The sequence below is a fragment of the Winogradskyella sp. PE311 genome (genome assembly GCF_046545555.1).
Classification (GTDB): Bacteria; Bacteroidota; Bacteroidia; order Flavobacteriales; family Flavobacteriaceae; genus Winogradskyella.
Window position 1 is genome coordinate 1 of the sequence record NZ_JBHZTH010000005.1, and the last position, 115,343, is coordinate 115,343.

Genomic DNA, 115,343 nt, shown 5'->3' on the forward strand with positions numbered 1-115,343 from the left:
GTGCAAATATATAACTCATTTTTAATCCCACAACTACTTTCTTAATTTTATTTATGAGTTTATCCCTAAAACCCTTCTAACTAAATAAATAAAGAACATTATTATTTTGAATATGCTAACTGAGGTAAAATATTATAAAAAGAAATCCCAAACAATACCAAAACGAATAGTAAAATCTCTATAAGGATTGTTTGGTGCCGCAAAGTAATCATAACCAGTAAAAGACGAGTTAAAGTGTTCTGCTTTTAAAAATATTCTAGTTTGTCTAATCTTTGCATTAACAAAAAAGTCTAGTCTAGGAAACCCTCCTAGCTCAGTTTCATTTTGAGTGTAAAATTCGGCTAGTAAAGGATCGTATCCATTCATTCTATATTTTGTGAAATAATTTAGAGTTATTCCTGCTTGCAAAGTCATTGCTTTTTTAAAAATTTCATTAGAATAATAAAAGGTATTTCTAGAAATTATAGTTGGAACATTTAACACATCATCATCACTTATGACATTTTGGTACATAATAGTATTATCTAGCGCAAAATTTCCTATCCTAAATTCTTTATTTAATTTCAATCTTAAATACTGGATTGACTCAGAATACTGTTCAGGTTTAACTATGATCTTATCTGTATCACCATCAGAATTAAAAAAAGTATAATTCGCAATGTTTGAAATATCTAAATCCGCGTTAAAAAACTTTTTCGATTTGATACTAAAGCTTAATTGCTGAGTGTTTATATTTTCAAAATTATCTAAATTATACCAATTGTAATTGATGTAATCGCTTTGATAAAGTAAAAGATTGAAATTTGGCAATCTTGAGTTTAGATTAATTGAACTAGATAAAAGTAAATCATCCATCAATTTCATTTTAATAGTTCCACTCAAATAATTACCAGAAAACTCATCAGAAATATTCAGGCCACCTTTACCTTGAATACTAAAACCTTTATAATTTTTGTAATATGCCGCTTCAACCCCAATAAAACTTGTCTTTATTCTATTTGGGATAATTTCATCCGTAAACAATATAATACTGTTGTAACCATAATTAATATTCGTGTAGTTTAACGCAAACATTAATTCTCCTAAAATATTATTAACGTAGTTTAAACCTAAAGAGGTTTTAAAGTTCTCTAATTTAACTTTATCATTAATGTCATCATTAAAGGTTTCACCAAAGAAATCAGTTGTAGCGGAAGTTTGATAAAATTGAAAAAATTTATCCTCTAATGAGATTTTATTAACAACTGACAACTGATTATTGCTTAAAGAATCGCTTTGCTTAATTATATCAAAAGAATGATTAAGAAAAAAACGTTTACCTCTAAGTATATTTTCTGCATTTTCTAAATTAGGATCAAAAACTGACCTATCAATAAACTCCTCATCACCAGATTGAAAGTTAACTATATCTTCGTCTTTTAATCCACCATTTTCTTGGTTTAAAATATCCTGCATAACAATATGTCCTTTTGCTCTATACCTTTTGTTCTTACTACTATAACTTGAAGTAAAACGAAAATTACCTGAACTTGTAAGAGTATTTTGATAATTACCAAGCGACCTTAAACCTTTATAAGCGATAGAAAAATTAAATTGTCTAGACAGGTTGACCGTAAAAAAAGCATCGAGCATTTGTCCTTGCTCAAAAGCCGTTTTATATGTTAGTCTTGTCCACGGAGTCGGTACTTCATAATAATTTATATCTTCTTCTTCAAAATAATTAAAATGACGAGCTCTTGACCCAAATAAAGGTTTTGTTTTATTTGAAGATGGATTAAAACTTAAAGTATTATATGACTGCCCGATATTGGCAAATGGCATTAAACCAAAATTATCTTTTTGTAGATAATTAAATTTATAGTCTTTTCTAATAGTTAGCGTTGTATCTACTGCTGTCGTGTCTTTATCAAAATTAAACAACAAATACATATCTATTGTCGCCAATTCTTTAAAACCTTTAGAACGTTTAACTAAAGAGGTATCTTGTTCGTTAGAATTTAACCTATTATTGTTAATATTCTTATCAATTTCAATTTGAGCTGTGAGCTGTATAGAAATTAATAGGCACAATATAATTATGATACTTTTTTGTTTCATTTATTAAATCCTAATTTCTAAACAAATTAAACTATAAAATATTGTTTTAACGAAGTGAATTACAAATTACTTAATAAAAAAGACCAACAATAATTGTTGGCCTTTAAAATTTTAAGTAATTATCCAACAATTATTCAATTATAAGTTTTCTCGAAGTTTGTCTATTACCTTCTTTTATATTTATAATATAAACTCCAGACTTTAAATTATTTAAAGTGATTGCTTGTTTAAAAATAACAGAAGAATTAATAAAATCATTATTGTATACTAACCTGCCTCTAATATCATAAATATCTATGTCTACCTGATTATTAGCATCATTTAAATTAGATTGAAAACTAATTGTAAATTCACCTTTTGTTGGGTTAGGGTAGATATCAAGTGAATTGGAAAAATCATTATCATCCACACCCAAAACAAGACTGTTTCCTGAAACTATCAATGAGTAATCCTGTTCTAACGGATCAAAAGGACCAGCGCCGCTTAAAGTGCCTTTATGGTTAACTGTTAAGGTATACGTGCCAGATGCAGGTGCATCGATTTCTATTACTTCAATATTATCGACATTATTATCCGCTTTAGAGTTTGAAAAACCAAATGATGAATCATAATCCAATTTCCAAGGGAAATAAGTTGTACCGTCCTTTGTTAATCTCAGATCTAAATCATTAATCAGTCGAGGGCTAGGATTATTTAAATTATCCTCACCAGATAAGATACCACCTGGTACATCAGTCCAACAAATTGTTGCCTTTAATTTATCACCTGCTTGAGCTGTAAAATTAAAACTATAACTTTGATTATTATTTAAAGTCAACTCTTCAATTATAGAAGAACGCGTTTGACTTCCTGTAATAACTTCAGCAGCAGCTTTTGCATTTAACATACCCCATCCAAATACATGATCTGGCCCAATACGCAGTGGGTCGTCAGTTGCAGTATGGCAAACTAATCCTTTGAGAGTAGACGAGAGCATATAAACACCATTTAATTGATTATAGTATTGCTGCAAAAGTGCTAACGAACCAGTTACATTAGGCGCTGCCATAGATGTTCCTGACTTTAAACTGTAAGTATCAACAACCTCAGTAGAACGAAGAGCCGTACCATCACCCGCTAAATCTGGCTTAATACGTAGATCATCAGTAGGTCCTTGACTGCTACTAGAATTAATATCTAAAGTTACTTGGTTAGTGAACGCATCAATAGATGGATTAGCATTGGCTATTACTAATGTGTTTTTCGCCGTCTTGTCGCCTGTTAATTTATCGGAATTGGCAAAAAGGCCTCCCTCATATACATAATTACCTGAATTACCCGCTGAAGCAACTATTAAATATTGTGGGTTAGCTTTTGCAATATCATCTACTTCAAAAGCACCTGAACTGTATGCACCTTTCCACCAAGGCTCAACATTCTCAGCTGGGATACCGTAAGAATGGTTTGATAAGATTATAGGGTTAGCTAAATCAGCAACAGCTAAAACCATTTCTGGAGTATCGTTGTTAAAATTATAAGATTTAACTGACACATTAGTAGCCATACCTTTTGCAGCTGGTAAAACACCACGTGCTGAAATGGTACCAGCAACATGTGTTCCGTGAGAACTAAAGCCCATACTGCCATCTGTTCTTGTATTTTCAATTATTGCAACCCTAGAAGTAGAACCTGCAGGGTCCATAAACTCGGTATGAGTATCTTGCACAGGTCCTCCATCCCATACGCCAACTGTTAAACCAGAACCGTCTAAATCTAAACCCAAACTTCCACCTACTTGTAAGTGGTTTGTGCCAGTTGCAATAGCTGCATTGGTATTGTCAGTGGTTCTGTAAATTGGTTTACCTTCAACTATGTCGTACATAACAAAAGTCTTACCTGTTTCGTTTAAAAACGTTTTAGTTCTATTCTCATTCTGAGCTAAATAATTATTTACTCTTAAAGTTCTGAGTGAGTCTGTCACCTTTATCCTAAGATATACATCTTGTTGATTTTTATTTAGTTGAGAAAACTGCTCTTTAGACATTGTGGTCTGAGCAAAAGAAAACGTTACGGATAACGCTAATACACATAAATTTAATAGATTTTTCATAATATTTTTTTCAAAGCACACGAATATACAAAAAATCACAAATACTAACAACAGTTAGTTGTTAGTACAATATTTGATATATATACAAAAAAAAGCAGCCTCTAAAAGAGGCTGCTTTATATATAAAATAGTAGTTATCTACTAATTATAGCGTAAAGTTTACAATAAAAGGCGCTGTTCCTAATTGAGAACCAGTAGCACCGAAACCACCATCTACAACAGGTGTAAATATATCAGTGTTTCCAGCACAAGTAGCACTTATTAATCCATAAGAACCATTTGCATTACCAGTATTACCATCACCCCAAGAATCTAAAAATTGAACTTGATAGTCACCATCTGGTAAACATAATGTTTTTGAGAAACTTGTTAAACCATCGAATGTTCCAAAAGCAGGAGCACCAGATGCATTAAAACTAGCATCAACTAAAGCACCACTATTAGTATCGAAAATTAAATAAGCCATTTCCTCAGGAAACTGGTCGAAATTTAAATCTACAACAACTTCGTTAAGTGTACATGCAGAAGTATAACTATACGTTGTAGTTCCTCTCGTGTTTATTACTGCTCCATCAGAAGCAACTAAATCTAAAATTAGTTCTCTGTTTTCACCTATTGGTACTTGAGCAAAATCAACAGTTACAGGTATTGTACCTAAGTGTTGACCTGCAGGAATAGTAACAGAGTTACCTATTGTATATTCAGCTGGCACCGCTGTAGAAGCAGCATTTACTGTAATACTATAAGTTCTATCGCTACTAGACTGCGTTGTAGATTCTACTGTTAAATCAACAGTAGGCTCACAAACACCAACAGTTACCGCACTACTTGCAAAAGAAAGCGCAGTCTGACCATTATCAGCATCAAATATAACTAAGTCTTCCTCACAACTAGTGAAAGAAAAAACAAGAGTTAAGGTTAAAAATAGTTTAAATATATTTTTCATAATTAATTTTGTTTTTTATTAATAGCCAGGGTTTTGTTCTGCACCTATACCAGGGTTTGCATTAATTTCTACAATTGGTATTGGTAAAGTAAATCTAAAATCACTAGCAGCTAAAGTACAAGCACCACTCTGAAGACCACATGCAATTGGGTCTCTGTCGATACCTACACCAGCAGCTGTACCTAATCTTTTTAAATCTTTATATCTGTGACCTTCATAAACAAGCTCGATCTTACGCTCTTGTAATACTGCCGCAAAGGCTGCCTGTTGAGAAGCATAAGTATCTAGAGGTTGTGCAGATCCAAAACGTGCATCACGTAATTGCTTAATTAAAGCAGCTGTACCAGGAAAATCATTTGCTGCAGCTCTTGCTTCAGCAGCGATTAATAACATCTCAGAAGATCTAAATACTTTTAAATCATTCATTAATGGACGACCATCTGAACCAGGATACTTCTGAATAACTAAAATATCATTATTTATAGGATCTGGATCATTTGGATAATCTGGACTAATAACCGAAGTTGTAGAAACATTTACATCAAAACGAATATCAGCAGGATCTAATAAATCAAATACACTTCTATCCATTTCAAAATAAGGTGAACCAGCTAATGTTGCACTTACGAATGCAAATCTAGCTCCGGCCCAACCACCAGCTGAAACAGCACCAGTAGCTCCTTGTCCGTCATAAGAATCGTTCAACACTCTTTCTAATTTAAAAATTATTTCAGTATTGTCAGCATCTAAGAACATATTTTCATATTGCGCTCTATCTGCTATAGGATAATTTGCTAATAACTGATTAGCAAGTGTTCCTGCAGTAGGGTAATCACCTCTTGTTAATGCTATTCTAGCTCTAAAAGCTGTAATTGCATCTCTAGAAACAAATGTAGGATCTGACTGTACTGTACTTAATGAGCTAGCTAATGCTAAATCATCATTAATAAAAGTCATTAATTCACCAACAGTATTTCTTCTAGGCTGTATAGTTAATGGTGCAATAAAATCAATTACTGGCACGGCCATAGCAGAATCATCTCTAGGATCTGGACTAAAATATACTAACATTTCAAAATTAGCATAAGCACGTATAAAGTGTGCTTGAGCCAAAATGTTATTGTAATCATCTTGCTCGCTAGCATCTGGTGTTACATTACCTGCAGCTTCAATAAGGATTGTAGCTCTGTTATTAACTCTAAAGTTTCTTACCCAAAAGTCTGATGCAGCACCACTACCTGCGTTTAAAACGAAATCGTATAATGCGAAACCTTGTCCACCACTATCGAACCCAATTGCTAACTCATCTGTAAAATTTGATGATAAAGCAATCTCAGGAGTTAAATCCCATTGATTATACACAGCTAACAAACCGCCATTAAGATCTTCAACTGACTGAAACGAGTTAGCGGCATCTAAACGACCAACTTGTCTAATGTCTATTGCGTCGTTACAACTTGCAAATAAAACTACAAGCATAACACATAATATTCTATTCATGTTTTTCATATCTAATTTATATTTTTTTAAAATCCTAATTCAAATCCAACAGCGAATGTTCTTGGTGTAGGATATTGTCTAGAACCATTACTTCTTGTTTCTGGATCAAAACCTCTCCATTCTGTAAAAGTTAATATGTTTTCACCATTAACAAATACTCTTGCTGTAGAGAAACCTGTTCCTTCTAATGCCTTCTTAGAGAAGTTATAACCTAAACTAGCAAATCTTAATCTTAAGAAATCTGCACTTTTTAAGAATCTATCTGAATCTCCAAAAGAATTTAAGTTAGAAGCAGTTGGGCTAGGAATATCTGTAACATCTCCTGGCTGAGCCCAAGCTCTAAATAAATCTGCAGACAAATTAAACTGACCAACAGCTGTAGGATCGATTAAATCATTATAATCATTATCGAATCTATCAACTCCAATCATATAATTCCATTGTGTTGAAAAGAAGAACCCTTTATAATCAAGATCTAAATTAAAACTACCATTCCATTCTGGAACAATATTCTTGTCTAACCAAACTCTATCGTTATCAGCATCTGGGTTCTCTGTAACATTACCATTCGCATCAAGATAAAGTAAATTACCATTTGCTGGATTAACACCTGCATATCTTAAAGTAAAATATTCACCGAATATTCCACCATTTCTACCTAAACCAATAATTTCTCCTTCTGGATTCGGAACTTCTTGTAGTTCAGTTTTATTGTAGTTAGCTACAACACCTACTGTCATTCTGAAATCTCCTTGGAATACATCATAAGAAATCTGTGCATCAGCACCTCTGTTGAAAAGTAAACCAGTATTTGCATTCTGAGCAGTTACACCAGCTACAGCTGAAATAGGAGTTGCTTGGAAAAGATCTTCTGTCTTTCTTTCGTATACATCGAAAGCACCTCTTAATCTATTATTCCAAACACCAAAGTCAAGACCAATGTTTAATTGAGCTACTGTTTCCCATTTAAGATCACGGTTACCAAATTGCGCTAGAGCAATTGAGTTAGCATTACCATAACCACCTGTTGTTGTAAAGAAATCTTCTGTAAGGTCAGGACCTCCAAATAAACCACCACCAACAATATCTTGGTTACCAGCAGTACCATAAGAAGCTCTTAACTTAAGATTGTTAATTGCTGAATCTTCCATGAAAGCCTCGTTAGAAATATTCCAACGTGCAGAAACTGAGTAAAAAGATGCCCATCTATTAGAACCAGCAAAACGGTAAGAAGCATCTCTTCTGAAAGTACCACCAATACCATATTTTTGATCAAAATCGTAGTCTACACTAGCAAAGTAAGAAAATAAACCAGCATTTAAGATTTCAGCACTAGCTTCATCATTAAATAAGCCATTAGCTTGAGATATTAAAGCACTACCATCACCAGGTGAGAACGTTCTTGGATCTAAACCATTCGCGAAATAACCAAATTGTCTAAAGTGTGCTTTAAAATATTCTGTATATAAACCAACATCCACTGTATGCTTCCCATAAGTTTTAGAAGCGTTTAATGATGTTACTTGGTTGTAAGAGAATGCACGTGTACTAAATTGTTGTTGGAAACCTGAAGTAGGATTCTCAGCACCACCAAATAGTATTGCGTTAAATGAATCTGGAGCTTCTGCTCTAGTTAATGACTCACTTTGGTAATCAGCAGACATTACTAAGTTAGCTGAAAGCCAATCTGTAAGTTTGTAGTTAAAATTAGCACTACCTACAATCTTAACCTCTTCTTCAAATCTTGTATAAGTTCTTAACCTATCTAATAAGAATAATGGAGTGTTAGTAAAAGAAAGTGGATTTAATAAATCCGCACCATTAGTATAATCAGCATCAGTGATATAAGGTACAGAAATAAATGCTCCTAATACGTAATTTCTATTAATAGCTCCTGAACCAATACTGTTTGGCTCGTTAGACTTAGAATAGTTAACTGTTAAGTTTGTACCATAATTAAATTTATCATTTGCACTTTTACCAGTTACATTTGAACGTAAATTAAAACGTTTTAAATCACTATCTTCTAAGATACCTTGTGTATCACTAAATCCAAAAGATGTGAACTGCGTTGCTTTTTCACTACCACTAGATAATGAAAGCGTGTGATTTTGAGAAATACCAGTACGGAAAAAGAAATCTGTCCAACTAAAGTTTGGAGCAGCTGCAATTTGCGCATCTGTTAACGGTGTACCGTTTCCTGGGTTAAATGCACCACTACTGTTACCAGCACCAGCACCATTACCTCTTGATCTTTCGTAAGTCAACAATTGTTGAGAACTCATTGCATTGTAATCATTATCTTGTAATGTACTAAATGAAACAAATCCGTTGTAACCTACAGTTAAACCTTGTTCAAAATTACCTGTACGCGTTTTAATAACAATTACACCATTTGCACCACGATTTCCGTAGATAGCTGTTGCACCTGCATCTTTTAAAACATCAATAGAAGCAATATCTTGTGGGTTTAAAGATCTAAAGTTATCTTCATCTACTGGCGCGCCATCTATAATAAATAGAGGCTCTGTATTACCATTAATAGAAGAAACACCACGTAACTGAACTAATGAATTACCACCTGGCTGACCAGAACTCGTAGTAATATTTAATCCTGCTACTTGTCCAGATAATGTCTGAACAAAACTTGCGTTAGGACGATTTTCAATAGTTTCTGCTGTTACTCTAACAGAAGATACTTTAGAAGTAGCTTTACTCTGTGTTTGGTAACCTACAACAACTACTTCGTCTAAAGCATTGTCAAGTTCAAGAGATACATTATATGTATTACTTGATCCAACAGTTTTTTGGGCATTTTTCATACCTACATAAGAGAATACTAAAACATCTCCTGAATTGACCTTAATAGTATACTTACCATCAAAATCTGTTTGTTCACCTCTAGAGGTGCCTTTTACAATTACACTAGCTCCTGGAAGTGGTAAACCATCATCCGCTGTTGTAACTGTACCTGTGACAGTTTTCTCTTGTGCAAAAGAAAATTGCATCACGAACGCCATAAAAAGCGTTAATAACCATGTTAACTTTAATTTCATAAAACAATTATTTGAGTTAGTCTAGTTGCAAACATCTTAATTAAATATTAAATAAGCAAGTGTTTTTGCCAAAAAAATGTTAACGCATTTACTAATACCATAATATGCTAGGACATTTCATTTTCTTAGGTTTTACAACATTTCACTCAATAAGTAGATGCAAAAAAAACAAAAGGGTTGCGTTAAATTTTTAACTTTGATTAAAATTTAATCATTTGGGACTCAAACTATGTTACTCAAATTATGATTTAGAGTGCGGTACGGATGAAGCTGGCCGAGGTTGCTTAGCTGGTCCGGTAACTGCTGCTGCTTTAATATTACCTAAGACGTTTCATAACAACATACTTAATGATTCTAAACAGCTTTCAGAAAAAAAGAGATTGTTATTACAACCTATTATTGAGTCTGAAGCCATTGCCTTTGCCGTAGAACACATTTTTGAATCTGAAATTGACACTATTAATATTTTAAACGCATCCATTAAGGCAATGCATCACTCCATAATGAGTTTAAGCACAACACCTAACTATATAATAGTTGACGGTAATAAATTTAAACCTCTAAAATCTATCCCTTACAAAACAATTGTTAAAGGTGATAGTAAATACCTGAGTATTGCAGGAGCATCTGTACTGGCAAAAACTTATAGAGATATTTATATGGATAAAATCCATGATGAATTCCCTATGTATAATTGGAAACAAAATAAAGGCTACCCAACCAAAGAGCATAGGGAGGCAATTAAAAAACATGGAATAACAAAATACCACAGAAAGTCTTTTAGATTATTACCAGAGCAATACCGTTTAGATATTTAACTTTTTATATTTGCACATAAATTTTTTTTAATGAAACGACTCGTTTTTTTGTTAGCCACATTTATACTGCTATACACCTGTCAAAAAGACTATGATAAAATTAATCTTCCTTTTACACTAATCCCTTCAAATACAAATTCAGTTCTAATAGTAAATGAGCTAAATGATTTTATTAATAGTCTTGAAAATGATGGCCTTATTTCTAACATATATAATAAGGAGATAAATTCGGTTTCAACTCTTCTTAAAAACTTAAATACAACTTCTCCAATTTATATTTCCTTTTTGAATGAGAAGAATAAAGACTATCTAATTCTTGCAGCGAATGATTCAACACTTTTTATTGCAGACTCTATACCAAACCATAGTTCTGAATCTCTTGTAAACTTTAATATAAACAAGATTCAAATTGATTCTTTTACCTTTTACCAGAAAACTTTAGGTAAAGTTTCTGCTAGTTCAAACAATTTAGAAGTACTAAAAAATTTAGATTCCAAAGATGAAAATAATAAAATCACTAAACTCATTGAAACAACCAATGGCCAATCAATAACTTCTGTCATCTTTAAATCTAAAGAACCTGATTATTCAAAGCTGTTATTATCTAATACTGATTTTAACTTAAACGAATTTACAGTGTTAGATCTAAATTACAGCAACAACAAAATAAGCTATAATGGTATAATTACCTCTAATGACTCTGTTCAATTTAACATAGATTGTTTCAAAAATACGGTACCACAAAAAACAAACACATTAGCCATAGCACCATATAATACGCAGTCATTAACTAGTATTACATTCCATGATTTTTCGATATTTGATAGAAACAGAAGACAATTAACAAATGAAATTGTCGATAGTACAACAACGTTTTTAAATTTTACAACTGAAATTGCTTTAATTGATAATGCTATTTTACTACATACGCTCGATCCGGATTTAGTATTGGAATCGATTGAAGACAAAACAGTGTTTTCTACTTATAAAGACTTTGACATATATCAGTTTGAGCGTTCTGATTTTTTTAAAGTACGATTGGATCCATTAATAAAATATGATGATGCAAAGTTCTTTTTGGCCTATAATGATTTTATTGTATTCTCAAATAGTGTCGAAACACTAAAGTTTATAGTAACTAATGCTCTAAACAGAAATACCCTTTCAAATTCAAATGCTTTCGAAAACATAAGTGATAATCTTAGCAATGAAGCATCTCTATTTATCTTTAAAAATTCTGAAGGTCTATCTCAAATTCTTGGTAAAAATGTAACCAGTTACAACGCTAATGCAGTACAATTTATCTACGAAGATAATTATGCTCATGCAAACGGAATTATTCAAAAGTTTAAGAAGCGAGCAATTTCAAATACCGTTTCAGAAGCATTTACAGTTTCAATTGATAAAGAAATTCTTTCTGCGCCACAAACAATAAAAAATCACATTACTAAAGCACATGATATTGCGGTACAAGATGTAGACAATGTTCTTTATGTTATATCTAACTCAGGTAATATTCTTTGGAAAAAACAATTACATGGAAAAATACTTGGTAGTATTGAACAAATTGACACTTATAAAAACGGAAAACTGCAACTTGCTTTTACTACCTCAAATAGATTGTATGTTTTAGATAGAAGCGGTAATGACATTAATAATTTTCCTTTAAAATTTAATGATAAAATTACGCAGCCGCTTTCTGTTTTTGATTACGATAAGCGTAAAGATTATAGGTTATTGGTTACTCAAGGTAAAAACCTATTAATGTATAATGTTAAAGGAAAAATTGTAAGTGGTTTTAAATACAAAAATAATAACTCCAAAATAGACACACAACCTAGGCATTTTAGAATAGCAAGTAAAGATTATATCGCTTTTGCTGCAGGTGAGACCTTAAAAATTTTAAATAGAAAGGGCAACGACAGGATACTTATAAAAGAAAAAATCAACTTCTCAGGTAACGCTATCTATCTGTACAAAAATAAATTTACAACTACCAATACTCTTGGTCAACTAGTGCAATTTGACACTAAAGGTAAATTAACTTACGTAAATCTTAACTTACCGAAAACACATAGCATTGTAAGCACAAGCAAAACTCTAGTAGCTCTTACCGAAAATAAGCTGAATATTAAGTCGAGATCAGTAGATTTGGATTATGGTGATTATACCGAACCAAAGATTTTCTACCTCAATGATAAAATTTATGTATCAGTAACAGATTTACAATCGAAAAAAGTTTATTTATTTGATAGCCAAGCAAAATCAATCCAAAATTTCCCAGTTTTTGGAACGTCTTCTGCAGTTTTACAAAAACTCGATAATGAGAAAGGTCTAGAACTCATCACGCAAGCTGATAGTAAAACTGTATCAGTTTATAAACTATATTAAATACAAAACATATATTTCGTTTTTTAGTATCAATAGTTATTCTTAATTTTATAGAGCTATTAATCAATTACTTAAAATGAAAAAGTCTTCATATTTAAAAAGAATTATTATTTCTTTTTGCCTTATCTGCTTAATTATTCCAAACCTTCAAGCCCAAACAAAAAAATTAAAACGACCAAAAAGTAGAGTTGGCATATCTAGTGTAGATAACTTTGTTAGGGAGTCTTTCGATTTATATGACAAAGTTTATAGATATGACGGCTATGCAGAGGCTGGCACACCATTAGAAGATGAAGATATTGATGTTTTAGAAGACGCTTTAGAGGATATTTCTGGTTTAACTGATAGTGCGCCAGACATTTTAGATGACTTAGATGGTGCAGGAATGCTAAAACAAGGAAAAGCTACACTTCAAATTAATAGAGCAAAAAAAGCACTTAAATACAGCCTAAAAACTGCAAAAGAGTTATTGTTAGGAGAACGCGAACGAGACACGAAAGATGATAATGAAGATAACACTTCTCACAAAGACGATACAAATGAAGAATCTGACGCAAGTAATAATTCTAAAACCACTAATGAATCAAATGACTCTAGTGAAGAAGAAGTTTCTAATGTTTCTGATGGATTAGAAGTTTATAGCAAATATGATTTTGTTCCTGGTGACAAGCTAATATTTTTTGATGATTTCGCTACTGATTTTATCGGAGATTTTCCTTCAAAGTGGAATACTAACGGATCTGGAGAAGTAGTAACACTTAATAAAGTTCCTGGAAGATGGTTCGAGTTTAAGCAAGGTTACAATACATATTTCATTCCTAACCTACCAAGAGAGCTTCCAGAGAATTACACTATTGAGTTCGACCTTGTTGCATTGGGAGTTGATGGTAAAACCTCTAGCGCAGCACATTTAGAAGTAAAATTAGAAGATAATAACCAATTTAGAACCGGTAAAGACTTTGCTAAAGTTGAAATTCCTTTTGTACAATATATCGTATCCAATTTTCGGGTAAGAAACAGAATTAATAACGAAAACACAATTACCAATAACGTTAAAGCAGACATTAGAAAAGCAGTACTCAATAAACCGCACATTTCTATAGCCGTAAATAAAGAACGTTTTAGAGTTTGGGTAAATGAGAAAAAGTGTATCGATATTCCTAAAATGGTAGGCATAAATTCACCTTTAAAAGCAATAAAATTTCATATTACTGGTTTTAAGGAAGAAGGAAAAGAGCGTTTGTTTATGTCTAACTTAAAAGTAGCTGAAGGTGGTGAAGATTTGAGACGTAAACTAATGCGAGAGGGCAAGATCTCAACCAATGGTATTTTATTCGATTCTGGGTCTGCAAATATACAGCCACAATCTCTTGGAATTGTACGACAGATTTCTCAAGTATTAATGCAAGATGAAAGCATAAGACTTAATATCATTGGCCATACAGATTCTGATGGTACAGACGCCACCAACCTCCAGTTATCGAAGTCAAGAGCAGCAGCCGTAAAAGAGGTTTTAATTACAATTTATAAAATTTCTGCAGACCGTTTAAGCACAGATGGAAAAGGAGAAACCCAACCTATTGGAGATAACAAAACAACAGACGGAAAAGCACAAAATAGACGCGTAGAATTTGTGAAAATATAACGATAACCAAATCTAAGTCCTCAATTCTGAAAACGCCAAATTTATTTTGGCGTTTTCTTATTTTCACAACAGTTCATTTCGTAATATTGTAAGTGTAATAAATGATTATTTCTTCACCATGATAAAACGTCAAAAAGCATCAATAAAAAATTGTATTATTCATAAAGTTGGCAATAAATTTAATGATACAAAAAACGCATTTTCAGATGCTACTGTAGATTTTGATGAAGCAACCTATAACTTAATATTACCTTACCTTTTAAGACCTTTTGTAAGTGTTGCAGAGAGTTACCGCTTTCATCACCATAGTGATGTAGGACTTAATGAAATTAACACCTACAGCGAGCAACTTTTTAAAGATGAAGCGGAATTTGTAGAGGTTTCTAAACACATCTTAAATCATCTTTACGAGCAAAGTAATTCTGCACAAATAAAAACAGGAGATGTACTTATTTGTCATTTTGAGAACGTGCAATACGAGGACTATTTTACTGACGCTATTGGCATCTATAAAATTGAAAATAAAACAGAGTTTTTTCAGACCTATTTAGAGGCTGGTAATTATGATATTTTTGTGCAAAAAGGAATACAGGCAAAGAAGGTAGACAAAGGCTGTTTAATCTTAAACACCTCCGATATGGAAGGTAAAATTGTCTTCAGTGTAGATAACAATACTTACGATACGCAATACTGGATTAAAAGTTTCTTAAATATTGTTTACCCTGATGATTCTAACCAACATACTAAGAATTGTATTGAGCTTTGCAGAGAGTTTTCTAAAGAGGTTTTACAACCTAATTTTGGCGGACAAGCACAGAGTAATTTTTTAGCAAATACGGTAGATTTCTTCAAAGAAAATGAAATTATAAACATTGAAACTTTTAAAGAAGAGGTCTTTGATGAAGAAGATCATATTCAGCTATTTGAAGATTATAAAAAGAACTATGAATCTGAAAATAAGGTGTTAATTAGAAACCAATTTGACGTCTCAGAAGTTGTACTTAAAAAACAAAAACAAAAGATTAAAACTGAGATAAAACTAGATACTAACATACAAATAAAACTAGATGTTGATGCACCAGATGCCTCTGCAGAATATCTAGAACGTGGTTACGACGATGAGAAAAAAATGCACTTTTATAAGGTGTTTTTTAATGAAGAGGCTTAGATTTTTTATAACTTTAGATTCATAAAATTTTATTACTAACATATGTTTCTTATAAATCTGGGAAGTGCTCCAATAAAATATGACTCTAAAAGACCTCAAGATATTATTTGCCATAATTGTAAGCATAGAGGGCAAACTTTTGTAGATAAATACCTGAAATATTTTTACATCCTATACATTCCTATTTTTACTTATAAATATTGGACTAAATATGAATGTGTAAGATGTAATTCATCAGTTGATGAAAACGACTTATCTAAAGATAATAAGGAAACCTACAAACAATTTAAAACAAAAAAGAATTTACCAATCTGGACTTTCTCAGGTCTATTAGCAGCAATTTTTATTCCTTTGTTTTATAATATTTTTAATTAAAAATCAACAGATTAATTGTCTGACAGATTATTAACTATTTCAGTCCAATTTATATGTCAATTAAACAAACTCGGCGTCAAAAAGCAATGCAAAATGCTTCAAAAGCTTTTCTTTAACCTCTTCTTCATCGACCTTATCTAAACCTAATTCGTTATTTAAAGTCGTTACTGCTTTTCCTCGTATTCCACAAGGGATAATATTATCAAAATAACCTAAATCTGCATTCACATTTAAAGCAAAACCATGCATTGTAACCCAACGACTTGCTCTAACTCCCATGGCGCAAATTTTGCGTGCAAATGGCGTACCAACATCTAACCAAACACCTGTTTCGCCAGGACTTCGTTCCGTTTTTAAGCCATACTCGGCAAGTGTTAGAATAATAATCTCTTCTAAAAAACGAAGGTATTTATGGATATCAGTAAAAAAATTATCTAAATCTAAAATTGGGTAACCTACAATTTGTCCAGGACCATGATAGGTAATATCTCCACCTCTATTAATCTTATAAAATGTGGCCCCTTTTTCGGCTAATTGCGCTTCAGAAAGTAAAAGGTTAGAAAGATCACCACTTTTACCTAGCGTATACACATGAGGATGTTCTACAAACAAAAAATGGTTGTCAGTTTCTAAGCCAGCTGCTTCACGCCTATTCTTAATCTTAGTGTCTAAGATAGATTTAAAAAGCGTCTCTTGGTAGTCCCAAGTATCCTTAAAATCTCTAGATCCTAAATCTTGGAGCTTAATAGTTTTATTCATCTACAAACTTCACATTAACATCTAATAGCATAGGATTTTTAATATATTCTATCCAATTAGCCCTATAAGTTACTGTTTTTCTATCCTTTGAAAACTCAGCACCTTCTACAGAGATAGATTTAACAGCTTTAGGAAACGTTAATCTTACATTGTAATAGGCCTCTTCAAAATAATCCATCATTTCTTTGTCGCCTTCATTAGACGGATCAAATAGTTCTTCCATGGACTCAGCGCCTTCCTCTAACACCTGTGCTTCAGTTATTCTAGAGAAACCCTTATCTGTCATAACATAAGATACATTGTTATCATCATCACCCATAAATTTACCTATTGGCGATCCTCCTTTTAATGCGTCCACCTGTCCACTTTGACCATTTAAACTTTGTGCTTTTTTTATTTTTTCTTGTATATTTTTTAAATCCTCAATAGAATTAAATTTCATTCCAACACCTAGATCCATAACACCAGCATCCTCATCCATTTTCATAGTCATAAACATATCTTTTACAGCCTCCATAGCTAGACGCTTTTCTTCAGGAAGTGCTGAGATACTATCCTTATAAGTTTCCATAATTTCGGCAAAAACCATAGTCGTATCCATTACTTCACCCTTTTCTTTCTTTTCAGCATCCGACTTTTTACCTCCCATAGCTTCAGTCATTGCTGTAACTGCGTCACCCATCTCATAGGTCACTAAAAACTCACCAGAACCATTATCGTTAAAAACAATAGACTCCGTCACATTACAACTTGTTAAAAAACAAGTCAAAGCAAATAATAGGATAATTTTTTTCATTTGTACTTTATTAATTATTTAAAGTACAAAGGTAAGGATTTATCGGTCAGGATTATTAAGAATTACAAGCGCTGCAATAACGCCTGGAACCCAACCACAGAGCCACAATAAAAATGTAATAACAATAGATCCACAACCTTTATCCAAAACAGCTAAAGGAGGACAAATAATAGACAATATAACACGCCAGATACTCATAATTTCGTTTGATGATTTGATGTATTTATCTGTCGTTGTTATGTTAAAATTGTTACAGTTTTAATAGCATTTCTAGTTTAAAATAAGTGAAAATTATGTAGTTTCGTTTTATGCGATTAAGAGTTTTAATAATATTTCTAGGGTTTACAGTATACTGTGAAGCCCAATATTCGTTTTCGGGTTATGTAAACCCAGATGAAGACAAGAACTCAGTATACCTTTCTATAGTTGAAGATTATCGTAAAATGTCTGGTGTATATTCTGAACAAATTATTGCTAAAACTACAGCTGACAATACCGGATTCTTTGAGTTTAAAGGAGATATGCTAGATTCGGAAAACCGTATCTATCGCATACATGTAGATAGGTGTTCGGAAAACAAAAAAGATTTTAACCATTTTAATGGGCATTGCACTGATAGTGAAGAATTATTATTTATTGCTAAAAATACAGATACACTTAATCTTCCCTTTTCTTTCGGAAATCAAATATTTTGCAAAGTAGAGTCCAATAATCCTAAAGCCAATGCCTTCATAAAAATTGATTCTTTAAAAAATGAAATGCGATTTGCCTATGGAGAAGTAAGAAGTGAAGCCAATCGTAAACTCAATAACAAAAAATGGTTTAAAGCATTACAGGCCTATGGAGAAGCTATAAACGAACCCTTGGCAGAACTTTCTATCTACACCTATCTTTCTAATAGAAGTAGTGATTTGCACAGTTATTACGTAGAAGATTTAAAAGAAAATACGTATTACGATAATCTTAAAACACGTTTAGAGAATACCTACCCAAACGCACCGTACACAAAGCAATACATTAATGAATTAGAAGCAGATAAGTATATGCTTGCGTCATCTAGTGGAAATTCCGATACTTCAAACTGGACTGTATACCTTTACTCTATTTTGGTGTTTTCTTTTTTATTGAATGGCTTTTTATTATTCAGAAACTGGAAAAAGAAGACCTCTAAAACACGAGATTTAAAAGCAAAATTATCTAAACAAGAACAAGTCGTTTTAAATCATATTCTACAAGATAAAACTAATAAAGACATTGCAGAATCACTTTTTCTAAGTGTCAGTACGGTAAAAACTCACACTAATAACATCTACAAAAAATTAAATGTGCAATCTAGAGACGACGCTAAATCCCTGTTTGTTAAATAGTTGAAAAATTCAACCTAGGTACTAGTACCCATTTCCAACCTTACTTTTATAAATTTCACATCGTTAACCATGATGTTTGCTTCATTATTAATCATTTAAAATATTTATTATGAAACGAACATTTAACATGGTAATTCTTTTAGTATTTACACTAAGTTTTTTTAATGCAGCACCAACGGAATATGAAACAACAGATACTAAAATGGCGATTCTCAAATTCAAAACCGAAATTGTTGATTACGGAACCATTGTGCAAAACTCGGATGGGATGAGAATCTTTTCGTTTACCAATACGGGAGATGCGCCTTTATTAATCACAAAAGTTAAAACAACTTGTGGTTGCACAGTGCCAAGTTATTCTAAAGCACCAATTATGCCAGGAGAATCTGGAGTTTTAAATATCAAATACGACACCAAAAGACTTGGCTCATTTACTAAAACAATCACTGTAACTTCTAATGCAGAAGGTGGCAATAAAATCCTTAAGATAAAAGGGAATATTGTAACGTCTAAGTAAGTCTATCATTCCATTTTGTCATTCTGAAGATATTTTAAATCTAAAGGCTTTACCGTATTAAAGTTAAGATTCTGAAACGCTTTCAGAATGACAAATATTTAAGTTTTAGAGTCAAATTTCAATCTCAAAATCATCACAATGAAAACAAATATTACAACAGTTGTAGTCACACTTATACTCACAATTCAAATAAATGCGCAATCTATAAACCAAGAAATAACTCCAGAAGGGCAATCTCCTTACTTACTTGGCAAAATCGACAAAAACGGACTAGAAGGCGAAAATTACGCATCCTGGTTTACTAAAAATTACAAAGATTATCAGCCAAATTCAGGCATTTCAAATGCTATAGCGGCAGAGCTAAAAAATTATAGAATCACACTATTTATGGGTACTTGGTGTGGTGATAGTAAAGCAGAAGTTCCTAAATTATATAAAGTATTAGAGGCTAGTAATTTCCCAATGGATCAATTAACGGTGGTTGCTGTCAGTCGCCAAGCTGGTATGTACAAGCAAAGTCCACAGCACGAAGAAAAAGGCTTAAACATACATCGCGTACCAACAGTAATCTTTTATAAAAACGGAACAGAAGTTAATCGCATTGTAGAACACCCAATTAAAACGTTCGAAGAAGATATTCAGAATATAATTTCAGTTAATAATTACAAATCAAACTATCAAATTGTCACTGAAGTTGACAATATTCTTAACAAACGAGGTTTGAAAGGGTTAAAAAGAAAGCACAAAAAATTATTAAGAAACTTTAAAGAAAAGGTGTCTAGCATGTATGAACTAAATACGTATGGTCGCATTCTTTTTGGAACTGACAGAAAGGAAGAAGCTATTGCTGTCCTTTTTTTAAATACAGAATTATTTCCTGATCAACCTAGAAGTTTTATTAGTTTAGCTAATACTCTGGGTGTAATGGGTAATAAAGTAAAGGCCATAAAAGTGTTAAAGGACGCCATAAAAATACATCCAGAAGATAAAGATCTTAAAGAAAATTTAAAGCTTATTAAATCTAACTAAAAAGTAGTTCTCTAATTTTTCTAAATAGTTTAATTTTGCACTTCTAAAATAAGATAAATGCAACTTTCAGAACAAGAACGAGTAAGACGCGAAAAGTTAGAAAAATTACGTGCTTTAGGTATTAATCCATACCCAGCAGATTTATATCCCGTAAATCATACTTCTAAACAGATAACATCTAATTTTGAAGAGGGTAAAAGCGTAATTATCGCAGGTCGTCTTATGGCTATTAATGTTCAAGGAAAAGCATCTTTTGCGCAATTACAAGATAGCGAGGGACGCATTCAAGTTTATTTTAATAGAGATGAAATATGTACAAGTGAAGATAAAACTATGTACAATGATGTCTTTAAAAAATTACTGGATCTAGGGGATTTTGTAGGTATTGAAGGAGAGCTTTTTACAACTAAGGTTGGTGAAAAAACAGTAATGGTTAAGGCATTTAAATTACTAAGTAAAGCTTTAAAACCGTTGCCTATTCCTAAACAAAAAGACGGTGTAACTTATGATGCATTTACGGACCCTGAACAACGTTACAGACAGCGCTATGCTGATTTAGCGGTAAATCCACATGTAAAAGACGTTTTTATAAAGCGGACAAAGTTGTTTAATGCAATGCGGCAATTTTTTAATGATGCAGGTTATTTTGAAGTAGAAACACCAGTTTTACAACCAATTCCTGGTGGAGCTGCGGCACGACCATTTATAACACATCACAACAGTTTAGACATTCCTCTTTACATGAGAATTGCTAATGAGTTGTATTTAAAGCGATTAATCGTTGGCGGATTTGATGGTGTTTATGAGTTTTCTAAAAACTTCAGAAATGAAGGTATGGACAGAACGCATAATCCTGAATTTACAGCTATGGAAATCTATGTATCTTACAAGGATTACAATTGGATGATGGATTTCTGTGAGCAATTGTTAGAACATTGTGCTAAAGCTGTAAACGGAACTTCTGAAGCAACTTTTGGAGAGCACAACATCAACTTTAAAGCACCATATAAGCGTATAACTATGCGCGATTCTATATTAGAATTTACAGGTTTTGATATCTACAACAAGTCTGAAGATGAGATTAGAGCTGCTGCAAAGGGTATGCATATTGAGGTTGACGAAACCATGGGTAAAGGTAAGCTCATCGACGAAATTTTTGGAGAAAAATGTGAAGGTAATTACATTCAACCAACTTTCATAACAGACTATCCTAAAGAAATGAGTCCCCTTTGTAAAGAACATAGAGAAAACCCAGAATTGACTGAACGTTTTGAGCTAATGGTTTGTGGTAAAGAAATAGCTAATGCCTACTCTGAGTTAAATGATCCTATTGACCAACGAGAGCGATTTGAGCATCAATTAAAGTTGGCTAAAAAAGGTGACGACGAAGCAACTGAATTTATAGATCATGACTTTCTTCGTGCCTTAGAATACGGAATGCCACCAACATCTGGAATGGGTATTGGTATGGACCGTTTAATTATGTTCTTAACTAACAATCAGAGTATACAAGAAGTGTTGTTCTTTCCGCAGATGCGACCAGAAAAGAAACAAATTGCTCTAAGCGATAATGAGAAAGCTATTTTTGAAGTTCTAAAATCAGAAAAACGCATGACTTTAATTGCCTTAAAGTCACAATCTGGACTGAGTAATAAAGGTTGGGATAAAGGCATTAAAGGTTTGGGGAAACACGGTTTAACGAAGGTGGAAAAAACTGATGAAGGTTTATTTGTTGAAATGATTTAAACCTTAACTATAAAATCAAAATGGATGCTAAATAAAACAGCATCCATTTTTTATTTATAATTATGAAAAAAGTACTGTTTGTATTCTTATTTATATCCACTTATAGTACTGTATCTGGCCAAACTGCTAGACGTTTTTATAACGGATTAGACTTAATTTTTATGAGTCCGGATGAAGAAAAAACACTTCCTAATGAATTTAATTTCTTAGCAGACTGGAGTAAAAAAGCAGCTGATAATATTTTTTATAGCGATCACCAACGCAATATTAATCCCAGAAACTCAGCTAGTTTTAACAGTCTTGCATTAATACCGAAACGAAAGTTTGATTTCGATTTTCTAGATACTGGTTTTATACTTTCCCTTAACAAAGACACAGAAAAAAGAGATCGACGAATTAATGTTTTGAATAATAACTCTTGGAATATTAAAGCCTATAACGCCATTATAGATTTTGATAAGTTTAACCCAGAAAACATGACTAATAATTTCTACTACATGAAAATATTAGCAGGTATGTCTGATGAACAAATGTTGGCCAATTTTATAAATCAAACGCATACCTATGGTAATTATAACGATAGTTTATCCATCACCACACGCTTTATAAAAGCTCTCAATAAAGGTCAAAATTTAAAATTAGATGAAACTCTAGATAACGACAGAAGTTTTAGATTAAGCCAGCTTTGCGATGCCATTAACGCACAAGTCCCAAATAGTAATTGTACGTTTCCTCCATATCTTGAATACATTAAAGCTTCCGAGCGAAATAAAACAATTTTTAATATTAATAAATTTTACCGTCCTATTTTAAATAGAGGTTTAGAAGATGTAATGAATGATGAGTTATTACCCGAAGGTGATTTTCAGTTTACAGATAAGAATGTAACATTTTCATTACCATCTAAATATTTTAAAAATAAGCTATCTAAAGCTGATGTTAGCTTTTTAGTCAGACAAATAGATTATAATATTAATTACGATTTTAATAAAAAAAGCTATTACGTAGATCTTATTCTAACATCCTATCCTAATTCTTTATCTAGTGAATTTGAACTAAAAACAGAATACAATAACAGACTTAAAGGCAAATTAGATAAAAGGAAAGTATCTGTAAAAACGAAAGAGTTTAAGAAGCTCACTTTAAAAGTATACACATCTTATATTGAGGTTTATATTGAAGCAGACGATATACTTTATGAGAGTGGCTTAATAACTCACAAGCTTAGTAAAGCTATTTCTATTAACTAGTCTTAACAGCATGTAACGCCTCAAAAAGACAGATCTTTTAATTCAAAAAATTGTCATATTATTCATTTTTACTATTTTCACGCTGCTATTAAAAAATTATTTCATTCTAATGAAAAAGTATTTTGCCCTTATACTTGTGTTTGGTTTATTATCATGTAATAATGACGACTCAATGATCTCAGTAACGGAGCCAGCTGTAATCGCTGAGTTTAGAACAAATCTTTCAGAATTAAATTTATTTACCGGTAATCTAGGAGAATTAAATGTTACCCCATATGCTTTTGAATATGAATTAAGCTCACCTTCCTTTGCAGATTATTCTACCAAACAGCGTTTTATAGTATTACCACCAGATACTAAACTAGAGTATAATGGCGATGGGTTACCTATTTTCCCAGAAGGTAGCTTAATAGCTAAAACATTCTATTATAATATTGATGATCGCAACGTAGACCTAGGAAAGCAGGTAATTGAAACACGATTATTAATTAAGATAAATGGCGAATGGGAAAGCGGTGATTACAAATGGAACGATGAACAAACAGACGCCGTTTTAGATTTAAACGGAAGTACGGTTCCTGTAACTTGGATTAATAGTGCTGGAGAAACTAATACCACCAATTACATCATCCCTGAAAATTCTCAATGTTTTACTTGCCACAGTACCTTTGGTAACATGACACCAATAGGCCCAAAATTGAGAAACTTAAATTTTAACACTAATGGTAGTAATCAACTTCAACAATTAATCGATAATCAAAACATTATAGGACTTACTAGCAGTACAGCTGTTACGACTGTACCTAATTGGTTAGACCCATCTGCTTCATTAGAATCTAGAGCACGCGCCTATATAGATATTAACTGTGCTTATTGCCATAGTGATGGTGGTTTTTGCGAGACGCAATCTACACTAAGAGTAGATTATAATACTCCATTAGCTGACTCTCAAATAGCTGAGCGACGTTTTAGCATAGCATTTAGGATTTCCGACTATAATCCTGGTTTTAGTATGCCTTTTATTGGCACAACACTCATTCATGAAGAAGGGGTTGATTTAATTCAATCGTATCTCAATACACTCTAAGAATCACGTTAAAAAAATACTAAAGTCGGACCTTGTATTGAAAGATTCTTAGTAGAATCCGTATTTTCATCAAAATTTAATAAAAACCGACTATTTTGAAACAATCATCTATTAAACTACTCTTCGTAGTTTCTGCATTTTTAGCATTTTCTTGTTCTACTGCTAAAAAAGCAAGTGCAGCCAAAAAAGGAGGCACAGCTTCTGCGATGGCCAAACCACCAGCAAAAAGACCTGGTAAAAATGACATTCAGCCTTATAACAAAGTTATAACTAAAAAGGCTAAAACTGATAAAGGATTATTCGATGTCCATAAGGTAGAAGAGAAATACTTTTACGAAATACCGGATACACTTTTTGAAAGAGAGATGTTAATGGTAACTCGTATTGCTAAAACGGCTTCTGGTCTTGGTTTTGGTGGTGGAAAATTAAGTGAGCAAGTATTACGCTGGCAGAAAAAAGATAAAAAAGTATTACTACGCATGGTTTCTCACCAGGTTGTAGCTGCAGATTCTTTACCTGTGCACGAGGCAGTTGTTAACTCTAATTTTGAACCTGTAATTGCAACATTTCCAATTAAAGCATTTAGTAAGGATTCTATGAATACAGTTATAGATGTTACTTCTTTATTTGAGAAAGATGTTAAGCCTTTTGGTTACCCACAAGGAAGGAGACAGCAATATAGAATTACACGTTTAGACGGTCAACTTTCTTATATAGAAAGTATAAAATCATATCCAACTAATGTAGAGTCTCGCACTGTTAAGACATATTCAGCAGGGCGACCACCTTCTAACTCAAATACTGGTGCTATCTCTTTAGAGATTAATAACTCAATGATATTATTACCAAAAGTACCTATGCAACGTCGTATTTTCGATCAGCGTGTAGGATGGTTTACAAGTGGTACAACAGATTATGGATTAAGTGCGCAAGAAAGTAAACGCGTTACTTATTTAGACCGTTGGAGATTAGAAGTAAGAGATGAAGATATCGAGAAATTTAAACGAGGTGAACTTGTAGTACCGAAAAAACAAATTGTGTACTACGTAGATAGAGCAACTCCAGACCAATGGAAAAAATATATTAAGCAAGGTATTGAAGATTGGCAAGTTGCTTTTGAGGCAGCAGGTTTTAAAGAAGCCATTATTGCTAAAGAGCCACCTACAAAAGAGGAAGATCCAGAATGGAGCCCAGAAGATGCGCGCTACTCTGTTGTACGTTATTTAGCTTCGCCAATACCTAATGCAAATGGACCTCACGTTAGTGATCCACGATCTGGTGAAATTTTAGAAAGTGATATTAATTGGTACCATAATGTAATGACATTATTACGCAACTGGTTCTTTGTGCAGACTGCTGCTATTAATCCAGATGCAAGAGGTGTTGCTTTTAAGGATGAAGTTATGGGACGTTTAATTCGTTTTGTATCTGCGCACGAAGTTGGTCATACTTTAGGTTTACCACACAATATGGGAAGTAGTGTTGCTTACCCTGTTGAAAAATTAAGAGATGCTGAATTTACAGCAAAATATGGTACTGCACCGTCTATTATGGATTATGCACGTTTTAATTATGTAGCGCAACCTGGTGATGAAGGTGTAGCCTTAATGCCAAACATTGGTATCTATGATAAATATGCCATAGAATGGGGTTACAGACCAATATTAGATGCTAAAACTGCAGAAGATGAGAAGAAAACTTTAGATAGTTGGATATTAAAGCATGCTGGTGATCCAATGTATCGTTTCGGAAGACAACAATTTGGTGTTATAGATCCAAGTTCTCAGACAGAAGATTTAGGTGATGATGCTGTTTTAGCATCTGAATATGGAATTAAAAATCTTAAGCGTATTGTACCAAACTTAATTGAATGGACAGCTGAAGATGGTAAAAATTACAGTGATTTAGGTACTATGTACGGACAAGTACTTAGCCAGTTTAATAGATACATGGGGCATGTAGCTTCTAACGTAGGAGGTGTTTATGAAATATATAAAACATACGACCAAGAAGGAGCTGTTTATACACATGTTGCTAAGGATCACCAGAAAAAGGCTATGAAATTTATTCAAGACCAATTATTTACTACTCCATCTTGGATGCTAGATGAAAATATCTTTAATAAAATTGAAAGTGCAGGAAGTATTGAACGTGTTAGAGGTATCCAAACAAGAACATTAAACAACATGTTAGATTTTGGTAGAATGCAACGTATGCTAGAAAACGAAACACTAAACGGATCTGATGCATATGGCCTTTACGACATGATGAAAGATGTACGACGCGGTTTATTTAGTGAATTACGTACAGGTAAGAAAATAGATATCTACAGGCGTAATCTACAACGAGCATACATAGAGCGTTTAGAATTTATAATGAATAACGAGCAACCATCTATACCAGCACAATTTAGACGATTCTTTGGAGGAACTTCTGTAAATGTGAGTCAGTCTGATATTAGAGCAGTCGTTAGAGCTGAACTAAAATCTTTACGATCGCAATTAAGAAATGCACGTGGTGGAGATGCTATGAGTAGAATACATATAGCAGATGCAGTTGAACGCGTCAAACTTATTTTAGATCCAAAATAAAAATAGAATCAATATATTTAAAAAGGCTTCAAATTAATTTGAAGCCTTTTTTATTTTATATTGGTACATATGGATAATCACAACCAAAAAGCACTTTATTTCTGCCATACACATCCCAATCTTTTTTTACAAAAAAAATGTAAAAGCTGTAAACGTGGTATGTGCCACACCTGCATATATAATAATCCAGAATTTTGTACAGACTGCTTATCTAGACAGAGACGCTTTAGTGTTAATTATCAAAACAAAAAAGACATTATGACGACGCTAATATCTTCAATGGCTCTAGGCATAATTATCACCATATTGATTGTTTACAAGGATTATAATACTGGTACTTATTCTATATCGCAAGTATTTCTAATTAGCTTTTTTTGCGCATTATCTGTTATAAGCTGTTACTTTATGATGAGAGAAACCGAAATATTTAGTAGTGTTGGCAAAATTCCTTTTATAGGTTTTAAACTATCTATTGTACTCTTGGTTTTGATACTTGTTACTGGCGTGCCAATTTTGTACATGATATATAAAACTATTTTACTTTTAAAGTCTGGTTATTTTAAACAGTCATGAATAGTACTTTGGTAAGCTTCATAATTAATTAAATCATTATGGCCACCACCTTTTACAGTAACAAAGTTTAAGTTTTCGAGTTTTAAGTCTTCTAATTTCTTAGCCGAAGCGTAGGGTACAACTCCATCTTCAGTGCCATGAATAATAGTTATAGGACACCTAACTTTTGGTAAGTATTGAAACGTTGGAAAATGATATTTTAAAAGTTGTTTTACAGGAAAAATTGGAAAACGATGCTTAGCGACATCTAAAATACTAAAATACGGTGTTTCTAAAACAAGCTGCTTAGATTTATTTTTTGAAGCTAAATAAGAGGCTATACCTGTACCCAGTGATCTTCCATATAAAGTGATATCTTTTTCAGAATAGTGTTTTAGCAAATAATCATAACAAAACTGAGCATCCTTATAAAAAGTAGCCTCGCTTAGTTTGCCAATACTCTTTCCGTATGTTCTGTAATCCATTACTAAAACATCGTAATTCTTCTCTACAAAATAAGTTGTAATGTTTCCCCAACGACTCAAATCTCCAGCATTACCATGAAAATAAAGGATAACTCCCTTTGGGTTTTTAGCTTTAAAATGGACGGCATTTATGGTAACATCAACTTCAGGTTTAAGAAATAACTCTTCAAAAGGATAATCGAATTGATATTTAAAATCTTGTTCTAACGTTGTAGGGAAAAACATTAATTTTTCTTGAAAAAAGTAAAGAGCAGATCCTATCATAACATATAAACCAATAACAATTAGAAATAGCTTTTTAAGCCTTATTTTTAGACGTTTTTGAAGAGTGAATGACATTAATACTTGTTGTTTCTAAGTCAATAGTTTTTGGTTGGTTATTTAATATTTCATCTAACATGGTGTGATAAGATTCAAAATTATTCAAATTCTTATGACCACCTCCTATAACTGTATGCAATTTTGTGAGCTTTGGATTAATCTGAGATAACTTTACACTCGATTTATAAGGGATCAACTTATCGTGCGTCCCATGAATAATGTGAATTGGACATTGCACATATTTTAACCACTTATAGGTTGGCAACGGGTATTTTAACAATAATGACAAAGGCATAAAAGGTGCATAACGCGCTGTAACTTTAGTTAAGCTGTAATATGGAGCATCCAAAATAAGTTTTTTTGGATGATTCATCGAGGCTAACTTTGTCGCAAAACCAGAACCCAACGAACGTCCATAGAGAATAATGCGATCTTCTGTGGTCAATTTCTTAATCTCATTATAGACTAATTGTAAATCTCGTTTTATAGCCTTTTGAGACCGTTTTCCAGTGCTTTTTCCAAAGCCACGATAATCCACCATTAAAACATTATACCCATGTCTTGTAAAGTCTACAGCAAATTTTCCCCAACCTTTAATACTTTTAGAATTTCCTTTGAGATATAACACAACGCCCTTACTCTCTCCTTTAGGAAAAAATCGTAAACCATTAATTATTGCACCATCTCTAGTTTCTAAATTATATTCCTTTGTTTCCTGATTTTCATAATCAAACTGAAAATCTTTAGGCAACTTTTCTGGCTTAAATAACATGTAATCTTGCAGATAATACAAAGCAATACTAATGCCAACGTAAATTGCCAAAATTAAGAGTGCTGTCGAGATCCAGTATGCCATAAATAAATGTTAGTTATACAAGATAGTAAAAAATGAATACTAGATGTATTTTAAAAATATATCCAAAAATGGATCTTGATTAAGAACCGTATAATAAAATAAAGCTCCAAGCCAACCATGCAGCAAACCAAGAACATAAATATTCTTTGCTTTTAAATACACGTAGCCATAAAACAAAGCCAAGATAAATGTCCCAGACATTAACCATAAAGAGGGAAAGTGCACTAATGAGAAAAATACGGCTGTTAATAGTATAATTATACTGTTTTTAAGCTTTACTCTCTTAAGGTCTTTTAAGTTACCAGCCAACAAACCTATGGTTAAAAACTGCTGAACAATTCCCCAAATGGGATATGTAATTAACAATGGGATAATATGCCAAGTCATATTGATTGTTCCTTGAATATACCCTATCATAAAAAAAGAAACTATAGAAAGTACAGAAAATGGTAAAATCAATCTAAATACAATCTTAAAATTATCTCTACGAAAACCCCAATCTTTAAGTACATTCCTGTCTTTTTTGTAACGATAAAAAACATAGAATGACCAAATTATAATTGCAAAAACAACAAAAGGCAATCGCCAATTGAGATAATCCATAAAAACGAATTTTCCAATTCCTGTGAGTACTACACCAATAATTTCTAACAACCTAACTTTGTCAGAGATTGGTCGTGTTAGCTTAAAGCTCGAAAAATCCGTTAAGTATTTTGTTAATTTATTTGACATAGCAAATTTCAATTTTATCCTAAATTCAAAAAACTACAGATAATTGCAGATATAGAAAACATTAAAATGAGCATAGAAACCCATAAAATAAAAGATAACTTCTCATCCTTTTTAAACAATTTCAAAATCAAAATTATAAATAGAATTGGCTGAAGCAACATAAATGGAATTGACAATAACTCTTGAAATACGCCTATCAGAACAAAATCTAACTTTAGATAAGTGAAATTTAAAAAAAGGAATAAAAAGAATAATGAACTTATAATTGTTAAACCAAAAATTATGATTTCTAATTTTGAATGTTTCATATTATAAAAATTTTAAAACCTCGCAGCTCTAAACCATTCTGCGAGGCTTTAGGTTACTAACTAACCATCATCAAAACTAGTTTTAGTCGTCTTTAGCTTCTATTTTATTATCAATATATGCTACATCTCTAGTATTCTTTTGTACTGCAATTGCAGCAAAAAGGCTTAAAGTAAATGACATAGCGTAAAATCCTTTTTCACTTAATTCTAAGTCCGCATTCCATAGACCAATTACTAATAGTGTAATGGCTGCTATTGAAGTAAACCAACTAATCCCATAGTACATATCTGTTACCTGTATATCTTCTAACTTGTCCCTTACCGCCTTCTGAACGGATATTACAGAAAAAAGTCCAAACAGTAATATTGTAAAATAATACCCTTTTTCATTAAGCTCCATAGTGGCATTCCAAAGTCCAACGCAATAAGAAACCATACCGATCAATAATGCTGTCCAGGAGGCACCAATAAATGCAGGAGTTGGTTTGTGGTTATAAATTTGTTTGTCCTTGCTCTTCACTTTTACTTTTTCGTCATCCTTTAAGGATACAGTAGTTTGATAATTCATAATATTTTGTTTTAATGATTACAGAACAAATCTGCAACAAAACTAAAATCTATTAAAACAAACAAAACCCTAATACTGACGATATATTATACTCTTATTTTTATATATTACATGTATTATAACCTTTATAAATTAATTAATGACGACTAAATGATTGCATTAGATTCAATAATTGGCACCCTAAATCTAGATGATGAGCAAAAATTCATCACTTATCTTCAAAAAAAGAATAAGCGCAAAGACGCAAAAAACATTGATTTATTTAAACTATTATCTAAATCTACATTAGACTCTAAAGCAATCTGTAACCAATTATATCAAACTAAAAACAGTAATGCTTACCATGCTCTTAGAAAACGACTTTTTCAATCCTTAATAGATTTTACAGCTAATAAAAATCTAGAGGATGAAAACTCTATAGATATGCAAATCATTAAATACATATTAGCATCTCGGACATTCCTTATCCAAAAAAACTACCAAGTCGCTTATAAAATATTAGATAAAGCCGAGTATTTAGCAGATGAAAATCTTTTATACCCTATTCTCAACGAAATCTACCATACCAAAATTCAGTACGCACCTAACTATCCAAAAATAAATCTTGAAGATCTTATTCGTAAACAAAAAGAAAATCAGAACAAACACCAATTAGAAGATCAATTGAATATCGTCTATGCAAAATTAAAAACTGTTTTAAATTCAATAAGCCACGAAAGCAAAATCATAAATTTTGAAATAGAACTTAATGACATTCTCAAATCTACTGACATAGAACTAAACGAATCTCTATCATTTAAATCATTGTATCAAATTTTAGCAATAGCAAATATCTCAGCTCTTGTAACTAATAGATATTACGAAATCGAAAGCTTTGTACTAAAAAGTTATGAGATTCTAAAAAGAAAAAAAGAGACAAACAAACAATTATATTATCAAATTTATATCTCATATATAATTGCAAACACACTCTTTAGAAACAAAAAATTCACGTCTTCATTAAACTATTTAAAGGAGATGGAAGATTTAATGCTTCTAAAAAAAGGGGTATATTTTAAGGAATTTATACTTAAGAAAACATTAGTTGAAGCGCTCAATCACAACTATACAGACAATCAAGATAAGGCCATATCGTTAGCAGAAACTATTTTAAAAAAAAAGCATAATGATATTGAATCACTCTTAGATTTACATTTATCACTTTTAATGTTCTACTTTCAAAAAGGTCAATTACTAAAAGCAAAGTCCGTTCTGTCTAAATTTTACCATACAGATCAGTGGTATATAGAAAAAGCCAGTATAGATTGGGTAATTAAAAAAAATGTTGCCGAGATTTTACTATATATAGAATTAGAATCTGATGCATTATTAATCTCAAGATTAAGAAGCTTTAAGCGCAGTTACAGTAACTATTTAAAACAAATTGGACAAACAAGAATTCTAAAATTCTTAAATCTCGCAGAGAAAATCTATAAAAACCATAATTACCTAACCAGCAAGACCTTTAAAACAGATGTAGAGGAAGCCTTTGAGCGTAATACTGCAAATAAAGAAGACATTTTTGTTATTAGTTTTTACGCCTGGTTAAAACAAAAAATTAATAAAGGTGATTTGTATAAAACAACTTTGAAGCTTATACAAAAACAATAAATGTTAATTATTCTGTTAAAAATAGTTTTCGATTTAAACCAATTAGAATTGTTGAGGTCTTAATTAGCGAAACATAAAACAATATAAAATGAAAAAATTAGTAATTGTTGCTTTAGCTCTATTTACAATAAATGGGATGGCACAGCAAGAAAGAAGAGGTAAAAAAGAACGTAAAGAAATGGCTCAAAACCTAAGAGATATGTCACCTAAAGATATTGCAGATCTTAAATCTAAAAAATTAACGCTACACCTAGATTTAAGTGAAAGTCAACAAAAACAAGTACATAATATTATTTTGGCGGAAGCTAAGGATATGCAAAAAATGAGGGAAGAGCGCAAAGCAGATAAATCAGAAAAGGAAAGACCTTCAAGAGAAGAACGTCTTGAAATGCAAAACAATAAGCTAGACAAAGCAATAGCCATGAAGCGTCAAATGAAAACTATATTAACACCAGAGCAATACGCTAAGTTCGAGAAAATGAAGCCTTCTAAGCGACAGAATAGATCTAAAAGGGGTAAAAAACGAGATTAAACCTAGAAGATTAAACTAAAAAGTATCGATTCGTCGATACTTTTTTATTTAATTAAATAAAATTATTACTTTAGAGCCAATTAATTAAAAAATCCGAAATGAAAAAAATCATCACACTCTGTTTGTTTGTATTTGCAATGTTTTTAGGAACAGAATCTGCAATGGCTCAAAATAACAAATCAGAAGTTAACGCTATAGCAGCAGAAAAAACAGAAGCGCTTAGAAAGTTTATAAAATTTGATAACGACCAAAGAGATAAAGTTTACTTAGCAGTGCAAGAATATACACAAGCTACTTTAGATTTAAAAACGGCTAAAGTTGTAAAAGAAGCTGCTGTTGGCAAGATTAACACCTTATTAGAAACAAAAATGAAAGCTATTTTAAATGACGAGCAATTTGAGCGTTACCTTACGTTTTCAGAAGAATAACAATATTATAGTTTCAAATAATAAAGCTTCGCGTTTGCGAAGCTTTTTTTGTTATAAATCTTTAGCAATCTCCTCTACCGCCGAAATGGTTTCATTTAAATCTTGATAAGTAAGTGCATCTGTTATAAACCATGTTTCGAAAGCACTAGGCGCAATATAAATCCCTCGATCTAACATACCGTGAAAGAATTTCTTGAAAGTTTCATTATTTCCTTTAGCAGCTGATTCAAAATCAACTACTTGTTCTTGTGTAAAATGAACAGAAATCATAGATCCAATTCTATTAATAGTATGAGTGACGTTATTTTTATTTAAAGCATCCGTAATTCCATGATGCAAATATTTTGTTTTCTCTTCTAACCGACTCATTAATCCTTTATCCGATTTAATGGATTTTAGCATTGCTAAACCAGCGGCCATAGCCAAAGGATTGCCACTTAGCGTACCCGCTTGATATACTGGCCCTAAAGGAGCTAAATGATTCATAATTTCATTTCTTGCTGCAAAAGCTCCAACAGGCAGTCCACCTCCAACTACTTTTCCAAAACACACAATATCCGCATTAACTTTACTTAGCTCTTGTACACCACCTTTTGCTAATCTAAAACCAGTCATAACTTCATCAAAAATTAATAAAATACCGTGCGCATCACAAATAGTTCTCAAACCTTCAAGGAATCCATCCCTTGGCGGAATACATCCCATATTACCAGCTACAGGCTCTACAATTATAGCCGCAACTTCATTACTATTAGCTTTAACTAAAGATTCTACATTAGAAATATCATTATAACTCGCTAGCAAAGTATCCTTTGCCGTTCCCTTTGTTACACCAGGACTATTCGGCGTACCAAAAGTTATTGCACCACTACCTGCAGCTATAAGGAAAGAATCACTATGACCATGATAACAACCAGCAAATTTTATAATCTTATCTCTCTTAGTAAAACCACGAGCCAATCTAATAGCACTCATACATGCTTCTGTCCCAGAATTAACGAAACGAATTTTATCAATGTTTGGCACCATTGAAATAGCCAATTCTGCTATTTCGGTTTCTAACGCAGTAGGCATTCCAAATGATGTTCCTGCTTTTGCCTTGTCGACCACAGCATCTACAACAGGCGGATATGCATGCCCAAGTAGCATTGGTCCCCAAGAATTTATGTAATCAATAAAACGATTTCCATCTTCATCGAAAACATAAGCTCCTTTTGCCGATTTTGCAAAAATAGGAGTACCTCCAACTGCTTTAAATGCTCTAACAGGAGAGTTTACACCTCCTGGTATAACTTGTTGTGCTTCTTTAAACAAAGCACTACTTCTTTGATATAACATAATATTAATTCGGAATCATGATTTCTTCACCTATAACCAGGTCATTAGAAGTCATATTATTTAAATCTTTAATTCGCTCCACACTAGTACCATAGCGCTTAGCTAGAGCATACAACGTATCACCTTTTTCGATTGTATACCTAACTACACCACTATTAACCCTTACCAATTCGGTATTACTATTCCCTAATACTTCTTCGTCATATTCATAAAGCTTGTAGCGCTCTATTAGACTAATAAGTTTCTGCGGATATTTTCTATCCGTGGCGTAACCTGCAGCTTTTAAACCTCTGGCCCAACCTTTATAATCACTAGATTTTAACTTAAAAAGCTTTGCATAACGCTTTCTGCCTGTTAAAAAATCTGAATGATCCTCATAAGAGGATTGCGCTATTTTATATTTTCTAAAACATTCTTGAGCAGCATCGTCGTCATGGTAAATTTTAGCACCTTTCCAACCGTGGCATTTTATACCGAAGTGATTGTTCGCCTTTACAGCTAGTCGACCGCGTCCCGAACCAGACTCAAGTATACCTTGGGCTAATGTTATACTTGCGGGTATTTTAGATTTACGCATCTCATCTTTTGCAATAGAGGCGTATGTTAAAATATAATTATCAGTAGATGAAGGCGGTTTGGTTGTTTTTACTTTCTTATTGTCATCAACTTTAGAGGTGGTAGTATTTTCCCTTACTTTAACGGTTTCTGTTTTATTCTTTTCCTCTTTCTTTTTCGTAACAATCCCTTTTTTTGGACCGCAACTAAAAGCTAGGGTTACAAAAAGTAAAACTATATGATGAAATCTTATGTTCATTCTTCAATTAATGGTAAATTTTTTCTTTTCAATCTTAAATTCATACCAGATATACCTTGTAAGCCGCCTGTATGAATTATTAATACTTTTGAATTTTCTGGAAAATAATTCTTAGCTATCAGATCGCATATTCCAAACATCATTTTTCCAGTATATATTGGGTCCAAAGGAATATCATATTTATTTTTAAAACTATTTATAAACGTTATTAATTCTGTGTTTATTTTACCATATCCACCAAAATGATATTGCAATATAAGCCTCCAATTATCTTGTTTTGCAAATTTACGAATATCTTCTTGTAAAAAATCACCTTTTAAAGCAGGAAAGCCTAATATTTTTTGATGTTTTTCTGAAGTATTAATTAATCCTGAAATAGTACCACCTGTGCCAACACAGGTGCAAATAAAATTAAATATAGAATCGTCGTCATTAAGTATTTCTTCACATCCTTTTACCGCTAGTTCGTTTGTTCCTCCTTCAGGAATTAAATAAAAGTCGCCAAATTTTGATTTTAAAATTTCTATAAATTCCAGATTAGATTTATTTCGGTATTCTTCACGTGTAATAAAAAGAAACTGCATTCCACAAGATTGCGCAAAACTCAAAGTCGGGTTTTCATTAATTCGCTTTTCCAATTCCTCACCTCTTATTACTCCAATAGTTGCGAGACCAGATTCTTTACCTGCCCAAGCAGTTGCAGCAATATGATTAGAATATGCACCTCCAAAAGTTAAAATTTTTGCTTTATTTATACTTTTAGCCTTCTTAATGTTGTATTTAAGTTTTCGATATTTATTTCCTGATATAAAAGGATGAATCAAATCTTCACGCTTTATATAAAGCTGAACATTTTTTTCGTTTTTCAACAAAATCTGTTGAACTAAAGAGGTTAGAGAATTCTGCATTGACATTTCAAAAATACTGTATAAAACTCCAAAATGATTTTTTTTGAAGAAAGCCTAAATCGTTTTCATTCTCGTAAGCTTCTCTTTCAAATGAAATATTTTTGTAAGCTAAACTCCATTTTCTGCAATGTATAAACCTTATTAAAAACTCGATACTATAGATAATAAAAAATGGAATAATTAATAACTCTAGCTGTTGCCTCAAGTGAATTTTCTCATGATTAACTAAAATCATATTCTCCTTTAAAGCTTTATACTTTAAAAACATAAAAGGAAATATTGTTAAACCAATATAACCTCTCGGTACAATATATTTTGAAATTAAAATCACAATTTATTGTATTCAAAAATCAATCCAATTTACATTATCTTTGTTAAAGATGAAAAAATATGTGCCCATAGAGGATGACGATTACTACTTAACACCAGAAGGTTACCGTTGTTTTACAGAACAATACCATTTAAAACGTGGTTACTGCTGCGAAAGTGGATGCAGACATTGTCCTTACGGCTTTAATAAAAAAACGAATTCTCAAAAAAAATAAAATTGGACACTTTTTTAATGACTTATAAAGTAAAGGTTAAAAACACACACCATCGTGTGGATATTCGCTACCCATAGATTAAGCTTATTTAAAAGAATAAGTATTAATCTAAACTAACTGTAAAATGACATTTAAAGACCAAATATTAGAAGGTATTCCGAATATATTACCTCAGCAAAAAGCTTACGATTCTTCGATAAATCATGCGCCTAAGCGTAAAACAATTTTGTCTCAAGAAGAAGAAAAATTGGCACTTAGAAATGCATTACGTTATTTCGATAATAAACATCATTCCGTTTTATTACCAGAATTTAAAAACGAATTAGCCACTTATGGTCGCATCTACATGTATCGTCTTAGACCAGACTATAAAATGTATGCAAGACCAATTGATGACTATCCTGCTAAATCAAAACAAGCAGCAGCTATAATGCTGATGATTCAGAATAATTTAGACTATGCTGTTGCACAGCACCCTCACGAACTTATTACTTATGGTGGTAATGGAGGTGTATTCTCAAATTGGGCGCAATATAGAATAACAATGAAATATTTAGCGGAGATGAACGAAGAACAAACCTTAGTAATATACTCTGGTCATCCTATGGGTTTATTTCCATCTCATAAGGAAGCACCAAGAGTTGTGGTCACTAATGGTATGATGATTCCTAATTATTCTAAACCAGATGATTGGGAAAAATTTAATGCACTAGGTGTTACTCAATATGGACAGATGACTGCAGGTAGTTACATGTATATAGGCCCTCAAGGCATTGTGCATGGGACGACAATAACTGTTCTTAATGGGTTTAGGAAAATAGGAAAAGAACCTAAAGGTAATCTATTTGTAACCTCAGGACTTGGAGGTATGTCTGGCGCACAGCCAAAAGCAGGAAACATTGCTGGATGTATTACGGTTTGCGCAGAGGTTAATCCAAAAATTACACAAATAAGATTAGATCAAGGTTGGATAGATGAAAAAATCACAGACTTAAATGAACTTGTGTCACGAGTAAAAAAAGCAAAAGCTGAAGAGGAAGTCATTTCAATTGCTTACTTAGGAAACATAGTTGATGTATGGGAAAAATTTGACGAAGCCAATATTCATGTAGATTTAGGGAGTGACCAAACCTCATTGCACAACCCATGGGCTGGAGGCTACTATCCGACAGAATTATCCTATGAAGAAGCAAATACTTTAATGGCTAATCAACCGGAATTATTTAAAGCAAAGGTAAAAGAAACCTTACGTCGACACACAAAAGCAATTAATAAGCATACTGCAAAAGGTACTTATTTTTTCGATTATGGTAATGCCTTTTTATTAGAAGCTTCTCGTGCAGGTGCAGATGTAATGTCCGATAACCCAACAATAGGTCGCGAGTTTAAATACCCTAGCTATGTTCAAGATATTATGGGACCAATGTGTTTTGATTATGGTTTTGGTCCTTTTAGATGGGTTTGTGCTTCAGGTAAGCCAGAGGATTTGGCAAAAACTGATGAGATTGCTTGTACAGTACTAGAAAAAATAATGAAAGATTCACCAAAAGAAATTCAGCAACAAATGGCTGATAACATTAAATGGATTAAAGGAGCTCAGGATAATAATTTAGTTGTAGGATCTCAAGCCCGAATTTTATATGCAGATGCTGAAGGGCGAATGAAAATCGCACAAGCATTTAATAATGCCATTGCTAATAATGAAATTAACACGATCATTCTTGGGCGAGATCATCATGACGTTTCAGGAACAGACTCGCCATACAGAGAAACAAGTAACATCTATGACGGGTCTCGTTTTACCGCAGATATGGCTATACACAATGTTATAGGTGATAGTTTTAGGGGTGCAACATGGGTGAGTATACACAATGGAGGCGGTGTTGGCTGGGGAGAAGTAATAAATGGTGGTTTTGGTATGGTTCTTGATGGTACTAAAGAATCATCTAAACGTTTAAAGCAAATGTTGTTTTGGGATGTTAATAATGGTATTTCCAGAAGAAGTTGGGCCAGAAATGAAGGGGCAATTTTCGCAATAAAACGCGCTATGGAAAATGAACCAAATTTAAAAGTAACATTACCAAACACAGTAGATGAAAGTTTATTAGAAACCATTTAAATAATAGCTATATGAAAAAATTACTCAAACTCACACCCGCTTTAATGCTAGTAATGCTTTTATCTTCATGCAGTTCTGTAAGAGTTGCAGCAGATTATGATCAGCAAGCAAATTTTGAACAATACAAAACCTTCGCTTTTTTTAAGCCAGGTATTGATAAAGCAGAAATTAATGACATCGATAAACGAAGAATACTCCGCGCTATTGAGTCAGAATTAATGGCCAAGGGAATGACCAAATCAGAAAATCCGGATATGCTTGTTAGCATTTTCACTAAAGCAAACCAACGTGTAGACATCTACAACAATGCTTGGGGAGCTGGTGCTTGGGGATGGGGAGGTTTCAACCGATGGGGTTGGGGATGGGGCCCAGGATTAGGCTGGGGAGGCGGTAACCAAGTTTCCACTAGAACTGAAGGTATGCTCTATATTGATTTAGTTGATGCTAATAAAAAAGAGCTGATATGGCAAGGTTCTGGTACTGGACATCTTGTTACGAGAAATGTAGACAAGAAAGAAGCCAGAATTAAAGAATTCGTATCAAAAACTATGGAACAATTTCCTCCAGCGAAATAAATCTTAGCATTTAAAAATTCAAAGCACTAATTTTTTTAGTGCTTTTTTAGTTTAATACTAAACCTAAAGGTTAATTCTAAATACTATATATTTGCCGACTTTTAAGGATAAGTATTATGATATTAGGCCAAACTACTAGAAAAAACTTTACTCAAAACCCAAAGAATGATATCCTTTCTGGACTAACTGTTGCTCTTGCATTAGTGCCTGAAGCTGTCGCATTTGCATTTGTTGCGGGTGTTGACCCACTTGTTGGACTTTATGGTGCTTTTATGATGGGTATTGTTACAGCTTTGTTTGGTGGTAGACCAGGAATGATCTCTGGGGCAACTGGAGCAATGGCTGTAGTTATGGTACATTTGATTCAAAAAGGTAATGAAGTTGGCTTAGCACTTGATGCACCAATTGAAAACTTAGGCTTACAATGGTTATTCATCACATTATTATTTGTTGGTGGTATACAAATTTTAGCAGGTCTCTTTAAACTAGGAAAATTTGTCCGTTTGATTCCGCATCCAGTAATGATGGGTTTTGTCAATGGTTTAGCTATTGTTATTTTCCTTTCTCAACTTGGATTGTTTCCAAATGCAGTTCCAAAAGATATTTCCATTTGGTCAAATACTTCTGATTGGTTTTCTTCATTATTCTCAAATCAAGCATTCTGGAAAATGATGGGATTCATTGGTTTAACAATGGGAATTATGTACGGTCTACCTAAACTCACAAAAAAGATTCCTGCAGCCTTAATCGCTATTATAGTCGTTGCTGGTATTACAATTTTAGGAGGTATAGAAATGAGCACAGTTGGTTCTTTTATTGCTGATGGTGGTGGCAAAGGGTTAGAAGGAGGATTACCTACATTTCAAGATCAAATATTTGGCTTTTTCGGAACCTTATCTGGGCATTGGGGATTAATTCTATCAACAGCATTTATTCTAGCTGCAGTTGGTCTAATAGAATCATTAATGACGTTGAATCTTATTGATGAAATGACAGAAACAAGAGGTAGCGGAAATAGAGAATGTATAGCGCAAGGTGGAGCAAATATGTTAAATGGTTTTTTTGGTGGTATGGGAGGCTGCGCTATGATTGGTCAATCAATCATTAACGTTGATTCTGGAGGACGAGGTCGATTATCTGGGGCAGTTGCAGCAATAGCATTACTCTGCTTTGTCTTATTCGGTGCTCCATTAATAGAACAAATACCCATTGCTGCATTAGTCGGTGTTATGTTTATGGTTGTAATTGGCACTTTTGCTTGGTCTAGTTTTAGAATTATAAGAAAGATTCCTATTTCAGATGCAATTGTATTAATTGCAGTTTCTGCTATAACAGTATGGAAAGATTTAGCTGTAGCCGTAATTGCTGGTGTTATTATTTCTGCCTTAGTCTTTGCTTGGAAAAATGCAACAATGATTCGAGCACGTAAACGTATGCAAGAAAACGGAACAAAAACATACGAAATCTGGGGACCTTTATTCTTTGGATCTATACAGAATTTTAACGCTAAGTTCGATGCTAAAAATGATCCTGATAATGTAGAAATAGATTTTGTAGAATCTCGAGTAAGTGATCATTCGGCTTTAGAAGCTATTTACAACTTAGTCGAAAAATATGAAGCAGAAGGCAAATCAATTAAACTTAAACATTTAAGTGAAGATTGTAAAATATTACTACGAAAAGCCAGCCCAAAATTTGAAAAAGTTATTATAGAAGACATCGACGATCCGAGGTATCACTTAGCTGCAGATCCAGAAAAATTCACTAAACCTTTATCAGAGTATCCGATTTAACAAACCTTATTGTTAAGATTAAGAGCTAACAGTTAGATAGTTAACCTCCTTTATCACCTCTTTTAAATAAAGACATCAAAATGATTGATATTCAACTAATTAGACTACCTTTGGCACTTAATTAAATATATTATAATATGAGTACTGGTACAGTAAAATTTTTTAATGACTCTAAAGGTTTTGGATTCATAACAGAAGAAGGAAGCGGAAAAGAGCATTTTGTACACATTTCTGGTTTAGTTGATGAAGTAAGAGAAGGTGACAATGTTGAATTCGATTTAACAGAAGGTAAAAAAGGATTAAATGCAGTAAATGTAAAAGTTATATAATTATATACTTTAAATCTTTTAGAATGAAGCCTATCTATCTTTTAGATAGGCTTTTTTATTGTTTACATCTGAACATTCTTTTCTTCAGGAAACTGACTAGGAATTTCACTAGAATCCTCATCTAACATTTGCCTCAAATCAATTTCTATTCCTCTAGCAATTGTTGAAATTGGAACATCATTAGGCCCTCCTTCAAAAGGATTCTCACCAGTTCTAGCTAAACGTTCCATGGTATGAAACGCCCAAGAGACTATTGCACAAAAAGGTATGGCAATCCAAATAAAATATTTACCGACTATATAAAAGTCATTCACCATAGTATCACCGATTTCTGCAAATTCTGGAATTAACCCAAATGGAATTAGTATTGTAAAAACTCTAGTTAAATAAAGTCCTAAGCTCGCATATTGTCTAGGATAAGGAAAATTTTTGATACGTTCTGATTTACCTTGGTGTGTTAAAAGAGACTCCAATACATTTTCTAACTCAAGAAAAGCAAACTCCCAAATAACACCTTTCTCCTTTAGTCGTCTTATGTGCTTAGATTGTAAATATAAAAGTGCTGTTTGTTTATTCCCTTTTGACAATACGTATAAACGTTCTTCTTCAGACAAATACATCATTAGATTATCATCTAGGGTTGAAACCTCTTCAGGAGTATGAATCATATTACTCCACTCTCTATTTGTTTTTGATTGATGTTGTGTCTCCCAACTTTTCTTTTGACGCATGGCGTACCGCAAAGCAGTCATCCACGCAATATGCCTGTAAATGAGGACCTTCTTATGATTTTTTAATTCATCATCAGAGATCGGCTCATCACAATACTCATTAGAAACCATATCTTGAATTTTCATTCCCCAAGTACGTGATGTATTAACAATGGCTCCCCAAATCATCCGAGCCTCCCAAATACGACCGTATGCCGAGTTGTTCTGAAAACCTACTAAAAATGCTACTGCTGTACCAATAAGTGCTACAGGTGTCCATGGTACATTTAAAAATGTGAATCCTAAAACTTTGTAAAGAATTGTTATAATCCCAGCATAAAGAAGATATATGAGTGTCTCACCTCTGGTCCATAGCACCATGTCTAAGACTGAGTATCGCTTTTTGGTTAGCATTTAATTGATTTTAAATCTTCTTAAATATACAGAAAATGTCTAATAATTAATTAAAGCCTCAATTTTCACTTTCACCTTTTCCGTTGAAGGAATCATTGTTTGCTCCAATGTTGAATTTAATGGAATTGCTGGCATGTTCTCACTACCAATAGTCAGTACTGGTGCATCGAGATGTTTGAAGCACTCTTCTTGGATTTTCCCTGCCAATGCGTTGGCAAAACTATTATTAGATGGTTCTTCAGTTACCACTAAACATTTACCTGTTTTCTTAACAGACTTCATAATTGTGTTTTCATCTAATGGGTAAAGTGTACGCAAATCAATAACTTCAATTTGGTCTTGCATACCCATTTCTTCTGAAGCATTGATTGCCCAATGTACTCCCATACCATAAGTTACAATGGTAAGTGTTTCTACATTTTCTTGTTTCCAGATTTCTTGTAAAACCCAAGCCTTTCCAAGTGGTAAGACATAGTCTTCACTTGGTTCAACAGAAGTTGCTCCTTGAGTCCCTGGCACTTTAGACCAGTACAAACCTTTATGTTCTAAAATCACCACGGGATTGGGGTCGTGATACGCAGCTTTCATCAAACCTTTTAAATCTGCTCCGTTACTTGGATAGGCAATTTTAATACCTCGAATATTAGTTACCACACTTTCGACAGAAGAAGAATGGTAAGGTCCACCACTCCCATAAGCACCAATTGGTACTCTTAAAATCATACTCACTGGCCATTTTCCGTTAGAGAGATAACAACTTCTACTAACCTCTGTAAATAATTGATTTAAGCCTGGCCAAATATAATCGGCGAACTGAACTTCAACTATTGGTTTCAATCCAACCGCTGACATACCAACAGTAGAACCAACGATAAACGCTTCTTGTATTGGTGTATTAAAAACGCGATCGTCACCAAATTTTTGTGCTAATGTAGCCGCTTCTCTAAATACTCCACCTAAGCGTCCTCCAACATCTTGTCCATACAACAAACATTCTTTATGCTCTTTCATCAGTTCTTCAACTGCGAATAAAGCACAATCAACCATCACTACTTTTTCAGCACCTTCTGGTTCACGTATTCCTTTTTCTTCTGTTATTGGAGTTGGTACAAAATCGTTTGTGAATAAATCTTCTGGCTTTGGGTCTTCTGCTTTTAAGGCTCTTCCAAAATCAGATTGAACTTTTTCTATTGCAGAACTTTCTATAGTTTCTATTTCCTTTTCAGAAAAACCTCCTTCAAGTAATTGTTGCTTAAGTACTGGGTAAGGATCTCTAGAACGTGCTTCGTCCAAATCATCCCTATACCATTCCATCCGTACTCCAGACGTATGATGATTTAATAATGGAACTTTAGCATGAACTAAAAATGGTCGTCGTTCTTTACGTATAGTAGCAATTACCTTTTCTAAAGCTTCATAACTTTCTTTAAAGTTTGCTCCATCTATTGAGATGGCTTCTAAACCGTGAAATCCTGCTGCATATTCTGCTGCATTCTGCGCTCTAGTTTCGGCTTCATTAGCCGAAATATCCCAACCATTATCTTGAACTAAATATAGAATTGGCATTTGTTTTAAGGCTGCCATCTGAAAAGCTTCTGCGATTTCTCCTTCTGTTACTGAAGCGTCACCTAGACTACAAACCGTTATTGGTTTTAAAGAGTTCTCGACTGCGCTCGAACGGACAGTATTTGTCTCCTCGAGCGCAGTCGAGAGGTCGTCAAGTCCTTGTAATTCTTTGTATTGCATTCCCATAGCAACACCTGTTGCAGGAATCGCTTGCATACCAGTTGCAGAAGATTGATGTGGGATTTTAGGTTTATCGTCATCCTTTAAACTGGGATGCGAATAATAACTTCTTCCTGCAGAAAAGGGATCGTCTTTCTTTGCTAACAATTGCAACATTAAATCATAAGGCTCTAAGCCAAATGATAATAACATCGCATCATCTCTGTAATATGGAAATGCATAATCTTGTGGTAATAACTGTAAGCCTAAAGCAATTTGAATAGCTTCATGACCACGAGAGGTTGCATGAACATACTTGGAAACCTGCTTAAAATTGGCTTCGTATAATTCAGTCATAGCCTTGGCAGTGCAAAGCTTTGAAAATGCTTTCTTTAGTATTTCTTTTTTCATTTATACTAATTCCTTTTCCACTTTAGTCATCCATCCAAATTTATCTTCTAGCTGACCTGTTTTAATAGCATTTAAAGTATCATTAACTTCTAAACCTATAGGACTTTCATCAGATACATGAATGGTTTCACCTTCAATACCTATTTCTTGAATATATGCAATACCCACAGCCGTTCCTGTACCAAAGGCCTCTTCTAAAGTTCCGTTCGCTGAAGCTTCTTTTATTTCATCAATAGTAATTTTGCGCTCAGTCACCTTATAATTCATAGCCTTAAGCATTTCAATTACACTAGCTCGCGTTATGCCATGCAAAACTGACCCATCCAATTCTGGGGTAATAAACTCTCCTTTAATTTTGAAGAAGATATTCATCGTACCCACTTCTTGAATGTATTTATGTTCAGCAGCATCTAACCATAATACTTGGTCGTAACCTTTTGATTTTGCTAGTTCTGTAGGTCGAATTGCAGCTGCGTAATTTCCAGCAGCTTTTGCTTCACCTGTTCCTCCATGTGCAGCTCTTATATATTGTTTTTCTGCCCATAACCTTATACGCTTACTAAAAAATGGTCCAGCTGGTGAAGCCATAATAATAAACTTATAATGTGTAGCTGCTCTCATACCAATAAATGGCTCATCTGCATACATAAATGGTCTCAAATATAATGCGCTTCCATCCTTTGGCGGAATCCAATTATGTTCTAAACCGACTAATTCTTTGAGTCCATCAACAAATAAATCTTCTGATACTTTTGGCATTCCCATACGATCAGCACTCAAATTCATACGCTTAGCATTATCCTCTGGTCTAAACAGCATTGGTTCACCTTTACTATCCTTATAAGCCTTCATGCCTTCGAATATAGCCTGACCATAATGTAGTGCCATAGCTGCTGGATGCGTTGGGATCATTCCCATAGGAACAATTCTTGGATTTACCCATTCTCCATTTTCAAAATCACAAATAAACATATGATCTGTGAATGTGGTTCCTAATGGAATGTTGTTAAAATCTAAAGCATCTACTCTAGATTTTTCTACTTTGGTAATATTTATATTGTAACTCATATTTTAGGTTTATGAGATCCTGAAACACGTTCAGAATGACAAATCTTTATATTTTTCTGTTGGTATCAAATTGTTCAAAATAATCAGCAACTCTTCGCACAAAACTTCCGCCTAAAAAGCCATCAACGACACGATGATCAAAAGAAAGCGATAAGTACATCATACTTCTAATAGCGATTTCATCTCCGTTTTCAGTTTCGATAACTTCTGGTCGTTTCTTTATTATTCCTAATGCGAGAATAGCTACCTCTGGTTGATTGATGATTGGTGTTCCCATAACACTTCCAAAGGTTCCTACATTAGAAATAGTAAACGTGCTTCCTTTTATGTCATCACCAGACAACTTATTTTCTCTTGCTTTTTGAGCAAGCTCATTGACATTGGTAGCTAAAGCTTTTAAATCTTTAGCATCTGCATTTTTAACGACAGGCACAATTAAGTTTCCACTTGGTAGAGCAGTTGCCATACCAATATTAATATCTTCTTTAATTATGATATTATTCCCATCAACTGATGCATTAATATTCGGGAAATCCTTAACTGCTTTTGCTACAGCCTCAACAAATAAAGGTGTGAATGTTAAACGCTCCCCATGCTTTTCTTGGAAAGCCACTTTATTAGCGTTTCTCCAATTAACCATATTCGTTAAATCTGCCTCTACGTAAGCCGTCACATGTGGTGACGTGTGCTTAGAATAGACCATATGGTCAGCAATCATCTGACGCATACGGTCCATTTCTACAATTTTCCCTTTTCCTTTTTCAAATGTCAATTGCGGTATACGATATACCGTTGGGTCTTTAGTAATGGGTTGTGCAAATTTATAAGGTCGTCCCTCTTCTATATATTGAAATAAATCACTTTTACGTAATCTCCCATCGTTTCCAGTTGCTGGAATTCGGGCTAGTTCTTCAAAACTTATATGCTGTTCTTTTGCTATTGAAATAATTAAAGGCGAAAAGAATGTGTTTGAATTTGAGGTAGAAAACGACGTTGAAGTCAATGGTTTTTCAGTTGATTTCTGAGTTTTCGGTTTCGCTTTTTCTTTGATTACCTTAGAACTAGATGATTTTTCCGTCTTAGATGTTTTAACTGCATCAGAAACTTCTAGTAAGGCAATAACTTCTCCAACAGGAACGACATCTTTGGCCTGAAAAATAGTTTTAACTAAAGTCCCTGAAGCGGGAGCTGGAACCTCGTTATCAACCTTATCTGTTGCGACTTCTATGATAATATCACCTTCTTCAAATGAATCTCCTTCGGAAACCAACCAATTGATGATTGTTCCTTCGGTTATACTTTCTCCCATTTTGGGCATCTTAAGTTGAAATTCTTTCAATTTACCTCTAGTTAATTTAGAAATAAAGATAAGTTATATAGAATTTTTCAACCTTAATTAACTTTAAAAATAATCATAATAAGAATTTCATTCTGTAAAAGAATAATAAAAAAGTTTTATATTCTTTTTATGCTTAATTTTACAGTGATTAAAAATATAATATTCTTATGGCTCATAGTCTTGACAAAATAGACACTCAAATACTCGCTTTACTGCAAAAAGACAGTAATCGTACAACAAAAAGCATAGCTACAGAGCTAGGAATGACGACGTCCCCTGTTTTTGAACGTATTAAAAAATTAGAACAAGAGGGTTATATTAAAAAGTATGTTGCTGTTTTAGACAATAAAAAAATAGGATTAAAACTAACCGTTTTTATTGGTATCACTTTACAAGGTCATACTCGAAGCTATTTAGAAAAATTTGTAAAAGAAATTAATAATTTTCCTGAGATTGTAGAATGTCATCGTGTAAGTGGAAATTTTGATTACCTACTAAAATTAGTCGTTGAAGACATTGAAGCTTATGAAACTTTCATTATGTCTAAATTAACACTGCTACCCTATTTAGGAAATGTTCAAAGTTTGATAACCCTATCTACCGGAAAAGAAACTAATGAGATTGATTTAAGTAGGATTTAATATAATTACTTTTTAAAAGTCTCTCTTAGGGTTTTATAAACATCATCCTGAACTTTCATTTCCTCCGGCACTTCTCTAAGTGGCTCAACTGCCTTTAACGATTCATGGCAATCAGCAGGCAATTGCTGATAAAGCCCAGTGCCTTTTGTTTTCCAAGCTATCATTTCGTCACTCACTTGTTTAACAACTTTTGCTGGATTACCAACAACCAAACTGCGTTTTGGAATTATAGTCTCAGCTTTTACAAAAGCCATTGCTCCAATAATAGATTCATCACCAATTTCAGCATCATCCATTATAACTGTATTCATACCAATAAGGCAATTTCTACCCAAATTTGCACCATGAATAATAGCTCCATGTCCAACATGCGAACTTTCTTTTAGTGTAATTGATTTACCAGGAAACATATGTACTGTACAGTTCTCTTGCACATTAACACCATCTTCTAAAATAATCTGTCCCCAATCACCACGAATTGCAGCTCCAGGACCTACATAACAGTTTTTACCAATAATAACATTTCCCGTTACTGCGGCTAAAGGATGCACAAAACTACTTTCGTGAACAACTGGTGTAAATCCTTTGAAACTGTATATCATTTTATTTAAAACCTTTTAATTTCTCCTTTGTAAACTCTGACAATACTAATCGTCCACTTGTTTGGGCTCTTTCTGCTAAAAGTTCGTCCCAATCCTCTGTACCCTTCCAAAATACTTTTTTCATTTCTAACATGGCTTCCGTATTGTAAGTACATAAATGCTCTGCAGTTGTTTTAACAGCTTCATCAAGTTCTTCAGTACTTTCATAAACATGCGTAAATAAGCCTTTTTGTTTAGCCCATTCTGCAGGATAAAAAGAATTAGCATCAATGGCAATTTGCGACATAGCACTTAATCCCATTTTACGTTCAATGGCTGGTCCAACAACAAAAGGTCCAATTCCGATATTTAATTCACTTAACTTAATGGCTGCGAATTTTGTTCCCATGCAATAATCGGTAGAAGCCGCCAATCCTACTCCACCACCAACGGTTTTTCCTTGGATACGTCCTATGATAAATTTGGGACATTTACGCATGGCATTAATAACGTTTGCGAAACCTGAAAAGAACACTTTTCCTGTCTCAGCATCATTGATATTAATTAATTCTTTAAAGCTTGCACCTGCACAAAACGTGCGGTCTCCACCACTCTTCAGAACTATCACTTTAATAGCATCATTTTCCCCAGCTTCACTAATAGTATTAGCCAATTTTGCTAGTATATCTCCTGGTAGAGAATTATGTGCAGGATGAAAAAATTCTATGTAACCTACTTCGTTTTCTATCGTTTGTTTAACGTATGGTTTTGTCATGTTATATTAATCCAAATTGTTCAAAGTGATGATTTAAATGCTTTCGCTCCATTAAATACCACTCATATCTATTTAATTCGCCAAATACCATATTAGATAATGTGGCATCTGGATGTTCTTTAAAATATTCTAAATAAGCTTCACGTTGTACTTTAAATTTCTCAAGCGCTGTTGCAAAATCTTCATGTTTTAATTCATCTAGCGTGTCCTTTTCTAACAAAGGAAACTGAGAATTTTGAGGAAACTTATTATAGTTCCACAAACTGTTTTTTACTTTCTCCAAAATCTTTTCTGGTGTTGAAATTTCAAAATCTTGAATTTCACCTGATGCAATTTTATAGGTATATTCTAAATGCTCTAGCATGTGTTGAGGCGTCATAATTCCCCATTGTGGTTTTGTGTCTTCTGAAAGCTGACTTAAACATTCCTCAATTTTTTCAGTAGTCATCTCTATAAATGTTTCTTGCTTCTTCTGAACCATAGTCAATACGGTCGCTAATGCCACTAATTCGTCATCAGCATCAAAGATTTCTGCAAACCATTTTACAATGCCACTTGGATGCTCAGCCGAAGCTACATCACGATCAATTTTTTGTTTACATGTTAATCGTACATAAATGGTATCATTATGATATAATGGACGAAGGAATCTACATTCTTCTAATCCATAATTTGCAGATACTGGTCCTTTATTTGGATGCACAAATAATCCTGCTGCAGCCGAAATTATAAAATAACCATGTGCTGTTCTTTTTTCGAAAATACTTCCATCTAAGGATGTAATATCTGTGTGTGCATAGAAATGATCCCAAGTAATATTTGCAAAACCAATAATATCAGTATCTGTTATGGTACGCTTATGGGTTTTCATAGATATTCCAGTCTCAATGTCTTCCCAATGGTATTTAAAAGGATGCTGTTCTGCTTCCTTATATTTTGCATTCTGTTGGTAAATACCAGTAATCTCTGTAATCGTTGTTGGTGACCCTTGAATTGCTGTACGTTGTAAATAGTGTTTGATACCACGCATACCTCCCATTTCTTCACCTCCACCAGCGCGTCCAGGACCACCATGCACTAAATAAGGTAATGGCGAACCATGTCCTGTACTTTCTTTAGCGCTTTCTCTATTGAGTACTAAAATACGACCATGATGAGATGCCGCATTGACCACATAGTCTTTAGCAATTTTATCATCGTTAGTTGCAATTGAAGATACCAATGATCCTTTACCCATTTGAGCAAGTGTAATAGCTTCGTCTAAACTTTTATATGGCATAATGGTACTCACTGGACCAAATGCTTCACGTTCATGGATTACAGTATTTTGAAAAGGATGATCTGCTCTTAATAGAATCGGACTAATAAAAGCCCCTTTTTTAGCATCAGCTCCAATGGTTTCAATTTTATCCAAATCACCATAGACGATTTGAGCTTCTTTAGCTAAATCGTTAACTGAATTTCTCACCGCTTGTACTTGCTGTCGACTTACTAAAGAACCCATTCTAACTTCTTTAAGTCTTGGATCACCAATTGTTACTTTATCTAATGCTTTTTCTAATGAAATTTGAACATCTTCAACTAAGTTCTCTGGTACTATGATTCGCCTTATCGCCGTACATTTTTGACCAGCTTTAACCGTCATTTCTTTTCTGACTTCTTTGATAAATAAGTCAAATTCTGGTGTTCCAGGCACTGCATCTTCCCCTAAAATTGATGCATTTAATGAATCGGCTTCCATAGTGAATGGTACAGATTCTTGAATTAATCTTGGATGCGCTTTTAGCAAGCGACCTGTTTGTGCAGAACCTGTAAAGGTTACTACATCTTGAGATTCAACTGTATCTAAAATTGTTTTAACTGTTCCGTTTATAATTTGAAGCGCTCCTTCAGGTAAAATACCTGAAGCAATAATTTCTTTAGCTACTGCTTCTGCTAAATATGACGATGAAGGTGCAGGTAAGACTACAGCTGGCACTCCAGCCATCCAATTCACTGCACATTTTTCTAACATTCCCCATACTGGGAAATTGAAGGCGTTGATATGTACTGCAACTCCTTTTTTAGGCACCATAATATGATGTGCCATAAAACGTCCTCCACGGGATAAATCAATGGCATCTCCTTCTACATGATAGGGTTGATTTGGGAATAATTTTCTTAAGGATGCATTAGCAAATAAGTTACCGAATCCTCCTTCAATATCAATCCAACTATCAACTTTAGTAGCACCAGTTCTATAACTTAAATCATAGAACGCATTTTTTCTTTTGGTAAGATATAACGCTAAACTTTTAAGCATGTTTCCACGCTCTTGAAATGTCATTTTACGAAGTACTTCGCCTCCTTTGGTGCGTCCGTAGTTTAGAATTTCAGGAATATCTAATCCTTCTATAGCAACGCTTGTGAATGCTTCACCTGAGACAGCGTCTAATATTGGCGTTCCTTCTTCTTTTCCTGTAGTCCAATTGCCTTGAACGTAATGTTGTATTTTTTCCATAATTAAACGCGTTCTATAATTGCTGCATAACCTTGACCAACACCAATACACATTGTTACCAATGCATATCTTTTATTCTGTTCATGTAATTCTAAAGCTGCTGAATACGCTATTCGCGCTCCTGTTACACCCAATGGATGACCAATAGCAATCGAACCTCCATTTGGATTTAATCTTGGATCATCATCTGCAATTCCCCAAGCTCTAGTGCATGCTAAGGCTTGTGCAGCAAATGCTTCATTTAACTCTATGATATCTATATCATCCATAGTTAATCCAGCTTTTTCTAGTGCTTTATTTGATGCTTGCACAGGACCAATTCCCATTATTCTTGGTTCTACACCAACCACAGCAGAACTTACAATTCTGGCCAATGGTTTTAAATTATACTTTTTTACAGCATCTTCTGAAGCGATTATTGTAGCTGCTGCACCATCATTTAATCCTGATGAATTTCCTGCTGTTACACTTCCTCCTTCTTTCTTGAATGCTGCTCTTAATTTCCCTAAAACTTCTAACGATGTATTTGGCTTAACAAATTCATCTTTTGAAAATTGAATTGGATCTTTTTTCCGTTGTGGTATTTCTACAGTCACGATTTCTTTTGCTAAACGACCCTTTTCTTGGGCTTTGGTTGCTTTCATTTGGCTCCAATACGCAAACTTATCTTGATCTTCTCGAGAGATATTATACTTCTCAACTAGATTTTCTGCCGTAACACCCATGCCGTCAGTTCCGTACAATTTGTGCATTTTAGGGTTCACAAAACGCCAGCCAAATGTAGAATCGTACATTTTAGAATCACCTCCAAATGCTGTTGATGGTTTTGCCATAACGTATGGTCCTCTTGTCATATTCTCGACTCCACCAGAAATAAAAACGTCTCCATCTCCTGCTTTTATAGCACGATTTGCATGAATAATTGCTGATAATCCTGAACTACACAAACGGTTGACTGTTTCACCAGGCACTGTAAATGATAATCCTGCTAATAAAGATGACATACGTGCGACATTTCGGTTATCTTCACCTGCTTGGTTTGCACAACCCATAATGACATCATCATATGCTTCTTTTGGGATGTTTGGGTTACGTTTTACAACTTCCGCAATAACTAACGCTCCTAAATCGTCTGTACGAACAGCGGATAAGGTGCCTTTATAATTTCCTATTGGTGTTCTTATTCCATCTATTATGTATGCTTCTTTCATTCTTCCCAATCTTTTTGAGTTCTATAAACTACACCCTTAAAAAGTGCAACTAATTCATCACCGCGCTTTACTTGGACGATATTGAATCCTAATTTATTATTTACTTTTTCAATCACAGATTCTGCCACCAACTCATCACCTTCATCTAATGCCTCAATATGATTAATACTAGTCTCTATTGAAACCGCATACTTCCCATGTGTATTTGCGGCAAATCCAAATGCTGTATCTGCCAACGAATAACTGATTCCACCATGAGCTTTATTCATGCTATTAAGCATATCTTTTCTAATCGTCATGCCTAACTTACAGCGACCAATCTCACATTCTAAAATTTCAATACCCAACCATTGACTGAAGGCATCTTGACTCAACATTTTATATGGAATTTGTTCGCCTTTCATTTAAAAAAATACTTTATGTTCTCTATTCATTTTACGCAATAATGGACTGCAACGGTATCTGTCTTCATGGTACTCGTCATACAATCTATCTAAAGCATCAACACATTTGCTAATTCCAATTTCGTCTGCCCAAGCTAATAGCCCTTTAGGATAGTTAACACCTTTAGTCATGGCATTATCGATATCTTCTGCTGAAGCTATATTTAAAAATAAGGCATCTGCAGCTTCATTAATCAACATCACTAAAACACGATTGAATATTTTTTCAGCCAGAGACCTCTCGACTGCGCTCGAGGTGACATCTAGGCTTCCAATTATCCTTCCGTTGTCATCATAGTCATAATACCCTTTTCCGGATTTACGCCCTAAATAACCTGCTTCAGAAAAACGCTTCTGTGTAAATGCTGGTTTGTATCTTGGATCGAAATAGAAAGCAGTAAACACGGTTTCGGTCACTGTGTAATTGACATCATTTCCGATGAAATCCATTAATTCAAATGGTCCCATTCTAAAGCCTCCAATAGTTTTTAAACTCCAATCGATAGTTGCAAAATCTGCAATACCTTCTTCATAGATTCTTAAAGCTTCACCATAAAATGGTCTTGCCACACGATTGACAATAAAGCCTGGTGTGTCTTTAGCAACTGCGACTACTTTTTTCCAGTCTGAAATCGTATCAATGGACTTCTGAAGGACAGCTTCAGATGTTTGAATTGCAGGAATCACCTCAACCAGTTTCATTAAAGGCGCTGGATTGAAAAAATGAATTCCAACACAGCGTTCTGGTTTTTCTAAAGATGCTGCTATAGATGCAATTGATAAACTAGAGGTGTTTGATGCTATGATGCAATCATCAGCAACATAACTTTCTAATTCTGAAAACACCTTTTTCTTAATATCTAGATTTTCTATAATCGCTTCAATTGTTAAATTAGAATCAGATAAATCTTTTAAGTTATCGACATAACTAAGGTTTGACTGAATTCTATTTTTTTCAGTAGTATCAATTCTTCCTTTTTCGATTAATCGATTTAAGATTTTCTCAAGACTTGCTTTAGCTTTATCTAAAGCCGATTGATTAGTATCGTATAATTTTACTTTACAACCAGCAGTCGCAGCAACTTGTGCAATACCACTTCCCATTGTTCCTGAACCTATAATTCCTACGTTCATAGTTTTATATTAAAACGGTAAATTTTTAACGTCTACATTACCGCCAGAAAAAATGATTCCGACGTTTTTATTTTTAAATTCTTCTTTATTCTTCAAAACTGCTGCAAAAGGCACAGCGCATGAAGGCTCTATAATAATCTTCATTCGTTCCCAAATGAGTTGCATTGCATTTACAATTTCGTCTTCTTCAACACGGATAATCTTATCGACATGCTTTTGAATAATCGGAAAATTACGATCACCTAAATGTGTTCTTAAGCCATCTGCAACGGTATGGAAACTATCATTTGTTTCTATTTGACCAGAAATCAATGAGCGATACGCATCATCTGCTTCCATTGGCTCGCCACCTATGACTTTACAATTGTTAGAAAAATAGTGGGCAGCTAAAGCAGTACCTGCAATAAGACCTCCTCCACCAACTGGTGTTAAAATTACGTCTAATTCTGGATATTCCTCAAGCAATTCCATAGCAGCTGTACTGTTGCCATAAATCACCTCATCTTGATTTGATGGATGCAAAAAAGATGCTCCTTTTTCTTCTTTTATTTTATTTGCCGTTGCTTCTCTAGCTTGAGGTGTAGATTCACATTCTATGATTTCACCTTCGTAAGTTTTTACACCATTCTTTTTAACCTGAGGTGCATTTTCTGGCATTACGATATACGCCTTTACATCTAATTTCTGAGCTGCTAATGATACGGCTTGTGCAAAATTTCCTGAAGAATGTGTTACCACTCCACGTTGTCTTTCTTCTTCTGAAAGCGATAGAATTGCATTGGCTGCTCCACGCATTTTAAAGGCTCCCATTTTTTGAAAGTTCTCACATTTAAACACAATATTGGCACCTACCATTTCATTTATCAAGCTTGAACTTAATACAGGTGTTTTGTGAATAAATGGCTTTATTCTATTATGAACTTCTATGAGGGTTTCTTTAGTCAATTAGTTGCCTTTGAAATTTGGTTTTCGTTTTTCTATAAATGCTGCAACGCCTTCTGCATAATCATTACTACTTGCTGCTTCAATTTGTAACTTAGACTCTAAAGCCAATTGGTCTTCTAGAGTATTAGTCATTGACTTATTAAATAATTCTTTAATTAAACCTAAGGCCTTAGTTGGCATATTGGCCAACTTAATTGCCAATTTAGAGATCGTTTCCTCAAATTCTTCGAGAGGAACAGATTTATAAATCATTCCCATTTTTTCGGCTTCTTCTGCTGAAATCTTATCACCTAACATCGCTAAGGCTTGTGCTTTCTGAAAGCCTATTAAACGCGGTAAAAAGAAGGTTCCAGCACTATCTGGGACTAAACCAATTAAACTAAAGGCTTGAATAAAACTCACCTTTTCATGCGCAACAACAATATCACAAGCTAAGGCAATATTTGCTCCAGCACCTGCAGCAACACCATTTACAGCTCCAATAATTGGTTTTTTAATGGAACGTATTCTTGTAATGATAGGATTGTAGTGTTCTTCTAATATTTTTTTAAATCCAGGATTTAACTCTGGATCCGTAACTTCTTTTAAATCTTGACCAGCACAAAAGGCTTTTCCATTTCCTGTTAGTACAATTGCTCTAACTTCTGAATCTACCTCACAATTGTCTAAAATAGATTGAAGACTTAAAGCCATCTCTCGATTGAAGCTATTAAATACTTCTGGTCTATTTAGCGTAATGTGTGCTACTTTATTTTCAATTTTAAGCTGAATGCTTTTATTCATATTTTTCTTTATTTGTGGATTCCTGCCTTCGCAGGAATGACAATCATTTCAAACACTTAAAATAATCAAAAGGTTCTTGGCAATCATCGCATTGAAACTGTGCTTTGCATGCTGTGGAACCAAACTGACTTACTAATCTTGTATTTTTTGATGCGCAATTAGTACACTTTACCAATCGTTTTCCTTCTAACAACACATCTTTGTCTGCTTCTGCTTCTAAAGGCGCTGCTATTCCGTAATCTTCTAACGCTTTACGACCTCTTGGTGTAATCCAATCTGTTGTCCAAGCTGGATATAAAATTAAATCAATTTCAGATTCATATCCAGATTCTTTTAATGCTTTTTTAATATCATCACCAATGACATCCATTGCAGGACAGCCGCTATAAGTTGGTGTGATTTCAACTTTCACAAGACCGTTAACAAAAATAGCAGAACGCACAACACCCATGTCCATGATAGACAAAACTGGAATTTCAGGGTCTGAAACCTGTTCCAGTATTGACAGTAATCTCTCGTCTATATTTTGTTCCGTACTTATCATACTACCATTCCATATTAGGATATGTACGCTGCATGTATTGTAAATCGCTTAATAAATATCCTAAATGTTCAGTATGAATTCCTTGCTTTCCACCTTTTTGAAAGTATTTAGATTCCGGCACTTGCAATGTTGCTTCCTCTAGCACTTGAGAAACTTGACTATAATAAGCATCTTTAAGTTTTGTCACATCTACTCCAATTCTTTGAGAAACGACCGCTTTATCGGCATCTGTTTGATGAAATAACTCATCAGTGTAAGCCCATAAATCATTGATTGCTTCTTGCATCTTTTCTTTACTCTCATCGGTACCATCACCTAAGCGCTTAATCCAATCCGAGGAAAAACGTTCGTGATAACTCACCTCTTTCACGCATTTATTTGCAATTGCTGATAATGTTAAATCTGTACTTTTCTGAAGCTCTTTTAAAAATGCCAAATGATACACATCAAATAAAAATTGTCGTCCAAGAGTATATGCAAAGCTTGTATTTGGTTGTTCTACCAATAATACATTCTTGTATTCGCGTTCCTTACGAAGCATTGCAATATCATCTTCTGTTCTTCCATCTCCAGCAATCTTACTCGCATATTGAAAATAACTACGTACTTGCCCAAATAAATCTAATGAGATATTGGTACATGCGATGTCTGTCTCCAAACTTGGTCCATGTCCGCAAAGCTCGCCCATTCTTTGTCCAAGAATTAAACTATTGTCTGCAATACCTAATATGTAATTGTATAAGTTTTCGTTTTTCATTACATGTGTTTTACTTCGTCTGGTAAATCATAAAAAGTTGGGTGGCGATATACCTTATCTTGTGCTGGCTCAAATAGTTCACCATTGTTCTCAGGGTTAGACGCAGTAATATGCATTGATTCTACTACCCAAATACTCACGCCTTCGTTTCGTCTTGTGTATACATCGCGTGCATTTTCGAGCGCCATATCAGAATCCGCAGCATGTAAACTACCACAATGCCTGTGTTCTAATCCGTTTTTACTTCGGACGAAAATCTCCCAAAGTGGCCAATTCTTTTTATCTCCCATATCTTTTGAATATATCTATAAGGTTTTAAAAACCTTACAGGAAATTTATATTGCTTGTTTTTGTTTTCTTTCAGCTTTTTTCTCTGCGTGTGCCATTGCTGCATCTCTGACCCATTCACCACGTTCCCACGCACCAACTCTAGCTTTCATACGTTCTTTATTCATTGGCCCATGACCTTTCACAACTTGCCAAAACTCATCCCAGTCAATTTCACCGAAATCATAACTGCCTCGTTCTTCATTCCATTTTAAATCTGGGTCTGGAATTGTTAATCCAATTAATTCTGCTTGTGGAACTGTTTGGTCAATGAACTGCTGACGTAAATCGTCGTTAGATTTACGCTTTAACTTCCATTTCATAGATTGCTCAGTGTGAACTGAAACATCATCGGTTGGTCCTAACATCATTAAGCTTGGCCACCACCATCTGTTCAAAGCATCTTGCGCCATATCTTTTTGCTCAGGTGTTCCGTTGGCTAATTTCATCATGATTTCAAAACCTTGACGTTGGTGAAAACTTTCTTCTTTACACACACGAATCATGGCTCTAGCATATGGTCCGTATGACGTATTACACAATGGTACTTGATTAATAATCGCTGCACCATCAACCAACCATCCGATAGCACCCATATCTGCCCAAGTGATTGTTGGGTAATTAAATATTGAAGAATACTTTGCTTTTCCTGTATGTAATTGCTCATACATTTCTTCACGAGAAATACCTAAAGTTTCTGTCGCAGAATACAAGTATAATCCATGACCTGCTTCATCTTGTACTTTTGCTAATAAAGCAACTTTACGTCTTAACGAAGGTGCTCTTGTAATCCAGTTTCCTTCTGGTAACATCCCTACAATTTCGGAATGTGCGTGTTGCGACATTTGACGAATGTGCGTTTTACGATACTTTTCTGGCATCCAATCTTTTGGCTCGATTTTTTCGTCTCGAGCGATACGCTCATCAAATTGTCTTTCTAAACTTCTAATTTGTTCTTCACTCATTGTTTTTAGCTTTTAGCTGTTGGCTTTTGACCACAAGCGAGTTAATTTTTCTTTTTCAATATATTTTAAACATCAAAATCTACAACAACCTTATCAGTTGTTGGCACTGCCTGACAACTTAATACCAGATTTTGACTTACTTCTTTTTCATCTAAAGCGTAGTTGATTTTCATTTCAACTTCACCCTCTTTAACCTCACATTTACAGGTACTGCAAACTCCACCTTTACATGCAAATGGTAAATCTGCTCCTGCATCTAGTGCTGCATCCAAGATATTATCAAACTCTTTGGTCATGGTGAATAAGAATTCTTTTCCTCCATCTACAATAGTTACTTCCGTTCCTTCAACATTTTGCTGTGCTAAACGCTCTGCGCGTTTGATATCTTCTTCAGACAATCCTTTGACGAATAATTCGAAATGGACTAAATCTTTTGACAAACCTGCATCAACTAAATAGTCACTTACAAAGTTTATCATCTTCTCTGGTCCACATAAAAACACCTCATTGGTATCCGGAATATCAATAAAAGTTTTGGTCAAAACCTTCATTTTCTCTTCATCAAAACGGCCATTAAATAATTCGATATCTCTTTTCTCTTTTGTTAAGAAGTAATAGATTTCGAATCTTCCAAAATAGGTATTTCTCAGTTGCTCTAGCTCTTCCTTAAAGATAATAGATTTTGCTGTCTTATTAACATAGAAGAGTTTACAAGTAGAATTTGGTTCGGCTTCTAAATGTGTTTTTACCATTGATAGTACAGGTGTAATACCACTACCAGCTGCAAAGAATAAATAATTTTTAGCTTTTTCAGGCTGGCACTCTACACCAAAAACACCGCTCGGTGCCATAACCTCTAAAGTATCTCCTGTTTTTAGGTCTTCATTGACAAAGGTTGAAAATTTACCACCGGGGATTTGCTTTACTGCAACTTTCCATTGCTTATCGATTGGACTTGAACACAAAGAATATGAACGACGAACATCCTCATCATTGATATCTGCCTTCAATGTTAAATGCTGCCCTTGGTGAAATGCAAATTCTTCTTGTAATTCATCAGGAACATCAAAGGTAATTACAGATGTATCATCTGTTTCTTTGTAGATATCTGCTATTCTTAAGTTATGAAAATCGGCCATAAATTTTATACTAATCACAAACTAACACTTGTTAGTTTATTGAGCAAAGTTATAAAATAAAATGCAAACTATTTGTTAATTCCTTTTATGAGGATTTGAGATAAACTTTCTGTCAACTCTTGCTGATTTACAATTTCTTTTTTTGGCAACCATAAATAAAGCGAACGTAAGGTAGAAAGCATCGAAAACATTAACACATCTGGCTTTACAGATTTTAGTTCGTTATTAGCAATACCAGCTTCAATAATTCTAAGATAGTTAGCTTCATAATCATTTCTGAGTTTTAGATAATACTCTAGTTTATTCTCCAAATGCATCCAATCAGTATTTAGTGCCGCTAGTCCATCTGCATTCTCTGTTGCAATTTTTACGTGTAAACCAATAACTTGCTCTAATCTACCAATAGAAGTTGTATCACTATCCATGATTTTCTGCATACCAGTTGTAAAATCTTCAGCAATAGCAATTACTATGTCTTGTAAAATAGCCTGTTTGGAACTAATATGGTTGTACAGACTGGCTGCTTTTATATCCATAGCTTTTGCCAAATCTCTCATAGTTACAGCACTATAGCCTTTACTTTTAAAAAGCTTGGCTGCAACTCTAATGATTTCTTCCTTACGTGTTTCTATTTTCAAAAACTGAGCTCTAATATTATTCGTAAATTTAAGCAAAAAAGAAGCTATGGGATTTTTTGATTTTATTTTTGGAGCTAAGAAGCAACAAGTAGATGATTATATAAAAAGTGGTGCTGTAATTATAGATGTAAGATCGCAACGTGAATGGGACGCAGGGCATATTGAAAAATCAGTTCATATTCCATTAAACGAATTAAAAAATCGAGTCGACGAAGTAAAAAAACTAAACAAACCAATTATTGCATGTTGTGCAAGTGGAGTGCGTTCTGCCAAAGCAGCCAAATTTTTAACACTTAAAAATGTTGATGCTATTAATGGTGGTGGCTGGGTAAGTTTGCAATCTAAACTATAACTTCAAGGTCTGCAAGATCTCTAAAGATTCAACTGGAGTTTTATTGTATTCTAGAGTCCAACCTAAAGAGTTGGTTAGAATAAAGAATTTTGATAGCTCACTTATTAATCGGTTTTGCGCATTAGATTTTAAATCTGAAGCTTCAATCTTTTTCATTAAAGATGTATTAACTGTTTCTTTTATTTCGTTGTAGTCTTTTGCTTCAAACTGATTTAAAAAATCAGCCTTAATATCATAATATTCAAAATCTGGGCTGATTTTTATTTCTTCTTCTGGAAGACTTGTTATTCGTAGTGTCTGAGTTAACTCATCAATTTCATATTCGATTTCATTTAAATCGTACGCAATAGTGACATCTGCATTAACAATAACTATGGCTTGTTTTTTAGCTTCCAATAAATCTCCAAAAACGGCTTTAGAATTTTTATAAGTAAATACTTCGCTAAAATGACCTTCTGTAACTACAAGTTTACCAACATTTTTAATTTGTTCTTGTATTAAAGCAGTGTTTTCTTTTAACACAATCTTCTCTTCTTGTTTATCTCCACAATATTTAAAAGTAAATAAAACAATTAAGGTAATTATGACACCGAATAGTATTTTTCGCATAAGCTAAATTAATCAAAATAGAGTTGAATATAGTCAAAAAACTAGTATTTTAAATCTTATTTTTTTACCATATATCGTTGATGTCAGTGACTTATCCACGAAAATCGCAAAACATCCTATTAATATAGCTGGTAAACAATTACAACTTAATTTTACTTAGAATACATAGAATATTTCTAGCCCTCTAATTTAAACGCAAATATCATGTATAGAAACATCTGCGCATTATTACTCTTATTTTTGACCGTTAATAGTTATGGACAAAACTTCACTTTATTGAAAAACTTTAACCCAAAAGTAAAAGAACTAAAACATACACTAAATAGCACTAGAGACAGTTTAATTTTATCCTGTAAACAGCATATTTTGCAAGTTGATATTTTTAATGAAGACTTCGAAAAAGTTGAAAAAATTGAAGCATCTGAAACAAGAATTGTAATTACTGATTTACCTGTAGGAAAATTTGATATTGAAGTTAGACTAGAAGATAAAGTCGTTCTGATGAATCTAATTAGACATACTGATATAGAAAATTCATATTATGCAACCAACACTTTAAATGATGAACCCATTGTAAAGAGAAAAGGTATGATGCTCGACGAAAACTTGAAAACTGTAAAAACGCAACCAAATATGCGTATTGAAAACCTTTTATCTAGAGGTAAAACTAAAGACCAAATAAAGAAAAGAAAATTCTATTGGATCATACATCAAACCAATAATAAACTTGGATCTAGTAAAACAATGAAATTAATGGACCAAGCATCAGTAGACAAGATGATAAAGAAAAATAAAATAGAACGTAATAGTGTCTCTGGAAAACTAAATGAGCTAACCGTTTGGGAGGTATATAACACTACTCAATTTATGAAAAATCAAACCATAAACCCAAATTATATTTATTCTCATAAATCTGATTTATTCAACAGCGAACCTTATTACAGCGACACCGTTAGTTTACAACAGCCTTAAATACGATTAAAGAATTTGTTTACTGAAAAAAAATTAAAAGTTAGATTTTTGTGCATTTAATCGAAGAGCTAAGCTCATTAGCCGTAAAAAATAAACTGGACTAATATTTCTTTTAATTTAGAAAAAATTACAAATTAATGTTACTATTCCTCAATTTACGAGTAACATTTAATTAATCCATTAGAATGTTTAAAAGTTATTTTTTACTCTTTTTTATTATTTTATCATTTGGTTTATACGGTCAAAAGTCAACCTTATTACAAAATAAAAACTTTAGGGCTAACGAGTTAAAACACAATTTAAATAAAGAAGGAGATACGCTTATCCTTGAAAGTAAAAAAACCATTTATAGCGTTGAAATTTTTAATCAAGATTACACAAAGTCCATTAATATAGATAGTACAAAAGCTAAAATAGCATTAAATGACACTCCACTTGGAAGGCTTGTGGTACAAGCAAAATTAGTTGACAAACGCATAATTATGACCTTATTAAGACATAAGGATTTTGATGAAATTACAAATGAGACAAAAGAAGACAATATTGTTACGACTCCTCAACCTAAAAAACAAGGAGTTTCGTCATTACTAAATTGGAAATCGAAAAAAAGTAAAGCTAATGTCGAAAAATTCTATTGGGCTATTCAAGAAAGTAATAGCGGCAGTAATTCTTATAAATCCATGAAACTGGTCTCTACCAAAGAGCTTTTAAAAATGATTCAAAAAAATAAAGTAGAAGTAAATACTGAACAAGGTAAGTTTAATAAACTTACTGTTTGGGAGGTTTATGATACTGCAAAATTTATGGAAAAGCAAGTTGCCAACCCAGAGTATGTTTTTTCAACTACATCATCTTTATTTAATACAACCCCGTATTTTAGTTCTATTGGAAACGCAAAATTTCCTTAGATATTAAAAATCAATAAAAAAATATGTAAGAACGATTTTTTGATTGCTATTTTAAATATACCATAGGTTAATTATTTGTAATTTAATGCTCTAAAATTAACCTCTATGAAATTAAAATTTATTACCCCTTTAATTACTGCTTTATTCTTCTTTGTTTATTCCTGCTCAAATCCTCAAAAAGATTCTGCAACTATGCTTATACATGGTGGAACAATTTATACTGTTGATTCCACATCGGCAACTGTTGAAGCTGTTGCGATTAAAGGCAACAAAATTTTATTTGCTGGCACTTTAGAAGAAGCGGAAGTATACAAAAATGAGCAAACTGAAATTTTAAATTTAGAAGGAAAAACAATGACACCTGGTCTTATTGAAGGACATGGTCATTTTATGGGATTGGGTTACAACGAACTTAACCTAGATCTAATGAGCACAACAAGCTATCAGTCTATTGTTGATGCAGTAGCAGAGCGCGTAAAAAATGCTGAACCTGGAGAATGGATTACAGGACGAGGTTGGCATCAAAGTAAATGGGATAGCATGCCTGCAGAAACTGTGCATGGTTTCCAAACACATCATCTACTTAGTATGATTTCACCAGACAACCCAGTGTATTTAAGGCATGCCAGTGGACACGCTGGTTTTGCCAATGCAAAAGCTATGGAAATAGCTGGTTTGCAAAATTTAGCTTTAGATGGTGTTAGAAAATATGAAGTAGAAGGTGGTGAAGTGTTAGTAGATCCTTCTGGTAAACCTACTGGTGTTTTTAATGAACGCGCACAGACTTTGATTACAAAACATATTCCTGAAAAAACAACAGAGACAGACATAAAAGCGTTTGAACTTGCAGTTAAGGCTTGCCATAAAAATGGTATAACAAGTTTCCATGATGCTGGTATACCAAAAGAGACCATAGAGCTTTATAAAAAAATGAAGTCTGAAGGCAAAATGAACACGAGAATTTATGCAATGCTAACAGGTTGGGATAAAGATTTATTAAATAATTGGTACGAAAAAGGCATCATGATAGATGAAGATTATTTATTTACAATAAGGTCTGTAAAATTAAATTGTGATGGCGCTTTAGGCTCTCGTGGAGCATGGCTATTAGAACCTTACTCAGACCGACCTGATCATTTTGGTCATGAAACTCTGCCTATGGAGTTTGTTCAAGAGACAGCTTTGAGTGGGTTAGAAAATGGATTTCAAGTATGTGCTCATGCAATTGGAGACAGAGCTAATAGAGAGATATTAGATCGTTATGAGGTCGCACTTAAAGCTCATCCAGAATCGAGTAAAGATCATAGATTTAGAATAGAACACGCGCAACATTTACATCCAGAAGATATTCCTCGTTTTGCTGAGCTAAAGGTTATTCCGGCCATGCAAGCCGTTCATATGTCTTCCGATAGACCATGGGCTATTGATCGACTTGGAGAAAAGCGAATAAAAGAAGGAGCCTATATGTGGCAAGATTTACTGCAAAGCGGAGTACCAATTGTAAATGGTACTGATGTACCTGTAGAGCCCGTAAACCCAATAGCAAGTTTTTATGCTAGTGTGAGTAGAAAAACCTTAAAAGGTATGCCTGAAGGAGGCTATGAACCTGAACAAAAAATGACTAGAGCACAAGCCCTAAAATCTTATACATTGGATGCAGCCTATGGAGCTTTTGAAGAAGATATAAAGGGTTCAATAACGGCTGGTAAACTGGCAGATTTTACAATTTATAATCAAGATTTAATGACAGTACCAGAGGATCAGGTACTGAACACTAAAGTAGTGATAACCATATTCGATGGAAAAATTGTTTATCAAATGAAATAAAAATTAGTAGTAAAATTGGACATAGTAATTCGAAAACTCAAACCTATTGACTTAAATTCTTATCGAGAATTAAGATTGCAATGTTTAAAAAATTACCCAATGCACTTTACTGCTAATTATGATGACGAAAAAGAAAAAGAAAAACTCTTTTTTCATGATTCTATCACAAATGCGGATACTAATAATTTTATGATTGGTGCCTTTAGCAAAGGTTCTTTAATTGGATTTTCAGGTTTTAATAGATATAACAGAACAAAAGTTGCACATAAAGGAAGAATAATTCAAGTTTATGTTAAACCAAATTATCAAGGACAACAAATTGGTTATAGCATTGTAAAAGCGACCATAGAAGAAGCATTTCAAATTAATGATATTGAACTAATAGAGATTGATGCAATTGCCTCGAATACAAGTGCAAAAAAGCTTTATACTAAACTGGGTTTTATGCAATATGGCATTCAAAAACATTTTCTTAAAGTTAATGGTATTTATTATGATCATGTTATGATGATGCTATTTAAAAAAGAGTTTAAATAATCAAAAAAAATAAAAGTTTTCAAGATTTCTTAGTGAAGGGTCAAACAAATATTTAAGTAATAAATGGAAGATTATAAACCAAGGCTAATAAAATTTAAAGAGCTTTATAAAACTGGAGACTGGTTTATAAAAATATACATCATAACTAAAGATGATCTAAATAGTAACACTAAGTTCTATAGAAATGTTAAAGAGAAATTACCTAAATGGTTAGAACTTAAAAACGACTTTAATTCTAAACATGATCATGTGGGATTTTTAATTATTCATGAAGGAACAGAAGGTATATTCTCTCTTATTAATTGGTGGGTTGGCGGTAATATGCTTAACACTCACATATTTAAAACAAATTATGACAATTTAAAAGAATTTGAAAAAATTTCTGGAAACGGATTAGCCCCTTGCGTATGGGAATTAGAAATTATTAATCGTGAACGGTTAGCTTGGACCAATCTTATTTTAAAGCAGAATCTTCAACCTAACTTTAAAACTTATCTAAATACTACATTTCAAATGAGGTTATAATTTACTTCTTTAACCCTTAACTTAAAATTAGCCATTTGTCATTATAATAGGTATTATGTCGTAACACATTGTAATTTAACTTTAAAATCAGCGTCACAACTAATTTATAACGGCTTAATAAGTATTGTATTTAGTTTTGATCTTGTAATTACTAGACCCAAAAACTAGTATTTATATAGTTTCCCAAAACTAAAACCTACTTATTATGAATAAAGGAGTTACGATACTTTTATTATTTTTTGCTATATGCACTTATGGCCAAAAATCTACTTTAATACAAAACATAGATTATAGAGCTAAAGGACTTAATCACAGTCTAAACAAAACTGGAGATAGTTTGATTCTTGAGAGTGACGAAACGATTTTTAAGGTTCAAATTTTCAACTCACAGTTTGACAAAGAATTTCTTGTTAGCAATCATAAAATTAAAATTCCGCTTCATAACATTCCAGTAGGTCGTTTTGTAACTGAAGTAAAACTTCCTGGCAAGCTTGTTTTAATCACTTTAATTAGGCATCAACCTTTTATTAACGCATATTTTGATCATGCTAATGTTAATACCACACCAAAACAAGCCACTGTTGTTGAACAAGTTGTTTCATTAACCCAGAACAAAGGAAACACAGAGCAAATTAATTTACCTAAGAGAACTGTCCGTTTTTACTGGATTGTTAACCATATAAACAAGGGTCATAGTTCTAGTAAAATAATGAGATTAGGTGAACGAGAAATTGTAGAGCGTATGATAGAACAAAACAAAATAGATCTAAAAACAAAGGCAGGACGTCGTAATAAACTTACAATATGGGAAGTTTATGATACGTCTAAATTTATGAGATTTAAAATGAGAAATTCAGATTATGCAAACGCACAAAATGTAGATTTTTTCAATACAACACCTTTTTACGATACAAGTTTTTGAGATTAATACTATTTCTTTAATTCTAACTTATCAGCGAAGTAATCGCAAAAGTCTTTCATGGTAGCAGTCATTTTTTCATCTTGAGTTGCACGCATAAATGTGTCGCTCATAGTGACTAAAGTTTGATGAAAAAATAGTTTCATTTCGTCTACAGGCATATCCTTGGTCCATAAATCTATTTTTAAAGTTTCTTGAGCATTACTATCCCAAACCGATAGCATTACAGCTTTAGCTTCTTCATTATCAACACCTCCGTCTTGCGCAGACCAGGTTAACTTTTCAGGCACACGATTTTCATCGAGCTCAACATTCAATTCTATCTTAGACTTTATGGTTTTAGCCATTATTTCTTTGGTTTAAATTTAGATTTTTTAAAAATTTCTTGTGGTTCTTTGTGTAAAATAGTCATTACATCTTCATCCGTATTCTTGGCGTAAGCTTTTACAATTTGCCAGCCAATATATTGGCCAAGTCTCCCTGGGGATTCGTTATCAAATTCTAAATAAAATTTAGAAAAAGGCGCATCAGCTATAAAACGATTTGGAAGTTTATTGTCTGTGCTATATAAAAATTCTTTTTCAATAAAATAACTCCAAATTGGTACTTCATTAGCTTCTGCCCATTTTAATTGTGTTTCTGTGTAGCCAATTTTTTCAGAATCAGACTCAAACGGAATCATTACATCTTTAAAATAAAGTAATTTCCCAAAATATATCATTTCATCAATTAGCCTCTTACGTTCAGTTTGAAATACATATTTCTTTGCATATCCTTCGGCAACATCAGATATAATTTGACTTTTTCGCATATTAGCACTCAAGTACTTCGGAATGTTTTGATAGAACATATGCGCACTACCCAAATAATTATCTAAAGCTATCAATACTAAGGAATCCGTCACAATGTTTTTATTTCTGTAATCGACATCATTTGTTAGTGTAATTACTCTAGGCATACTAAAAGTTTTATCATAATACTTTAAATGCTTAAATAAGCCACGCAAACCTTCTTTAGTTTCACTAAAATCAAGAAAAGTCTTTTGGACCTCATTAAGTAACTCGTTTTGTAAACTATCTTTAACCCTATTAACCCAAATAGAATCTGGCACATGTTTAGAGAACAAAAATGGAAAAGCCGCTTTAAGTTTTGGCAAGTCTTTTGGCTCAGCGTCTAAGAATGCTTTATCAAAGCGTTCAACAATAAAGTTGCTGTCAATTTTAGAAATTTCAGTCTCTATCTTAGAATCATTATCACAAGACACAAAAAACAGACCGAATACTAATAATATGTGAATTCTTATCGGCATTTTACAAAACATTTTTAATCCTAACACGATTCCTTTATTTTTGTTGTACAAAGGTACACTTCTTTGTTTTAAATTTTAAATATTATGCAAACAGAAAAGGTTGTCAACCATATCGTAAATTGGTTAAAAGATTATGCTACAAAAGCTGGAGTTAATGGTTTTGTTATTGGTATTTCTGGCGGAATAGATTCTGCTGTCACCTCTACACTTTGTGCCAAAACTGGGCTAGAACTTTTATGTATAGAGATGCCAATACACCAAGCTGCAAGTCATGTAACAAGGGCTCAAGAACATATTACACAGTTAAAAAAGCGATTTCCTAATGTTAGAGATACGCGCGTAGACCTTACACCTGTTTTTGAAGAATTTAAAACTGAAGTAAGTTTAGAAGGAAAACAAGATACCGTTGATATGGCATTGGCCAATACAAGGGCAAGATTAAGAATGACTACACTTTATTACCACGCTGGTTTATTGGGACTATTAGTTGCAGGAACTGGAAATAAGGTAGAAGACTTTGGTGTTGGTTTTTACACCAAATATGGTGATGGTGGTGTTGATTTAAGTCCTATTGCCGATCTCTTAAAATCTGAAGTTTATGAAATTGGAAACTATTTAGAAGTTCCCAAATCTATTATAAAAGCTGCGCCAAGTGATGGCTTATTTGGTGATGCGCGTAGTGATGAAGATCAAATTGGAGCAACCTACCCAGAACTAGAATGGGCTATGCAAATGTTAGATGAAGGTAAATCTATTGAGGACTTTAAAGGCCGAAAACGTGATGCTTTTGAAATATTTATGAGGTACAATTCATCAAACAAACACAAGATGATACCTATACCTATTTGTGAAATTCCTAAAATTTTAAGATAATTATTGTAGTTTATCGAAAAAATAGCACTGACTGTTTGATTTTTAGTTATTTTTGTTCAACGAACTCCTTATTTGCATAAGCTAACTCAGTTATAAGCCTAACATAACCAAAAAGCAATTGTCATGATACGAATTTTGATTGTTGACAGTCATCCTATTGTAAGAACTGGATTAGAATTATTTTTAAATAATAAACCTGACTTTAATGTTGTCGGTAAATTAAATAGCGGTATAGAAATTTTCGAATTTGTAAGGCGTCACAAAGTTGACGTTATTATATCTGAAGTTGATTTACCAGAACTTAATGGTATTACAGCATTAAGAGCGATTAAAAAGGAAAATACAGAAGTAAATGTTTTAATGTTTAGTCATCAGCCCGAAGAGATCTATGCAATTAGTACTCTTAAAGCAGGTGCTTCTGGTTACCTTAATAAAACTGCCGACGTAGACACCCTAGAGGCTGCTATCAGAAAAATTCATAATGGAGAAATATCTCTAAGCGAAAAAATGGATAAACATTTGCGCTATGAAGACACTCGTAAAAGTAGAAGTCGTTTGTTTAAAAAACTCTCTACTCGAGAAGTAGAAGTTTTAAAACTCCTTTCTATAGGCAGGAAAAACAAAGAAATTGCTGAAGAATTAGATATTAATGAGAAAACAGTTAGTACTTACAAAGCGCGACTATTTAAGAAGCTAAATGTGACTAATATCGTAGATTTAATTCACCAGGCTAAGCATCATAATTTGACCTAATTAACCACCTATCACTTTACCTAGTTTACGCGATAAAAGCATTTTTAGACCAACGTAGTCCTTAACATCTTCAATTATAGATCTGGTGTCGACATTTTCTTTAAGTGTTTCATCTTTGTATTCTGCAACTTTTTGATCAATTAGGTAACAGCGCAAACTCAGTATCGTTTGACTGACTAATTGAGCTATAGCATGCTCTTTTTCTTTAGGAATGATTTGGTTACGCTCCCAATCGTGTAAATTGTATTTCTCGTCTTCCATTAAAATACTCGTTACTTCACTCGCTGATTCTTGATCTAATTGATTAATAAAATCTTTAGTTGAAAAATTTTCATCTTGGTTTAACTTATCAATTATTGAATAATAAAGCGCTCTAAATTTTTCATTTGTAAACATCATTTCATCTTCCTGAAGATCTAGATATATTTTTTCAAAAACTCGAGCTTCATGCTTTGTTGGTTCTAAAAGAAGTTCACCTGAAGCTTCATCTTCTTTCAAAATTAAATCCTCAAATTCCTCAGTTTTGTCACCATAAAGCATCAAAATTTCAATAATTTTTCGCTCCAATTCGTACTGAATATCGATTTTTTGCTTAGGTTGTTCAATATTCTTAACTACTTCAAAAGCTTTTTGTTCTTGCTTCAGTTTTTTATTAGCGTCTTGAATATCCTTTTTATTAATTTGTGCCAACGTACTAAATAGTACATTTTCACTGATATCCATAATTCGAGCGCACTCTTGTATGTAAACTTCACGTTTTATAGAATCTGGTATTTTAGCAATACTATTTACAATTTCTCTAATAGTCTCTGCTTTCTTAATAGGATCATTATTTGCTTCTTTAACTAAAAGTGACGCTTTAAATTGAATAAAATCTTTTGAGTTATTATTAAGATAAGTTGTTACTTCTTCTAAAGTATTTGATTTAGCAAAACTGTCTGGATCTTCACCATCTGGAAAAGTACAAACCTTAACATTCATACCTTGCTCTAAAATTAAATCTATACCACGAATAGAAGCTCTAATACCTGCGGCATCACCATCGAAAAGTACCGTAATATTATTAGTAAGTCTATTAACTAATCTTATTTGATCTGGTGTTAATGCTGTACCAGATGATGACACAACATTCTTCAAACCCGTTTGATGTAATTGAATTACATCCGTATAACCTTCTACCAAGTAACAATTATCTTCCTTCGCTATACTTTGTTTTGCATAGTACAATCCGTAAAGCACTTTACTCTTATGATAAATCTCACTCTCTGGTGAATTAAGATATTTTGCCGCTTTCTTATCATTTGTTAGAATACGTCCTCCATAACCCAAAATTCGCCCACTCATACTATGAATAGGGAACATTACTCTACCTTTAAATCGATCGAAGCGTTTATCTCCTTTTACAATAGTTAAGCCTGTTTGAGCAAGAAAATCAATATTATACCCTTTCCCTAATGCATCATCTGTAAAAGCTTGCCACTCGTCTAGTGAGTAACCAAGTTGAAACTTCTTAATGGTCTCCTCAGAAAATCCTCTTTCTTTAAAATAGCTTAGACCAATAGCCATTCCTTGGTCTGTATTATGTAGTATTTTTTGAAAATAAGAATTTGCATATTCGCTCACTAAATACAAACTTTCTCTTGTATCTGCTTGCGCCTTTTCTTCATCCGTTCGCTCAGTTTCCTCTATTTCAATATTATACTTTTTAGCTAAATATTTAATCGCTTCAGGATAGGTAAAATGCTCATGTTCCATTAAAAAACTGACAGCATTACCACCCTTACCTGTTGAAAAATCTTTCCAAATTTGTTTTACTGGAGATACCATAAAACTTGGTGTTCGCTCTTCACTAAAAGGGCTTAGACCTTTAAAGCTACTACCCGATTTTTTTAGTTGAACAAAATCACCAATCACCTCCTCAACGCGAGCGGTTTCAAATACTTGTGCTATGGTGTTTTGTGAAATCAATTTTTCTTTTTTTCCTGCGAAAGCGGGAATCTATATTTATTAATATTTCTAGAATTTTCGTGGATTCCTAACGATGCAAGAATGCCATGTTTGTAAATTTAAGGTAAACTATTTGTATTAAAAATTAATACTCTAAATTAACTTTACTTTATCGTGTAAGAAATAAAGTAAATAAAAAGCCTCAATCCAAATTATAGATTAAGGCTTTTAACACTCAAAAATTAATCACTTTATAAAGTATCAAATCGGATACCAAAAGAAATATTATTCTGTTCTATGGACTGATTCTTAAACAATGGGTTTAAATCATATTTAACATATAAAGCTACTTCACCTATTCCTACATAACCGCTAAGACCATAAACGAAAGGACTTACCTCGAAACCACCACGTTGTTTGTTTTTAATTCGATTTCCATCTTCTTTGTACTTAACTTTTTGCATACTACCTAAGTTAACACCTGCATAACCTCCTAGGCCTATTTTTACTTGTCTAATTTTAGAATAACGGAAATAATTCTCTTTTTCAATCTTTTTAGACGGTCCAAATTCAAAGTGCAATGGGACTACTAGGTTAGTGGTTCTAAATTTAGCTTTATTATACTCGAATGGAAACTCCTCTAAAGCAACATCACCATCTGTGTTGACGAAAAATTGATTATCCTTAATATCTAACTTATTCCATTGTACAGAGAAACCATATTTTAATCTCCAAAAATTAGTAGTTTTAAAAATCCTTGTATTTAACGTGTAGCCCCATTCTAGAAAACCTGAACCGCCTAACTTATATGGTGAGTCATTTATACTTTGTCCATCTATTAATGTGTTGTTAAATCCTATTGCAGAGACATTCTCACCAAAAGTTCTTCTGTCAAATTTTGGCTTTTTGTTTTCTTTGCGATCACTACCAAAATCTATATGTACACCTTTTGATCCAATTATCAAAGTTGCTGAGTCATCGTCATCCCTCATATATTGATAAGCATCATATCCATTTCTTTGTAATAATGCTATTTTTCCATTAATAATCTCTGTTCTGATATCGATATTAAGTGCAGCAGTTTTTGCAGCTTCCTTTTTAAGATTTTCTGCCGTTTCGGCTGTAATTTGTTTTTCATCTAACCGCTTATTTATTAAAAATATTTTATGCTTCAGTATATCCTTCTCCTCATCTATAATCTTATCTCTATCAGTTTCTAGCGAAATGATTTTTTTGTCTACATCAATTTTTCTAAGAGAGTCTACCTCTTTATTCTGTCCTTGTATTGCATTAATACTTAATGCTACAATAGCATATACTACTAATCTTGTAATTGTGTTCATAACTGTTTGTTTTTTGATGATTTATATTTACTTAATTTGATTCTAGATTTTTAAAATGACTAAACATCATTCATTCTAAGATTAACTATCTCTCTTAATTATTGCGTTCTGCAACTGCGGTTTTCACCGTCTCAAAACTATCTCTAAGGGCATCGAAAACTTTGCTTCTAAAAGATTGCCCCATTTCATCCTCTACACTTAATAACAATGTGTTGGCATCAACTGTTTTAGAAGTCTCTCTTTGTAATTTACTTTTAAAAAGCTCTTTACTAGCCAGCTTTAATAAAGAATCTACCTCTTTGTCAGTGACCATTCTATTTTCAGTTTTAAATTCTTTAAGAGCAGCTGTTACAGCTTCTGTTTTAATGACAGACTCCTGTATTAAATTTTGTTGCTCATTAGTAATATCATTTTTTGTTTCGGTCCTCTTAACCTCTTCCCTTTTAGTATTATCTGTTAATTGTATTGCTTCTTCTACAACTTTAGATGTTACTACTTTATTCTTAATGATTTGGGGCTGTTTTTTACCATTACCTCTTCGTTCCTCAACTTTAATTTGCTCATCTTCAACAGCTAACTCTATAGTTTCAGTTTTTTTAATAGTTGGCACTTTATCATAAATTTTATTTTCTATTATTTCCTCTTCTACCAATTTCTGGGTGTCAGACTGTACATCTTTATCACTAAAACTCTGCACAGCTATACCCAACATAATTATAACGCCAGCAGCAATACCTATCCACCAAAACCATGGGTTTTTAGACTTTTTTTCTTCTGCATCTAAACGCTCAGATAATTTCATCCAACCATCGCTTGATGGTGATAAGCTACGTTTTTCGAGTTTATCTTTTAATTTTTCTTCGAATTTAATTGGTGCCATAATTGCTCTTATTTAATTCTTTAAATTTCTTTTGAAGCATCTGCCTCGCTTTAAACAGTTGCGACTTTGAAGTACCTTCAGATATTTTTAATAACTCGCCTATTTCATTATGTTTATAGCCTTCTATTGCATACATAACAAACACCATTCTATAACCTTCTGGTAAACTATCTATGAGTTGCTGTATTTCAGCCACTTCAATATTTGTTTTAATATTATTTGAATAATCGTGTTCTAGATATTCATCTTCTGTTGCAAATTCTATATTCTTTTTCTGTCTTAAAAATGATATGGCCTCTCTTACCATAATTCGTCTTATCCAACCTTCAAAACTTCCTTTATTTTTGAATGATTTTAAGTATTTAAAAACTTTAAAAAAGCCATTCAACATTACCTCTTCAGCCTGGTACACATCCTTAATGTAATATCTGCATACACTCAACATTTTTGGCGCATGCAATTCATACAATACATGTTGCGCCTCACGATTATTGTTCGCTGCTCTTTGTATAAGTTTAGTTTCGTTTTTATGAAGTTGTATAACTTTCATTTCTTTTTTTACAATTGCGCTTCTATTTATAAAGACGCTATATTGTTTCCAAGGGTTGCCTGAAGAATAAAAAATATTACAAATAATTTACAAAAGACTGTTTTTTAGTGTTTTATAAATTATTTTTTTCTGTCAATTACATAATCAACCATTAACTTAAGTGAAGATTTGTATGGCGATTCGGGATATTTTTTTAAAAGATTAAGAGCTTCTTCTTGAAATGCTTTCATTTTTGATACGGCATAATCCAATCCTCCATTAGTTTTTACAAAAGAGATAACTTCTTTTACGCGTTTCTTATCTTTATTATAATTCTTAACAGAATTAATAAGCCATGATTTTTCTTTCTTCGATGTATTATTTAATACATAAATAAGAGGAAGGGTCATTTTTTGTTCCTTAATATCAATTCCTGTTGGCTTACCAATAGCTTCATTGCCATAATCAAATAGATCATCCTTAATTTGAAATGCCATGCCTATAAGCTCACCAAACTTGCGCATTGTTTCAACATCTGTTGAATTTGGTTTTACTGAGGCTGCTCCCAAGCTACAGCAAGCTGCAATTAAGGTCGCTGTTTTTTGGCGGATAATATCATAGTATATATCTTCAGTAATATCGAGTTGTCTCGCTTTTTCAATCTGTAGTAACTCTCCTTCACTCATTTCTCGCACGGCTACTGAAATAATCTTAAGCAAGTCAAAATCATTATTATCTATAGAAAGTAATAAACCTTTAGACAACAAATAATCACCAATGAGAACGGCTATTTTATTTTTCCAAAGTGCATTGATAGAAAAGAAACCTCTTCTTCTGTTACTATCATCAACAACATCATCGTGTACTAAGGTTGCTGTATGAATTAACTCTATAACCGAAGCACCTCTGTAAGTGCGCTCACTAACCTCACCATTATTCATCATTTTTGCAACTAAAAAAACAAACATTGGCCGCATCTGTTTTCCTTTACGATTAACTATATAATGCGTTATTCTATTTAGAAGTGCGACCTTACTTGCCATTGAGAGTTGAAACTTTTGCTCAAAAAGCTCCATTTCGTAGGCTATAGGTTGTTTTATTTGTTCGGTTATCTTCATTTATGTAGTACAGAATTGCAAAATTACGAATTATAACGACTTTATATTCTTAAAAACGTAATTATCAATATTTAACATAAACAAAACACTATTATTAGTAACTTTAATTCGATTAATCTAAATACTAAAAACATGAAAAAAATTACTTTATTGATTACGTTCTTAGCAATAAGTATGTATATCTTCCCTCAACAAACAATATCTTTTGAAGCTGGTGAAGGCTTTGCTTTAGGTGATATTAATGCCCAAAGCGGTTGGGTAACAACCGGATGTGGAGCTGGTTGCAATGTCGTGAATCAAAACATCTCTGATGAGCAAGCTACTAACGGAACATTTTCTTTAAAAACATCAGTAGACCCTGCATTTGGTGGACAAACTGGAGGTCCAATTATTGGTGGATTTTATGATCTGGCTGCACCAGTAGATTATACAACTGCTGTTGTATCTTATGATATTTTTATCAATCAACAAGATGCTAATAGCTCTGATTTTAGATTTGGTGTTACAGGTCTTGATGCAATGGGAGACTCCTTTTTTGTGTTTTTTATTGATTTTAATTTTCAAGGAAACGTAAGAGTTGTGAATGCTGCAGGCGACGCTTTTATAGATGCCGCAACATGGAATGTGAATACATGGTATAATGTAAGAGCCGAAATTACAGGTTCTAATATTACTTATTTTTTAGATGATGTACAAATTGCTCAATCCGTAAATTTAAGTGATCTTGATTTTACAGGAATAAGATTTGTTCATGATAATTTTGCAGGTGATGGTTTTATTGATAACGTAAGAATTAATGATGAAGAGTTATCAATAGATCAATTTTCACAAAACTCTTTTACTCATAATTATAGTAAAATATCAAAAAAACTATATGTAGAATCATCTAATATTGCCATGTCTAATATTGAGATTTATTCTCTATTAGGGCAGAACGTCATATCTAAAACATTAACAAATAACAGCGCGTCAATTGATGTAGCAGAATTAAATGATGGTGTTTATATAGCGAAAGTATTTGCTAATGGAAACGTTAAATCAATAAAATTCGTTAAAAATTAATTACTATTTATGTTAGAATAAAAAAAGCGGCTTTTAGCCGCTTTTTTTATTCTAACTTTTATTTGCTAATTGTCCACAAGCAGCATCAATATCTTTCCCTCTACTTCGCCTAACAGTTACTGTGATATTATTTGCTTCGAGCACACTAACATACATATCTATAGCTTTTGAATGTGCTTGCTGAAATTCACCATCATCGATTGGATTATATTCAATAATGTTTACCTTACTTGGAGCAAATTTGCAGAATTCCACTAATGCATCTACATCTTTTCTTTTATCATTAATACCGTCCCAGACAACATACTCATAAGTAATTCTATTCTTTGTTTTTGCATACCAATACTGCAATGCTTCTCGCAAATTTTCTAAAGGAAATGTTGCATTAAATGGCATAATAGATGTACGAACGTCATCTATCGCAGAATGTAACGAGACGGCAAGTTTAAATTTCACTTCATCATCTGCCATCTTCTTAATCATCTTGGGCACACCCGATGTTGACACCACAATGCGCTTTGGAGACATACCTAAGCCTTCTGGAGAGGTTATTTTATCAATGGCTTTAAGTACGTTATTATAATTCATAAGTGGCTCTCCCATACCCATAAACACAATATTACTTAATGGTCTGTTATGATATAGTCTACTTTCATTATCTATGGCAACCACCTGATCGTAAATCTCATCTGGATTAAGGTTACGCATACGTTTCAATCTTGCAGTGGCACAAAATTTACAATCTAAACTGCATCCAACTTGCGATGACACACAAGCTGTGGTACGAGTGGTTGTAGGAATTAAGACAGATTCTACAATTAAATCATCATGTAAACGCACTGCATTTTTAATAGTTCCATCAGAACTTCGTTGCATCTGATCGACTTTAATATGATTAATCACAAAATTATCTTGAAGCATCTGACGCGTTTCTAAAGAAACATTCGTCATGTCCTCAAAACTATGAGCCGATTTTTGCCACAACCATTCGTATACTTGATTACCCCTAAAAGCTTTATCCCCTTGTTTTACAAAGAATTCTCTAAGTTGCTCTTTTGTTAAAGCGCGTATGTCTTTCTTTTTCAATTCCATTTAATACAAAAGTACTTAATTGAGTTGGTATAATCTATCCATAAAAAAAGCCTCAATGAAGAGGCTATTTTTTAAGTATTCAATTTAAAATTATATGATTAGCATTGCGTCCCCGTAAGAGTAGAATTTATATTTCTCTTTAACAGCTTCTTCATATGCTTTTTTCATAAAGTCATGGCCCGCAAAAGCGGATACCATCATTAATAAAGTTGATTTTGGAGTATGAAAATTTGTAATCATGCAGTTAGCTATACTAAAGTCATATGGCGGAAAAATAAATTTATTTGTCCATCCATCATAATCATTTAATCTTCCATTTGATGATACAGAACTCTCAATAGTTCGCATTGAAGTTGTACCTACCGCACATATACGTCTTTTGTTTTCTAAACCTTTATTTACAATTGCAGCTGCTTGTTCTGTAATTACAATCTCTTCACTATCCATTTTGTGTTTAGATAAATCTTCAACCTCAACTGGGTTAAATGTCCCTAAACCGACATGTAAAGTTACCTCAGCCATTTCAACACCTTTAATTTCTAAACGTTTTAATAAATGCTTAGAAAAATGCAAACCAGCTGTTGGTGCGGCAACTGCCCCTTCATTTTTAGCAAAAATAGTTTGGTAACGATCTTCGTCTTCTGGTTCTACATCTCTTTTAATATATTTTGGTAGTGGTGTTTCTCCAAGATCAGTTAATTTACGTCTAAAATCCGTGTAAGAGCCATCATAAAGAAAACGTAATGTACGACCTCTTGATGTTGTGTTATCTATAACCTCAGCCACTAGAGTCTCATCCTCTCCAAAGTATAGTTTATTCCCTATTCTTATTTTACGAGCTGGATCTACTAATACATCCCATAGGCGCTGATCTTGATTAAGTTCTCTTAGTAAAAAAACCTCTATTCTTGCACCAGTTTTTTCTTTATTCCCAAATAATCTAGCTGGAAATACTTTAGTGTTATTAAGAATCATCACATCATCTTCCTGAAAATAATCTATAATGTCTTTAAATTGCTTGTGTTCAATAGTTTGTTTTTCTCTATCAAGTACCATCAATCTAGATTCATCTCTATGCTCTGCTGGATGTTCTGCTAATAATTCTTCTGGAAGGTCAAAACTAAAGTGTGATAATTTCATCTATATATTTTATTTTTTTACAAGTCGCAAATATACAATCTCAACATAGGCCTTGTCAAGTAAATAGCCTTTTATTTTAATTTAAATCCTATTGCTTTAAAATCTTCCCAAAACTGAGGGTAAGATTTACTCACAACATCTGCATTTTGAATAAGTAATGATGTTTTAAAGCCCAATGGTGCAAATGCCATTGCCATTCTATGGTCCTTATAAGTCGCTATTGATATGTTAGGATTAATAAGTTTCGATTTCTTTAAATGTAAAGTTGCTTCTGTTATTATAACTTCAGCGCCCAGCTTCTCCAGTTCTATTTTTAATGCTACTAATCGATCTGTCTCTTTAATCTTTAATGTATGCAGTCCTATTAAGTAGCATTCTAAACCCAAACCAAAAGCAGTAACAGCAATGGTTTGAGCTATATCTGGCGCATCACTCAAATCAAACTCTATTTTAGTTTCGAGATTGATTTGTGATGTTTTCTTAAGTGTTATTGAATTTTGGTAAAACGTGGTCTGTACACCGAAATCTCCATAAAGTTCTGCTAATACCGAATCTCCTTGTAACGAATTCTTTTTATACGAACTTAATATGAGCTCGGTTCCTATTGCACATAAAGCAATGACGCTGTAAAAATAAGAAACTGATGACCAGTCTGACTCAACAGTCAATGTTTTCGATTTTAAGATTGAAGTATTTGGTTCTACCTTTATAGTGTTACCAATAAATCGTGTTTTAACACCAACTTCTTTTAATAAACTCAGCGTCATGTTTATATATGGGACTGATGTAATTTTTCCTTCTAAATTTATCTCTAAACCATTCTCTAACTTAGAAGCAACTAATAACAATGCAGAAATATACTGGCTGCTGACGTTAGCTTTTAAATTTACTTGTGATTTCTTAAGTTTTTTACCTGTAATTTTCAGTGGAGGAAAGCCTTCGTTTTCAACATAATCTATTTTAGCGCCCAAACTTCTTAAAGCGTCTACTAATATTTTAATTGGGCGCTCTTTCATTCTAGAAGAACCTGTTAAAATTACCTCACGATTTTCTTGCATAGCAAAATAAGCAGTTAAAAATCGCATCGCAGTACCAGCATGATGAATATCTACTATATTATCTTGAGACTCTAACGCCTTTTGCATTAAAACTGAATCATCAGAATTAGACAAGTTTTCTATAACAATCCCAGGATATAGCGCCTTTAACAGTAATAATCGGTTAGATTCGCTCTTAGACCCAGTTATATGAATCTCTGATTGAACCTTATCTATTGATGATTTTAAAATTTGTAAATCCATATAAAAAAATATCCCGTTTTAACGGGAATAAAATTACTTTAATTTCTCGTTATTATGATGTCTATCGTGGTCGCGTTTTGCTTTTTTAGTCATTTTTTTATCAAATGCATCTTGCAAATCAATTCCCGTTTGATTTGCCAAACATAATACCACAAACATAACATCGGCTAATTCTTCACCAAGATCTTTCCCTTTATCGCTTTCCTTTTCACTTTGTTCCCCATAACGTCTGGCTATTATTCTTGCAACTTCTCCAACTTCTTCTGTCAGTTGAGCCATATTAGTTAACTCATTAAAGTAACGTACTCCATGCTCTTTAATCCAATTATCTACATCTTTTTGTGCATTTTTAATATTCATTTTATTCTTTATTTTTAGAATCAATAATTATGGTAACTGGTCCGTCGTTAATTAATTGGACCTTCATGTCCGCCCCAAATTCTCCTGTTTGAATTGACTTACCCAATTCAGTTTCAAGTTGACTTATAAACTTTTCATAAAGCGGAATAGCAATATCTGACTTAGCAGCTTTTATATAACTCGGGCGATTTCCTTTTTTAGTACTTGCGTGAAGTGTAAATTGACTGACCAGAATTATATCTCCGCCAGCATTTAATAATGATGTATTCATCACCTTATTTTCGTCAGGGAAAATTCTGAGGTTTATTATTTTTTTGCATAACCAATCGATATCATCTTGAGCATCTTCATTGACTATTCCTAATAACACAAGTAATCCCTTTTCTATGGATGCGACTTCTCTATTATCTATGACTACTGAAGCTTCAGAAACTCTTTGTATTACTACTCTCATTCGTTATCCCAATTATCAGTTCTATAGTGTTCATCTTCACCCTCTAAAATTTGAATATAACTTCTATACCTAGAATAGGATAGCCCGTTATTGTCTAAAGCCTCTTTTACAGCACACTTTGGCTCTTTGAGGTGTAAACAATTATTAAACTTACAATCTTGTTTTAAAGCAAAAAATTCAGGGAAATAATCTCCTACTTCTTCGCGCTCCATATTTACAACTCCAAAACCCTTAATTCCTGGTGTATCTATAATTTTAGCATTAAAACTTAAATCGAACATCTCTGCAAAAGTAGTGGTATGTTGGCCTTGCATGTGCTGTTCTGAAATCTCCTTCGTTTTTAATTCTAGTGAAGGCTCTATAGCATTTACCAAAGTAGATTTACCAACACCAGAGTGGCCGGCAAACATACTTACCTTATTTAACATCAATGCTTTTACCTTATCTATACTTTCACCTGTTTTTGCTGAAATCCCAATACATTCATAACCTATTTCTCTATAGATACTCGCTAAATATTTCACTTCTAACAGCGTTTCTTCAGCGTAAGCATCTATCTTATTAAATAGAAGAATAGTCTTAATAGAATAAGCTTCTGCGGTAACTAAAAATCGATCTATAAATGTTGTAAATGTTGGTGGATTATCTATAGTTACTAGCAGAAATACTTGGTCTATATTAGAAGCAATAATATGCGTTTGTTTAGAAAGATTAACCGACTTTCTAACAATGTAGTTTTTACGTTCATCAATACGATGAATAACTCCTGTTTCAGTATTATTCTTAGTCTCTAATTCAAACTCTACACGATCACCAACAGCGATTGGATTTGTACTTTTTATGCCTTCTAATCTAAACTTACCTTTAATTCTGCATTCGTAGAATTTACCATTCAGTGTTTTAACAGTGTACCAACTGCCTGTAGATTTATATACTGTTCCTGTCATTCATAAAAATTAGTCATAACAAAGTAACAATTTTTAACTAAAAAAGTCTTTACTTTAATGACATAAAACTTAAAACAATTATCATGAAAAAAAAAATCTTATTTATTGCAGCTATTGCTGTTGGTCTAGTTTCATTTTCTTTTATTAACAAAGACGATTCTAATGATAGAAAATCTGTTGCACAAGTTGAGTATAAAGTAGTAACCGTTATTGAGTCTGTTGTACCTAATGGACTTGGTAGATCTCGTATGATATCTGCAAATGAGGTTAAAGATTATAAAGAGTACACAACTACAAGATCTGGTGAAAAGGATAAAGATGAAAAAAATAAATCTAAAAGAGGCGACATACGCATTAAGGACTACGAAGAAACTAAACTATTAAATTTCTATAATTTAGGAGGTATTCGTTTTCAAAATATTGCAGCTAATGATGCTATCATGACGTCTAAAGTTAATTCAATGATTGCAGAGGGTTGGGATTTAGCTTTTATAAATACTGGAGTTGAAAGTGTTGGTGGAAAAGGAGATGGAAAAGGAATCTTTATTACGAGATATACATTTAAGAGAAATCTTTAAAACCTAATTACAGAATAGAAAAAGGCTCGCAAATTGCGAGCCTTTTTTAGTAATTTCTATTTCTAATGACTAATTATTTTATTTTGATGATTAATCGATTCTTGGTGAATCGCTTTAAACATGCGTAAAATAAATTCTTCACTTAGTCCTCTTTCTTCACCTTCTAATACCATTTTACCTAAAATCTCGTTCCAACGTTTACTTTGTAATACAGCAACATTCTTTTGCTTTTTAAGTGTCCCAATACCATCAGCTACTTTCATACGCTTACCTAAAAGGTCAATGATTTGGTTATCTACTACATCAATCTGAGCTCTTAAGTTATTAAGTTCTGTATTATACTCTGCTTCAGGATCAGATTCTTTTCTAATTTTCAAATCTTTCATCATCTGAATTAAAGTCTCTGGTGTTACTTGCTGAGCAGCATCACTCCATGCATTATCTGGATCGAAATGCGTTTCTATCATTAAACCATCGAAATTAAGGTCTAAAGCGGTTTGAGATACATCAAAAACCATATCGCGTTTTCCTGTAATGTGAGATGGATCATTGATTAATGGCAAATCCGGAAATTTATTTTGAAACTCAATAGCTAATTGCCATTCTGGTATATTTCTATATTTCGTCTTTTCGTAAGTAGAAAACCCTCTGTGGATGGCTCCTAAATTTTTAATCCCTGCTGTATATAAACGTTCGATACCTCCTAACCATAATGCCAAATCTGGATTTACAGGATTTTTTACCAATACAATTTTATCAGTACCTTTTAAAGCATCAGCCAATTCTTGCATTATAAATGGACTCACTGTAGAACGTGCTCCAATCCATAACAAATCTACATCATACTCTAGTGCTAACTCTACATGGTTTCTATTTGCCACTTCAGTACAAGTCTTCATACCTGTTTCTGCCTTTACTTTCTGTAACCACTTTAAACCCAAAGCACCAACTCCTTCAAAATTTCCAGGTCGTGTTCTTGGCTTCCAAATACCAGCTCTGTAGTAATTTACATCTGTATCTTTCAGCTCGTGCGCTATTCTTAATACTTGCTCTTCCGTCTCTGCGCTACATGGTCCTGCTATTACTAGTGGATGATCTAATTTCATATCATCCAACCATGTTCTCATTTCTTTTGTGTTTTCCATTTTTTGTTATTAGTCTTTTGTAAATTTTAATTCCGCTTATAAACAGGTTTAGACTTTGCTTAACCTGACATTACATAGGAGTATAGTTTTTAATTTTTTTGTGATTTATTTTATTGTATTCCGTTTAATATATCTTTTATATGATTTGTTGTTCTCATCTCGTTGTAGACTGCGTCAAAATCACCATCTTCCATGAGCTTTTTAAAATGCTTAAGATTATTGATGTACTCATCTAAGGTTTCTATAACGTTAGTTTTATTTTGTTCAAAAATCGGTGTCCACATGGCAGGTGAGCTTTTTGCTAAACGCACTGTACTTTCAAATCCACTGCCAGCCATATCAAAAATATCGCGCTCATTTTTTTCTTTTTCAATGACGGTTTTGCCTAACATAAATGCGCTAATATGTGATAAATGTGAGACATAAGCTATATGCTTATCGTGTGCTTTCGGATTCATATACCGAATACGCATACCCAATTGAGAAAATAATTTTAATGCTTTTTCTTGAAGTTTGAATGCAGTTTCTTCCACCTCACAAATTATGTTTGTTTTATTCCTATATAAACCATGAATAGCTGCGCTTGGCCCTGAATGTTCTGTACCAGCAATAGGATGTACAGCCAAATAATTTCTTCGTTTTGGATGCTTTTTTACTACAGCACATATATCTTCTTTAGTAGAGCCTGCATCGAATACAATAGCGTTTTCTGAAATCTTATCTAAAACCTCAGGTAAAACTTTTAAAGTGGCATCAACAGGTATCGCTACAATGACTACATCAGCTTTTTCTAATTCTTTAAAACTTGCTTTCTCATCAATAACACCCAATGCTAGAGCTTCATCTAAATGAGATTTATTTTTATCAATACCATAAATAATAGCAGACGAATTTTGCTTCTTTATATCTAAAGCAAAACTTCCGCCAATTAGCCCTACACCTATTATAAAAATATTATTCATCCTTACTTAACTCTTTCTATTGCTTCTCTTATTATCTCTTCTGAAGCACATAATGAAAACCTAACATATCCCTCTCCATTACTTCCAAATACGGTTCCTGGTGCTAAGAAAATAGAATGCTCTTTTAGCACTAAATCTGTAAAGGCTTCAGATTTCATTTTTGCTGGCAATTTTGCCCAAACAAATAAACCTGTCGCATCTTTATCGTATGTGCAATTAAGACAATCTGCTAACTTCCAGATTAGTTCTCTTCTTTGTTCGTAAACACTATTTAAACTTACATACCACATGTCTGAACATCTCAAGGCCTCTATAGCTCCTTTTTGAATTCCGTAAAACATCCCAGAATCCATGTTACTTTTCACTTTTAAAACCGCATTGATATAATCATAATTGCCTACCAGCATACCTACACGCCAACCTGCCATATTAAATGTTTTACTTAATGAATTTAATTCTAAGCAAACATCTTTAGCATGGTTATAACGCATTATACTTATTGGCTTTTTATTAAGTACAAAGCTATAAGGATTATCATTTACAATAAGAATATTGTGCCTTTTACCAAATGCTATAACTTCATCATAAAATTTGTTTGGTGCATTAGTTCCTGTAGGCATATGTGGATAATTAATCCACATTATTTTCACTTTGCTCAAATCCATGCGTTCTAAGGCAATAAAATCTGGCAGCCAATTATTATCTTCCTTTAAATCGTATAAAATTGAATTTGCTTCTAGAAGCTTAGTGACAGCAGCATATGTTGGGTAACCAGGATTAGGTACCAAAACCTCATCACCTGGATTAAGAAAAGCCATAGAAATATGCATAATTCCTTCTTTACTCCCCATTAATGGTAATACTTCAGTTTGTGCACTAATATGAACTTTATAACGCGTTTTATAAAAGTCTGTGACCGCCTCCCTTAGTTGAGGCAAACCTTGGTAGCTCTGATACTTATTTGCACCTTCATCCTCTAAACTACCCTTTAAGGCCACTGTTGCATTTGATGGAGGCAAAAGATCTGGACTACCAATGCCAAGATTTATTATTGGCTTACCTTGAGACTTTAAAAACGCAACTTCTCTTAACTTCTTAGAAAAGTAATATTCTTCGACTTCTTTTAAACGGTTAGCAACTTCTATCATAATCTCGCATTTTTATATTCACCCAAAACTTTAAAATTCTCAGCCATTAATTTCATAATGGAAGTCGCTTTTTCATAATCTTTATAATCTTCAAAAGTAACATCCACAAAAAATGCATACTTCCACGGACTTTCAATTTTTGGCAACGATTGAATCTTTGTTAGGTTTAGTTTACAATCGCTCATTACATTGAGTATTGTAGCTAAGCTACCACGCTTATGGTCTAACTCAAATTTTAAGGATGCTTTATTAATTCTTTTGCGCTCAATATTTTTATTATTGCGCTGCACAATAACAAAACGCGTTTCGTTATGCTTTATGGTTTGAATACTTGCAGCTAAGACGCTCAAATCATACAACTGAGCAGCATTTTTACTTGCAATTGCTGCGGTACCCTTAATATTTTGCTCAGAAATCTGCTTAGCAACATCTGCTGTGTCTTTTGCTTCTACCAACTTAATATGAGGATAATTTTTAAAAAACACTTTGCATTGTAATAGCGCCATAGGATGAGAATGCACTTCCTTTATATCTGAAATTGCTTGCCCATTTAGTGCTAATAAGTTATGCTGAATATCTAAATAATGCTCCCCAACAACACTAAGATTATGGTTGTCTATAAGCGCATAATTTGGTATTATAGAACCTGCTATAGAATTCTCTAAAGCCATTACAATATAATCTGTATCACCTCTTAATAGATGGTCTACCGTCCTATCAAATGACATACATTCTACTACTTCTGCTTTATCACTAAAGTAGCGCTGTGCGACCTCGTGATGAAACGACCCTTTGATTCCTTGTATTGCTATTGGCTTTGTCATAACAAAAAAAGTCTCGATTAAAAATCGAGACTTTTTCATTTTATATTTTAATTAAAACATACTAAGTCTCGTTCTTTTAGCTAAAAAAGAAATAAAACCAGTTAAAATATGTTCTAGATATATTCATTATTATAATTATACGGCTAATGTAACCAATATTTTTACAAATCAAAATTGTTAAATTAATTTTTTATTGATGTTCTATAAGTTTTAAAGAATTAGCAATAATCGCGATGCAATATTAATTATTACTTATTTTTGATTAAATATTATACAATATGTCCATTGAGGTTAAAAACATAACGAAACTCTACAAAGATCAAAAAGCACTTAATGATGTTTCTTTTAAAGTAAATGACGCAGAAATTGTTGGTTTTTTAGGACCAAATGGAGCTGGTAAATCGACTATGATGAAGATTTTAACAACTTACATTGCAGCTTCTGAAGGATCAGCTAGTGTTAATAATTTTGATGTAAGCTCAGACAAAAAAAATGTACAATGCAGTGTTGGTTATTTACCTGAACACAATCCGCTTTATACCGATTTATATGTAAAAGAGTATTTAAATTTTAATGCCAATGTGTATAAAACTCCGAAATCTAGAATTGAAGAAATTATAGACCTTACTGGATTAAGACCAGAGGCTCATAAAAAAATAGGACAACTTTCTAAAGGCTATAGACAACGTGTAGGCTTAGCAAATGCACTATTACACAATCCTGATGTTTTAATTTTAGATGAGCCGACCACTGGTTTGGACCCAAACCAATTAGTAGACATAAGAAACCTCATTAAAACTATTGGGAAGAAAAAAACAGTATTCCTATCTACTCACATAATGCAAGAGGTTGAAGCTATGTGCGATCGTGTTATAATAATTAACAAAGGAAAAGTAGTTGCAGACAAATACTTAAAAGATTTAAGAGAAGGCCAAGAACAAATTGTAATTGTAGAATTTGACTATCGTGTTGAAGATGCTTTTTTACTTAAACTTCCTAAGGTTAAAACTGTGAAAAACACGCACGACTTTATATATGAGATTACCTTTTCTACAAAAGATGATATGCGTTCGCATGTATTCGATTTTGCGCATGATAATGAGTTAAAAATTCTTCAACTTAATCAGAAAAACACAAGTTTAGAAAGCTTGTTTCGGGAATTGACCAGTTGAGAAATCCCATCCTAGCCTTACCAGAGATAAGGAACTCTTACTCCCAAGACTTTTAATTATTGAAAATAAGTTGACCTATATATAAAACCTCAACATCTACTAAAGGCGGCTCATTAACTGAAATTACATTTCCTGTTCCTCTAAGTTGACCTGTTAATGCTAATTGTGGGTTGACAACCATATCATTACTGCCACGATGGGAAATTTCTGCGTTTTGAGCTACCAAATTTTCACCTTCAAAACGTCCTGCTCCAGAAAAGAAACCTACAAATAAATCATTAACGCTTCCTTCTAAATAAAAGAATGATAAATTATTTGAGATAATATCTATGTTTTGCGAGTTAACATTTAGTCTAAAATCTCCTATGGTAAATTCCCCTTCTCCAATAAAATCTTCAGAATATAAGGTGAGGTTATTATAATTTAAAATGCCATCAGAAGAAATATCGTATTGTGTCGAGGTTCTTATTTCTGTTAGATTCGGTGCTTCTATAAACACTTTAGTAATGCCATAGTCTCTAACATAATTACAACTATTGTTATCGGTGAGTATGAGTCTATTGGCAATAACTTCAACAGTGACATCATTGAGAAGATTTTCACCCGTTTCAATAGTAACTTTATAGTTAGGTGCTTCCTTTATAATAAGTTCTATGTCCCTATTAACCAAAATTCGTTCAAAATCAGCGACATCAAATACTTGCTGTACACTATTACCGGCCGTTTGAAAACAGTCATTTGCATCCTCACTGTTACATGCAAAACACATTAAAATTAATAGATAACTTATTTTTTTCATAATCTTACACCTATGCCAAATTCAACAGCCTCTGCTTTAGCACCATGAGATTTTAAGGTTACAGCACCAAAGAATTTTTGACCGAAGTAACGTTTCAATCCAATTCTTATATATGTTCTACCTTCAAAATTATAAGGATAATATACGTAATAACCCAACTGCGAAATAACTGAAAGTTTATTAATAAACAATTCGTGACCAACAAAAAGACCTACCCTTTTATAGTCCTCATCTCCACTAACGTTTTCTTCAGGAAAAGAAACGGATTGATAATAAATAAGTTCCTTTAAAAAGTTAGAAAAGAAAACTTCAGTCCCAAACTGAATCGCACTTTTATGACTCAAGCGTTTATCGGCATAAGCAGATACTATATAAAAAGGAAATTGACCACTCCCAATAACATCACTCTGATTAATTCCGCTCCTAAATGCAATATTGTATTTTATGGGTTCAGTGAATTTCTCCTCACTTAAATTATCAATAAACTCAGGATCTACTTCTTCTAAATTATAGGTTAACCCTAAGTTTAGAGCAACTGTATTTATACTTGTGTTTGGTGCTTTTACATTTGCGTTAGAGTTATGGATTAAAGAAATACCTGCCTGTATACCAAAACCACTAAAAATACGCTCTTTCTTATAGTTAAGCATTATATATGTAGAACTCAATATTTTAGATCCAAAAGCAATATTCTTTGGGTTTTCTATTTTATTATAAGGATTAGTATTGTACGATAGTCCTTGAGCAATACGAAACATGAGTTTTCGCTTTAAAAAATAGAAATTATAATGTGCATAGACACCAAAATTATTTCCAAGCTGAGGATTTTTTAAATCTTGAAATAAAAACGAAGCTCCATAATCGGGATAATTAAACCGCTGTTGCCAGTCTTTATTACCGAATGTCTTTTTATTCCAACTAAAAATAAAACCTTCGGGACGACCAGTAATTAAATGAAGAATGTCATTATTATGTAACGCAATATTGCCACCGAAATAATTAAAATCAAAGTAAGTATTGTTATTTTCTGTTTGAGAAAAAGACAATAAGCTAACTAAAATAATTAAACGCGTAAGCCAGTATTTCATTTATCTATGGTTACTGACAAAAATATAATAATTAGTATGAAACCTATGCCTAAGTATTAAATTCTATTATTCTATAAATCCTGCACCAACAGTATTATTAGACTGCGAATCGATTAAAATAAATGAACCATTAGTTCTATGTTTTTTAAAAGCGTCATAGAAAATAGGTTTGTTTAACTTAAAAGAGACCTTAGCGATATCGTTCATTGACAAGGCATCTGCAGTCTCATCCACACCAGAATAATCTGGATTTATCTTATGATGAATTTGATCTACTTTGGCTAATACTTTATTAACACCATGCTGAATAACATATTTTTTTCCTAATGCTAAATTTTGCGAATCCATCCATGAGATGGTTGCAGTAAAGTGTTTTTGTATAGTTGGCAAATCATTGTCTCTTACAATCATATCACCTCTGCTAATATTAACATCGTCTTGAAGTGTAATAAGGACTGATGACCGCCTTGATGCTGTTTCTACTTTTTTATCATAAAAGTGAATCTCCTTAATTTTCGACTTTGTTTGCGACGGTAAAACCACAATTGCATCTCCAACGTTTAATTCTCCGCCATAAACTTTACCAGCATATCCTCTAAAATCATGGAATTCCTCAGTTTTTGGTCTAATAACATATTGTATAGGAAATCTTGGTGTACCTACATTATAGATATCTTCATTATCTATTTCTTCTAAATTTTGAAGTAATGTTTGCCCTTTATACCAAGGTGTATTTTTGGATTGATTAACTACATTATCGCCTTTTAATGCACTTACAGGAACAAATGTTATCTTCTGATCTTTATAGTCTCTTTTTTTCATCAAAACCTCAAAATCCGCTTTGATAGTATTATATGTTTCTTCCGAAAAATCAACTAAATCCATCTTGTTTATAGCTACAACAACCGTCTTAATACGTAATAAATTATTTATAAAAAAGTGTCTATTGGTCTGCTCTATAACGCCTTTTCTTGCATCTATTAAAACAATAGCAGCTTGGGAAGTCGAAGCACCTGTAACCATGTTTCTTGTATATTCTAAATGACCTGGTGTATCTGCTATAATGTAACTCTTATTTACTGTTGAAAAATAAATATGTGCTACATCTATAGTAATGCCTTGTTCTCGTTCGGCAATTAATCCATCTGTAGCTAAAGAAAAATCTAAATAATCGTAACCTAATTGGCGACTTTTAGTTTCTATGGCTTCTAGTTTATCTGATGTTAATGATTTAGTATCATAAAGTAGTCTTCCTATTAAGGTACTCTTACCATCATCTACACTTCCTGCTGTTGCTATTTTTAATACGTCCATTTTTATTGGCTGTTGGCAATTGGCTCTTAGCTGTTAGTCTTTTCGCCTCTTGTTTAATTTTTATTTCTTTTTTTTGCTAAAGGCAAAAATTTGCCTCGCAAATTTTAAAAATACCCTTGTTGTTTTCGTTTTTCCATTGCCGCTTCAGAGCGTTTATCGTCAATCCTAGCTCCGCGTTCTGATATAGCTGAGTTTCTTATTTCATCAACTACTGTATTAATATCAGATGCTTCAGAAAGTACAGCTGCTGTACAGCTCATATCTCCAACGGTTCTAAATCTTACAATACGGTCTTCTACATCTTCATCTTCTTCTCTATAAACGATAGCATCATCTGCAGACCATATTAAACCATCTCTTAAAAATGTGGCTCTTGTATGAGCAAAATAAATAGAAGGAATTTCTATTTGCTCTTTTTGAATATATGACCAGACATCTAATTCTGTCCAATTCGAAATCGGAAAAACTCTAACATTTTGTCCTAATTCTATTTGCCCATTGAGCATATCAAATAACTCTGGTCTCTGATTTTTCTCGTCCCATTGTCCAAAATCATCTCGTACAGAAAAAATACGTTCTTTAGCTCTTGCTTTTTCTTCATCACGACGTGCCCCTCCTATGCAGGCATCAAATTTAAATTCTTCTATAGCGTCTAACAGCGTGGTAGTTTGTAAAACGTTTCTGCTTGCGTATTTACCAGACTCTTCTTTAACTTTACCTTCATTAATAGAATCTTGTACATTTCTTACTATTAATTCTAAGCCTAATTCCTTAACTAATCGATCTCTGAATTCTATTGTTTCAGGAAAATTATGACCTGTATCAATATGCATTAACGGAAACGGAATCTTTGCAGGATAAAAAGCCTTTTGCGCCAAACGCACTAAGGTTATAGAATCTTTTCCACCTGAGAATAAAAGTACTGGACGTTCAAACTGGGCAGCCACTTCTCTAAAGATGTAAATAGCTTCGTTTTCTAATGGGTTTATAGTTGCTGTATTTTTCATATAAAAAAATTTAGGCATGTAAGCCACACTCCCTATTTTCTAATTGCTTGGTTGGGTCGTAATATTTAAACTCGTTTGGTAAATTATTTTCCTTTAGATAGCTGTCTAATTCTTCATCTGTAAAATTGTAAAAAGGACTCACCTTCAATACTCCATGCTTATCTTTAGAAACAATGTCTATACTATCTCTAAAAGCGGTTTGTCCTCTTCGTAAATTCGTAAACCAAACATCTGGTTGATGTTCTGTCATTGCTCTTTTAAAAGGTTCTAGCTTAACTTGTTCTGTAAATAATTTATGAGATGGTTGATCTACACTTGGTATGCCTAAAACGACATTGCGGTGTGCTACCGTCTGTTTAGGCACATACAATTTTACATTAAGCTGCAGTTGCGAAATTAAAGATTCGGCATGCTGGTATGTGTTTGGGGTATTATAGCCTGTATCGCACCAAACAACTTTAATATCTCTTTTTGCCTTGGTAGTTACGTTTAAAATTGCAGCCTCATAAGGTCTAAAGTTTGTCGTAACCAAAGGGTTTTTCGCAATACTCAGTGCCCAAGCTACGATATCAGCTGGTGATTTATCACGTAGATTTTTATTAATCTGGTCTAAATTTAATGTCATTATTTCCCCCATTTAATATTATTCCAAGCACGCTCATGAAAGAAATAAAGCACCATTTTAGATACAAGTTCAATACCACCTATAGAAAAGGCTAAAGCCAAGGTGCCTGTTATTAAATATGAAATTACGACAGTAGCCAATGTACCAACAACACGCCAACTGATGGTTTTTACAATACTCCTTTTAATATTATCTTGGGTTGAGTTAGAGGTATCCGTTTCCTTTTTTAAATCTAAATTTGTCTGAATTATACTATTCATAATATATGTTCGATTTTCATTACTCTTTAAATCCTATCGATTTAATAGGGTATTACAAACATAATATTAATTTTAGTCTGAAAAAATAAAAAAATGTTAATTAGATAAATCTGCCAAAGTCGTATTTTTAAAAATGTCTAAGGTATTATCTCGCACCTTTAGCATTATTTTATTGACTGCACATAAATTTTCATCCTCACAGTCATCACATTTTTCATAAAAATTAAGACTAACGCAAGGTACCATAGCAATAGGACCTTCTAGCAGTCTCATCACTGTTGTCATCTGAATATGGCCTGGTTCTTTTAATAAATAATAACCTCCTCCTTTACCTTTTTTAGAACCTAGAACTCCATTTTTTTTCAAAGTCAATAAAATACTTTCAAGAAATTTACGTGAAATATTTTCTGATTGAGATATTACAGAAATCTGCACAGGTTTGTGAGTTTTCTGTTTTGCCAAGAAGACTAATGCCTTTATTCCGTATTTCGTTTTCTTTGAAAGCATAATGTAAATCTAAAACAATAAACAGACAAATAAAATAACTACCCTTTAAAGGTTTTAAATTCTGATATTAATCCCTATTTTTGCAATTCATTAATTAGAGGAAAAATTTGATCTGATTGCAACCTCTAAGACTGAAATTTATTCAGTTAAAATAAAAAAAGCTAAAGCAGTAATTTATCTACTTCTCTAGCGACCAAGCAATCTTATAAATTTATAATACTAAATAAAAAAATAGGATTTATGCCATATTTATTTACTTCAGAAAGTGTTTCTGAAGGACACCCAGATAAAGTAGCAGACCAAATTAGTGATGCTTTAATTGATAACTTTTTAGCCTTTGATAAAAGCTCTAAAGTAGCTTGCGAAACACTTGTAACCACAGGTCAAGTCGTATTAGCAGGAGAAGTAAAATCTGATACTTACCTCGATGTACAGCAAATTGCAAGAGACGTCATCAATAAAATTGGTTATACTAAAAGTGAATACATGTTTGACGGTAGTTCTTGCGGTGTTTTATCTGCCATACACGAGCAATCTCCAGATATTAATCAAGGTGTAGACAGAGCTAATCCAGAAGATCAAGGTGCTGGTGACCAAGGAATGATGTTTGGTTATGCCACTGACGAGACTGAAAATTATATGCCTTTAGCCTTAGAGCTTTCGCATAGACTTTTAAAAGAATTAGCAGAATTACGAAGAGAAAACAAAGACATTACTTACTTAAGACCAGATGCAAAATCTCAGGTAACTATTGAGTATAGCGATGATAACATTCCTCAACGTATCGATGCTATTGTATTATCTACACAACACGATGATTTTAATAGTGATGAGTCTACAATGCTCTCTAAAATTAAGAAAGATATTGTTTCTATCTTAATACCTAGAGTTATCGCTAAATTACCAGCTGATATTCAAAAATTATTTACAGATAATATTACGTATCATATAAACCCAACGGGCGTTTTTGTAATCGGAGGTCCTCATGGAGATACTGGCTTAACCGGTCGTAAAATAATTGTAGATACTTATGGTGGTAAGGGTGCACATGGTGGTGGTGCTTTTTCTGGAAAAGACCCGAGTAAAGTAGATAGATCTGGTGCATACGCTACAAGGCATATCGCTAAAAATTTAGTAGCAGCTGGTGTATGTAAAGAAGTTTTGGTACAAGTGAGTTACGCCATTGGTGTTGCAAAACCTACCAGTATTAATGTAGAAACATATGGGACAGCAACAATTAATAAAACAGATGGTGAGATAAGTAAAATAGTAGAGTCTATTTTTGATATGCGTCCTTATTTTATAGAGCAACGTCTAAAATTAAGAACACCAATATATTCTGAAACGGCAGCATATGGTCATATGGGTAGAACACCAGAAGTAAAAACATTAACATTTAAAAACCCAATGGGACAAGAAGTTACTGAAACTGTTGAAACATTTACCTGGGAAAAACTAGATTATGTTGATAAAGTAAAAGGCGCTTTTGGTATTTAAAACGTCGTTTTTAAAAATAATAAAACCCTCACAATATAGTTGTGAGGGTTTCTTTTTACCGAATATATAGCTTTTTCGGTAGGAGTTTTGGAATTATTGCTGTTTAATTAAAAAGAGACTAGCAACTCTTCATTTTAAAAACTCAATTAAATCAAATCACATTATGAAAGTTTACAAGTTCCCAAAATTACTTTTAATCCTACTTTTATCCCTTATTACAATAACATCTTGTCAAAAAGATGAGAGCTATAATGATAATGGAGAACAACAAGAAAACATTCCAAATACATTTTCAGAATATTATGGCAACCAAATATCGAGGGACTTTCTTGGAAATATTATTGACATTAATAAAAACCCTATAGAAGGAGCAACAATAACTATTGGTAGCCAAACCGCAACAACAGATAGCAATGGTGTGTTTATTATAAATAACGCCTCGGTTAATGAGCGTTTCGGATATGTTAAGGCTGAAAAAGAAGGTTATATTCATGGCTCGCGAAGTGTTGTACCCTCTAATGGTACTAATAAAGTCACAATTATGTTGCTAGAAGCTACAGTGGTTGGATCTGTAAATAGCGGTGTTTCTGAAACTATTACAGCAAGTGATGGTAGCTCTGTTAGCTTTGACGGTAACTTCAAAAATGAAGATGGTACAGCTTATACGGGTTCTGTTGATGTAATTATGCATCATTTAGATCCTGCTGATGAAGATATGGCGATGCAAATGCCAGGTATGTTATATGCCGAAAACGAAGACGGTGCAGAGCGCATGCTACAAACCTTAGGTATGCTAGCCGTAGAACTAAGAGGTGAAAACGGTGAAGATTTAAATTTAGCTGATGGTTCTACGTCTGAAATTAGAATCCCAGTAGACGCAAGTTTAATGAATATAGCTCCAGCAACAATACCTTTATGGTCTTTTGATGAAGTGAATGGGTATTGGAAAGAAGAAGGTGAAGCTATATTACAAGGTAATATGTATGTTGGTACAGTGTCTCATTTCTCTTTTTGGAATTGTGATATACCAGCTGAAGCCGTAACACTTTGTGTAACTGCAACTGACGAAGAGAGTAATCCATTAACTAACCTGTATGTTACCATTACCAGTGCAACTTTCGGAACGCGTAGTGGTTATATTAATGATAATGGGGAAGTTTGTGGTTTTGTGCCGAGCAATGAAACTTTAGAAATCAATATTTATAGTTACGACTTTTGCACAGACCTTCCTATATATACAGAAACAATAGGACCTTTCTCAGCTGACTCTAGCATCTCGATAGTTATACCAGAAAACACAGATATTATTGCAGAAACCATCACTGGTATCTTTAATACGTGTAATGGTGACCCTGTTATTGATGGCTATGTTCAACTATCTTATGGTAACCAGACGTTTACAGATGCGGTAAGTGATGGGAACTTCGAAATTAGTTTATTGAGATGTGCAGAAAACAACTCGTTTACCGTACAAGGTAGCGATTATGTAAATCTTCAAACTACAGATAGTATTAGTTATACTTTTACTACACCGTTAACGGATATAGGAACAATTACTGCTTGTAATGCTGTTACAGAATTTATTCAATACACTATTGATGATGAAGAGCCTGTGTTTATTTTTGAAAATATTTCAGCTAACTTTTATACAGAGAGCCCAAATTTTGAAGGTCCTACTATAGATATATTTGCATCAAGTAGTGATCAAGAAAATTGCTATTACATGTATGGTGTATTAAATGATCCTGATTATTTAGGCACATATGATAATTATGTATTTAACGGTATTCCTGGTGATACAGGCTTTTTTATTGGTGAATGTCTAAGCGTTTCTGACACTAATAATAATATCGTTTATAATCTAAGTGTTCTTGGTGAAGTTGGTGAATACATAGATATCAACTTCTCTGGTTCTTATGAAGATTTTGAAGGCAATCCAAAAACAATTAATGGAGTTGTTCATGTTTTGAGAGATAATTAAAACATCAATTTTACCAAAACAAAAAACGCTTCTCAATTGAGAAGCGTTTTTTGTTATTTACAATTCTTACTATAACGTATAAATAGCTCTAAAGGTTATAAATCTTGGTTGTAAAAACGTTGCTGAATTACTTACAGAAAACGTTCCTACGTTATTATTTATATTGGCATCGATATTTAAAATATTATTTGCTCTAATTTCATACTCCCATTTAGCATCTCTATCTTTTCTATAGCCAAGTCTAGCACTCCATGTCTGGAAAGATTCTGACTCACCACCCTCAATCCTTTGATTATTATAAGCATAATCTGTACGGAATGTTACAGAATCCCATATATAAGCGTCAAAGCTAATTGATGGCGCGTTAGTAATAAATTTCGTATTTCTAGTTCCTTGATCAGTATTTCTGATGGTATATGAATAACGTAAACGCACATTTGGTGCTTCTCTAAAATTGGTTCTAACTTCTGGTCTATAAGTTTGCGTAAAAGTTTCATTTACAGACTGTATATTATTTACAAATTGATTATTTAAACTGTAATTAAAAATACCACGCATCGACGTTCTAATTTTACCAAAGGTCTTTTGCCATTGACCAAAAGCCGTAAAACTCTCATCGGCAAATGGTGAATTAAAGAATGTACTCGTACGAATTACACTTTCAAAATTAGCAATATTTCTTATTTGATCTTCGTTTTTAGTATAGCTCAATCGACCAAAAACATTAGTATTATTGAACAAATTAAAACTTCTATAATTAAGACTAACTGTTTGGCTTAATCCATTTTGCAATTCTGAATTACCAAAAGATAAATTATCAAAACTATTTAAAATCAAACCTTCAGCCAAATTAGTAACATCTGTAAACTGATTACTCATTCGATAATTAAAGGTTAAACTCTCCGATTTTTTAAATTGAATTCTAGCTTCAAAATCTGGTAATACTCTAAAAAAGTTGTCTTTAAATTCAGTACCAAATTGCGTATTACTATTACCATAAGCATGGAAAGATAAACCTGGTCTAAATGTAAATTTACCCACTCTTACATTGTAACGTGTAGATACGTAAACGTCACTAAAATTATAAGTAATATCATTTTCAGCACCTAATAAATCCCCATCTGTATCTGTTATTGTTGGATTTAAATCTTGTGTAGCGTCATTTTGTAAAAATTGAAATATATTAGAATTAAAATCTTGGCGACTAAGAACAGTACCTAAACTAATACTTATATTACTCTTAGCATTTAAGATATTATAATAATCTAATTTGGCATCTAATTGATTGGTTTTCACCAACTGATCTTGTCCTAAATTATAAAAATCTAAGCTCCTATCTAAACCAAGTTGTTCTGCTGTTTCATCATAAGCATCTTCATCAATAGTCATAGGGTCATCATCAAAACCATTATCATTGTTATTTGGATCATTAGTTAAAAGAGCATTATAAAACGGATCTTCATTACTATATAAATGCTGTGCTTCTAAAGCAAAAATATTATTCTCGTCTAAAGTATAATAGTAATTTAAGTTTTGATTAATACTAAATGGAGTAACCTCTTCCAATTGGGCAGTTGTACCAATCACTGAAGATATTTCAGCTTGTCTTTCAGAATCTTTAGACAAACGACCTAAAAGGTCATAGTCTAACTGATTATTTCCGTTTGGTTTATAAGATGCGCTTAATTTAGCCAGACCTTGATCCGATGCTTCATTACCTGTATTTATAGTAGACTCATCTGGTATACCTAATTGTGGATCTGTATATCTTATAAAACTCTCTTGGCGCGTGCTTAAACGGGTTGTATTGTAAATTAAAAAACCACTTAAATCTAGAGCTGGGTTTGGTGCATAACTAAAATTAGTAGCCAATAATTTAGACTCTACTTTCTGCGCATTTGCAGAACTCGTTAATCCACTTAATCCATTATTTCCTAAATTAAGGTTTGTACCGCTATCTCGACTTGGTGATCTAAAACCACCACCAAAATTTCTCACGTCTCTATTAGATAATGCAGGTTCTCCTATATTATTTATATCACCAATAACATTAACACTTGCTTTGGGACTGTAATAAAAGAGTTTTGGCTGTACTAAGTATAAATCATCGTTGGGTGATGGTGCAGTACCAGCTCCTACAGTAATATCTCCAAACCAAAAATTCTCCTTACCTTCCTTAAGCTTAATATTTATGGCAACATTATCTTGGTTATTAGTAACACTTCGTAATTGATTAACCTCTGAGAAATTTCTAAGTACCTCAATTTTGTCTACAGCATTAGAAGGAATGTTTTCCGTAGCTAATTTAGAGTCACCGTCAAAAAAATCTTTTCCGTTAACTGTTAGCTTTTGTACTGTATTACCATCGACTTCTATTTGACCATTTTCGTTTATCTCTACACCTGGCAATTTTTCTAAAACATCACCTAGTTTTCGTTCTGAGCCATTTTTAAAAGAGTCAGCATTGTAGACTATGGTGTCACCTTTAATAGTCACAGGCATTTCATAAGTTAACTCAACAGCATCTAGTGCATTATCAAAGTTTAATGTAAAATCTTTAGTAATATCAACCTCTTTAGTTTCTATTACTAGATTGAGTGTCTTCATTCCAATGTAAGTTACTTGAACATTGTATTTCCCGTTTTTACCTAGAGCCAATCTGTAAGCGCCTTTAGCATCAGTAATACCGTATGATTCTAAAGCTTTTGTTTCTTGATTTATAGCAACGACATTAGCCAATTCTAAAGGCGTTCCTATACTGTCTTTTACTACACCAGATAATTTTATTTGGGAATAAGAAGTCATCGCTAGCAATAATGCCAGCATGGTAATAATTTTTTTCATGTTTGGTTATGTTGTATTTAGTTAGAAAATCTGAGTTTAGTTTCTACCACCTCTACCTCCACCTCTTCGGCCTCGGTTATTTCTAAATTCTTCCATTTTTTTTGTAGTAATCTCTGTATATTCTTTCTGGGTAACGACTTCACCTTTTTCTGGTTTATCAATGTTGTCTTTATCCTTCGAATTCATTGTAATTTTTGTGCATAGAATTGTTGTACGCCCTTCATTTACTTCTAAAATTAAGCCTGGTAATCCCCAATAATCATCTGGACCTTGGTTAATAGGAATTTGCATAGTATACCAAGCTGTAACTTCTACAGTTTTTATTTCTTCTTCTTTTTCTTCCTCCTTCTCAGCATCTTGACCTCTTCTAGGTCTAAAATTAGAAAAGTCAAAACCAGTTATTGGTTTTACTGCTGTAGCTTTAAAAACAGTATAATTTCCAATTTGTTTTGTTTCGCTTCCCATAGTCCACTCCAAATCTTTCAAATCGTCTTTTATTAAAAATTGCTTTCCAAAAAATTCTTGATCTTGCAATAATTCTTTCGATTTTACATTTTTATATTTTGGACCACCTGTAAAACTACTAGCAAAACCACCAAAACCTCTACCGCCGCCTGTAGCTGCTTCTAATTTTTCATCTTCTTTATAAATTGACTCTTCCTTATTAAAGGTAAGTATATACTGCTTTTCTAAAAAGCTTTTCATACGTTCCTCAATCTGCTTTTTTCTATCTGGTGTCATTTCTCGTCCACCAAATTGATCTAAGTCCATTGTGGTTTTAGACATATAATACGCTTTGCCTTGGAAGTCTTGGGCTAAAGAAGTTACACTAACACATAAAGTAATTAGTAGTACAGTAAATTTTAAAAATGGTTTTTTCATCTTAAATTGTTAATGTTGGACGCCAAATGTAATTCTATATTTTTTAGACTTTCTTAAAAAAACGTTACATAAAAATTATCCAACATGGATTAAATTATCAATAAGACTAAAAAATCAATAAAAGGTTAAATCTAACTTCGTTAAAGTTGTGTTAATACATTAACCTCTTCGTCTTCCCATTCTCTGATTACGGAAATCCTTCATTTTTTCAATAACAGTTTGCTGGTAATCTGTCTTTGTAATTTCCTGACCTTTATCGGGAGCTTCTATTTTCATTTTCTTTGCAGGATTCATTACAATTTTAGAACAAAGCATTGTTGTGTTTCCGGCACTTACTTCTAAAATTAAACCAGGTAATCCCCAATATTCTGACGGCCCATGGCTTACAGGTATTTGTGGTGTATACCATGCTTCTACTTGAGTCATTGGTATAGTTTCTTGTGTTTCTTCAGTATCTTCTTTCGTCTCGCCTTCTACATTGCTACTAGCGTTACTTAATCTACTCCATGAAAAATCATACCATGTTAAATCATTTGTAGGTATTAAAGCCATTGCCTTAAAACAGGTATAATTACCAATAGTTTTCGTTTCTTTTCCCATTTGCCAATTTATAGCAAGGAGACTGTCTTTTACTAAAAATTTCTTACCATAAAATTCTTGATTCTGAATTTGACTGTTAGTTTTAACATTCTTGTACTGATCACCTTGTGAAAAGTTCTTTCCCCACGAATCGGTTGCACCAGACATAGCATCTAACTTGTCCTCCTCATCAAAAAAAGATTCTTCTTTATTAAAAGTAAGAACGTACGTTTTTTCTAACCTATTTTTTAATCGCGATGCAATTTGTTTCTTTTGAGCTTCACTCAATCTGGCTCCCCATTTACCTAACTCCATATTAGATTTTGTTAAATAGTAAGCCTGCCCTTGAAACTCTTGAGGTTGTGCCTCAACGGCATCTCCTGAATAAAAACCTGTTGATACTAAAATCGTTAACAGTAATAAGCTCGTTTTAAAAAGAATTGATTTCATGATGGTATTAATTTATTTTTGTCTAACAAATTTATTTAAATATTAAACAAAGATCCATTGTTTATCATAAAATTAACAGAGTCAATAAATTACTTTTATCAGCCACCTATAGATATACTAATTGTTTCACCATCTCTACCTCCTTTTCTTGGCCTATAACGTTCCATCATTTCTTTAGCCTTTTTATCCATAATCTCTTCGTACTCTTTTTGGCTAACCTCTTTTCCTTTGCTCGGCTCCTTTATTTCTATTTTCTCTTCTGGATTCAGTACTATTTTACTACAAACAATAGTTAATTTTCCATCATGAATTTCTAAGATTAAACCTGGCAGACCTTGATATTTAGCAGGTCCGTTGTTTATTGGTACTTGTGGTGTATACCAGGCAGTAACTGTTCGCTCTATCATTTCAGGTTCTTTATCTTCCTCTTCTTCCTTATCATCGTCTGAGCTTGTAAATTGCCTTGGTTTCTCAACCATCTTGGTATATGTCGCTTTATAACATTGGTACTCGCCTATAAACCTTGTATCTGGTTCCAACTTCCATTCTATTTTTTCAATGGCATCTTTTACTAAAAATACTTTTCCATAAGTATCTTTCAAATCTGCAAATCGTTGCTCTTTTGTATTTTTATATAACTCATCTGAGCCACCTCCGCTGCCAACAACCATTATTTGCATATCACCTCCACCAACTTGCGGTTTAGCCAAAGTTTCTTCCTGCTTATAAATAGATGCTTCTTTATTAAAGGTTAATTTAAATGTTTTTTGAAACTGCTTTTTCATCATCTCCATCATCTTAGTATGCATATCAGAATTCATCTGAGTACTATCTATTTTAATATCTACTTGACGTTGCGTTTTATATGTCGCAACTCCTTGAAAAGTCTGAGCATTAACAGTTGAAAGTACAACTGCTAACGTCAAGACTATTGCTCTAATAACTATTCGCATTTTGAATGATTTTTAGTTTTTATTCTTGTAATAATTAATTGCTGAAGATCGTATTTTTTCAACACTTTTCAAAAAACCTTCTATATCATCAGAATTTCCTTCAATAGCATAAGAGATATGTGATTTTTTACCATTAGACATTTTATCTCCATTACATATAATTTTAAAACCTATAGTTTCATTATCACTAGAGGACTCTAAAATTTCTTTTATACTTTCTATTTTAAATGTTTCTTTTATTTCTTCAGCAGAATCGACCTCTACAGTTATTGATACATTTTCTACCTTAGTCATTTCTTTAACAACCATACCATTAATTGATTTGGATTGACTGAAACCTAATATTGTTACTACTAGAGCTAAACTTGTAATTAAATTTTTCATTATTTGTTATGTTTAATTGATTAATACACTACAAATATTAGTAGATATTTCATTGTTTTGAGTTAACTAGTGTTAACGAGTGTTAACCGATTGGGTAGACTAAATATTAACATATATTTTTGAGGTATGAATGATAAACGGTATAAATGGATTCTTTACACAATCGTTGCAGTAATTGCTATAACGATAGTAATTCAAGTCTATTGGAATTACAAAAACTACCAAACTAATAAGCAACAACTTATTAATGACGTACAAGTAAGCTTAGATAAAGCTGTGGATGATTATTATGCCAAACTTGCACAAGAAACTACGCTAGGTTTTTCGTTTGAAGGGGTAAGCACAGATAAAATATTTGAAGAAAACAGCTCATTTACTGCTATTTTAGAAGACATAGATGAGAAAGATGGCAGATTTAATAATCTAGATTCGATCGACGTCAGTGAAATTAAGGGAGCTACGGTTGTAAGAGGTTTTGAAGTAGATTCAATGATGGAAGCGCATAACAAAATACACAAGCCTATTTCCGTCGATTCCTTTAAGAAGCAAATAAAAGATTTAAAAGCTACTAACAAGGATATAGACTTATCTAGTATAGAAATGCTTACATCTAAAATTGTCATCTCTATTAATAATGACACTTTAGAATTAAGGAAAGTTGACAGCTTATTAAAAACAGAATTTAAGAGAAAAAATATAAGTTTAAAAAGTGAATTAAAATATTACCAATCCGATATTTATAAGGAATTGGCTAATAAAGGAGATTCATTATTTGCTAACAAGTTAAAAACGAAAGAAACCTATACGCTACGCACAGTGTCTAAATCGACATTTTTGCCAAAGGGAAGCACTTTAGAGCTACATTTTACCAATGAAACGCGTAATGTATTAAAACGCAGTATTCTTGGTATTTTAATATCTACACTTTTAATTTTGGCTGTAATTGGTTGCTTATTCTACCTTTTAAAAATTATTAAACATCAAAAACAACTGGCTGAAGTAAAGAATGACCTCATTAGCAACATTACTCATGAATTTAAAACACCTATCGCTACAATTGGTGTGGCACTAGAAAGTATTAGTAATTTCAATGCATTAGAAGATAAAGAGAAGACTAAAAACTATATTAACATGTCAGCCAATCAATTAGACAAGCTAAATGTAATGGTTGAGAAACTCCTCGAAACGGCTACTTTAGATAGTGATACTCTAGAACTTAATAAGGAATCTGTAAATATAGTTGGCTTATTGGGCGATTTGGTTAATAGGTATAAAATTCAATTCTCAGAAAAAGAATTTAATACAAGTCTCAAAACTGATCACCTTACGGCTCATATCGATTTATTTCACTTTGAAAATGCTCTAAACAATATTTTGGATAATGCAGTGAAGTATGGAGGTGACTTAATATCTATAGATCTAATACCAAAAGATAAAACATTCGATATATTAATATCTGACAACGGCAGTAGTTTAACCAAAGCCAATAAAGAACGGATTTTCGAAAAATTTTATCGCGTACCAAAAGGCAATACACACGATGTAAAAGGTTTTGGCATTGGTTTATACTATACAAAGACCATAATTGATAAACATAGCGGATCAATAGAATTAAATTTAGCAAAATCTTTAACCACATTTAAAATAACACTTCCAAATGGCTGAAAAAATTAAATTATTATTAGCTGAAGACGAAGCTGCCTTAGGTCAAATAATTAAAGAGAGCCTTGAGACTAGAGATTTTGAAGTTATTCTTTGTGATAATGGTGAAAAAGCTTTTGAAAAATATCAATCTGAAACACCAGAAATATTGGTTTTAGATGTAATGATGCCAAAAAAAGATGGGTTTACACTAGCTAAAGAAATTAGAGCAATTGATGATACTATTCCTATTATATTCTTAACAGCTAAATCACAAACTGCAGATGTAGTAGAAGGGTTTTCCATTGGCGGTAATGATTACCTTAAAAAACCATTTAGTATGGAGGAATTAATTGTAAGGATTTATAATCTTGTTTCTCGTACAAAAACTCAAAAAACGAGCGCTGTTTTAGTTATTGGAGACTATTCCTTTGATTTCCCTAAACAGCAACTGCAATTTAAAGAAGAAGACACCTTGCAACTAACACATCGCGAAGCACACTTATTATTTCATCTTATCAAAAATAAAAATCAAGTTTTAGATCGCTCTTTAATCCTTAACAAACTCTGGGGAACTGATGATTTTTTCTCTGCCAGAAGTATGGATGTTTTTATTTCAAAACTTAGAAAAAAATTACAAAAAGATAAAAATATTCAGATTATTAATGTTCGCGGATTTGGATATAAACTCACCGTTTAAATTTTAAAATACTAAATAGAACTTTTATAAGGTTATAGAATGGTGCAATTTTTGTACTTTTCTAATTCCTATGAAGCAGCTGTTTTTTATATATTTAATTTTTAGTGTCAACTGTTTTTCTCAAGAGAGCATAAGAGCCATAGCAAAAGATTCTATTAAACTTGAAGCTAAAAGTATACTTGGAGTAGATACTTCTGAAACATTGTATTACACCACTAAAGACAATACCTTTTTTAAAAAAACTAAAGACACTCTAATAACATACTCTAATTTTCAACTGAGCGAAGTTACTTCGGCAAACACCTTTAATCCATTAAAAATAAATCTCTTTTACAAAGATTTTAATACCATAGTTATTTTAGACAATCGATTAGCAGAAGTTTTTAAAATAGATTTTAATACCGTACAACCTTATAAAAATGTAAGCTTCGTTTCTACTGGATTTGATAACACACTCTGGATTTTCAATCAAGACTCACAGCAACTAGAGTTATATGACTATAAAACAAATAAAGTAAGATTAAAAACAGTACCAATACAATCAGATATTTTAGACCTAAAGAGCGACTATAATTATTGCTATATGCTCACAGAAAACTATTTGTATATCTATAGTTACTTTGGTAGCCTAATCGGTAAACACAAAAACAAGGGATATGAAAATCTTGCATTTAGCAAAGCACATTTAATTTTAAGAAAGAACGATAGACTTCATATATTAACCAAAAACGGTGATAAAATACGCAACATAGAACATCCTAATTTGTTAATAAATCAGTTTTTGGTAACCAATGAAACCTTGTATATTTACGATTCCAAAATTCTACGTAAATACCAACTAAAAACAGATTAAATTATGCACATTGCTGTTGCAGGGAATATAGGAGCTGGTAAAACTACGCTCACAAAATTACTAGCTAAACATTATAAGTGGGAAGCACAATTAGAAGACGTAGTTGACAATCCGTATTTAGACGATTTTTACAATCAAATGGAACGTTGGAGCTTTAACTTACAAGTCTATTTCTTAAACAGCAGATTTCGCCAAGTCAATCAAATACATAATAGCGGAAAAGACATTATTCAAGATAGAACGATATATGAAGATGCACATATTTTCGCGCCCAATCTTCATGCAATGGGCTTAATGACCAATCGAGATTTCGAAAATTACAAATCACTCTTTGATCTTATGGAAGGTTTTGTAAAAGGTCCTGATTTATTAATTTATTTAAGAAGTTCTATTCCTAATTTAGTATCGCAAATTCATAAACGGGGACGCGACTATGAAAACACAATTAGTATTGATTACTTAAGTCGTCTAAACGAACGTTATGAAGCGTGGATCACCAAATATGATAAAGGCAACCTACTTATTATAGATGTTGATGATTTAGACTTTGTTTCTAATCCAGAGGACTTAGGTGACATTATAAATAGAATCGATGCTCAGATTAATGGCTTATTCTAAAAGTTAGCGAAATTATGAAATCTTGTAATTAGCATATTTTATAACGTCTAAAGGTTGTAACTTACAGTTCTTAAACTACAACCATATGGCTATTAAAAAAATTGAAATCGCAAAGATTTCAGAACTTCAGGATAAGCAACCAACTCATGCTTTAGTAAAAAACACCGATTTAGTAATTACAAAACACGACACAGGCATTTCTGTCCTTTATGGAAGATGTCTTCACCGAGGTGCACTTATGTCCGATGGTTATGTAGATGGTTATAATCTAATGTGTGGCGTCCATGGTTGGGATTACAGAGTAGATACTGGTGTTTCAGAATATAACAACAAGGAAGTACTTCATAAATTTCAAGAATATATTGAAGGTAATTCTCTTTTAATAGATGAAAATGAAGTTGTAGATTTTGAAAAACATCATCCACAACCTTTTGATCGTGATGCGTATTTAGGCGCTTATGCAGATACACATCCAGAAGACACAGAACCATACACAAACTACATAAAAGAACTCGCCAAAAACGGACTTAAAAATATTGGTCATCATGGTTTTTCAGCATCTATGGGAGTAGATAGAAATACATTACCAAAGTGGAATGACATTCAATTTTTACCAGCACAGCTAGCAACACGCCCTCTTTTAGATGAAGAAGACGTTGCCACAAAGGTCGTCATCGGACCTAATGCAAAAAAACCACTTCACTTAGACATACCTTTATTTGTATCTGATATGAGTTTTGGCGCATTATCAAGAGAGGCTAAGGTTGCTTTAAGTAAAGGAGCTGAATTAGCTGGTACAGGTATCTGTTCTGGTGAAGGTGGTATGTTACCCGAAGAGCAAAAAAGCAATTCTAAGTATTTTTATGAATTAGCATCTGCGCAATTTGGGTTTTCTTGGGACAAATTAGACAACGTCCAAGCTTTCCATTTTAAAGGTGGACAAGGAGCAAAAACGGGCACTGGAGGTCACCTTCCAGGTAATAAAGTTAGTGCAGAAATAGCAGAAGTAAGAGGATTAAAGCAAGGTGAAACCGCAATATCACCTGCTGCAAATCCAAACTTTCATACTACTCAAGATTTTAAAGACTTTGGAGATAAAGTCAGAGAACGTACAGGTGGAATTCCTATTGGATTCAAAATTGCGGCAAGCCATATCGAAGCAGATATTCAGTTTGCTTTAGATTCTGGAGTTGACTATATAATCTTAGATGGTCGTGGTGGAGGAACTGGCTCGGCTCCAACTATTCTTAGAGATCATATTAATGTACCTACCATACCAGCATTAGCCAGAGCACGAAAATATTTAGATAAAGTTGGTGCTAATGACATTACTTTAATAATAACCGGAGGTTTACGTGTAGCAGAAGATTTCGCAAAAGCTATGATGCTTGGTGCTGATGCCATAGCTGTATCTAATTCTGCTTTACAAGCAATCGGCTGTTTAGGCATGCGTGCTTGTGGCTCAAATAATTGCCCTGTCGGGATTGCAACACAGAAAGAGTCGCTTCGCAGTAGAATCATTATCAACGAATCCGCTAAACAATTACACAACTACTTCGATGCCACAAATAGTTTAATAAAGGTGGTTGCTCGCGCTTGTGGTTATGATAATATTTCAAAATTTAATCATAATGATTTATCTACATTCGATTATGATATGCATAAATTAACAGGTATTAATTTCGCAGGTATTTAAAAATAGCGCACATGAAAACAACAATGCACAAGGCTGCACAATACTTGGCAACAGCAGCCATAAGTTTTATTAAAAAAAAAGACGATGACAGTCATACAAATTTAGGATGGTATAACCATAAGTTAGAGACTCATGCGTTTCCTAACGGCGATAAACTTGCACTAAATTATAAAGATTTTTCGCTAGAATGGATTCATAATAAGAACCAAGAGCAACTCTCACTACAAGGTAAAACCCATTTAGAAATTACTGATTGGATTTCTAAAATAAGTCAGAACAAGGGACTCGAAAATTCTTATGACTATGCTTTGCATTATGATCTGCCATATGACGATGTCATTAATTCCACAACTTATGTTATAACCAATCAGAATGCCCTTAACGCTTTAATAGAGCAAAGAGATTTGGCGCAAAACGTTTTAGCTTCAATTCTAAGCTCTAATAATTACGAATCATCTCTAAGAATATGGCCTCATCATTTTGATACTGGTGCATTTTTTAATCTTAATGATAATCTATCAATAGGCTTAGGTATGGCAATACCAGATTCGGTAATTGATGATTTCTATTTTTATGTAAGTGGTTATAACGGTCATGACAAAATTGATTTAGGTAAAATCAATGATCTAAAACTTGGCAGTTACTTTAATAAGGATTGGTATGGATTTGCTCTTCCTATCAGTGGAATTAATAAACAAACAGCCGTAGATTTTTGTAATGAAGCTATAAATAGGTATAGAGATACTCTATAAAATTATTAGGCTCATAATTCTAATTTCTTATAGTACCTTATTATTCTGTTTTTATTCTTCATAGTATTAATCTAAAGAATTAAATTGACACCTCTCATTATTTTTTGTTAACTGATCTGAAAGGCAATCTAATTCTCAACGACATATTACCATATATTTAAAACCCACAAAAACCAACTGGAATCTTTGAAAAAACACCTGTTTGGTAAATGATGAAAATTGATGGTTTTGATATAAGAGTAAATACAAAAAACTAACGTGAATATTCTTATCTATTTTTTTATAGGACTTTTAGCAGCTATTGTTGGCGCACTTCCATTAGGCACAACAAATGTTGCAGTAATTAATACAACGATTAAGGAAAATATTAAAAACGCCTTAAAAATTGTTTATACCGCAGCCTTAGCAGAAATAATTCTTGTCTTAATTGCGATTAGTTTTAATATGCAAATTGAGAATTTTGTAAACATGAATGTATGGTTACAATATACTATTGCTTTTATATTGCTTAGTGTTGGCATTATTCTTCTTTTAGGTCGAAAAGAATGCGTGAAAGATGAAAATGACGAATGTATTATCATTAAAAAAAGATATAATATCTCTAAACAAATGTTAGGTTTTATTTTAGGTTTAGTAAACCCTACTGTACTTATTTATTGGATTTTAGTGATTTCTTTTATAAATAAAAAAATGTTGTTCTTAGATTTAAATGTGTCTTACCTACTTTTAGGTGTTTTTCTAATAGGAGTATTTATTGGTAAAACTATAACCCTTTACGGATACGGAAGATTTAGCAACTTATTAAAAGTTAAAATAAAAAATATAACTACTCGTATAAATAGAGTTATCGGTGTTTTACTGATTTGTGTTTCACTATTTCAGTTTACCAAACTGTTTTATTATTAAACGTATTGATTTAATATTTTAGACAGTAGCATTACTTAATAAAACCATGCAATCTCGCATGTTCAATAGCTTGTTGGCTACTTTCTACAATTAAAACTTCAGTTGTTTTATAATTTTCAATTAATCTTTTTACACGTTCCATTTTCTTTTTATGCCTTACGCTTCTTAGATAAATTGCTAAAATTCTATCCGGAAATTCTTCAGCAATCTCAATATAAATATCAGGATCGTGCTCACCACTATCACCTATTAAAATAAATGGCAATTCGGGATATGTTTTTAATAAATTTAAAATTTCCTTTTGTTTTTGAGGTTTTTCATTTTGTGTTTTCCGTCTTAACATGTTACTCATACTTCTCAGTAAAATAGGCCCTTTTGGAAAATTATTTTGGCGTAAAAATAATTCTAGATATCTATATAAGTTCCATGGACTATGACTTACATAAAAAATAGGATTAGCATTCTTATCCGAAACGCCTCGATGTAATTGATGATAAAAATCAGCAGCGCCTTCTAAAGGAATTCTATTATTAGCGTGTTTAAAAACTGAATTATAAATAAGGCGCCATTTTAAGAGAGATACCACACCTGTGTGCAAAATGGTGTCATCGATATCACTAGCAACTCCAAATTTGGCTTTATCAGATGGAATTAATAGTTCACCAGGAAATCGATTTTCGTTTTGTATTATTCGTTTTAAATTAACATCGTCATAAGAAAGCTCAAAGGACAACCAACCTTCATTATTAGCAAGTAACTTTAAATTTTCTAAATTTTCTTCAATAACATAATAGCCTTTACTATCCGTAAATCCTTTAACTACTTTGTTGTTAGTTAGCTTAATTGATATTGCAGTATTTTTAATTTCATCACTTTCAAAACGCTTCCATGTATTAACAATAAGATGCCATAAATTTTGTGCGTCTAAATCTATAGATTCATCCTCTAATGCTCTTCCTCTAGCATAGAAATGGCTATCCGTTCCGTAACCTTGAAACGCAATAATCTGCAAAGGATCTTTTTTAAACCAACTCAATAGACTAGTGTTTTTTTTAAATTTCAAGATACTAATTTTTGTAATTAATGCTTCTTATGATACTGCAAATAGTTACACAAATGTTAAATGTCCTTAAGTTGAATCATTTACGCAATTTTCAAAGTATTTTAGTAACGTTACTAACCAACACAAATTTCTTCATGAAGCGTTTTATCTTCCTTTTATTAATGAGTCTTTTTTTTACATTTTCTTTTGCTCAAAAGAATGAAAGCTCAACACCCATACCAAACTACAGAGCAGCTACAAAATATTCACCAACCAATTTAGGAAAATTAGTACACTCAACTTCTGTTAGACCACATTGGTTAAAAAACGGAAATCGGTTTTGGTACCAATACAAAACTACCGAAGGCTCTAAATACTATATTGTAGATGCTGACAATCGAACAAAAAAAGAGCTTTTTGATAATGAAAAAATGGCGCAGTGGTTAACAGAAATGACTAAAGACCCATATGACGCAAAACATCTACCTCGATTTAGTTTTAAGTTTGTTAAAAACGAAACTGCTATTCAATTCTATGTTACTTCTACCGAAAAGGTTGAAGAAAAAAAAGAAAATAATAAAGAATCTGATTCTACCGCAACAAAAAAGAAAAAGGGTAAGCCTAAAATGGTTAATAAAGTCTTTCATTTAGAATACAAGTTAGGTGCAAATTCACTAACACTTCTAGATAATAAGAAAAAAGGAAAAGAAGATTGGAAGAAGTGGGCAAACATTGCTCCAGATAGTTCTGTGGTATTATTTTCAAAAAACTACAACTTATATTGGATGGATAAAGCCAACTTTATGAAGGCCGTAGAAAATGAAAAAGACACTACTATTGTTGAGAACCAATGGACGACTGATGGAGAACTTTACTATTCTTATGGAGGTGGAAGTGGAAGAGGAGAAACCAATGAATCCATGAAAAAAAATAAAGATGATCGTAAACGTGTATTTGGTATTTGGTCGCACGACTCTAAAAAGTTTGTATTTCAAAGAACTGACTCAAGACACATAAATGACCTTTGGGTAATAAATACAACAGCCAGTAAAAGACCAACTTTAGAAACCTACAAGTACCATATGCCAGGCGAAGATGAGTTTTATAAGACTGAACTTTATGTGTTTGATATACCTTCAAAAAGCAACATTCAAGTTCAGATAGATACTGTAAAACAACAGAGTCTGCAAGTATATAGAGCGCCACAGAAAAAGTCTAATCAAGATGATGACTTTAGACCTACGCTATTACTTTCTAAAAAAGGAAAAATCTATTACAGTACTATTAGTAGAGATCGTAAAAAACTAGACATCTGTGTCGCAGATATAAATTCAGGTGAAACCAAGGTACTGATTGAAGAACGATTTAATACGTATATAGAATCACGTCAATTAGTCTTATTTAATAATGAAACGGAAATGCTTCATTGGGCAGAACGCTCTGGCTGGGCGCATTACTATTTATATGATACTAATGGAAACTTAAAAAATCAAATTACTAAAGGCTCTTATCATGTAGATAATGCTATTGGTGTAGACGAGAAATCAAGAACATTATATTTTACCGCTCATGGAATTCCGAAAAATCAAGATCCTTATTTTGAGCATACCTATAGAATAAATTTAAATGGCTCAGGACTAAAAGCTTTAAATGCTAGCGATCATAACACGTGGACGAGCATGTCAGATTCTAATAATTACTTTGTGAGTAATTACTCTAGAGTTAATACGGTACCAAAATCTGAATTAAGAAATAGTTCAGGTAATGTTATTATGCAATTAGAAGAAGCAGATTTATCTCAACTTATGGCAACTGGTTATAAATTTCCTGAACCTTTTAAAATGAAAGCTGACGATGGTATAACAGATATTTACGGAGTTATGTATAAACCGTTTGAAATGGATTCTACAAAAAAATACCCCTTATTAGAATATGTGTATCCTGGACCTCAAACCGAAGCCGTCAATAAATCATTTTCTTATCGTATGGATCGCTTAGATCGTATGGCACAAGTTGGTTTTATTGTTGTAACTATGGGTAACAGAGGTGGTCATCCAGATCGCTCTAAATGGTATCATAACTACGGTTACGGAAATTTAAGAGATTATGGTTTAGCAGATAAAAGACATGTTGCAGAACAATTAGCAGATAAACACGATTTTATAGATATTGAGAAGGTAGGTATTTACGGACATTCTGGTGGAGGTTTTATGTCTACTGCAGCAATGTTAGTATATCCAGATTTCTTTAAAGCTGCTGTATCTTCAGCAGGAAATCATGACAATGCTATTTATAACAGCTGGTGGAGCGAAACACATCATGGAGTACAAGAAGAAAAGGATGGTGATGGTAATGTAAAATACAAATACATGATTGATAACAATCAGTCTCTGGCTAAAAACCTTAAAGGTAAACTGATGTTAATTACAGGAGACGTCGATAACAATGTGCATCCAGGCGGCACAATTAGAATGGCCAACGCTTTGATTAAAGCAAACAAACGTTTCGATTTTATGCTTATGCCAGGTCAACGCCATGGTTTTGGTCGTATGACAGAATATTCATTTTGGTTAAGGGCAGATCATTTTAGTAAACATTTTTTAGGTATTGAAGCTACTAGCGTAGATATAACAGAAATGAATAGAGATAAGCCAAAAACCAAGTCTTAAGAAAATAAAGTCTTAAACCAAAAAACCACGCTAATCAGCGTGGTTTTTTTTATTTATAGATAAGATATTTACTCTTTAGTAATATCAATATTTTCAATCACCTTTGTAACTTCTCCAGCTTCGTTCTTCAAAGTGGCTTCAAAAGCTTTTAACTCTTTTTCAACTTCAGTTTTAGTTCCTTTAAAACTTATTGATTCCATTACTTTCTCACCGTCTTTCATTGTTGAATAATCAACTGTTGCTTCAGCTAATTCTTTAGAATCAACAGTCATCTCTATAGAAATTTCATCATTTAAAGTTAAAGCTGTTTCATCAGCATGACCACCTAATATTGGCGCGATTACTAAACCAATAAGACAAGTTAACTTTATTAAGATATTCATTGAAGGACCAGATGTATCTTTAAACGGATCTCCAACCGTATCACCAGTTACTGCAGCTTTATGCGCATCAGAACCTTTAAAGGTCATTTCGCCATTAATCTCTACACCAGCTTCAAAAGATTTCTTGGCGTTATCCCAAGCTCCACCAGCGTTATTCTGAAAGATTGCCCAAAGCACACCAGAAACTGTTACACCAG

The 115,343-nt window shown here is 33.0% G+C and carries 109 protein-coding genes (1 of these 109 running past the window's edge); 43 read left to right on the forward strand and 66 right to left on the reverse strand.

Annotated features, from left to right (window positions below):
* Positions 1-132 precede the first annotated feature (132 nt).
* From ACFWU4_RS13955 to ACFWU4_RS13975, 5 genes are all read right to left on the reverse strand, one after another.
* Entirely contained in the window at positions 133-2,097 is a 1,965-nt protein-coding gene (locus ACFWU4_RS13955; protein WP_411128938.1) for a putative porin, read from the reverse strand.
* Positions 2,098-2,227: 130 nt separating this feature from the next.
* Positions 2,228-4,186 (reverse strand): S8 family serine peptidase, encoded by a 1,959-nt coding sequence (locus ACFWU4_RS13960; RefSeq protein WP_411128940.1) that lies wholly within the window; start codon positions 4,184-4,186, stop codon positions 2,228-2,230.
* 145 nt (positions 4,187-4,331) lie between these two features.
* Entirely contained in the window at positions 4,332-5,132 is an 801-nt protein-coding gene (locus tag ACFWU4_RS13965) for a hypothetical protein (RefSeq protein ID WP_411128942.1), read from the reverse strand.
* An 18-nt stretch (positions 5,133-5,150) separates the two neighbouring features.
* Positions 5,151-6,632: a RagB/SusD family nutrient uptake outer membrane protein gene (locus ACFWU4_RS13970; protein WP_411128944.1), complete on the reverse strand. Its 1,482-nt coding sequence runs from the start codon at positions 6,630-6,632 to the stop codon at positions 5,151-5,153.
* 26 nt (positions 6,633-6,658) lie between these two features.
* Positions 6,659-9,688 carry a SusC/RagA family TonB-linked outer membrane protein gene (locus ACFWU4_RS13975; protein ID WP_411128946.1) on the reverse strand — a complete coding sequence of 1,010 codons (3,030 nt, stop codon included), beginning with the start codon at positions 9,686-9,688 and terminating at the stop codon, positions 6,659-6,661.
* A gap of 215 nt (positions 9,689-9,903) precedes the next feature.
* On the opposite strand from ACFWU4_RS13975, the gene ACFWU4_RS13980 reads away from it, so the two are divergent.
* The 5 genes from ACFWU4_RS13980 to ACFWU4_RS14000 all read left to right on the forward strand — a co-directional run bounded on the left by ACFWU4_RS13980 (position 9,904) and on the right by ACFWU4_RS14000 (position 16,085).
* Positions 9,904-10,506, forward strand: coding sequence for a ribonuclease HII (locus tag ACFWU4_RS13980; protein ID WP_411128948.1), 603 nt, complete (start codon positions 9,904-9,906; stop codon positions 10,504-10,506).
* A gap of 30 nt (positions 10,507-10,536) precedes the next feature.
* The gene (locus ACFWU4_RS13985) at positions 10,537-12,897 is read left to right on the forward strand and encodes a ribonuclease HII (RefSeq protein ID WP_411128950.1); all 2,361 of its coding nucleotides are present in this window, start codon (positions 10,537-10,539) and stop codon (positions 12,895-12,897) included.
* A gap of 76 nt (positions 12,898-12,973) precedes the next feature.
* Positions 12,974-14,542, forward strand: a complete 1,569-nt coding sequence (locus ACFWU4_RS13990; protein ID WP_411128952.1) for an OmpA family protein — start codon at positions 12,974-12,976, stop codon at positions 14,540-14,542.
* 118 nt (positions 14,543-14,660) lie between these two features.
* A complete protein-coding gene (locus ACFWU4_RS13995) occupies positions 14,661-15,710 on the forward strand; it encodes a nucleoid-associated protein (RefSeq protein ID WP_411128954.1) in 1,050 nt (349 codons plus the stop codon).
* Between the two features lie 42 nt (positions 15,711-15,752).
* Positions 15,753-16,085, forward strand: a complete 333-nt coding sequence (locus tag ACFWU4_RS14000; RefSeq protein ID WP_411128956.1) for a hypothetical protein — start codon at positions 15,753-15,755, stop codon at positions 16,083-16,085.
* Positions 16,086-16,145: 60 nt separating this feature from the next.
* Here the strand turns inward: ACFWU4_RS14000 and lipB are convergent, their stop codons facing one another.
* The 3 genes from lipB to ACFWU4_RS14015 are packed head-to-tail and all read right to left on the reverse strand — an operon-like array spanning position 16,146 to position 17,838.
* Positions 16,146-16,844, reverse strand: coding sequence for a lipoyl(octanoyl) transferase LipB (lipB, locus tag ACFWU4_RS14005; protein ID WP_411128958.1), 699 nt, complete (start codon positions 16,842-16,844; stop codon positions 16,146-16,148).
* A complete protein-coding gene (locus tag ACFWU4_RS14010; protein ID WP_411128960.1) occupies positions 16,837-17,640 on the reverse strand; it encodes a hypothetical protein in 804 nt (267 codons plus the stop codon). The genes lipB and ACFWU4_RS14010 overlap by 8 nt, the downstream gene beginning before the upstream one ends.
* Positions 17,641-17,679: 39 nt before the next feature.
* On the reverse strand, positions 17,680-17,838 hold the full coding sequence (locus ACFWU4_RS14015; RefSeq protein WP_411128962.1) for a YqaE/Pmp3 family membrane protein: 159 nt from the start codon (positions 17,836-17,838) through the stop codon (positions 17,680-17,682).
* A gap of 110 nt (positions 17,839-17,948) precedes the next feature.
* Here ACFWU4_RS14015 and ACFWU4_RS14020 point away from each other — a divergent pair, with 110 nt between their 5' ends.
* The 7 genes from ACFWU4_RS14020 (at position 17,949) to ACFWU4_RS14050 (ending at position 27,227) form a co-directional block, all read left to right on the forward strand.
* Complete coding sequence (locus tag ACFWU4_RS14020) at positions 17,949-19,007, forward strand: response regulator transcription factor (RefSeq protein ID WP_411128964.1); 1,059 nt, start codon at positions 17,949-17,951, stop codon at positions 19,005-19,007.
* A 109-nt stretch (positions 19,008-19,116) separates the two neighbouring features.
* Positions 19,117-19,524: a DUF1573 domain-containing protein gene (locus ACFWU4_RS14025; protein WP_411128966.1), complete on the forward strand. Its 408-nt coding sequence runs from the start codon at positions 19,117-19,119 to the stop codon at positions 19,522-19,524.
* A 138-nt stretch (positions 19,525-19,662) separates the two neighbouring features.
* Positions 19,663-20,553 (forward strand): hypothetical protein, encoded by an 891-nt coding sequence (locus tag ACFWU4_RS14030; protein ID WP_411128968.1) that lies wholly within the window; start codon positions 19,663-19,665, stop codon positions 20,551-20,553.
* A gap of 57 nt (positions 20,554-20,610) precedes the next feature.
* Complete coding sequence (gene lysS, locus ACFWU4_RS14035; protein ID WP_411128970.1) at positions 20,611-22,299, forward strand: lysine--tRNA ligase; 1,689 nt, start codon at positions 20,611-20,613, stop codon at positions 22,297-22,299.
* Positions 22,300-22,361: 62 nt separating this feature from the next.
* Positions 22,362-23,549 (forward strand): hypothetical protein, encoded by a 1,188-nt coding sequence (locus ACFWU4_RS14040; RefSeq protein WP_411128972.1) that lies wholly within the window; start codon positions 22,362-22,364, stop codon positions 23,547-23,549.
* Between the two features lie 109 nt (positions 23,550-23,658).
* Positions 23,659-24,636: a hypothetical protein gene (locus ACFWU4_RS14045; protein ID WP_411128974.1), complete on the forward strand. Its 978-nt coding sequence runs from the start codon at positions 23,659-23,661 to the stop codon at positions 24,634-24,636.
* Between the two features lie 92 nt (positions 24,637-24,728).
* Positions 24,729-27,227 carry a zinc-dependent metalloprotease gene (locus tag ACFWU4_RS14050; RefSeq protein ID WP_411129335.1) on the forward strand — a complete coding sequence of 833 codons (2,499 nt, stop codon included), beginning with the start codon at positions 24,729-24,731 and terminating at the stop codon, positions 27,225-27,227.
* A 554-nt stretch (positions 27,228-27,781) separates the two neighbouring features.
* Here ACFWU4_RS14050 and ACFWU4_RS14055 read toward each other — a convergent pair.
* From ACFWU4_RS14055 to yiaA, 4 genes are all read right to left on the reverse strand, one after another.
* Positions 27,782-28,603: an alpha/beta hydrolase gene (locus ACFWU4_RS14055; RefSeq protein WP_411128976.1), complete on the reverse strand. Its 822-nt coding sequence runs from the start codon at positions 28,601-28,603 to the stop codon at positions 27,782-27,784.
* Complete coding sequence (locus ACFWU4_RS14060) at positions 28,563-29,441, reverse strand: alpha/beta hydrolase (RefSeq protein WP_411128978.1); 879 nt, start codon at positions 29,439-29,441, stop codon at positions 28,563-28,565. Before ACFWU4_RS14060 ends, ACFWU4_RS14055 begins: the two co-directional genes overlap by 41 nt.
* 39 nt (positions 29,442-29,480) lie before the next feature.
* The gene (locus ACFWU4_RS14065; protein WP_411128980.1) at positions 29,481-30,173 is read right to left on the reverse strand and encodes a type II CAAX prenyl endopeptidase Rce1 family protein; all 693 of its coding nucleotides are present in this window, start codon (positions 30,171-30,173) and stop codon (positions 29,481-29,483) included.
* Between the two features lie 390 nt (positions 30,174-30,563).
* Positions 30,564-31,049, reverse strand: a complete 486-nt coding sequence (gene yiaA / locus ACFWU4_RS14070) for an inner membrane protein YiaA (protein WP_411128982.1) — start codon at positions 31,047-31,049, stop codon at positions 30,564-30,566.
* A gap of 150 nt (positions 31,050-31,199) precedes the next feature.
* Between yiaA and ACFWU4_RS14075 the strand changes: the two genes are divergently transcribed.
* From ACFWU4_RS14075 to ACFWU4_RS14085, 3 genes are all read left to right on the forward strand, one after another.
* Positions 31,200-32,699 carry a hypothetical protein gene (locus tag ACFWU4_RS14075; RefSeq protein ID WP_411128984.1) on the forward strand — a complete coding sequence of 500 codons (1,500 nt, stop codon included), beginning with the start codon at positions 31,200-31,202 and terminating at the stop codon, positions 32,697-32,699.
* A gap of 88 nt (positions 32,700-32,787) precedes the next feature.
* Positions 32,788-33,231 (forward strand): Spy/CpxP family protein refolding chaperone, encoded by a 444-nt coding sequence (locus ACFWU4_RS14080; protein ID WP_411128986.1) that lies wholly within the window; start codon positions 32,788-32,790, stop codon positions 33,229-33,231.
* A 98-nt stretch (positions 33,232-33,329) separates the two neighbouring features.
* Positions 33,330-33,659, forward strand: a complete 330-nt coding sequence (locus ACFWU4_RS14085; protein ID WP_411128988.1) for a hypothetical protein — start codon at positions 33,330-33,332, stop codon at positions 33,657-33,659.
* Positions 33,660-33,710: 51 nt separating this feature from the next.
* Here the strand turns inward: ACFWU4_RS14085 and hemL are convergent, their stop codons facing one another.
* From hemL to ACFWU4_RS14105, 4 genes are read right to left on the reverse strand one after another with little or no spacing between them, the layout of a single operon-like run.
* On the reverse strand, positions 33,711-34,997 hold the full coding sequence (gene hemL, locus ACFWU4_RS14090) for a glutamate-1-semialdehyde 2,1-aminomutase (RefSeq protein ID WP_411128990.1): 1,287 nt from the start codon (positions 34,995-34,997) through the stop codon (positions 33,711-33,713).
* Positions 34,998-35,001: 4 nt separating this feature from the next.
* Entirely contained in the window at positions 35,002-35,811 is an 810-nt protein-coding gene (locus ACFWU4_RS14095) for a glucosaminidase domain-containing protein (RefSeq protein ID WP_411128992.1), read from the reverse strand.
* Complete coding sequence (locus ACFWU4_RS14100; RefSeq protein WP_411128994.1) at positions 35,808-36,719, reverse strand: 1-aminocyclopropane-1-carboxylate deaminase/D-cysteine desulfhydrase; 912 nt, start codon at positions 36,717-36,719, stop codon at positions 35,808-35,810. Before ACFWU4_RS14100 ends, ACFWU4_RS14095 begins: the two co-directional genes overlap by 4 nt.
* A 7-nt stretch (positions 36,720-36,726) precedes the next feature.
* A complete protein-coding gene (locus tag ACFWU4_RS14105; protein ID WP_411128996.1) occupies positions 36,727-37,050 on the reverse strand; it encodes a hypothetical protein in 324 nt (107 codons plus the stop codon).
* A 49-nt stretch (positions 37,051-37,099) separates the two neighbouring features.
* Here ACFWU4_RS14105 and ACFWU4_RS14110 point away from each other — a divergent pair, with 49 nt between their 5' ends.
* The 5 genes from ACFWU4_RS14110 to ACFWU4_RS14130 all read left to right on the forward strand — a co-directional run bounded on the left by ACFWU4_RS14110 (position 37,100) and on the right by ACFWU4_RS14130 (position 42,080).
* Positions 37,100-37,264: a DUF5522 domain-containing protein gene (locus ACFWU4_RS14110; RefSeq protein ID WP_411128998.1), complete on the forward strand. Its 165-nt coding sequence runs from the start codon at positions 37,100-37,102 to the stop codon at positions 37,262-37,264.
* A 124-nt stretch (positions 37,265-37,388) separates the two neighbouring features.
* Complete coding sequence (locus ACFWU4_RS14115) at positions 37,389-39,383, forward strand: urocanate hydratase (RefSeq protein WP_411129000.1); 1,995 nt, start codon at positions 37,389-37,391, stop codon at positions 39,381-39,383.
* A gap of 11 nt (positions 39,384-39,394) precedes the next feature.
* Complete coding sequence (locus tag ACFWU4_RS14120) at positions 39,395-39,958, forward strand: DUF4136 domain-containing protein (protein WP_411129002.1); 564 nt, start codon at positions 39,395-39,397, stop codon at positions 39,956-39,958.
* Between the two features lie 116 nt (positions 39,959-40,074).
* Positions 40,075-41,751 carry a SulP family inorganic anion transporter gene (locus ACFWU4_RS14125; protein ID WP_411129004.1) on the forward strand — a complete coding sequence of 559 codons (1,677 nt, stop codon included), beginning with the start codon at positions 40,075-40,077 and terminating at the stop codon, positions 41,749-41,751.
* 137 nt (positions 41,752-41,888) lie between these two features.
* Positions 41,889-42,080: a cold-shock protein gene (locus ACFWU4_RS14130; protein WP_299101828.1), complete on the forward strand. Its 192-nt coding sequence runs from the start codon at positions 41,889-41,891 to the stop codon at positions 42,078-42,080.
* 62 nt (positions 42,081-42,142) lie between these two features.
* Here the strand turns inward: ACFWU4_RS14130 and ACFWU4_RS14135 are convergent, their stop codons facing one another.
* Genes ACFWU4_RS14135 through ACFWU4_RS14150 form a run of 4 tightly spaced genes read right to left on the reverse strand, consistent with a single transcriptional unit; the run spans position 42,143 to position 47,726 of the window.
* Complete coding sequence (locus ACFWU4_RS14135; RefSeq protein WP_411129006.1) at positions 42,143-43,204, reverse strand: bestrophin family protein; 1,062 nt, start codon at positions 43,202-43,204, stop codon at positions 42,143-42,145.
* 39 nt (positions 43,205-43,243) lie between these two features.
* Positions 43,244-45,340 carry a thiamine pyrophosphate-dependent enzyme gene (locus ACFWU4_RS14140; protein ID WP_411129007.1) on the reverse strand — a complete coding sequence of 699 codons (2,097 nt, stop codon included), beginning with the start codon at positions 45,338-45,340 and terminating at the stop codon, positions 43,244-43,246.
* Positions 45,341-46,408 carry a branched-chain amino acid aminotransferase gene (locus ACFWU4_RS14145; RefSeq protein WP_411129009.1) on the reverse strand — a complete coding sequence of 356 codons (1,068 nt, stop codon included), beginning with the start codon at positions 46,406-46,408 and terminating at the stop codon, positions 45,341-45,343.
* Positions 46,409-46,454: 46 nt separating this feature from the next.
* Positions 46,455-47,726 carry a dihydrolipoamide acetyltransferase family protein gene (locus ACFWU4_RS14150; protein WP_411129337.1) on the reverse strand — a complete coding sequence of 424 codons (1,272 nt, stop codon included), beginning with the start codon at positions 47,724-47,726 and terminating at the stop codon, positions 46,455-46,457.
* A 188-nt stretch (positions 47,727-47,914) separates the two neighbouring features.
* Between ACFWU4_RS14150 and ACFWU4_RS14155 the strand changes: the two genes are divergently transcribed.
* Complete coding sequence (locus tag ACFWU4_RS14155; RefSeq protein ID WP_411129011.1) at positions 47,915-48,388, forward strand: Lrp/AsnC family transcriptional regulator; 474 nt, start codon at positions 47,915-47,917, stop codon at positions 48,386-48,388.
* Positions 48,389-48,393: 5 nt separating this feature from the next.
* Here the strand turns inward: ACFWU4_RS14155 and ACFWU4_RS14160 are convergent, their stop codons facing one another.
* From ACFWU4_RS14160 to ACFWU4_RS14225, 14 genes are all read right to left on the reverse strand, one after another.
* Entirely contained in the window at positions 48,394-48,990 is a 597-nt protein-coding gene (locus ACFWU4_RS14160; protein ID WP_411129013.1) for a transferase hexapeptide repeat family protein, read from the reverse strand.
* Between the two features lies 1 nt (position 48,991).
* Positions 48,992-49,744 (reverse strand): enoyl-CoA hydratase/isomerase family protein, encoded by a 753-nt coding sequence (locus ACFWU4_RS14165; protein ID WP_411129015.1) that lies wholly within the window; start codon positions 49,742-49,744, stop codon positions 48,992-48,994.
* Between the two features lies 1 nt (position 49,745).
* Positions 49,746-52,244, reverse strand: a complete 2,499-nt coding sequence (gene paaZ, locus ACFWU4_RS14170) for a phenylacetic acid degradation bifunctional protein PaaZ (RefSeq protein ID WP_411129017.1) — start codon at positions 52,242-52,244, stop codon at positions 49,746-49,748.
* A gap of 2 nt (positions 52,245-52,246) precedes the next feature.
* Positions 52,247-53,455, reverse strand: coding sequence for a 3-oxoadipyl-CoA thiolase (gene pcaF / locus ACFWU4_RS14175; RefSeq protein WP_411129019.1), 1,209 nt, complete (start codon positions 53,453-53,455; stop codon positions 52,247-52,249).
* Positions 53,452-53,859 (reverse strand): PaaI family thioesterase, encoded by a 408-nt coding sequence (locus tag ACFWU4_RS14180; RefSeq protein ID WP_411129021.1) that lies wholly within the window; start codon positions 53,857-53,859, stop codon positions 53,452-53,454. The genes pcaF and ACFWU4_RS14180 overlap by 4 nt, the downstream gene beginning before the upstream one ends.
* Positions 53,860-55,032, reverse strand: coding sequence for a 3-hydroxyacyl-CoA dehydrogenase NAD-binding domain-containing protein (locus ACFWU4_RS14185; RefSeq protein WP_411129022.1), 1,173 nt, complete (start codon positions 55,030-55,032; stop codon positions 53,860-53,862).
* 9 nt (positions 55,033-55,041) lie between these two features.
* A complete protein-coding gene (locus ACFWU4_RS14190) occupies positions 55,042-55,977 on the reverse strand; it encodes a pyridoxal-phosphate dependent enzyme (protein WP_411129024.1) in 936 nt (311 codons plus the stop codon).
* Complete coding sequence (locus ACFWU4_RS14195) at positions 55,978-56,760, reverse strand: enoyl-CoA hydratase-related protein (protein ID WP_411129026.1); 783 nt, start codon at positions 56,758-56,760, stop codon at positions 55,978-55,980.
* Between the two features lie 43 nt (positions 56,761-56,803).
* Positions 56,804-57,304, reverse strand: a complete 501-nt coding sequence (paaD, locus tag ACFWU4_RS14200) for a 1,2-phenylacetyl-CoA epoxidase subunit PaaD (RefSeq protein WP_411129028.1) — start codon at positions 57,302-57,304, stop codon at positions 56,804-56,806.
* 1 nt (position 57,305) lies between these two features.
* On the reverse strand, positions 57,306-58,061 hold the full coding sequence (gene paaC / locus ACFWU4_RS14205) for a 1,2-phenylacetyl-CoA epoxidase subunit PaaC (protein ID WP_411129030.1): 756 nt from the start codon (positions 58,059-58,061) through the stop codon (positions 57,306-57,308).
* Positions 58,061-58,351: a 1,2-phenylacetyl-CoA epoxidase subunit PaaB gene (paaB, locus tag ACFWU4_RS14210; protein WP_411129033.1), complete on the reverse strand. Its 291-nt coding sequence runs from the start codon at positions 58,349-58,351 to the stop codon at positions 58,061-58,063. Before paaB ends, paaC begins: the two co-directional genes overlap by 1 nt.
* Before the next feature lie 45 nt (positions 58,352-58,396).
* Entirely contained in the window at positions 58,397-59,353 is a 957-nt protein-coding gene (paaA, locus tag ACFWU4_RS14215; protein ID WP_411129035.1) for a 1,2-phenylacetyl-CoA epoxidase subunit PaaA, read from the reverse strand.
* Positions 59,354-59,418: 65 nt separating this feature from the next.
* Positions 59,419-60,492 carry a 2Fe-2S iron-sulfur cluster-binding protein gene (locus ACFWU4_RS14220; RefSeq protein WP_411129339.1) on the reverse strand — a complete coding sequence of 358 codons (1,074 nt, stop codon included), beginning with the start codon at positions 60,490-60,492 and terminating at the stop codon, positions 59,419-59,421.
* 68 nt (positions 60,493-60,560) lie between these two features.
* Positions 60,561-61,130, reverse strand: a complete 570-nt coding sequence (locus ACFWU4_RS14225) for a TetR/AcrR family transcriptional regulator (protein WP_411129036.1) — start codon at positions 61,128-61,130, stop codon at positions 60,561-60,563.
* A 46-nt stretch (positions 61,131-61,176) separates the two neighbouring features.
* On the opposite strand from ACFWU4_RS14225, the gene ACFWU4_RS14230 reads away from it, so the two are divergent.
* Positions 61,177-61,482: a rhodanese-like domain-containing protein gene (locus ACFWU4_RS14230; protein ID WP_411129038.1), complete on the forward strand. Its 306-nt coding sequence runs from the start codon at positions 61,177-61,179 to the stop codon at positions 61,480-61,482.
* Here the strand turns inward: ACFWU4_RS14230 and ACFWU4_RS14235 are convergent.
* Complete coding sequence (locus ACFWU4_RS14235; RefSeq protein WP_411129040.1) at positions 61,477-62,091, reverse strand: DUF4230 domain-containing protein; 615 nt, start codon at positions 62,089-62,091, stop codon at positions 61,477-61,479. The genes ACFWU4_RS14230 and ACFWU4_RS14235 overlap by 6 nt on opposite strands.
* Positions 62,092-62,295: 204 nt before the next feature.
* Here ACFWU4_RS14235 and ACFWU4_RS14240 point away from each other — a divergent pair, with 204 nt between their 5' ends.
* From ACFWU4_RS14240 to ACFWU4_RS14265, 6 genes are all read left to right on the forward strand, one after another.
* Complete coding sequence (locus ACFWU4_RS14240; protein ID WP_411129042.1) at positions 62,296-63,063, forward strand: hypothetical protein; 768 nt, start codon at positions 62,296-62,298, stop codon at positions 63,061-63,063.
* 185 nt (positions 63,064-63,248) lie between these two features.
* On the forward strand, positions 63,249-63,971 hold the full coding sequence (locus ACFWU4_RS14245; protein WP_411129044.1) for a hypothetical protein: 723 nt from the start codon (positions 63,249-63,251) through the stop codon (positions 63,969-63,971).
* A gap of 105 nt (positions 63,972-64,076) precedes the next feature.
* Positions 64,077-65,798, forward strand: a complete 1,722-nt coding sequence (locus ACFWU4_RS14250) for an amidohydrolase (protein ID WP_411129046.1) — start codon at positions 64,077-64,079, stop codon at positions 65,796-65,798.
* Positions 65,799-65,813: 15 nt separating this feature from the next.
* The gene (locus ACFWU4_RS14255) at positions 65,814-66,335 is read left to right on the forward strand and encodes a GNAT family N-acetyltransferase (protein WP_411129048.1); all 522 of its coding nucleotides are present in this window, start codon (positions 65,814-65,816) and stop codon (positions 66,333-66,335) included.
* A gap of 63 nt (positions 66,336-66,398) precedes the next feature.
* Positions 66,399-66,860: a hypothetical protein gene (locus ACFWU4_RS14260; protein ID WP_411129050.1), complete on the forward strand. Its 462-nt coding sequence runs from the start codon at positions 66,399-66,401 to the stop codon at positions 66,858-66,860.
* Positions 66,861-67,065: 205 nt separating this feature from the next.
* A complete protein-coding gene (locus ACFWU4_RS14265) occupies positions 67,066-67,782 on the forward strand; it encodes a hypothetical protein (protein WP_411129052.1) in 717 nt (238 codons plus the stop codon).
* A gap of 8 nt (positions 67,783-67,790) precedes the next feature.
* Here ACFWU4_RS14265 and gldC read toward each other — a convergent pair whose 3' ends face one another.
* A complete protein-coding gene (gene gldC, locus ACFWU4_RS14270) occupies positions 67,791-68,126 on the reverse strand; it encodes a gliding motility protein GldC (RefSeq protein ID WP_411129054.1) in 336 nt (111 codons plus the stop codon).
* Positions 68,126-69,088: a gliding motility lipoprotein GldB gene (gldB, locus tag ACFWU4_RS14275; RefSeq protein WP_411129056.1), complete on the reverse strand. Its 963-nt coding sequence runs from the start codon at positions 69,086-69,088 to the stop codon at positions 68,126-68,128. The genes gldC and gldB overlap by 1 nt, the downstream gene beginning before the upstream one ends.
* A gap of 84 nt (positions 69,089-69,172) precedes the next feature.
* Between gldB and nadE the strand changes: the two genes are divergently transcribed.
* Positions 69,173-69,961, forward strand: a complete 789-nt coding sequence (gene nadE / locus ACFWU4_RS14280) for an NAD(+) synthase (RefSeq protein ID WP_411129058.1) — start codon at positions 69,173-69,175, stop codon at positions 69,959-69,961.
* 123 nt (positions 69,962-70,084) lie between these two features.
* Complete coding sequence (locus tag ACFWU4_RS14285) at positions 70,085-70,714, forward strand: response regulator (RefSeq protein WP_411129060.1); 630 nt, start codon at positions 70,085-70,087, stop codon at positions 70,712-70,714.
* On the opposite strand, the gene dnaG is transcribed toward ACFWU4_RS14285, so the two are convergent.
* The 5 genes from dnaG to ACFWU4_RS14310 all read right to left on the reverse strand — a co-directional run bounded on the left by dnaG (position 70,715) and on the right by ACFWU4_RS14310 (position 76,531).
* Positions 70,715-72,682, reverse strand: coding sequence for a DNA primase (gene dnaG, locus ACFWU4_RS14290; protein WP_411129062.1), 1,968 nt, complete (start codon positions 72,680-72,682; stop codon positions 70,715-70,717).
* Between the two features lie 230 nt (positions 72,683-72,912).
* Positions 72,913-74,004, reverse strand: coding sequence for a hypothetical protein (locus tag ACFWU4_RS14295; RefSeq protein ID WP_411129064.1), 1,092 nt, complete (start codon positions 74,002-74,004; stop codon positions 72,913-72,915).
* Between the two features lie 94 nt (positions 74,005-74,098).
* The gene (locus ACFWU4_RS14300; protein ID WP_411129066.1) at positions 74,099-74,884 is read right to left on the reverse strand and encodes a hypothetical protein; all 786 of its coding nucleotides are present in this window, start codon (positions 74,882-74,884) and stop codon (positions 74,099-74,101) included.
* Positions 74,871-75,434 carry an RNA polymerase sigma factor gene (locus ACFWU4_RS14305; RefSeq protein WP_411129068.1) on the reverse strand — a complete coding sequence of 188 codons (564 nt, stop codon included), beginning with the start codon at positions 75,432-75,434 and terminating at the stop codon, positions 74,871-74,873. The genes ACFWU4_RS14300 and ACFWU4_RS14305 overlap by 14 nt, the downstream gene beginning before the upstream one ends.
* 119 nt (positions 75,435-75,553) lie before the next feature.
* Entirely contained in the window at positions 75,554-76,531 is a 978-nt protein-coding gene (locus tag ACFWU4_RS14310) for a polyprenyl synthetase family protein (protein WP_411129070.1), read from the reverse strand.
* Positions 76,532-76,663: 132 nt separating this feature from the next.
* Here ACFWU4_RS14310 and ACFWU4_RS14315 point away from each other — a divergent pair, with 132 nt between their 5' ends.
* A complete protein-coding gene (locus ACFWU4_RS14315; protein WP_411129072.1) occupies positions 76,664-77,593 on the forward strand; it encodes a T9SS type A sorting domain-containing protein in 930 nt (309 codons plus the stop codon).
* Between the two features lie 51 nt (positions 77,594-77,644).
* Here the strand turns inward: ACFWU4_RS14315 and rlmN are convergent, their stop codons facing one another.
* From rlmN to rsgA, 6 genes are all read right to left on the reverse strand, one after another.
* Entirely contained in the window at positions 77,645-78,685 is a 1,041-nt protein-coding gene (rlmN, locus tag ACFWU4_RS14320) for a 23S rRNA (adenine(2503)-C(2))-methyltransferase RlmN (protein WP_411129074.1), read from the reverse strand.
* A 90-nt stretch (positions 78,686-78,775) separates the two neighbouring features.
* Positions 78,776-79,825 (reverse strand): tRNA preQ1(34) S-adenosylmethionine ribosyltransferase-isomerase QueA, encoded by a 1,050-nt coding sequence (gene queA / locus ACFWU4_RS14325; protein WP_411129076.1) that lies wholly within the window; start codon positions 79,823-79,825, stop codon positions 78,776-78,778.
* 71 nt (positions 79,826-79,896) lie between these two features.
* Positions 79,897-81,126 carry a 3-phosphoshikimate 1-carboxyvinyltransferase gene (locus ACFWU4_RS14330; RefSeq protein ID WP_411129078.1) on the reverse strand — a complete coding sequence of 410 codons (1,230 nt, stop codon included), beginning with the start codon at positions 81,124-81,126 and terminating at the stop codon, positions 79,897-79,899.
* Between the two features lie 33 nt (positions 81,127-81,159).
* Positions 81,160-81,486 (reverse strand): nucleotide pyrophosphohydrolase, encoded by a 327-nt coding sequence (locus ACFWU4_RS14335; protein ID WP_411129080.1) that lies wholly within the window; start codon positions 81,484-81,486, stop codon positions 81,160-81,162.
* A 1-nt stretch (position 81,487) separates the two neighbouring features.
* Positions 81,488-81,940, reverse strand: a complete 453-nt coding sequence (dtd, locus tag ACFWU4_RS14340) for a D-aminoacyl-tRNA deacylase (protein ID WP_411129082.1) — start codon at positions 81,938-81,940, stop codon at positions 81,488-81,490.
* Positions 81,937-82,887, reverse strand: a complete 951-nt coding sequence (gene rsgA, locus ACFWU4_RS14345) for a ribosome small subunit-dependent GTPase A (protein ID WP_411129084.1) — start codon at positions 82,885-82,887, stop codon at positions 81,937-81,939. The genes dtd and rsgA overlap by 4 nt, the downstream gene beginning before the upstream one ends.
* Positions 82,888-82,970: 83 nt before the next feature.
* Here rsgA and ACFWU4_RS14350 point away from each other — a divergent pair, with 83 nt between their 5' ends.
* The gene (locus ACFWU4_RS14350; RefSeq protein WP_411129086.1) at positions 82,971-83,465 is read left to right on the forward strand and encodes a hypothetical protein; all 495 of its coding nucleotides are present in this window, start codon (positions 82,971-82,973) and stop codon (positions 83,463-83,465) included.
* A gap of 62 nt (positions 83,466-83,527) precedes the next feature.
* Here the strand turns inward: ACFWU4_RS14350 and ACFWU4_RS14355 are convergent, their stop codons facing one another.
* From ACFWU4_RS14355 to ACFWU4_RS14370, 4 genes are all read right to left on the reverse strand, one after another.
* Positions 83,528-84,610 (reverse strand): chorismate mutase, encoded by a 1,083-nt coding sequence (locus ACFWU4_RS14355; RefSeq protein WP_411129088.1) that lies wholly within the window; start codon positions 84,608-84,610, stop codon positions 83,528-83,530.
* A 110-nt stretch (positions 84,611-84,720) separates the two neighbouring features.
* A complete protein-coding gene (locus ACFWU4_RS14360) occupies positions 84,721-85,572 on the reverse strand; it encodes a prephenate dehydrogenase (protein ID WP_411129090.1) in 852 nt (283 codons plus the stop codon).
* Positions 85,573-85,574: 2 nt separating this feature from the next.
* The gene (locus tag ACFWU4_RS14365) at positions 85,575-86,720 is read right to left on the reverse strand and encodes a pyridoxal phosphate-dependent aminotransferase (RefSeq protein WP_411129092.1); all 1,146 of its coding nucleotides are present in this window, start codon (positions 86,718-86,720) and stop codon (positions 85,575-85,577) included.
* Positions 86,717-87,544, reverse strand: coding sequence for a prephenate dehydratase (locus ACFWU4_RS14370; protein ID WP_411129341.1), 828 nt, complete (start codon positions 87,542-87,544; stop codon positions 86,717-86,719). The genes ACFWU4_RS14365 and ACFWU4_RS14370 overlap by 4 nt, the downstream gene beginning before the upstream one ends.
* A gap of 278 nt (positions 87,545-87,822) precedes the next feature.
* Between ACFWU4_RS14370 and gldA the strand changes: the two genes are divergently transcribed.
* Positions 87,823-88,716, forward strand: coding sequence for a gliding motility-associated ABC transporter ATP-binding subunit GldA (gldA, locus tag ACFWU4_RS14375; RefSeq protein WP_411129094.1), 894 nt, complete (start codon positions 87,823-87,825; stop codon positions 88,714-88,716).
* 52 nt (positions 88,717-88,768) lie between these two features.
* On the opposite strand, the gene ACFWU4_RS14380 is transcribed toward gldA, so the two are convergent.
* From ACFWU4_RS14380 to ACFWU4_RS14410, 7 genes are all read right to left on the reverse strand, one after another.
* Positions 88,769-89,515: a head GIN domain-containing protein gene (locus ACFWU4_RS14380; RefSeq protein ID WP_411129096.1), complete on the reverse strand. Its 747-nt coding sequence runs from the start codon at positions 89,513-89,515 to the stop codon at positions 88,769-88,771.
* Positions 89,512-90,603, reverse strand: a complete 1,092-nt coding sequence (locus ACFWU4_RS14385) for an acyloxyacyl hydrolase (RefSeq protein ID WP_411129098.1) — start codon at positions 90,601-90,603, stop codon at positions 89,512-89,514. The genes ACFWU4_RS14380 and ACFWU4_RS14385 overlap by 4 nt, the downstream gene beginning before the upstream one ends.
* A gap of 66 nt (positions 90,604-90,669) precedes the next feature.
* Complete coding sequence (locus tag ACFWU4_RS14390) at positions 90,670-91,917, reverse strand: sulfate adenylyltransferase subunit 1 (protein WP_411129100.1); 1,248 nt, start codon at positions 91,915-91,917, stop codon at positions 90,670-90,672.
* A 104-nt stretch (positions 91,918-92,021) separates the two neighbouring features.
* On the reverse strand, positions 92,022-92,924 hold the full coding sequence (cysD, locus tag ACFWU4_RS14395; protein ID WP_411129102.1) for a sulfate adenylyltransferase subunit CysD: 903 nt from the start codon (positions 92,922-92,924) through the stop codon (positions 92,022-92,024).
* Between the two features lie 10 nt (positions 92,925-92,934).
* Positions 92,935-93,549, reverse strand: a complete 615-nt coding sequence (locus ACFWU4_RS14400) for a phosphoadenosine phosphosulfate reductase family protein (RefSeq protein WP_411129104.1) — start codon at positions 93,547-93,549, stop codon at positions 92,935-92,937.
* Positions 93,549-93,809 carry a DUF2061 domain-containing protein gene (locus ACFWU4_RS14405; protein ID WP_411129106.1) on the reverse strand — a complete coding sequence of 87 codons (261 nt, stop codon included), beginning with the start codon at positions 93,807-93,809 and terminating at the stop codon, positions 93,549-93,551. The genes ACFWU4_RS14400 and ACFWU4_RS14405 overlap by 1 nt, the downstream gene beginning before the upstream one ends.
* Positions 93,810-93,905: 96 nt before the next feature.
* Complete coding sequence (locus ACFWU4_RS14410) at positions 93,906-94,316, reverse strand: RrF2 family transcriptional regulator (RefSeq protein ID WP_411129108.1); 411 nt, start codon at positions 94,314-94,316, stop codon at positions 93,906-93,908.
* Positions 94,317-94,556: 240 nt separating this feature from the next.
* On the opposite strand from ACFWU4_RS14410, the gene metK reads away from it, so the two are divergent.
* Positions 94,557-95,813 (forward strand): methionine adenosyltransferase, encoded by a 1,257-nt coding sequence (gene metK, locus ACFWU4_RS14415; RefSeq protein WP_411129110.1) that lies wholly within the window; start codon positions 94,557-94,559, stop codon positions 95,811-95,813.
* Between the two features lie 163 nt (positions 95,814-95,976).
* Positions 95,977-97,794, forward strand: a complete 1,818-nt coding sequence (locus ACFWU4_RS14420; protein WP_411129112.1) for a hypothetical protein — start codon at positions 95,977-95,979, stop codon at positions 97,792-97,794.
* A 69-nt stretch (positions 97,795-97,863) separates the two neighbouring features.
* On the opposite strand, the gene ACFWU4_RS14425 is transcribed toward ACFWU4_RS14420, so the two are convergent.
* The 5 genes from ACFWU4_RS14425 to ACFWU4_RS14445 form a co-directional block, all read right to left on the reverse strand.
* The gene (locus ACFWU4_RS14425) at positions 97,864-100,638 is read right to left on the reverse strand and encodes a carboxypeptidase regulatory-like domain-containing protein (RefSeq protein WP_411129114.1); all 2,775 of its coding nucleotides are present in this window, start codon (positions 100,636-100,638) and stop codon (positions 97,864-97,866) included.
* Positions 100,639-100,674: 36 nt separating this feature from the next.
* Complete coding sequence (locus ACFWU4_RS14430) at positions 100,675-101,520, reverse strand: GLPGLI family protein (protein WP_411129116.1); 846 nt, start codon at positions 101,518-101,520, stop codon at positions 100,675-100,677.
* 159 nt (positions 101,521-101,679) lie between these two features.
* Complete coding sequence (locus ACFWU4_RS14435; protein ID WP_411129118.1) at positions 101,680-102,549, reverse strand: GLPGLI family protein; 870 nt, start codon at positions 102,547-102,549, stop codon at positions 101,680-101,682.
* Positions 102,550-102,647: 98 nt separating this feature from the next.
* Positions 102,648-103,502 (reverse strand): GLPGLI family protein, encoded by an 855-nt coding sequence (locus ACFWU4_RS14440; protein WP_411129120.1) that lies wholly within the window; start codon positions 103,500-103,502, stop codon positions 102,648-102,650.
* A gap of 12 nt (positions 103,503-103,514) precedes the next feature.
* Positions 103,515-103,886, reverse strand: coding sequence for a hypothetical protein (locus ACFWU4_RS14445; protein ID WP_411129122.1), 372 nt, complete (start codon positions 103,884-103,886; stop codon positions 103,515-103,517).
* A gap of 126 nt (positions 103,887-104,012) precedes the next feature.
* Between ACFWU4_RS14445 and ACFWU4_RS14450 the strand changes: the two genes are divergently transcribed.
* The 7 genes from ACFWU4_RS14450 (at position 104,013) to ACFWU4_RS14480 (ending at position 111,052) form a co-directional block, all read left to right on the forward strand.
* Entirely contained in the window at positions 104,013-105,551 is a 1,539-nt protein-coding gene (locus tag ACFWU4_RS14450; protein ID WP_411129124.1) for a sensor histidine kinase, read from the forward strand.
* A complete protein-coding gene (locus ACFWU4_RS14455; protein ID WP_411129126.1) occupies positions 105,544-106,227 on the forward strand; it encodes a response regulator transcription factor in 684 nt (227 codons plus the stop codon). Before ACFWU4_RS14450 ends, ACFWU4_RS14455 begins: the two co-directional genes overlap by 8 nt.
* A 70-nt stretch (positions 106,228-106,297) precedes the next feature.
* Positions 106,298-107,080 (forward strand): hypothetical protein, encoded by a 783-nt coding sequence (locus ACFWU4_RS14460; RefSeq protein WP_411129128.1) that lies wholly within the window; start codon positions 106,298-106,300, stop codon positions 107,078-107,080.
* A 3-nt stretch (positions 107,081-107,083) separates the two neighbouring features.
* Positions 107,084-107,698 carry a deoxynucleoside kinase gene (locus ACFWU4_RS14465; protein ID WP_411129130.1) on the forward strand — a complete coding sequence of 205 codons (615 nt, stop codon included), beginning with the start codon at positions 107,084-107,086 and terminating at the stop codon, positions 107,696-107,698.
* Positions 107,699-107,783: 85 nt separating this feature from the next.
* Positions 107,784-109,394, forward strand: a complete 1,611-nt coding sequence (locus tag ACFWU4_RS14470; RefSeq protein WP_411129132.1) for a glutamate synthase-related protein — start codon at positions 107,784-107,786, stop codon at positions 109,392-109,394.
* Between the two features lie 11 nt (positions 109,395-109,405).
* Complete coding sequence (locus ACFWU4_RS14475) at positions 109,406-110,146, forward strand: hypothetical protein (RefSeq protein WP_411129134.1); 741 nt, start codon at positions 109,406-109,408, stop codon at positions 110,144-110,146.
* Positions 110,147-110,404: 258 nt separating this feature from the next.
* On the forward strand, positions 110,405-111,052 hold the full coding sequence (locus ACFWU4_RS14480) for a LysE family transporter (protein ID WP_411129136.1): 648 nt from the start codon (positions 110,405-110,407) through the stop codon (positions 111,050-111,052).
* A gap of 31 nt (positions 111,053-111,083) precedes the next feature.
* Here the strand turns inward: ACFWU4_RS14480 and ACFWU4_RS14485 are convergent, their stop codons facing one another.
* The gene (locus tag ACFWU4_RS14485; RefSeq protein WP_411129343.1) at positions 111,084-112,088 is read right to left on the reverse strand and encodes an App1 family protein; all 1,005 of its coding nucleotides are present in this window, start codon (positions 112,086-112,088) and stop codon (positions 111,084-111,086) included.
* A 161-nt stretch (positions 112,089-112,249) separates the two neighbouring features.
* Here ACFWU4_RS14485 and ACFWU4_RS14490 point away from each other — a divergent pair, with 161 nt between their 5' ends.
* Positions 112,250-114,763, forward strand: a complete 2,514-nt coding sequence (locus ACFWU4_RS14490; RefSeq protein ID WP_411129138.1) for a DPP IV N-terminal domain-containing protein — start codon at positions 112,250-112,252, stop codon at positions 114,761-114,763.
* A gap of 68 nt (positions 114,764-114,831) precedes the next feature.
* On the opposite strand, the gene ACFWU4_RS14495 is transcribed toward ACFWU4_RS14490, so the two are convergent.
* Positions 114,832-115,343 carry the 3' end of a sodium-translocating pyrophosphatase gene (locus ACFWU4_RS14495; protein ID WP_411129140.1) on the reverse strand. It continues 1,906 nt past the right edge of the window, so only the last 512 of its 2,418 coding nucleotides appear in the window; its start codon lies off the right edge, out of view; the stop codon is at positions 114,832-114,834.

What these genes read in the sequence shown, in the direction of transcription:
- lysS (WP_411128970.1), top strand. Translation starts at nt 20,611, where the DNA reads ATGCAACTTTCAGAACAAGAACGAGTAAGACGCGAAAAGTTAGAAAAA.
- ACFWU4_RS14420 (WP_411129112.1), top strand. Translation starts at nt 95,977, where the DNA reads ATGAAAGTTTACAAGTTCCCAAAATTACTTTTAATCCTACTTTTATCC.
- ACFWU4_RS14440 (WP_411129120.1), bottom strand. Translation starts at nt 103,502, where the DNA reads ATGCGAATAGTTATTAGAGCAATAGTCTTGACGTTAGCAGTTGTACTT.
- ACFWU4_RS14145 (WP_411129009.1), bottom strand. Translation starts at nt 46,408, where the DNA reads ATGAGTTACAATATAAATATTACCAAAGTAGAAAAATCTAGAGTAGAT.
- paaD (WP_411129028.1), bottom strand. Translation starts at nt 57,304, where the DNA reads ATGATAAGTACGGAACAAAATATAGACGAGAGATTACTGTCAATACTG.
- ACFWU4_RS14230 (WP_411129038.1), top strand. Translation starts at nt 61,177, where the DNA reads ATGGGATTTTTTGATTTTATTTTTGGAGCTAAGAAGCAACAAGTAGAT.
- nadE (WP_411129058.1), top strand. Translation starts at nt 69,173, where the DNA reads ATGCAAACAGAAAAGGTTGTCAACCATATCGTAAATTGGTTAAAAGAT.
- ACFWU4_RS14470 (WP_411129132.1), top strand. Translation starts at nt 107,784, where the DNA reads ATGGCTATTAAAAAAATTGAAATCGCAAAGATTTCAGAACTTCAGGAT.
- ACFWU4_RS14300 (WP_411129066.1), bottom strand. Translation starts at nt 74,884, where the DNA reads ATGGCACCAATTAAATTCGAAGAAAAATTAAAAGATAAACTCGAAAAA.
- ACFWU4_RS13960 (WP_411128940.1), bottom strand. Translation starts at nt 4,186, where the DNA reads ATGAAAAATCTATTAAATTTATGTGTATTAGCGTTATCCGTAACGTTT.
- yiaA (WP_411128982.1), bottom strand. Translation starts at nt 31,049, where the DNA reads ATGAATTATCAAACTACTGTATCCTTAAAGGATGACGAAAAAGTAAAA.
- ACFWU4_RS14130 (WP_299101828.1), top strand. Translation starts at nt 41,889, where the DNA reads ATGAGTACTGGTACAGTAAAATTTTTTAATGACTCTAAAGGTTTTGGA.
- gldC (WP_411129054.1), bottom strand. Translation starts at nt 68,126, where the DNA reads ATGGCTAAAACCATAAAGTCTAAGATAGAATTGAATGTTGAGCTCGAT.
- rsgA (WP_411129084.1), bottom strand. Translation starts at nt 82,887, where the DNA reads ATGACAGGAACAGTATATAAATCTACAGGCAGTTGGTACACTGTTAAA.
- ACFWU4_RS14030 (WP_411128968.1), top strand. Translation starts at nt 19,663, where the DNA reads ATGAAAACAAATATTACAACAGTTGTAGTCACACTTATACTCACAATT.
- pcaF (WP_411129019.1), bottom strand. Translation starts at nt 53,455, where the DNA reads ATGAAAGAAGCATACATAATAGATGGAATAAGAACACCAATAGGAAAT.
- ACFWU4_RS14385 (WP_411129098.1), bottom strand. Translation starts at nt 90,603, where the DNA reads ATGAAATACTGGCTTACGCGTTTAATTATTTTAGTTAGCTTATTGTCT.
- ACFWU4_RS14250 (WP_411129046.1), top strand. Translation starts at nt 64,077, where the DNA reads ATGAAATTAAAATTTATTACCCCTTTAATTACTGCTTTATTCTTCTTT.
- gldB (WP_411129056.1), bottom strand. Translation starts at nt 69,088, where the DNA reads ATGCCGATAAGAATTCACATATTATTAGTATTCGGTCTGTTTTTTGTG.
- ACFWU4_RS14095 (WP_411128992.1), bottom strand. Translation starts at nt 35,811, where the DNA reads ATGAACATAAGATTTCATCATATAGTTTTACTTTTTGTAACCCTAGCT.
- ACFWU4_RS14100 (WP_411128994.1), bottom strand. Translation starts at nt 36,719, where the DNA reads ATGCAGAATTCTCTAACCTCTTTAGTTCAACAGATTTTGTTGAAAAAC.
- lipB (WP_411128958.1), bottom strand. Translation starts at nt 16,844, where the DNA reads ATGAATAAAACTATTAAGCTCCAAGATTTAGGATCTAGAGATTTTAAG.
- ACFWU4_RS14335 (WP_411129080.1), bottom strand. Translation starts at nt 81,486, where the DNA reads ATGAATATTAAAAATGCACAAAAAGATGTAGATAATTGGATTAAAGAG.
- ACFWU4_RS14435 (WP_411129118.1), bottom strand. Translation starts at nt 102,549, where the DNA reads ATGAAATCAATTCTTTTTAAAACGAGCTTATTACTGTTAACGATTTTA.
- dtd (WP_411129082.1), bottom strand. Translation starts at nt 81,940, where the DNA reads ATGAGAGTAGTAATACAAAGAGTTTCTGAAGCTTCAGTAGTCATAGAT.
- ACFWU4_RS14260 (WP_411129050.1), top strand. Translation starts at nt 66,399, where the DNA reads ATGGAAGATTATAAACCAAGGCTAATAAAATTTAAAGAGCTTTATAAA.
- ACFWU4_RS14360 (WP_411129090.1), bottom strand. Translation starts at nt 85,572, where the DNA reads ATGAATAATATTTTTATAATAGGTGTAGGGCTAATTGGCGGAAGTTTT.
- ACFWU4_RS14000 (WP_411128956.1), top strand. Translation starts at nt 15,753, where the DNA reads ATGTTTCTTATAAATCTGGGAAGTGCTCCAATAAAATATGACTCTAAA.
- ACFWU4_RS14150 (WP_411129337.1), bottom strand. Translation starts at nt 47,726, where the DNA reads ATGCCCAAAATGGGAGAAAGTATAACCGAAGGAACAATCATCAATTGG.
- queA (WP_411129076.1), bottom strand. Translation starts at nt 79,825, where the DNA reads ATGAAATTATCACACTTTAGTTTTGACCTTCCAGAAGAATTATTAGCA.
- ACFWU4_RS14180 (WP_411129021.1), bottom strand. Translation starts at nt 53,859, where the DNA reads ATGAAAGGCGAACAAATTCCATATAAAATGTTGAGTCAAGATGCCTTC.
- ACFWU4_RS14240 (WP_411129042.1), top strand. Translation starts at nt 62,296, where the DNA reads ATGTATAGAAACATCTGCGCATTATTACTCTTATTTTTGACCGTTAAT.
- ACFWU4_RS13975 (WP_411128946.1), bottom strand. Translation starts at nt 9,688, where the DNA reads ATGAAATTAAAGTTAACATGGTTATTAACGCTTTTTATGGCGTTCGTG.
- ACFWU4_RS14110 (WP_411128998.1), top strand. Translation starts at nt 37,100, where the DNA reads ATGAAAAAATATGTGCCCATAGAGGATGACGATTACTACTTAACACCA.
- ACFWU4_RS13955 (WP_411128938.1), bottom strand. Translation starts at nt 2,097, where the DNA reads ATGAAACAAAAAAGTATCATAATTATATTGTGCCTATTAATTTCTATA.
- ACFWU4_RS14155 (WP_411129011.1), top strand. Translation starts at nt 47,915, where the DNA reads ATGGCTCATAGTCTTGACAAAATAGACACTCAAATACTCGCTTTACTG.
- ACFWU4_RS14305 (WP_411129068.1), bottom strand. Translation starts at nt 75,434, where the DNA reads ATGAAAGTTATACAACTTCATAAAAACGAAACTAAACTTATACAAAGA.
- ACFWU4_RS14020 (WP_411128964.1), top strand. Translation starts at nt 17,949, where the DNA reads ATGCGATTAAGAGTTTTAATAATATTTCTAGGGTTTACAGTATACTGT.
- ACFWU4_RS14220 (WP_411129339.1), bottom strand. Translation starts at nt 60,492, where the DNA reads ATGGCCGATTTTCATAACTTAAGAATAGCAGATATCTACAAAGAAACA.
- ACFWU4_RS14120 (WP_411129002.1), top strand. Translation starts at nt 39,395, where the DNA reads ATGAAAAAATTACTCAAACTCACACCCGCTTTAATGCTAGTAATGCTT.
- ACFWU4_RS14285 (WP_411129060.1), top strand. Translation starts at nt 70,085, where the DNA reads ATGATACGAATTTTGATTGTTGACAGTCATCCTATTGTAAGAACTGGA.
- ACFWU4_RS14380 (WP_411129096.1), bottom strand. Translation starts at nt 89,515, where the DNA reads ATGAAAAAAATAAGTTATCTATTAATTTTAATGTGTTTTGCATGTAAC.
- paaZ (WP_411129017.1), bottom strand. Translation starts at nt 52,244, where the DNA reads ATGGAAAAAATACAACATTACGTTCAAGGCAATTGGACTACAGGAAAA.
- paaC (WP_411129030.1), bottom strand. Translation starts at nt 58,061, where the DNA reads ATGAAAAACGAAAACTTATACAATTACATATTAGGTATTGCAGACAAT.
- ACFWU4_RS14460 (WP_411129128.1), top strand. Translation starts at nt 106,298, where the DNA reads ATGAAGCAGCTGTTTTTTATATATTTAATTTTTAGTGTCAACTGTTTT.
- ACFWU4_RS14425 (WP_411129114.1), bottom strand. Translation starts at nt 100,638, where the DNA reads ATGAAAAAAATTATTACCATGCTGGCATTATTGCTAGCGATGACTTCT.
- ACFWU4_RS14075 (WP_411128984.1), top strand. Translation starts at nt 31,200, where the DNA reads ATGATTGCATTAGATTCAATAATTGGCACCCTAAATCTAGATGATGAG.
- ACFWU4_RS14350 (WP_411129086.1), top strand. Translation starts at nt 82,971, where the DNA reads ATGAAAAAAAAAATCTTATTTATTGCAGCTATTGCTGTTGGTCTAGTT.
- ACFWU4_RS14410 (WP_411129108.1), bottom strand. Translation starts at nt 94,316, where the DNA reads ATGCTTTCAAAGAAAACGAAATACGGAATAAAGGCATTAGTCTTCTTG.
- gldA (WP_411129094.1), top strand. Translation starts at nt 87,823, where the DNA reads ATGTCCATTGAGGTTAAAAACATAACGAAACTCTACAAAGATCAAAAA.
- ACFWU4_RS14450 (WP_411129124.1), top strand. Translation starts at nt 104,013, where the DNA reads ATGAATGATAAACGGTATAAATGGATTCTTTACACAATCGTTGCAGTA.
- ACFWU4_RS14370 (WP_411129341.1), bottom strand. Translation starts at nt 87,544, where the DNA reads ATGACAAAGCCAATAGCAATACAAGGAATCAAAGGGTCGTTTCATCAC.
- ACFWU4_RS14445 (WP_411129122.1), bottom strand. Translation starts at nt 103,886, where the DNA reads ATGAAAAATTTAATTACAAGTTTAGCTCTAGTAGTAACAATATTAGGT.
- ACFWU4_RS14315 (WP_411129072.1), top strand. Translation starts at nt 76,664, where the DNA reads ATGAAAAAAATTACTTTATTGATTACGTTCTTAGCAATAAGTATGTAT.
- ACFWU4_RS13970 (WP_411128944.1), bottom strand. Translation starts at nt 6,632, where the DNA reads ATGAATAGAATATTATGTGTTATGCTTGTAGTTTTATTTGCAAGTTGT.
- cysD (WP_411129102.1), bottom strand. Translation starts at nt 92,924, where the DNA reads ATGAAAAATACAGCAACTATAAACCCATTAGAAAACGAAGCTATTTAC.
- ACFWU4_RS14185 (WP_411129022.1), bottom strand. Translation starts at nt 55,032, where the DNA reads ATGAACGTAGGAATTATAGGTTCAGGAACAATGGGAAGTGGTATTGCA.
- ACFWU4_RS14160 (WP_411129013.1), bottom strand. Translation starts at nt 48,990, where the DNA reads ATGATATACAGTTTCAAAGGATTTACACCAGTTGTTCACGAAAGTAGT.
- ACFWU4_RS14065 (WP_411128980.1), bottom strand. Translation starts at nt 30,173, where the DNA reads ATGTCAAATAAATTAACAAAATACTTAACGGATTTTTCGAGCTTTAAG.
- ACFWU4_RS14355 (WP_411129088.1), bottom strand. Translation starts at nt 84,610, where the DNA reads ATGGAAAACACAAAAGAAATGAGAACATGGTTGGATGATATGAAATTA.
- ACFWU4_RS14115 (WP_411129000.1), top strand. Translation starts at nt 37,389, where the DNA reads ATGACATTTAAAGACCAAATATTAGAAGGTATTCCGAATATATTACCT.
- ACFWU4_RS13965 (WP_411128942.1), bottom strand. Translation starts at nt 5,132, where the DNA reads ATGAAAAATATATTTAAACTATTTTTAACCTTAACTCTTGTTTTTTCT.
- ACFWU4_RS14080 (WP_411128986.1), top strand. Translation starts at nt 32,788, where the DNA reads ATGAAAAAATTAGTAATTGTTGCTTTAGCTCTATTTACAATAAATGGG.
- ACFWU4_RS14125 (WP_411129004.1), top strand. Translation starts at nt 40,075, where the DNA reads ATGATATTAGGCCAAACTACTAGAAAAAACTTTACTCAAAACCCAAAG.
- paaA (WP_411129035.1), bottom strand. Translation starts at nt 59,353, where the DNA reads ATGAGTGAAGAACAAATTAGAAGTTTAGAAAGACAATTTGATGAGCGT.
- rlmN (WP_411129074.1), bottom strand. Translation starts at nt 78,685, where the DNA reads ATGGAATTGAAAAAGAAAGACATACGCGCTTTAACAAAAGAGCAACTT.
- ACFWU4_RS14475 (WP_411129134.1), top strand. Translation starts at nt 109,406, where the DNA reads ATGAAAACAACAATGCACAAGGCTGCACAATACTTGGCAACAGCAGCC.
- ACFWU4_RS14330 (WP_411129078.1), bottom strand. Translation starts at nt 81,126, where the DNA reads ATGGATTTACAAATTTTAAAATCATCAATAGATAAGGTTCAATCAGAG.
- ACFWU4_RS14140 (WP_411129007.1), bottom strand. Translation starts at nt 45,340, where the DNA reads ATGAAAAAAGAAATACTAAAGAAAGCATTTTCAAAGCTTTGCACTGCC.
- ACFWU4_RS13995 (WP_411128954.1), top strand. Translation starts at nt 14,661, where the DNA reads ATGATAAAACGTCAAAAAGCATCAATAAAAAATTGTATTATTCATAAA.
- ACFWU4_RS14265 (WP_411129052.1), top strand. Translation starts at nt 67,066, where the DNA reads ATGAATAAAGGAGTTACGATACTTTTATTATTTTTTGCTATATGCACT.
- ACFWU4_RS14235 (WP_411129040.1), bottom strand. Translation starts at nt 62,091, where the DNA reads ATGCGAAAAATACTATTCGGTGTCATAATTACCTTAATTGTTTTATTT.
- ACFWU4_RS14165 (WP_411129015.1), bottom strand. Translation starts at nt 49,744, where the DNA reads ATGACAAAACCATACGTTAAACAAACGATAGAAAACGAAGTAGGTTAC.
- ACFWU4_RS14430 (WP_411129116.1), bottom strand. Translation starts at nt 101,520, where the DNA reads ATGAAAAAACCATTTTTAAAATTTACTGTACTACTAATTACTTTATGT.
- ACFWU4_RS14455 (WP_411129126.1), top strand. Translation starts at nt 105,544, where the DNA reads ATGGCTGAAAAAATTAAATTATTATTAGCTGAAGACGAAGCTGCCTTA.
- hemL (WP_411128990.1), bottom strand. Translation starts at nt 34,997, where the DNA reads ATGTTATATCAAAGAAGTAGTGCTTTGTTTAAAGAAGCACAACAAGTT.
- ACFWU4_RS14295 (WP_411129064.1), bottom strand. Translation starts at nt 74,004, where the DNA reads ATGAACACAATTACAAGATTAGTAGTATATGCTATTGTAGCATTAAGT.
- ACFWU4_RS14490 (WP_411129138.1), top strand. Translation starts at nt 112,250, where the DNA reads ATGAAGCGTTTTATCTTCCTTTTATTAATGAGTCTTTTTTTTACATTT.
- ACFWU4_RS14365 (WP_411129092.1), bottom strand. Translation starts at nt 86,720, where the DNA reads ATGATAGAAGTTGCTAACCGTTTAAAAGAAGTCGAAGAATATTACTTT.
- ACFWU4_RS14040 (WP_411128972.1), top strand. Translation starts at nt 22,362, where the DNA reads ATGAAAAAAGTACTGTTTGTATTCTTATTTATATCCACTTATAGTACT.
- ACFWU4_RS13990 (WP_411128952.1), top strand. Translation starts at nt 12,974, where the DNA reads ATGAAAAAGTCTTCATATTTAAAAAGAATTATTATTTCTTTTTGCCTT.
- ACFWU4_RS14025 (WP_411128966.1), top strand. Translation starts at nt 19,117, where the DNA reads ATGAAACGAACATTTAACATGGTAATTCTTTTAGTATTTACACTAAGT.
- ACFWU4_RS14245 (WP_411129044.1), top strand. Translation starts at nt 63,249, where the DNA reads ATGTTTAAAAGTTATTTTTTACTCTTTTTTATTATTTTATCATTTGGT.
- ACFWU4_RS14195 (WP_411129026.1), bottom strand. Translation starts at nt 56,760, where the DNA reads ATGAATAAAAGCATTCAGCTTAAAATTGAAAATAAAGTAGCACACATT.
- ACFWU4_RS14310 (WP_411129070.1), bottom strand. Translation starts at nt 76,531, where the DNA reads ATGAAGATAACCGAACAAATAAAACAACCTATAGCCTACGAAATGGAG.
- ACFWU4_RS14405 (WP_411129106.1), bottom strand. Translation starts at nt 93,809, where the DNA reads ATGAATAGTATAATTCAGACAAATTTAGATTTAAAAAAGGAAACGGAT.
- ACFWU4_RS13985 (WP_411128950.1), top strand. Translation starts at nt 10,537, where the DNA reads ATGAAACGACTCGTTTTTTTGTTAGCCACATTTATACTGCTATACACC.
- ACFWU4_RS14400 (WP_411129104.1), bottom strand. Translation starts at nt 93,549, where the DNA reads ATGACATTAAATTTAGACCAGATTAATAAAAATCTACGTGATAAATCA.
- ACFWU4_RS14085 (WP_411128988.1), top strand. Translation starts at nt 33,330, where the DNA reads ATGAAAAAAATCATCACACTCTGTTTGTTTGTATTTGCAATGTTTTTA.
- metK (WP_411129110.1), top strand. Translation starts at nt 94,557, where the DNA reads ATGCCATATTTATTTACTTCAGAAAGTGTTTCTGAAGGACACCCAGAT.
- ACFWU4_RS14045 (WP_411128974.1), top strand. Translation starts at nt 23,659, where the DNA reads ATGAAAAAGTATTTTGCCCTTATACTTGTGTTTGGTTTATTATCATGT.
- ACFWU4_RS14060 (WP_411128978.1), bottom strand. Translation starts at nt 29,441, where the DNA reads ATGGCATACTGGATCTCGACAGCACTCTTAATTTTGGCAATTTACGTT.
- paaB (WP_411129033.1), bottom strand. Translation starts at nt 58,351, where the DNA reads ATGGGAGATAAAAAGAATTGGCCACTTTGGGAGATTTTCGTCCGAAGT.
- ACFWU4_RS14465 (WP_411129130.1), top strand. Translation starts at nt 107,084, where the DNA reads ATGCACATTGCTGTTGCAGGGAATATAGGAGCTGGTAAAACTACGCTC.
- ACFWU4_RS14390 (WP_411129100.1), bottom strand. Translation starts at nt 91,917, where the DNA reads ATGGACGTATTAAAAATAGCAACAGCAGGAAGTGTAGATGATGGTAAG.
- ACFWU4_RS14010 (WP_411128960.1), bottom strand. Translation starts at nt 17,640, where the DNA reads ATGAAAAAAATTATCCTATTATTTGCTTTGACTTGTTTTTTAACAAGT.
- ACFWU4_RS14055 (WP_411128976.1), bottom strand. Translation starts at nt 28,603, where the DNA reads ATGTCATTCACTCTTCAAAAACGTCTAAAAATAAGGCTTAAAAAGCTA.
- ACFWU4_RS14015 (WP_411128962.1), bottom strand. Translation starts at nt 17,838, where the DNA reads ATGAGTATCTGGCGTGTTATATTGTCTATTATTTGTCCTCCTTTAGCT.
- ACFWU4_RS14135 (WP_411129006.1), bottom strand. Translation starts at nt 43,204, where the DNA reads ATGCTAACCAAAAAGCGATACTCAGTCTTAGACATGGTGCTATGGACC.